This is a genomic window from Vibrio sp. SCP2 (assembly GCF_059295395.1).
In genome coordinates this window covers 1-115,343 of record NZ_JCAFVV010000009.1, presented here as the reverse complement: position 1 = coordinate 115,343, position 115,343 = coordinate 1, and the positions used below count along the sequence as shown (strand labels likewise).

102 protein-coding genes and 2 riboswitches (1 of these 104 running past the window's edge) are annotated in these 115,343 nt (G+C 45.5%); of the genes, 38 read left to right on the top strand and 64 right to left on the bottom strand.

All coding sequences use genetic code 11. The features are described 5' to 3' along the window. Together recA and pncC are read right to left on the bottom strand one after the other, a co-directional pair. Positions 1-743, bottom strand: partial view of a recombinase RecA gene (gene recA / locus AC5O63_RS19185; protein ID WP_004747283.1) — the 5' portion only. It extends 301 nt beyond the left edge of the window; only the first 743 of its 1,044 coding nucleotides appear in the window; its start codon is at positions 741-743; the stop codon falls past the left edge of the window. Between the two features lie 191 nt (positions 744-934). Further along, entirely contained in the window at positions 935-1,429 is a 495-nt protein-coding gene (pncC, locus tag AC5O63_RS19180; protein WP_494505945.1) for a nicotinamide-nucleotide amidase, read from the bottom strand. A gap of 127 nt (positions 1,430-1,556) precedes the next feature. On the opposite strand from pncC, the gene mutS reads away from it, so the two are divergent. After that, positions 1,557-4,094: a DNA mismatch repair protein MutS gene (mutS, locus tag AC5O63_RS19175; protein WP_494505958.1), complete on the top strand. Its 2,538-nt coding sequence runs from the start codon at positions 1,557-1,559 to the stop codon at positions 4,092-4,094. 90 nt (positions 4,095-4,184) lie between these two features. Here the strand turns inward: mutS and lptG are convergent, their stop codons facing one another. Together lptG and lptF are read right to left on the bottom strand one after the other, a co-directional pair. Beyond that, a complete protein-coding gene (lptG, locus tag AC5O63_RS19170; protein WP_171325017.1) occupies positions 4,185-5,255 on the bottom strand; it encodes an LPS export ABC transporter permease LptG in 1,071 nt (356 codons plus the stop codon). Between the two features lie 3 nt (positions 5,256-5,258). After that, the gene (gene lptF / locus AC5O63_RS19165) at positions 5,259-6,362 is read right to left on the bottom strand and encodes an LPS export ABC transporter permease LptF (protein ID WP_004747275.1); all 1,104 of its coding nucleotides are present in this window, start codon (positions 6,360-6,362) and stop codon (positions 5,259-5,261) included. A gap of 190 nt (positions 6,363-6,552) precedes the next feature. On the opposite strand from lptF, the gene pepA reads away from it, so the two are divergent. From pepA to AC5O63_RS19145, 4 genes are all read left to right on the top strand, one after another. Then, entirely contained in the window at positions 6,553-8,061 is a 1,509-nt protein-coding gene (gene pepA, locus AC5O63_RS19160; protein WP_494505944.1) for a leucyl aminopeptidase, read from the top strand. A gap of 61 nt (positions 8,062-8,122) precedes the next feature. Beyond that, a complete protein-coding gene (locus AC5O63_RS19155) occupies positions 8,123-8,572 on the top strand; it encodes a DNA polymerase III subunit chi (RefSeq protein WP_494505943.1) in 450 nt (149 codons plus the stop codon). 115 nt (positions 8,573-8,687) lie between these two features. Beyond that, positions 8,688-11,561 (top strand): valine--tRNA ligase, encoded by a 2,874-nt coding sequence (locus AC5O63_RS19150; RefSeq protein ID WP_494505942.1) that lies wholly within the window; start codon positions 8,688-8,690, stop codon positions 11,559-11,561. A gap of 153 nt (positions 11,562-11,714) precedes the next feature. Then, positions 11,715-12,452 (top strand): substrate-binding periplasmic protein, encoded by a 738-nt coding sequence (locus AC5O63_RS19145; RefSeq protein ID WP_494505941.1) that lies wholly within the window; start codon positions 11,715-11,717, stop codon positions 12,450-12,452. Positions 12,453-12,488: 36 nt separating this feature from the next. Here AC5O63_RS19145 and AC5O63_RS19140 read toward each other — a convergent pair whose 3' ends face one another. From AC5O63_RS19140 to rapA, 3 genes are all read right to left on the bottom strand, one after another. Next, positions 12,489-13,451, bottom strand: coding sequence for a D-2-hydroxyacid dehydrogenase (locus AC5O63_RS19140; protein ID WP_494505940.1), 963 nt, complete (start codon positions 13,449-13,451; stop codon positions 12,489-12,491). 37 nt (positions 13,452-13,488) lie between these two features. After that, positions 13,489-14,226 carry a bifunctional tRNA pseudouridine(32) synthase/23S rRNA pseudouridine(746) synthase RluA gene (gene rluA / locus AC5O63_RS19135; RefSeq protein WP_494505939.1) on the bottom strand — a complete coding sequence of 246 codons (738 nt, stop codon included), beginning with the start codon at positions 14,224-14,226 and terminating at the stop codon, positions 13,489-13,491. Between the two features lie 62 nt (positions 14,227-14,288). Further along, complete coding sequence (gene rapA, locus AC5O63_RS19130) at positions 14,289-17,198, bottom strand: RNA polymerase-associated protein RapA (RefSeq protein ID WP_494505938.1); 2,910 nt, start codon at positions 17,196-17,198, stop codon at positions 14,289-14,291. Between the two features lie 475 nt (positions 17,199-17,673). Here rapA and AC5O63_RS19125 point away from each other — a divergent pair, with 475 nt between their 5' ends. From AC5O63_RS19125 to AC5O63_RS19105, 5 genes are all read left to right on the top strand, one after another. After that, a complete protein-coding gene (locus AC5O63_RS19125; RefSeq protein WP_272785748.1) occupies positions 17,674-19,050 on the top strand; it encodes a PhoH family protein in 1,377 nt (458 codons plus the stop codon). A gap of 119 nt (positions 19,051-19,169) precedes the next feature. Beyond that, positions 19,170-20,174: an ornithine carbamoyltransferase gene (argF, locus tag AC5O63_RS19120; RefSeq protein WP_494505937.1), complete on the top strand. Its 1,005-nt coding sequence runs from the start codon at positions 19,170-19,172 to the stop codon at positions 20,172-20,174. A gap of 251 nt (positions 20,175-20,425) precedes the next feature. Continuing rightward, entirely contained in the window at positions 20,426-21,355 is a 930-nt protein-coding gene (gene pyrB / locus AC5O63_RS19115; protein ID WP_494505936.1) for an aspartate carbamoyltransferase, read from the top strand. A gap of 14 nt (positions 21,356-21,369) precedes the next feature. Then, positions 21,370-21,831 (top strand): aspartate carbamoyltransferase regulatory subunit, encoded by a 462-nt coding sequence (pyrI, locus tag AC5O63_RS19110; protein ID WP_004747251.1) that lies wholly within the window; start codon positions 21,370-21,372, stop codon positions 21,829-21,831. Positions 21,832-21,971: 140 nt separating this feature from the next. Further along, complete coding sequence (locus AC5O63_RS19105; protein ID WP_004747250.1) at positions 21,972-22,361, top strand: RidA family protein; 390 nt, start codon at positions 21,972-21,974, stop codon at positions 22,359-22,361. A 62-nt stretch (positions 22,362-22,423) separates the two neighbouring features. Here AC5O63_RS19105 and AC5O63_RS19100 read toward each other — a convergent pair whose 3' ends face one another. Together AC5O63_RS19100 and mdh are read right to left on the bottom strand one after the other, a co-directional pair. Next, a complete protein-coding gene (locus AC5O63_RS19100) occupies positions 22,424-22,615 on the bottom strand; it encodes a hypothetical protein (protein WP_004747248.1) in 192 nt (63 codons plus the stop codon). A gap of 115 nt (positions 22,616-22,730) precedes the next feature. Then, on the bottom strand, positions 22,731-23,663 hold the full coding sequence (mdh, locus tag AC5O63_RS19095; protein WP_004747247.1) for a malate dehydrogenase: 933 nt from the start codon (positions 23,661-23,663) through the stop codon (positions 22,731-22,733). Positions 23,664-23,996: 333 nt separating this feature from the next. On the opposite strand from mdh, the gene argR reads away from it, so the two are divergent. The 5 genes from argR to AC5O63_RS19070 all read left to right on the top strand — a co-directional run bounded on the left by argR (position 23,997) and on the right by AC5O63_RS19070 (position 29,658). Next, complete coding sequence (argR, locus tag AC5O63_RS19090) at positions 23,997-24,467, top strand: transcriptional regulator ArgR (RefSeq protein ID WP_004747246.1); 471 nt, start codon at positions 23,997-23,999, stop codon at positions 24,465-24,467. Positions 24,468-24,798: 331 nt separating this feature from the next. Then, positions 24,799-25,767 carry a TAXI family TRAP transporter solute-binding subunit gene (locus tag AC5O63_RS19085; RefSeq protein WP_171324963.1) on the top strand — a complete coding sequence of 323 codons (969 nt, stop codon included), beginning with the start codon at positions 24,799-24,801 and terminating at the stop codon, positions 25,765-25,767. Between the two features lie 233 nt (positions 25,768-26,000). Beyond that, on the top strand, positions 26,001-28,580 hold the full coding sequence (locus AC5O63_RS19080) for a TRAP transporter permease (protein WP_272785754.1): 2,580 nt from the start codon (positions 26,001-26,003) through the stop codon (positions 28,578-28,580). A gap of 101 nt (positions 28,581-28,681) precedes the next feature. Continuing rightward, positions 28,682-29,122: a universal stress protein gene (locus AC5O63_RS19075; RefSeq protein ID WP_004747240.1), complete on the top strand. Its 441-nt coding sequence runs from the start codon at positions 28,682-28,684 to the stop codon at positions 29,120-29,122. Positions 29,123-29,265: 143 nt separating this feature from the next. After that, entirely contained in the window at positions 29,266-29,658 is a 393-nt protein-coding gene (locus tag AC5O63_RS19070) for a DUF2061 domain-containing protein (protein ID WP_494505935.1), read from the top strand. Here the strand turns inward: AC5O63_RS19070 and AC5O63_RS19065 are convergent. Further along, entirely contained in the window at positions 29,655-30,458 is an 804-nt protein-coding gene (locus tag AC5O63_RS19065) for a glycosyl hydrolase 2 galactose-binding domain-containing protein (protein WP_494505934.1), read from the bottom strand. The two genes, AC5O63_RS19070 and AC5O63_RS19065, sit on opposite strands and share 4 nt — an antisense overlap. Positions 30,459-30,594: 136 nt before the next feature. After that, positions 30,595-31,005 carry a ribonuclease E inhibitor RraB gene (gene rraB, locus AC5O63_RS19060; protein ID WP_494505933.1) on the bottom strand — a complete coding sequence of 137 codons (411 nt, stop codon included), beginning with the start codon at positions 31,003-31,005 and terminating at the stop codon, positions 30,595-30,597. A 566-nt stretch (positions 31,006-31,571) separates the two neighbouring features. Between rraB and arcA the strand changes: the two genes are divergently transcribed. Continuing rightward, complete coding sequence (gene arcA / locus AC5O63_RS19055) at positions 31,572-32,792, top strand: arginine deiminase (protein ID WP_004747231.1); 1,221 nt, start codon at positions 31,572-31,574, stop codon at positions 32,790-32,792. A gap of 418 nt (positions 32,793-33,210) precedes the next feature. Here the strand turns inward: arcA and tldD are convergent, their stop codons facing one another. The 26 genes from tldD to AC5O63_RS18925 all read right to left on the bottom strand — a co-directional run bounded on the left by tldD (position 33,211) and on the right by AC5O63_RS18925 (position 62,858). Beyond that, entirely contained in the window at positions 33,211-34,656 is a 1,446-nt protein-coding gene (gene tldD / locus AC5O63_RS19050) for a metalloprotease TldD (protein WP_494505932.1), read from the bottom strand. Between the two features lie 9 nt (positions 34,657-34,665). Continuing rightward, the gene (locus AC5O63_RS19045; protein ID WP_494505931.1) at positions 34,666-35,484 is read right to left on the bottom strand and encodes a carbon-nitrogen hydrolase family protein; all 819 of its coding nucleotides are present in this window, start codon (positions 35,482-35,484) and stop codon (positions 34,666-34,668) included. Between the two features lie 12 nt (positions 35,485-35,496). After that, a complete protein-coding gene (locus AC5O63_RS19040; RefSeq protein WP_494505930.1) occupies positions 35,497-39,372 on the bottom strand; it encodes a YhdP family protein in 3,876 nt (1,291 codons plus the stop codon). A 9-nt stretch (positions 39,373-39,381) separates the two neighbouring features. Next, entirely contained in the window at positions 39,382-40,851 is a 1,470-nt protein-coding gene (rng, locus tag AC5O63_RS19035; RefSeq protein WP_494505929.1) for a ribonuclease G, read from the bottom strand. Positions 40,852-40,871: 20 nt separating this feature from the next. Beyond that, entirely contained in the window at positions 40,872-41,432 is a 561-nt protein-coding gene (locus tag AC5O63_RS19030) for a Maf family protein (RefSeq protein WP_171324939.1), read from the bottom strand. A 2-nt stretch (positions 41,433-41,434) separates the two neighbouring features. Beyond that, complete coding sequence (gene mreD / locus AC5O63_RS19025) at positions 41,435-41,923, bottom strand: rod shape-determining protein MreD (RefSeq protein ID WP_486787251.1); 489 nt, start codon at positions 41,921-41,923, stop codon at positions 41,435-41,437. Between the two features lie 2 nt (positions 41,924-41,925). Continuing rightward, positions 41,926-42,798 carry a rod shape-determining protein MreC gene (gene mreC / locus AC5O63_RS19020; RefSeq protein WP_494505928.1) on the bottom strand — a complete coding sequence of 291 codons (873 nt, stop codon included), beginning with the start codon at positions 42,796-42,798 and terminating at the stop codon, positions 41,926-41,928. Between the two features lie 54 nt (positions 42,799-42,852). Then, on the bottom strand, positions 42,853-43,896 hold the full coding sequence (locus AC5O63_RS19015) for a rod shape-determining protein (protein WP_004747218.1): 1,044 nt from the start codon (positions 43,894-43,896) through the stop codon (positions 42,853-42,855). A gap of 152 nt (positions 43,897-44,048) precedes the next feature. After that, positions 44,049-47,285, bottom strand: a complete 3,237-nt coding sequence (locus AC5O63_RS19010; protein WP_494505927.1) for a DUF6701 domain-containing protein — start codon at positions 47,283-47,285, stop codon at positions 44,049-44,051. Between the two features lie 2 nt (positions 47,286-47,287). After that, a complete protein-coding gene (locus tag AC5O63_RS19005) occupies positions 47,288-47,707 on the bottom strand; it encodes an MSHA biogenesis protein MshP (protein ID WP_494505926.1) in 420 nt (139 codons plus the stop codon). Further along, entirely contained in the window at positions 47,697-48,422 is a 726-nt protein-coding gene (locus AC5O63_RS19000) for a PilW family protein (protein ID WP_494505925.1), read from the bottom strand. Before AC5O63_RS19000 ends, AC5O63_RS19005 begins: the two co-directional genes overlap by 11 nt. Then, entirely contained in the window at positions 48,422-48,967 is a 546-nt protein-coding gene (locus AC5O63_RS18995) for a type IV pilus modification PilV family protein (protein ID WP_494505924.1), read from the bottom strand. Before AC5O63_RS18995 ends, AC5O63_RS19000 begins: the two co-directional genes overlap by 1 nt. Next, entirely contained in the window at positions 48,967-49,443 is a 477-nt protein-coding gene (locus tag AC5O63_RS18990; protein ID WP_494505923.1) for a type II secretion system protein, read from the bottom strand. The genes AC5O63_RS18995 and AC5O63_RS18990 overlap by 1 nt, the downstream gene beginning before the upstream one ends. Before the next feature lie 148 nt (positions 49,444-49,591). Then, positions 49,592-50,059 carry a prepilin-type N-terminal cleavage/methylation domain-containing protein gene (locus tag AC5O63_RS18985; protein ID WP_494505922.1) on the bottom strand — a complete coding sequence of 156 codons (468 nt, stop codon included), beginning with the start codon at positions 50,057-50,059 and terminating at the stop codon, positions 49,592-49,594. 33 nt (positions 50,060-50,092) lie between these two features. Beyond that, positions 50,093-50,659, bottom strand: coding sequence for a prepilin-type N-terminal cleavage/methylation domain-containing protein (locus AC5O63_RS18980; RefSeq protein ID WP_069667435.1), 567 nt, complete (start codon positions 50,657-50,659; stop codon positions 50,093-50,095). Between the two features lie 78 nt (positions 50,660-50,737). Beyond that, the gene (locus tag AC5O63_RS18975; protein WP_494505921.1) at positions 50,738-51,217 is read right to left on the bottom strand and encodes an MSHA biogenesis protein MshF; all 480 of its coding nucleotides are present in this window, start codon (positions 51,215-51,217) and stop codon (positions 50,738-50,740) included. Then, the gene (locus tag AC5O63_RS18970; RefSeq protein ID WP_239827069.1) at positions 51,201-52,421 is read right to left on the bottom strand and encodes a type II secretion system F family protein; all 1,221 of its coding nucleotides are present in this window, start codon (positions 52,419-52,421) and stop codon (positions 51,201-51,203) included. Before AC5O63_RS18970 ends, AC5O63_RS18975 begins: the two co-directional genes overlap by 17 nt. A gap of 8 nt (positions 52,422-52,429) precedes the next feature. Next, positions 52,430-54,154 (bottom strand): MSHA fimbrial ATPase MshE, encoded by a 1,725-nt coding sequence (gene mshE, locus AC5O63_RS18965; RefSeq protein WP_494505920.1) that lies wholly within the window; start codon positions 54,152-54,154, stop codon positions 52,430-52,432. Next, positions 54,144-55,193 (bottom strand): tetratricopeptide repeat protein, encoded by a 1,050-nt coding sequence (locus AC5O63_RS18960; RefSeq protein WP_494505919.1) that lies wholly within the window; start codon positions 55,191-55,193, stop codon positions 54,144-54,146. The genes mshE and AC5O63_RS18960 overlap by 11 nt, the downstream gene beginning before the upstream one ends. Positions 55,194-55,196: 3 nt before the next feature. Next, positions 55,197-56,036: an ExeA family protein gene (locus tag AC5O63_RS18955; protein WP_494505918.1), complete on the bottom strand. Its 840-nt coding sequence runs from the start codon at positions 56,034-56,036 to the stop codon at positions 55,197-55,199. 5 nt (positions 56,037-56,041) lie between these two features. Further along, on the bottom strand, positions 56,042-57,706 hold the full coding sequence (mshL, locus tag AC5O63_RS18950; RefSeq protein ID WP_171324902.1) for a pilus (MSHA type) biogenesis protein MshL: 1,665 nt from the start codon (positions 57,704-57,706) through the stop codon (positions 56,042-56,044). A 15-nt stretch (positions 57,707-57,721) separates the two neighbouring features. Then, positions 57,722-58,027, bottom strand: coding sequence for an MSHA biogenesis protein MshK (locus AC5O63_RS18945; protein ID WP_494505957.1), 306 nt, complete (start codon positions 58,025-58,027; stop codon positions 57,722-57,724). Between the two features lie 10 nt (positions 58,028-58,037). Further along, entirely contained in the window at positions 58,038-58,688 is a 651-nt protein-coding gene (locus AC5O63_RS18940) for an MSHA biogenesis protein MshJ (protein ID WP_494505917.1), read from the bottom strand. Continuing rightward, a complete protein-coding gene (locus AC5O63_RS18935; protein ID WP_494505916.1) occupies positions 58,688-60,130 on the bottom strand; it encodes an MSHA biogenesis protein MshI in 1,443 nt (480 codons plus the stop codon). Before AC5O63_RS18935 ends, AC5O63_RS18940 begins: the two co-directional genes overlap by 1 nt. An 8-nt stretch (positions 60,131-60,138) precedes the next feature. Beyond that, positions 60,139-62,157 carry an RNase E specificity factor CsrD gene (csrD, locus tag AC5O63_RS18930; RefSeq protein WP_494505915.1) on the bottom strand — a complete coding sequence of 673 codons (2,019 nt, stop codon included), beginning with the start codon at positions 62,155-62,157 and terminating at the stop codon, positions 60,139-60,141. A gap of 164 nt (positions 62,158-62,321) precedes the next feature. Next, positions 62,322-62,858: a single-stranded DNA-binding protein gene (locus AC5O63_RS18925; RefSeq protein WP_069667424.1), complete on the bottom strand. Its 537-nt coding sequence runs from the start codon at positions 62,856-62,858 to the stop codon at positions 62,322-62,324. A 283-nt stretch (positions 62,859-63,141) separates the two neighbouring features. Here AC5O63_RS18925 and AC5O63_RS18920 point away from each other — a divergent pair, with 283 nt between their 5' ends. From AC5O63_RS18920 to AC5O63_RS18905, 4 genes are all read left to right on the top strand, one after another. Further along, positions 63,142-63,792, top strand: coding sequence for a LuxR C-terminal-related transcriptional regulator (locus tag AC5O63_RS18920; RefSeq protein WP_272785778.1), 651 nt, complete (start codon positions 63,142-63,144; stop codon positions 63,790-63,792). 118 nt (positions 63,793-63,910) lie between these two features. Next, the gene (gene galU / locus AC5O63_RS18915; protein WP_171324884.1) at positions 63,911-64,786 is read left to right on the top strand and encodes a UTP--glucose-1-phosphate uridylyltransferase GalU; all 876 of its coding nucleotides are present in this window, start codon (positions 63,911-63,913) and stop codon (positions 64,784-64,786) included. 140 nt (positions 64,787-64,926) lie between these two features. Beyond that, complete coding sequence (gene uvrA, locus AC5O63_RS18910) at positions 64,927-67,749, top strand: excinuclease ABC subunit UvrA (protein WP_494505914.1); 2,823 nt, start codon at positions 64,927-64,929, stop codon at positions 67,747-67,749. A gap of 116 nt (positions 67,750-67,865) precedes the next feature. Beyond that, positions 67,866-69,641, top strand: coding sequence for a PglL family O-oligosaccharyltransferase (locus AC5O63_RS18905; RefSeq protein WP_494505913.1), 1,776 nt, complete (start codon positions 67,866-67,868; stop codon positions 69,639-69,641). 64 nt (positions 69,642-69,705) lie between these two features. On the opposite strand, the gene AC5O63_RS18900 is transcribed toward AC5O63_RS18905, so the two are convergent. Next, positions 69,706-70,827: a pyridoxal-phosphate-dependent aminotransferase family protein gene (locus AC5O63_RS18900; RefSeq protein ID WP_494505912.1), complete on the bottom strand. Its 1,122-nt coding sequence runs from the start codon at positions 70,825-70,827 to the stop codon at positions 69,706-69,708. A gap of 233 nt (positions 70,828-71,060) precedes the next feature. Further along, positions 71,061-71,238, top strand: a riboswitch (Lysine riboswitch). Positions 71,239-71,355: 117 nt separating this feature from the next. Between AC5O63_RS18900 and lysC the strand changes: the two genes are divergently transcribed. Beyond that, the gene (lysC, locus tag AC5O63_RS18895) at positions 71,356-72,708 is read left to right on the top strand and encodes a lysine-sensitive aspartokinase 3 (protein ID WP_494505911.1); all 1,353 of its coding nucleotides are present in this window, start codon (positions 71,356-71,358) and stop codon (positions 72,706-72,708) included. Between the two features lie 170 nt (positions 72,709-72,878). On the opposite strand, the gene pmbA is transcribed toward lysC, so the two are convergent. Next, positions 72,879-74,222, bottom strand: coding sequence for a metalloprotease PmbA (gene pmbA / locus AC5O63_RS18890; protein ID WP_494505910.1), 1,344 nt, complete (start codon positions 74,220-74,222; stop codon positions 72,879-72,881). 109 nt (positions 74,223-74,331) lie between these two features. On the opposite strand from pmbA, the gene yjgA reads away from it, so the two are divergent. After that, entirely contained in the window at positions 74,332-74,859 is a 528-nt protein-coding gene (gene yjgA / locus AC5O63_RS18885; RefSeq protein ID WP_272785785.1) for a ribosome biogenesis factor YjgA, read from the top strand. 266 nt (positions 74,860-75,125) lie between these two features. Here the strand turns inward: yjgA and thiQ are convergent, their stop codons facing one another. From thiQ to mpl, 5 genes are all read right to left on the bottom strand, one after another. Beyond that, positions 75,126-75,830, bottom strand: coding sequence for a thiamine ABC transporter ATP-binding protein (thiQ, locus tag AC5O63_RS18880; protein ID WP_494505909.1), 705 nt, complete (start codon positions 75,828-75,830; stop codon positions 75,126-75,128). After that, positions 75,814-77,418: a thiamine/thiamine pyrophosphate ABC transporter permease ThiP gene (thiP, locus tag AC5O63_RS18875; protein ID WP_494505908.1), complete on the bottom strand. Its 1,605-nt coding sequence runs from the start codon at positions 77,416-77,418 to the stop codon at positions 75,814-75,816. The genes thiQ and thiP overlap by 17 nt, the downstream gene beginning before the upstream one ends. A 9-nt stretch (positions 77,419-77,427) precedes the next feature. Then, the gene (thiB, locus tag AC5O63_RS18870) at positions 77,428-78,414 is read right to left on the bottom strand and encodes a thiamine ABC transporter substrate binding subunit (RefSeq protein WP_494505956.1); all 987 of its coding nucleotides are present in this window, start codon (positions 78,412-78,414) and stop codon (positions 77,428-77,430) included. 67 nt (positions 78,415-78,481) lie between these two features. Further along, positions 78,482-78,603: riboswitch (TPP riboswitch) on the bottom strand. A 142-nt stretch (positions 78,604-78,745) separates the two neighbouring features. Further along, complete coding sequence (locus tag AC5O63_RS18865; protein WP_494505907.1) at positions 78,746-79,372, bottom strand: flavin prenyltransferase UbiX; 627 nt, start codon at positions 79,370-79,372, stop codon at positions 78,746-78,748. Positions 79,373-79,386: 14 nt separating this feature from the next. Then, positions 79,387-80,739: a UDP-N-acetylmuramate:L-alanyl-gamma-D-glutamyl-meso-diaminopimelate ligase gene (mpl, locus tag AC5O63_RS18860; RefSeq protein WP_494505906.1), complete on the bottom strand. Its 1,353-nt coding sequence runs from the start codon at positions 80,737-80,739 to the stop codon at positions 79,387-79,389. A 295-nt stretch (positions 80,740-81,034) separates the two neighbouring features. On the opposite strand from mpl, the gene fbp reads away from it, so the two are divergent. Next, positions 81,035-82,051, top strand: coding sequence for a class 1 fructose-bisphosphatase (fbp, locus tag AC5O63_RS18855; protein WP_038197930.1), 1,017 nt, complete (start codon positions 81,035-81,037; stop codon positions 82,049-82,051). Positions 82,052-82,101: 50 nt separating this feature from the next. Here the strand turns inward: fbp and AC5O63_RS18850 are convergent, their stop codons facing one another. The 4 genes from AC5O63_RS18850 to tamA are packed head-to-tail and all read right to left on the bottom strand — an operon-like array spanning position 82,102 to position 88,360. Next, the gene (locus AC5O63_RS18850; RefSeq protein ID WP_486787224.1) at positions 82,102-82,461 is read right to left on the bottom strand and encodes a DUF2799 domain-containing protein; all 360 of its coding nucleotides are present in this window, start codon (positions 82,459-82,461) and stop codon (positions 82,102-82,104) included. A gap of 43 nt (positions 82,462-82,504) precedes the next feature. After that, positions 82,505-82,852 (bottom strand): gamma-glutamylcyclotransferase family protein, encoded by a 348-nt coding sequence (locus AC5O63_RS18845; protein WP_494505905.1) that lies wholly within the window; start codon positions 82,850-82,852, stop codon positions 82,505-82,507. Positions 82,853-82,880: 28 nt separating this feature from the next. Next, entirely contained in the window at positions 82,881-86,648 is a 3,768-nt protein-coding gene (gene tamB, locus AC5O63_RS18840) for an autotransporter assembly complex protein TamB (RefSeq protein ID WP_494505904.1), read from the bottom strand. Further along, positions 86,645-88,360 (bottom strand): autotransporter assembly complex protein TamA, encoded by a 1,716-nt coding sequence (gene tamA / locus AC5O63_RS18835; RefSeq protein WP_494505903.1) that lies wholly within the window; start codon positions 88,358-88,360, stop codon positions 86,645-86,647. The genes tamB and tamA overlap by 4 nt, the downstream gene beginning before the upstream one ends. A 117-nt stretch (positions 88,361-88,477) precedes the next feature. Here tamA and msrA point away from each other — a divergent pair, with 117 nt between their 5' ends. Beyond that, positions 88,478-89,104: a peptide-methionine (S)-S-oxide reductase MsrA gene (msrA, locus tag AC5O63_RS18830; RefSeq protein ID WP_494505902.1), complete on the top strand. Its 627-nt coding sequence runs from the start codon at positions 88,478-88,480 to the stop codon at positions 89,102-89,104. 24 nt (positions 89,105-89,128) lie between these two features. On the opposite strand, the gene AC5O63_RS18825 is transcribed toward msrA, so the two are convergent. The 3 genes from AC5O63_RS18825 to AC5O63_RS18815 all read right to left on the bottom strand — a co-directional run bounded on the left by AC5O63_RS18825 (position 89,129) and on the right by AC5O63_RS18815 (position 93,035). Further along, positions 89,129-90,409 carry an HD domain-containing phosphohydrolase gene (locus tag AC5O63_RS18825; protein WP_494505901.1) on the bottom strand — a complete coding sequence of 427 codons (1,281 nt, stop codon included), beginning with the start codon at positions 90,407-90,409 and terminating at the stop codon, positions 89,129-89,131. A gap of 15 nt (positions 90,410-90,424) precedes the next feature. Continuing rightward, on the bottom strand, positions 90,425-92,614 hold the full coding sequence (gene amt / locus AC5O63_RS18820; RefSeq protein ID WP_494505900.1) for an ammonium transporter: 2,190 nt from the start codon (positions 92,612-92,614) through the stop codon (positions 90,425-90,427). A gap of 220 nt (positions 92,615-92,834) precedes the next feature. Next, complete coding sequence (locus AC5O63_RS18815) at positions 92,835-93,035, bottom strand: DUF1107 family protein (RefSeq protein ID WP_004747146.1); 201 nt, start codon at positions 93,033-93,035, stop codon at positions 92,835-92,837. 207 nt (positions 93,036-93,242) lie between these two features. On the opposite strand from AC5O63_RS18815, the gene AC5O63_RS18810 reads away from it, so the two are divergent. From AC5O63_RS18810 to AC5O63_RS18780, 7 genes are all read left to right on the top strand, one after another. Beyond that, positions 93,243-93,794, top strand: coding sequence for a YtfJ family protein (locus AC5O63_RS18810; protein WP_494505899.1), 552 nt, complete (start codon positions 93,243-93,245; stop codon positions 93,792-93,794). A gap of 77 nt (positions 93,795-93,871) precedes the next feature. Then, the gene (locus AC5O63_RS18805) at positions 93,872-94,162 is read left to right on the top strand and encodes a DUF2607 family protein (protein ID WP_494505898.1); all 291 of its coding nucleotides are present in this window, start codon (positions 93,872-93,874) and stop codon (positions 94,160-94,162) included. Between the two features lie 82 nt (positions 94,163-94,244). After that, positions 94,245-94,955 carry a zinc uptake protein ZrgA gene (zrgA, locus tag AC5O63_RS18800; RefSeq protein WP_494505897.1) on the top strand — a complete coding sequence of 237 codons (711 nt, stop codon included), beginning with the start codon at positions 94,245-94,247 and terminating at the stop codon, positions 94,953-94,955. Between the two features lie 56 nt (positions 94,956-95,011). Next, complete coding sequence (locus AC5O63_RS18795) at positions 95,012-95,719, top strand: ABC transporter ATP-binding protein (protein ID WP_004747138.1); 708 nt, start codon at positions 95,012-95,014, stop codon at positions 95,717-95,719. Then, a complete protein-coding gene (locus tag AC5O63_RS18790; RefSeq protein ID WP_494505896.1) occupies positions 95,716-96,975 on the top strand; it encodes an ABC transporter permease in 1,260 nt (419 codons plus the stop codon). The genes AC5O63_RS18795 and AC5O63_RS18790 overlap by 4 nt, the downstream gene beginning before the upstream one ends. Before the next feature lie 27 nt (positions 96,976-97,002). Further along, entirely contained in the window at positions 97,003-97,476 is a 474-nt protein-coding gene (locus AC5O63_RS18785) for a DUF3299 domain-containing protein (RefSeq protein WP_415668821.1), read from the top strand. A 300-nt stretch (positions 97,477-97,776) separates the two neighbouring features. Then, a complete protein-coding gene (locus AC5O63_RS18780) occupies positions 97,777-98,673 on the top strand; it encodes a TIGR03899 family protein (protein ID WP_494505895.1) in 897 nt (298 codons plus the stop codon). A 294-nt stretch (positions 98,674-98,967) separates the two neighbouring features. Here AC5O63_RS18780 and pgi read toward each other — a convergent pair whose 3' ends face one another. Further along, positions 98,968-100,620: a glucose-6-phosphate isomerase gene (gene pgi / locus AC5O63_RS18775; protein WP_494505894.1), complete on the bottom strand. Its 1,653-nt coding sequence runs from the start codon at positions 100,618-100,620 to the stop codon at positions 98,968-98,970. Between the two features lie 297 nt (positions 100,621-100,917). Here pgi and AC5O63_RS18770 point away from each other — a divergent pair, with 297 nt between their 5' ends. After that, positions 100,918-101,343, top strand: coding sequence for a secondary thiamine-phosphate synthase enzyme YjbQ (locus AC5O63_RS18770; RefSeq protein WP_494505893.1), 426 nt, complete (start codon positions 100,918-100,920; stop codon positions 101,341-101,343). A 58-nt stretch (positions 101,344-101,401) separates the two neighbouring features. On the opposite strand, the gene AC5O63_RS18765 is transcribed toward AC5O63_RS18770, so the two are convergent. Both AC5O63_RS18765 and AC5O63_RS18760 read right to left on the bottom strand, forming a co-directional pair. After that, positions 101,402-101,722 carry an AzlD domain-containing protein gene (locus AC5O63_RS18765; RefSeq protein ID WP_272785804.1) on the bottom strand — a complete coding sequence of 107 codons (321 nt, stop codon included), beginning with the start codon at positions 101,720-101,722 and terminating at the stop codon, positions 101,402-101,404. Between the two features lies 1 nt (position 101,723). Then, a complete protein-coding gene (locus AC5O63_RS18760) occupies positions 101,724-102,455 on the bottom strand; it encodes an AzlC family ABC transporter permease (RefSeq protein ID WP_494505892.1) in 732 nt (243 codons plus the stop codon). A gap of 250 nt (positions 102,456-102,705) precedes the next feature. Here AC5O63_RS18760 and AC5O63_RS18755 point away from each other — a divergent pair, with 250 nt between their 5' ends. From AC5O63_RS18755 to AC5O63_RS18745, 3 genes are all read left to right on the top strand, one after another. Continuing rightward, complete coding sequence (locus AC5O63_RS18755; protein WP_004747122.1) at positions 102,706-103,086, top strand: Rid family detoxifying hydrolase; 381 nt, start codon at positions 102,706-102,708, stop codon at positions 103,084-103,086. Positions 103,087-103,097: 11 nt separating this feature from the next. Next, entirely contained in the window at positions 103,098-104,378 is a 1,281-nt protein-coding gene (locus AC5O63_RS18750; protein WP_494505891.1) for an L-cysteine desulfidase family protein, read from the top strand. A gap of 64 nt (positions 104,379-104,442) precedes the next feature. Then, positions 104,443-105,093 (top strand): helix-turn-helix transcriptional regulator, encoded by a 651-nt coding sequence (locus tag AC5O63_RS18745; RefSeq protein WP_494505890.1) that lies wholly within the window; start codon positions 104,443-104,445, stop codon positions 105,091-105,093. 70 nt (positions 105,094-105,163) lie between these two features. Here AC5O63_RS18745 and AC5O63_RS18740 read toward each other — a convergent pair whose 3' ends face one another. From AC5O63_RS18740 to AC5O63_RS18730, 3 genes are read right to left on the bottom strand one after another with little or no spacing between them, the layout of a single operon-like run. Further along, positions 105,164-106,339, bottom strand: coding sequence for a BamA/TamA family outer membrane protein (locus tag AC5O63_RS18740; RefSeq protein WP_494505889.1), 1,176 nt, complete (start codon positions 106,337-106,339; stop codon positions 105,164-105,166). 2 nt (positions 106,340-106,341) lie between these two features. Beyond that, positions 106,342-107,427 (bottom strand): alanine racemase, encoded by a 1,086-nt coding sequence (gene alr, locus AC5O63_RS18735; RefSeq protein WP_494505888.1) that lies wholly within the window; start codon positions 107,425-107,427, stop codon positions 106,342-106,344. Between the two features lie 3 nt (positions 107,428-107,430). Continuing rightward, on the bottom strand, positions 107,431-108,843 hold the full coding sequence (locus AC5O63_RS18730; protein ID WP_004747112.1) for a replicative DNA helicase: 1,413 nt from the start codon (positions 108,841-108,843) through the stop codon (positions 107,431-107,433). Positions 108,844-109,058: 215 nt separating this feature from the next. On the opposite strand from AC5O63_RS18730, the gene AC5O63_RS18725 reads away from it, so the two are divergent. Beyond that, complete coding sequence (locus tag AC5O63_RS18725; protein ID WP_050809771.1) at positions 109,059-109,781, top strand: DUF481 domain-containing protein; 723 nt, start codon at positions 109,059-109,061, stop codon at positions 109,779-109,781. Positions 109,782-109,865: 84 nt separating this feature from the next. Here the strand turns inward: AC5O63_RS18725 and rplI are convergent, their stop codons facing one another. The 4 genes from rplI to rpsF are packed head-to-tail and all read right to left on the bottom strand — an operon-like array spanning position 109,866 to position 111,284. After that, positions 109,866-110,318 carry a 50S ribosomal protein L9 gene (gene rplI / locus AC5O63_RS18720; protein WP_004747108.1) on the bottom strand — a complete coding sequence of 151 codons (453 nt, stop codon included), beginning with the start codon at positions 110,316-110,318 and terminating at the stop codon, positions 109,866-109,868. A gap of 30 nt (positions 110,319-110,348) precedes the next feature. After that, positions 110,349-110,576 (bottom strand): 30S ribosomal protein S18, encoded by a 228-nt coding sequence (gene rpsR / locus AC5O63_RS18715; protein WP_000090472.1) that lies wholly within the window; start codon positions 110,574-110,576, stop codon positions 110,349-110,351. A gap of 16 nt (positions 110,577-110,592) precedes the next feature. Beyond that, entirely contained in the window at positions 110,593-110,895 is a 303-nt protein-coding gene (priB, locus tag AC5O63_RS18710; protein WP_171324820.1) for a primosomal replication protein N, read from the bottom strand. Between the two features lie 8 nt (positions 110,896-110,903). Further along, positions 110,904-111,284: a 30S ribosomal protein S6 gene (gene rpsF / locus AC5O63_RS18705; RefSeq protein WP_005451516.1), complete on the bottom strand. Its 381-nt coding sequence runs from the start codon at positions 111,282-111,284 to the stop codon at positions 110,904-110,906. Positions 111,285-111,689: 405 nt separating this feature from the next. Here rpsF and AC5O63_RS18700 point away from each other — a divergent pair, with 405 nt between their 5' ends. Together AC5O63_RS18700 and AC5O63_RS18695 are read left to right on the top strand one after the other, a co-directional pair. Then, on the top strand, positions 111,690-113,309 hold the full coding sequence (locus AC5O63_RS18700) for a phosphoethanolamine transferase (protein WP_494505887.1): 1,620 nt from the start codon (positions 111,690-111,692) through the stop codon (positions 113,307-113,309). Beyond that, on the top strand, positions 113,306-113,665 hold the full coding sequence (locus AC5O63_RS18695; protein ID WP_004747100.1) for a diacylglycerol kinase: 360 nt from the start codon (positions 113,306-113,308) through the stop codon (positions 113,663-113,665). The genes AC5O63_RS18700 and AC5O63_RS18695 overlap by 4 nt, the downstream gene beginning before the upstream one ends. An 89-nt stretch (positions 113,666-113,754) precedes the next feature. Here the strand turns inward: AC5O63_RS18695 and bfr are convergent, their stop codons facing one another. The 3 genes from bfr to AC5O63_RS18680 form a co-directional block, all read right to left on the bottom strand. Then, complete coding sequence (gene bfr, locus AC5O63_RS18690; protein ID WP_171324812.1) at positions 113,755-114,237, bottom strand: bacterioferritin; 483 nt, start codon at positions 114,235-114,237, stop codon at positions 113,755-113,757. Positions 114,238-114,311: 74 nt separating this feature from the next. After that, the gene (locus AC5O63_RS18685) at positions 114,312-114,500 is read right to left on the bottom strand and encodes a (2Fe-2S)-binding protein (protein ID WP_004747097.1); all 189 of its coding nucleotides are present in this window, start codon (positions 114,498-114,500) and stop codon (positions 114,312-114,314) included. 308 nt (positions 114,501-114,808) lie between these two features. Further along, positions 114,809-115,343 (bottom strand): EF-Tu C-terminal domain-related protein (locus AC5O63_RS18680; protein WP_494505886.1); only part of this gene is annotated, 535 nt, incomplete at its 5' end.

The following is a 115,343-nucleotide window of genomic DNA, read 5'->3' as shown; positions in this document are numbered from 1 at the left end:
TTCTTAACAACCTTGATGCGAGTCTCGTTACCAACCACTTCGTCACCTTCTTTAATAGAACCAGTACGACGAATATCAAGGCGAACAGATGCGTAGAACTTAAGCGCGTTACCACCTGTGGTAGTTTCTGGGTTACCAAACATGACACCAATCTTCATACGAATCTGGTTAATGAAGATACACATACAGTTAGACTGCTTCAGGTTACCCGTTAGCTTACGCATTGCTTGAGAAAGCATACGCGCTTGAAGACCCATGTGGCTGTCGCCCATTTCGCCTTCGATTTCAGCTTTAGGAGTTAATGCTGCAACTGAGTCGACGACCATTACGTCGATAGCGCCTGAACGTGCTAACGCATCACAAATTTCTAGAGCTTGTTCACCCGTATCTGGCTGAGAAACCAATAGCGCATCAATATCAACACCTAGCTTCTTAGCATAAACAGGATCAAGAGCGTGCTCTGCATCGATAAAGGCACAAGTTTTACCTTGCTTTTGCGCTGCGGCAATACACTCAAGTGTTAGCGTCGTTTTACCTGAAGACTCTGGACCGTAGATTTCTACGATACGACCCATAGGTAGGCCACCAGCACCCAAAGCGATATCCAAAGAAAGTGAACCTGTAGAGATAGTTTCTACATCCATTGCGCGGTTGTCACCAAGGCGCATGATTGAACCTTTACCGAATTGCTTTTCAATCTGACCTAGCGCAGCGGCGAGCGCTTTCTGTTTGTTCTCGTCCATCACTTTCTCCAAATGATTCATCTATTTCGTGCTGATGATTATCAATCTAATTCTTCCGTTCAGCTCAGTGACTGAACAATCAATGCAAGTCATTATACTGTTGATTCATACAGTGTCTATACCTGTATGGTTTTTTTTTAGCTTTTGGTGATATCCACCTAATTTTAAAAGCATTTAAATTACAGGGCAGCTCATTTATTTCTTGCCGATAGTTCCACGTACAGTACTTTTAACGCGTGTTCGACTGCCTGTAGGCGAACTTGCGCACGGTCGCCTGAAAAGCACACTGTCTCTACTTTTTTCCAATCGCTAGAGTCAGCCCAAGCAAAACAAACGGTTCCTACCGGTTTCAGCTCAGTGCCACCTCCTGGGCCCGCGATACCGCTGATTGAAACGCCAATATTGGCATTTGAGTTCTGTATCGCCCCCTCAACCATCTCAACTACAGTTTGTTCACTCACCGCGCCAAACTGTTCGAGTGTTGCCACTGACACCCCGAGCATCTCCATCTTGGCTTCATTGCTATAGGTGATAAACGCACGATCAAACCAAGCTGAGCTGCCGGCAATATCAGTAATTGCCGCAGAAACACCGCCACCAGTACAAGATTCAGCAGTGGTCATGACTAATTTATGATGATTTAGCAACTCACCTAACTGTTGAGAGAGATTTTGCTGTGATTCCATATCTAAAACCCTTTATTACACCTTTTCGCTCTTAGGCTATTCACGTATCCTAAGCCGCAATAGGAATAAACAAAAGATCTATACCGTGAAAGCGTTACCTGAAAAAGAAAAGCAAAAACACACGCCTATGATGCAGCAATATCTCAAACTCAAAGCTGAGAACCCAGATATCTTGCTGTTTTATCGTATGGGAGATTTCTATGAGCTTTTCTACGATGATGCGAAGCGAGCATCTCAATTGCTCGATATTTCTCTGACTAAGAGAGGCGCTTCTGCTGGCGAGCCTATCCCAATGGCCGGTGTCCCATTTCATGCCGTGGAAGGTTATTTGGCGAAACTGGTTCAACTTGGTGAATCTGTCGCGATTTGTGAACAGATTGGCGACCCTGCAACAAGTAAGGGGCCAGTTGAGCGCGCTGTTGTTCGCATTGTTACACCGGGTACCGTCACCGACGAGGCACTGCTCTCTGAAAGGCTAGATAACCTGATTGCTGCCATCTATTACCACGACGGCAAATTTGGTTATGCGACTTTGGATGTCACGTCAGGTCGGTTCCAATTAATGGAACCTGAAACCGAAGAAGCGATGGCGGCAGAGTTGCAACGCACTTCGCCACGTGAACTGCTTTTCCCGGAAGATTTTGAACCTGTTCAGCTGATGTCTTCGCGTAACGGTAATCGTCGTCGCCCTGTTTGGGAGTTTGAACTTGATACCGCTAAGCAGCAATTAAACCAGCAATTTGGCACGCGTGATCTTGTGGGTTTCGGGGTTGAACACGCGAAGCTCGGACTCTGCGCGGCAGGTTGTTTGATTCAATATGTCAAAGATACTCAACGCACAGCACTTCCACACATTCGCTCGTTGACCTTTGATAGACAAGATCACTCCGTTATTTTGGATGCCGCGACACGACGTAACTTAGAAATTACTCACAATCTGGCTGGCGGCACGGACAACACCTTAGCAGAGGTGCTAGATCATACTGCGACAGCCATGGGTAGCCGTATGCTCAAACGTTGGTTGCATCAGCCGATGCGCGACATCGACACGCTGAATCATCGTTTAGATGCCATTTCTGAATTAAAAGAAGTGTCACTGTTTGCTGATCTTCACCCTGTGTTAAAGCAGATCGGTGATATCGAACGTATTCTTGCTCGCTTAGCTCTGCGCAGTGCAAGACCTCGTGATATGGCTCGCCTTCGTTTTGCCATGCAGCAACTGCCTGAGCTCGCGGAATCGATGAATTCGTTGGCTCATCCATACTTATCCAAACTGGCTCAATACGCTGCGCCAATGGACGAGGTATGTGAGCTACTTGAGCGCGCAATCAAAGATAACCCACCAGTCGTGATTCGTGATGGTGGTGTGATTGCTGAAGGCTATAACGCGGAACTCGACGAATGGCGTAAGCTAGCGGATGGGGCAACCGAATACCTTGAGCAAATGGAGCAGGATGAACGCGAACGTCACGGTATCGATAGCCTAAAAGTGGGCTACAACAACGTGCATGGTTTCTTTATCCAAGTCAGCCGTGGTCAAAGCCATTTAGTTCCTCCTCATTATGTCCGTCGTCAGACATTAAAAAATGCTGAGCGTTACATTATCCCAGAGCTCAAAGAGCATGAAGATAAAGTGCTTAACTCTAAATCTAAAGCACTCGCTCTGGAGAAGCAGCTTTGGGAAGAGCTGTTTGATCTTTTATTACCACATCTGGAACAAATGCAAAACGTTGCTTCAGCGGTATCGCAAATCGATGTACTGCAAAACTTGGCAGAGCGTGCGGACAGCCTAGATTACTGTCGTCCTACTTTAACTAAAGAGGTGGGTATTCACATTCAAGCAGGCCGTCACCCAGTGGTTGAGCAAGTAATGGATGATCCGTTTATTGCTAACCCGATTGAGCTAAACCCACAACGCAAGATGTTGATTATTACTGGTCCGAATATGGGTGGTAAATCAACTTACATGCGCCAAACCGCATTGATTGCGCTGATGGCTCATATTGGTTCTTATGTGCCTGCTGAGTCAGCTCAGATTGGTTCTATTGATCGCATATTTACCCGTATTGGTGCTTCTGACGATCTCGCCTCTGGTCGCTCGACTTTTATGGTTGAGATGACGGAGACAGCAAACATCCTCCACAACGCCACAGCCAATAGTTTAGTTTTGATGGATGAAATCGGTCGCGGTACCAGCACCTATGACGGGCTTTCTCTTGCGTGGGCTAGTGCCGAATGGCTAGCCAAAGAGCTAGGCTCAATGACCCTGTTTGCGACTCACTATTTTGAACTAACAGAGCTGCCAAATCAGATACCACACTTAGCTAATGTCCACCTAGATGCAGTGGAACATGGCGACAGTATTGCCTTTATGCACGCTGTCCAAGAAGGAGCTGCAAGTAAATCTTATGGTCTAGCGGTAGCGGGCTTGGCTGGCGTACCTAAGAGTGTGATTAAAAACGCGCGCGCTAAGCTGACACAGCTAGAACAGTTAGGCCAAGAAGGGGAAGGTGTACCTCGTTCAAGTGCTGTAGACATCGCCAACCAACTTAGTCTGATTCCAGAGCCAAGTGAGGTTGAAGAAGCACTATCTGCGATTGACCCTGATGACCTAACACCAAGGCAAGCATTAGAAGAGCTTTATCGACTGAAAAAGTTGATGTGACAACTAAGGTCTGTTGACTTAATGCCATAGAAAACAAAAACGGCAGCCAATTGGATTGGCTGCCGTTTCTTTATTGCGAAAACATTTAGCTTAGAGCTTCCTACGCAGTAGCAACAAGGCTACCGTTAAGAACACAATACTAGGCATCACTGCGCCAAACACTGGCGGGATGTTGTAAACCAAACTGAGTGGGCCAAAGAATTCACTCGATATATAGAAAGTAAATCCAGCAATCACACCCGATAGAATACGCGCACCCATAGTTACACTGCGCAGTGGACCAAAGATAAATGACAGTGCCATCAACATCATCACCGCAATGGAGAATGGTTGTGTCACCTTACGCCAGAAGGCCAATTCATAACGCGATGGATCTTGCTCAGACGCTTTTAAGTAAGTGACATAATCATACAGCCCACCTAGAGATAACTCTTCTGGTTTGACCGTTACTACTGCTAGCTTATCGGGTGCTAGAGAAGTCGTCCAACTATACTCAGCGAGACTCTGCTTGGAGATTTCTACCTCGTCCACCATTTCAGTTAGCTGAACGTCTTTCATCATCCAAGTATTGTCTGACACATACTCGACTTCCGCAGCATAAACAACGCTTTCCAAGCGCTTGTCATCATCGTAGCGCCACATGTTCATGCCATAAATTTTGCTGTCCTCAACCTTACCAATAAAGATAAAGTCATTGGCGTCACGTGCCCAAACTCCAGTCCGTACTGACATAATCGCACCGCCCGAAGTGGCAAAAGCACGCAAATCACGCGCCGCTTTTTGCGCTTGAGGCGCACCCCATTGACCAAGCAAAGTGACCATAATCATCAAGGGCACAGCAGTTTTCAGTACCGATAGTCCAATATCGAGTTTCGAAAAACCTGCTGCCTGCATAACCACTAGCTCAGAACTTGAGGCCAACATACCAAGACCAATCAGAGCACCAAGCAATGCCGCCATTGGAAAGAACATTTCAATATCACGTGGAATACTGAGCAAAACGTACAGTAAGGCTTGCAAAAGGTCGTATGTCCCCTCACCTACTTTACGCAATTGCTCAACGTATTTGATGATCGCAGAAAGACCGACAAAGGTTGCCAATACCAAAGATGAGGTGGCAATAATGGTTCTACCTATGTAGAGATCGAGAATCTTAAACACGACTTACGCTGCCTTTTTTCTTTGTCTTAGTTTGTCTTTGAAGCGGCGAACAGGAATGCTGTCCATCGAGTTAATACCAATCGCGGTCAAGAGTAGCGCAGCATTTATTGGCCACATACCAACGAAAGTAGGAATAGAACCATCTTCAATCGCTGACTTCGTGGCACTTATTGCCAAGAAATAAGCCAGATAGATTAAAATAGCCGGACCCATTTTGGCAAAGCGCCCCTGACGTGGGTTAACCGCAGAAAGAGGCACAACCAACATTGTCAGCAGTGGAATACAAACAACCAGTGAGATACGCCATTGAACTTCTGCTTGTGCGCGAGGGTCTGGGTTCTTCATCAGTTCAAGAGTAGGAATCGCTTCCCAGTCACGACCTTGAGGCTTAACGTCACGCTGACCAATCAAACCTTCGTACTGATCAAAATCCGTCACCATGTAATCAACGCGAGTCGGAACACCTTCGTAACGAACACCATCGTACATACGAATCACTTGTCGTCCGTCACTGAGTTCTTTCACTTCTCCTGATTGAGAAAAAGAGACGCTCGGAAGAATGGAGTCACGCGGACGCATCTGGGCAACAAATACGTGCTTGAGTTTCTTGCCATCAATATCGTCAATGAAAACCACTGAAGAACCATCTGGCGTGCCTTGGAAGTGGCCTTTCTTCAGCAAATCGACACTGTTCTCTGCCGCTGTTTCTTCTTGCAGCTTAACCAGTTGGTCTTGGCTATAAGGAGCAAAAACGAAAGAGTTAAAACCCGCAATCGCACCGGTAATAACGGCTAGGTATAAAGCTGCTCGGATCAAGAACTTATTACCAATCCCCGTCGCATTCATCACGGTAATTTCACTTTCTGCGTATAAACGGCCAAAAGTGAGCAAGATCCCCAAGAAAAGACTCAACGGCAACATCAAAAGTCCCATTGAAGGCATGCTTAAAGCAACATAGTGCATGACCAAGCTGGCGGGAATATCACCATCCGACGCATCAGCCAAAACTTTGATCAATTTTTGGCTAAGGAACACTAAAAACAGGATAAAAAATATCGCTAATTGGCTTTTGAGTGTCTCGCGGATCAAATATCTAACAATAATCACGCTGAAATTACCTATACAAAACTTGTTTTTTTAATTGAATCACTATAATTTCCCGTTGAACCTTTTATTTTTAAATTTTTGGCTAACTGTTAATGCGCTTATTTAAGAATAGTTCCGAGTAAGGAATCAACAAGTAAGACGGCATTATCTAACATTTAGTTCTATTTGTCTTCAGGATGTAGGAGTACGCATGGAGTTCAGTGTAAAAAGTGGCAGTCCAGAGAAACAGCGCAGCGCATGTATCGTTGTGGGCGTGTTCGAGCCACGTCGCCTTTCTCCAGTTGCCGAGCAGCTAGATAAAATCAGCGATGGCTATATTAGTTCACTACTTCGCCGTGGTGACCTAGAAGGAAAACCGGGGCAGATGCTACTGCTTCATCAAGTACCAGGTGTACTGTCTGAGCGCGTTTTACTGGTTGGTTGTGGTAAAGAGCGTGAACTGGGTGAGCGTCAATACAAAGAGATCATCCAAAAGACTATCAACACTCTTAACGAAACTGGTTCAATGGAAGCGGTATGTTTCCTAACCGAACTTCACGTTAAAGGCCGTGATACTTACTGGAAAGTTCGCCAAGCGGTTGAAGCAACAAAAGATGGTCTATACACCTTCGATCAGTTCAAGAGCCAAAAGCCAGAAACTCGCCGACCACTACGTAAACTGGTATTTAACGTACCAACACGTCGTGAGCTAAACCTAGGTGAGAAAGCGATCGCACACGGTCTTGCTATCTCTTCTGGTGTTAAAGCATCAAAAGATCTTGGCAACATGCCACCAAACATCGCTAACCCTGCTTACCTTGCTTCTCAAGCGCGTCGCCTAGCTGACGACTATGAGACAGTGACAACCAAGATCATTGGTGAGCAAGAGATGGAAAAACTGGGCATGACTTCATACCTAGCGGTAGGTCGTGGCTCTAAGAACGAATCTATGATGTCTATCATGGAATACAAGGGCAACCCAGATCCAGAAGTGAAACCAATTGTCCTTGTTGGTAAAGGTCTTACTTTCGATTCAGGCGGTATCTCACTGAAACCTGGCGAAGGTATGGATGAGATGAAGTACGACATGTGTGGTGCGGCATCTGTATTCGGTACAATGAAAGCACTGGCAAAACTAAACCTACCAATCAATGTGGTTGCTGTTCTTGCTGGTTGTGAAAACATGCCGGGTAGCAACGCTTACCGTCCAGGTGACATTCTAACTACGATGTCAGGCCAAACCGTTGAAGTACTCAACACAGATGCAGAAGGCCGCTTGGTTCTTTGTGACGCTCTAACTTACGTAGAACGCTACGAGCCAGAGTGTGTTGTAGACGTTGCTACACTAACGGGTGCTTGTGTTATCGCACTAGGTCACCATATCAGTGGTGTTATCTCTAACCACAACCCACTGTCTCACGAGCTAGTGAATGCTTCTGAGCAAGCAAGTGACCGTGCATGGCGTCTACCTATGGCAGACGAGTACCACGAGCAACTTAAGAGCCCATTTGCTGATATGGCAAACATTGGTGGTCGCCCTGGTGGTACTATCACTGCGGGTTGCTTCCTATCTAAGTTCGCCAAGAAATACCACTGGGCGCACGTTGATATCGCAGGTACTGCGTGGAAATCAGGTGCTGCGAAAGGCTCAACTGGCCGTCCAGTCTCAATGCTTGTCCAATTCCTGCTTAATCGCAGTGGCCAAGAGACAGAGGAATAATCCTCACAATCTTAAAAAGGGCCGCAAGGCCCTTTTTTGTATCTACTAACAGCGAGCAGTTATGGCGAATGCAACCTTTTACATTATCAATCCAGACTCTCCACAGGCTGAAGCTCAGGGGTTTGGTTTATATGTATTGTTTCTTGCACATCATTTCGCCAAGCAAGGTGCTAAGGTTTATCTCAATTGCAACGATAAATCTCACGCTGAACAAATCGCTGAATTTTTCTGGCAAGTCGATGCCAAACAATTTGTTGCCCATAATCTAGTGGGTGAAGGGCCAAGATACGGCACCAACATCGAGATTGGCTACCAAGGGGTTAAACCTTCTTGGAACCGACAACTGGTAATAAATTTGGCGGAAAATGAGACAACCTTTGCGAACAAGTTTGCTGAGGTGGTAGACTTCGTCCCTTGCGAAGAAAAAGCCAAGCAACTGGCGCGAGAAAGATATAAAATCTACCGCCAAGCGGGCTTTCAGCTACAAACGATTGAAATCGAACACAGCTAGCAGCAACAAACACAACCGGTCAATCCTTATAGCTAAGGCGATCTTGTTAGAGATCCCTCACTTATAAAGATTGACTTAGAATTAAACCAGACCTATCAGCAGAATATCTATAGCTATGGAAAAGACATATAACCCAACTTCAATTGAACAAGCTTTATACCAAGCTTGGGAAGAGAAAGGCTACTTTAAGCCACACGGTGACACGACGAAAGAATCATACAGCATCATGATCCCACCACCGAACGTCACTGGTAGCCTACATATGGGCCACGCGTTCCAAGACACCATCATGGATACTCTGATCCGTGCTGAACGTATGAAGGGCAAAAACACCCTTTGGCAAGTAGGTACTGACCACGCTGGTATCGCAACTCAGATGGTTGTTGAGCGTAAGATTGCGGCTGAAGAAGGCAAAACTAAACACGATTACGGTCGTGATGCTTTCATCGACAAAATCTGGGAATGGAAAAACGAATCTGGCGGTACTATCACTAAGCAGCTTCGTCGCCTTGGTGCATCTGTAGACTGGGACCGTGAGCGTTTCACGATGGATGATGGTCTTTCTAATGCTGTTCAAGAAGTATTCGTTCGCCTATACGAAGAAGACCTAATCTACCGTGGTAAGCGTCTAGTAAACTGGGATCCTAAACTGCACACTGCAATTTCTGATCTTGAAGTTGAAAACAAAGACAAAAAAGGTCACATGTGGCACTTCCGCTACCCACTAGCAAATGGCGTTAAGACAGCTGAAGGTAAAGACTACATTGTTGTTGCAACAACACGTCCTGAAACCATGCTTGGTGATACTGGTGTCGCTGTTAACCCAGAAGACCCACGTTACAAAGATCTTATCGGTAAAGAGATCCTACTTCCTGTCGTTAACCGTCTGATCCCTATCGTAGGCGATGAGCATGCAGATATGGAAAAAGGCACAGGTTGTGTGAAGATCACGCCTGCGCACGACTTCAATGACTACGAAGTTGGTAAGCGCCACCAGCTACCAATGATCAACATCCTAACTTTCAACGGAGACATCCGTGATGCGGCCGAAGTCTTCACTACTAATGGTGAAGCTAGCGATGTTTACTCAACTGAGCTACCTGCTAAATACCACGGTATGGAGCGTTTTGCTGCACGTAAAGCGATTGTTGCGGAATTTGAAGAGCTTGGTCTACTAGACGAAATTAAAGATCACGACCTAACGGTTCCTTACGGCGACCGTGGTGGCGTGGTTATCGAGCCAATGCTAACTGACCAGTGGTACGTACGTGCTGCACCTCTTGCTGAGCCTGCAGTTAAAGCAGTTGAAGATGGTGAAATCCAATTCGTTCCTAAGCAGTACGAAAACATGTACTTCTCTTGGATGCGTGACATTCAAGATTGGTGTATTTCTCGTCAGCTTTGGTGGGGTCACCGTATCCCTGCTTGGTACGACAACGATGGCAATGTATACGTTGGCCGTACTGAAGAAGAAGTACGTGCAAACAACAACCTTGCACCGGTTGTAGTTCTACGCCAAGACGACGACGTACTCGATACATGGTTCTCTTCTGCTCTTTGGACTTTCGGTACTCAAGGCTGGCCTGAGCAAACTGAAGACCTGAAGACATTCCACCCTTCAGACGTTCTAGTAACGGGCTTCGACATCATCTTCTTCTGGGTTGCACGTATGATCATGATGACCATGCACTTCAACAAAGATGAAAACGGTAAGTCTCAAGTACCATTTAAGACTGTTTACGTAACGGGCCTAATCCGTGACGAAAACGGCGACAAGATGTCTAAGTCTAAAGGTAACGTTCTTGATCCGATCGACATGATCGATGGTATCGACCTTGAGTCTCTGGTAGAGAAGCGTTGTGGCAACATGATGCAGCCTCAGCTAGCGAAGAAGATCGAGAAGAACACTCGTAAGACTTTCGAGAACGGTATCGAACCATATGGTACTGACGCACTGCGTTTCACTCTTGCTGCTATGGCTTCAACTGGCCGTGACATCAACTGGGACATGAAGCGTCTTGAAGGTTACCGTAACTTCTGTAACAAGCTATGGAATGCAAGCCGTTACGTACTAATGAATACAGAAGAGCACGATTGTGGAATGTCACTATCAGTAGAAGAACGTGCAAACATGGAATTCTCTCTAGCAGACAAATGGATTGAATCTCAGTTTGAACTAGCAGCGAAAGAGTTTAATGCTCACCTAGACAACTACCGTCTAGACATGGCAGCAAATACTCTTTACGAATTCATCTGGAACCAATTCTGTGACTGGTACCTAGAGCTAACTAAGCCAGTTCTTTGGAAAGGTACTGAAGCTCAGCAACAAGCGACTCGCTACATGCTGATCACTGTGTTAGAGAAGACACTACGTCTTGCTCACCCAGTGCTACCTTACATCACCGAATCTATCTGGCAGAGTGTTAAGCCGCTAGTAGACGGTGTTGAAGGCGACACTATCATGACTCAAGCGCTTCCTCAGTTTAACGAAGAGAACTTCAACGCTGAGATCGTAGAAGATATCGAGTGGGTTAAGACTTTCATCACAGCTATCCGTAACCTACGTGCAGAGTACGACATTGCACCTAGCAAAGGTCTAGAAGTAATGATCAAGGTTGCTAACGAGAAAGACGCTGCACGTATCGAAGCAAACAAGGTTGTTCTCAACTCTCTTGCTAAGCTAGATAGCCTAACAGTGCTGGCTCAAGATGCTGAGACTCCTGCATGTGCGACTAAGCTAGTGGGTCAATCTGAACTGATGATCCCTATGGCAGGTCTTATTGACAAAGATGCAGAACTTGCTCGTCTTGATAAAGAAGTGCAAAAAACGCACGGCGAAATCAAGCGTATCGAAGGTAAACTAGGTAACGAAGGTTTCGTGGCTAAAGCACCTGAAGCGGTTATCGCGAAAGAGCGTGAAAAACTAGTGGGTTACCAAGAAACACTAGCCAAGCTTGAAGAGCAGAAAGCGACAATTGCTGCGCTTTAAGATAAGCAAATAAACGCTTAAAAGATACAAAGGCCAGTCATCATGACTGGCCTTTTTTGTTTCCTTAAGAGTCAGGATGTTTTTGAACCTTGGCTTGGTCACTGGTAAATTATCTTCTAACTTTAATAGAGGACGAATGAAGCAGGAGCCTATATGCCGTACTACTTGCTATTATCAAGCGCTCTGCTTCTGCTGCTCTCTCCCTTTTCGTTTGCAAATGAACCTCCTAAAGTCATCAAAATTGCAGCTGGTAACTGGGCTCCCTTTATCGGCGAGAAGCTTGAAAACTACGGTTATGTTGGTCAAACCATCCAGCAAGTTTTTGCCAATAAGGGCTACCAGGTTGAGTTCCACTTTTACCCTTGGAAAAGAGCTTACAAAAAGGCGAGCGAAGGTGAGTACGTCGCGACTGCAGTTTGGATGTATGCCGAAGAGCGTACCGAATTTTTCATGTACAGCGATCCTGTAGCCCAAGAGCAGTTTGTCTTTTTTCATCTGCGCGAAAAGCCTTTCGATTGGCAAACTTTGGCTGACTTAGAAGGAAAGCTGCTTGGAGGCGGGCTGGGCTACAGTTATGGCGCTGAGCTCGATCAGTTGCTAGAGAGCCAATCCATCAAAATGAATCGAGTTGAAAGCCCAACCAAGGCCTTTCAACTACTTAAATATCGTCGAGTTGAACTTGTCCCTGAAGAGAAACATATTGGCATGTTCTCACTAAGTAAACTGCCGATAGAAACACAGCAGTTGATCACCTATAACCCAAAACCTTTCCTGACCAATGACAGCTATTTAATGTTTTCCAAAGCTCACCCTGAAGCGATGGCATTAATGGAGATATTTAATCAGGGCTTAGCAGAGTTAAAAGCTGCTAAGGGAGAACTAGAGAACTAGAGAACTAGAGAACTAGAGAACTAGAGAACTAGAGAACTAGACTACGCGGTTTTGCTCTCTGCCCTCAGTAAAGGCAACAATGTTATCGATCAGAATATCGGCAAGCTTTTGAATCGAAGAGTCACTGCCCCATGCTACATGCGGGGTAAGAAGTAAGTTCGGTAGGTGCATATTCGCAATCAAAGAGTTGGACTCATCCGCGGGCTCATCGGTAAACACGTCAAACCCAGCGCCTCTTATCACGCCATGCTTAAGTGCATCAATTAGTGCTTCTTCATCGACTAAGCCGCCACGTCCGGTATTGATAACAATACTTGAAGGTTTCATTGATGCTAGTTCTTGGCGACCAATAAGGTGTTTTGTCTGCTCGTTCAGTGGGCAATGTAAAGTCAGGACATCAGACACAGCTAGAACCTGCTCGAAAGGCAAATAGCCCTCACGACACTCTTTCGCTCCTTTGTGCTCTGCAAACAAGACGTGCATGCCCAATGCCTTAGCTAAGGCTGCTGTTGCTTGGCCTAGCGCACCGCCGCCAATCACACCCATTGTCGAGCCCGCCGTATCACTGATTGGGTGAGTAAAAAAGCAAAACTGTTTATTGCGCTGCCACTCTCCGGCAGCGATATCGTTGTGATAGCCTTTTAAGTTGCGCTTTAATGCGAACATCATTGCGATGACATGCTCTGGAACGGATTGTGTCGCATAACCTTGAACATTAGTCACCGCGATGCCGCGCTCTTTACAGCAATGCGTATCAACATTGTTGAAACCTGTAGCCGAGACAGCGACAAGCTTAAGGTTAGGTAACTGAGCTAAAACATCTCTATCCAAGACGACTTTATTAGTAATGACGATTTGGGCATCTTTGGCCCTCTCGATAACTAATTCTGGTGCGGTGAAGTCATACTCGATCCACTGATGATCGAAAGGTAGATGAGGCAATTCAATTTGAGTTGGGATCGTAGCACGATCCAGAAAAACAACGGTTGGCAGCGACATAAGATCTCCTTGCGCTGCCGAAACTATCCTTGAATTATTATGGGCGTGGCAGCAATTTGTAGTCTGGTAATTCTCGCACAAGTGAAAAATAGTTAAAGATCATCGCTTCTGCTTCAAGATAGAAATCACACGGTACAAAGCGAGTTTGCAATAACTCAGTTTCAGGATGATAAAAACTAAGTTCAGCGGCATGAAGTTCTAAGCGTGAAGAAAACTCAAAAGCCTCTCCTTGTGAGTAAAACTCATCACCGACGATCGGGTAGCCCAATGCCTGCATATGTACCCGAAGTTGATGGGAGCGACCTGTAATCGGTAGCAGCCTAACAATCGTGGTTTTCTCTTCGTGTTTGACCACCTGATACAAAGTTTTTGATGGTTTGCCGTGTTCAAAGCAAACTTTCTGCCTTGGGCGGTTTTCCCAGTCGCAGATCAAAGGCAGGTCAACCTCTCCCTCAGGCTGATCAACATGCCCCCAGACACGCGCGTAGTACACTTTATGCGTCAATCGATATTGAAACTGCTTCTTAAGCGAGCGTTCCGCTTGTTTATGTTTAGCCAACAGCATCAAGCCCGATGTATCCATATCAAGACGATGTACCACTTGGATCTCAGGGTAAAGTTCAACTAAACGCGACCACAAACTATCGTAATGTTCTGCTAAGCGACCCGGCACAGACAACAGCCCCGATGGTTTATTAGCCACCAAGATATGCTCATCTTCAAACACCACATCAACCCAAGGCTCTTGAGGTGGGTTGTATTCAGTCATTGCCATAATAACTATCCAATAAAAACCCAGCAGAATGCTGGGTTTAATACATACTTACTGTCTAATCACTAATTGTGACTGACAACTATCATACGTAACGAATCCAACTGATACTGAGCTTGGCCGATGTAGCCCGTAAGCTCTTTGATTTGCCCATCAATCGCTTCAATCTCTTCGTCACGAATGTTTGGGTTAACCGCTTTCAAAGCCTGTAGACGCTCTAGTTCACTGTTCAAGCTTGCTTGCATCTCTTGCTGAGCCTGATTACGTATCGCATCAACTTTTTCAACAATCAGCTTTTCGCCAGCTTCAACCAATTGGTGGACTTGCGCCTGAACCGAAGCGACTAGCTTAGTTGCAATATGACGACCCACTGGGCTTAGCTGACGGTTGAAGCTCTCGAACTCAACCTGTGAGGATAAGTCGTTACCTTTACCATCAAGCATAATGCGGATAGGTGTAGTCGGTAAGAAACGGCTAATACCACTGCGCTTAGGTGCCTGAGCATCAACTTTGTAGACAAGTTCTAATAGCATGGTACCAACAGGCAATGCTTTGTTCTTAAGTAGAGAAACTGCCGTTGTGCCCACACCTTCACTCATCAATAAGTCGATGCCACCCTGAATCATCGGGTGCTCCCAGCTGATAAAGTTCATATCTTCACGCGATAGGGCTGTTTCGCGGTCAAAGGTAATGGTGGCGCCTTCGTACGGTAAGCCAGGATAACTTGGCACTAGCATATGCTCAGATGGCGTCACAACGAGCGCGTTCTCACCTTTATCATCTTGGTCTAAACCAATCGTATCAAACAGGCTTAAAGCAAAAGTAACTAGGTTAGTATCACCATCGGTCGCTGCAATCTTATCGACAATCGCTTGTGCTTTTTCGCCACCATTTGAGTGCATCTCAAGCAGACGGTCACGACCTTGCTCAAGTTGCGCTTTAAGCTCTTTGTTCAGCGCTGAAGATTCTGCAATAACGTCATTAAGATCACTGGTATCACCGGATGCCAGCATCTCAATTAAACGCTCAGAGTACTTGTCGTAAACGGTACGTCCTGTTGGACACGTTTCCGCAAACGCATTGAGCCCCTCTTCGAACCAACGCGCCAAAATAGCCTGCGACGTCCCTTCTAAGTAAGGCACATGGATATCAATATCGCGGTTCTGACCAATACGGTCTAAGCGGCCAATACGTTGCTCAAGCAAGTCAGGATTAAAGGGCAAATCGAACATCACCAGTTGGTTAGCAAACTGGAAGTTACGACCTTCTGAACCGATTTCACTACAGATAAGAACCTGTGCGCCACCTTCTTCTTGTGCGAAGTAAGCCGCAGCTTTATCACGCTCAAGAATCGACATCCCTTCGTGGAAAACTGTTGCTCGAATGCCTTCACGTTCACGTAACGCTTGTTCAAGTTGCAATGCGGTACTTGCGCGAGAAGCGATCACCAAGATTTTCTCGCTGCGCTTCTCTTTAATCTTCTCTAGCAGCCAGTTCACACGACTATCAAACTGCCACCAGCTTGCATCATCGCCTTCGAACTCTTGGAAAATCTCCTCTGGGTAGAGATTCTTCAAAGCGCGAGCTTCAGGGCTAATCTTGCCACCAATCATGCCAGATACACGCATAGAGGTGGTGTACTGCTGCGGGATTGGCATTGGTAGTAGATGAACGTTACGCTGCGGAAAGCCTTTGATTGCCGCACGTGTGTTCCTAAACAGTACGCGACCTGTGCCGTGACGATCCATCAGATTGTCGATCAATTCCTGACGCGCGGCCGCTTTGGCTTCTTCATCTGAGTCGCTTTCGATGATACGGAACAGTGGCTCGACGTCCTGCTCTGAAAGCAATTCTGTAATTTGGTTCTTTGCTTCATTCTCTAGTGATTGGCCTGAGAACAAGGCACTCACGGAATCGGCAACTGGTGCGTATTGCTCTTCTTCTTTAACAAACTCTTGATAATCAAAGAAACGGTCTGAGTCTAATAGACGTAGACGGGCAAAGTGACTTTCACGACCTAGCTGCTCTGGTGTCGCAGTGAGCAGTAAAACACCTGGAGTACGCTCAGCTAATCCTTCGACCACTTGGTATTCACGACTAGGCTGTTCTGGGCTCCATTCAAGGTGGTGTGCTTCATCAACGACAAGGAGATCCCATTCACCTTCTAAAGCTTGCTCGAAACGCTTACGACTCTTACGTAAGAAATCAAGGGAACACAGCACATATTGCTGAGTATCAAAAGGGTTGTCAGAGTCGGCAAATGCTTCGATACAGCGTTCTTCATCAAAGATAGAGAAATGCAGATTAAAACGACGCATCATCTCAACCAACCATTGGTGCTGTAGTGTTTCTGGTACCACGATTAGGATACGCTCGGCACGACCTGCTAGCACTTGCTGGTGAATGATCATCCCCGCTTCAATAGTTTTACCTAGACCCACTTCGTCGGCTAATAGAACGCGAGGTGCATGGCGGCGACCGACCTCATGAGCAATATAAAGCTGATGAGGAATTAAGCCTGCACGCATACCACACAAGCCGCGCATTGGGCTTCTGTGCTGTTCATATTGGTTCATCAATGCACGATAACGAAGCACAAAGTTATCCATGCGGTCGATCTGACCGGCATACAGCTTATCTTGTGGCTTGTTAAAACGAATCTGGTTACTCAGCATAATTTCACGCAGAATGACACCTTCTTCACCGCTGTCTTCGCGTACACCAACATAGCTAAATAGCCCTTGGTCTTCGACCACTTGCTCAACTTTAAGAGACCATCCTTCTTGGCTATCAATTACATCGCCAACATTAAAGGTTACTCTGGTTACGGGCGCCTCATTTCGAGCGTAAACTCGGTTCTCTTCAGAAGCTGCAAACATTAGTGTCACAGTACGAGCATCCAATGCTACAACGGTTCCTAAACCTAGGTCGCTTTCCGTATCGCTGATCCAGCGCTGGCCCAAAGCAAATGTCATGAATCGACTACCTCATCTATTAATTCAAAAATGGGTCTATTTATTTTAGTAACTCTTACGCAACTTGAAAGGCAACTGACGAGGAAATAAAGGTGTCAGCCGTTGCGCAGAAAAAGGTCGCTAATCTTACTCGAAGCTGTGACATTGGTCACGTACAAAGGCCTCAAAAACCAACAATTTTTTGTCCAACATGAGGATGACATCAAAGTGTAAGAAATCAGTGGCACTTCTAAACAAGAGTGTTGAAAAACGTGCTTATACTTATTGATGAAAGTGCATCATTTAGCGTCAAGTTTCTCGCTGGCACGAGAGATGCATTTGATAGGATGACGATCAACACGGGTTTGCAGTTTTTGTAGTCAAACCATCAGCGTACTCTGATTGCCAGGCTACATTACTGCAAGCAACCGCAGGTAGACCACTTCATGCAAAAGTATGAGGGGTAAGCAAGCCGCAGCGCGGCAAGGAGACGCTTATGGGTGACACAGACCGGAAGCTTTTTGTCCTAGACACCAATATTCTGCTACACGAACCACTAGCCATCTACTCATTTCAAGAACACGATGTAGTCATCCCGATGACTGTCCTCGAAGAGCTCGACAGGATTAAAGACAGTAAACGCGACGTTGCTCGTGATGCCCGTGTGGCAATACGTGCACTCGAAGCCATGTTTAAAGACGCCACGCCAGACGAAATTTCGGAAGGCATTCCTATCAACAAAGACAAAGAAGCCACAGGTCATATCGCGATTCTGGCTGACTTTGAACTGCAAGAAACCGTTAAAGCCTTTGCCGATAAAGCCGGTGACAATCGCATTCTTAACGGAGTGCTATACCTACAAAATAAACGCGCTCCTCGTGAAGTCATTTTGGTCACCAAAGACATCAATATGCGCCTGCGCGCCAAAGGTGCAGGGGTTCGTTTTGTCGAAGATTATCGTACCGACCAACTGATTGATGATGTTCAGTATCTCACCAAGGGCTTTCAACAGATCGAAGGTGAGTTCTGGAGCAACATTGACAATGTAGAGAGCAAGAATCTCGCAGGCCGAACCTATCACACCTTAGATAGAGAGCCGTTCGAGCCCACTTATATCAATCAATATGTCATTGATGAAGAGAGTGATTTTGCCGGACGAGTTGAAGAGATCGAAGCGGATAAAATCACTATCAAGGATCTTAGCCGTGAACGTATGATGCATCGCCGAGCTTGGGATATCACACCGAAAAATATCTACCAAGGCATGGCTCTGGATGCTCTGCTCGATCCCGATATCGACTTAGTGATCTTAACTGGTGCCGCTGGTAGTGGTAAGACCCTACTCGCTATGGCCTCTGCCCTAGAGCAAACCATAGAGAAAGGTATTTTTGATAAGATCATTGTTACCCGCAACACACCTGATATTGGTGAAGCGATAGGTTTCTTACCCGGCAGTGAAGAGGAAAAAATGATGCCGTGGCTAGCGGCGGTGACCGATACCTTGGAGGCACTACATAAGAATGATCATTGTACTGAAGGCTCGCTTAAATACATCTGCGATAAAGCCAATATTCAGTTTAAGTCGATCAACTTTATGCGCGGACGCTCGATCCAAAATGCCTTTGTTCTGCTCGATGAATGTCAAAACCTGACTGCATCACAGATCAAAACCATCATCACTCGCTGTGGTGAAGGTACCAAGATCGTCTGTTCAGGTAACTTGGCTCAGATAGATTCACATTACCTAACCCCTGTAACATCGGGGCTGACTTACATGGTCGAACGCTTCAAAAACTTTGAAGGCAGTGCCAATATTCACCTTAACGGTGTGGTTCGCAGTCGCTTAGCAGAGTTTGCCGAAGAGAATTTATAATCACATTTGCCGAGATATAATTCATATCTCGGCACTTTATTAAAATAATTATTCACAAACAGTGGTTAAATATGATTAACTAAGGCCTTAGAAATGAATGAACATTCAAGGACTGGAGCATGGCTTTTAATCTACGTAACCGAAACTTTCTTAAGCTACTCGATTTCTCCCCTAAAGAGATCCAGTTTTTACTCGATCTATCGGCTGACTTAAAAAAGGCCAAATACGCTGGGACTGAGCAAAAAAAACTGGTCGGCAAAAATATCGCTTTGATCTTCGAGAAAGCCTCTACGCGTACACGCTGTGCTTTTGAAGTTGCGGCATTTGATCAAGGAGCACAGGTCTCTTATATCGGCCCATCGGGTTCGCAAATCGGACATAAAGAGTCAATGAAAGACACTGCGCGTGTTTTAGGTCGTATGTACGATGGAATAGAGTATCGCGGCTTCGGTCAGCCTATCGTTGAAGAACTTGGCGCTCATGCTGGCGTGCCCGTATGGAATGGCCTCACCGATGAATTCCACCCAACCCAGATCCTAGCCGATTTCCTCACTATGCTTGAACACGGTCGTGGCAAGCAACTGCATGAGATTAAATTCGCCTACTTAGGTGATGCGCGCAATAACATGGGCAACTCATTGTTAGTCGGTGCCGCTAAAATGGGAATGGACATTCGCCTCGTCGCACCGAAAGATTTTTGGCCAGAGCAAGAGCTAGTTTCAGAATGCCAAACAATTGCTGAACATACTGGAGCAAAAATCACCCTTACTGAAAATGTAGAAGAAGGCGTCAAAGGTTGTGATTACCTCTATACCGATGTTTGGGTCTCAATGGGCGAAGCGCCGGAAGCTTGGGATGAGCGTGTCGCCAAAATGACCCCTTATCAAGTCAACATGGATGTGATTGCAAAGACAGGTAACCCGCAAGTGAAATTCATGCACTGCTTACCTGCCTTCCACAATGACGAGACCGTCATAGGTAAACAGGTCGCGGATAAATACGGCATGAATGGCCTAGAAGTCACAGAAGAGGTGTTTGAGTCAGAGCACTCTATTGTTTTCGACGAGGCAGAGAATCGCATGCATACGATTAAAGCTGTGATGGTTGCCACACTTGGTGCTTAAGAGGCCGAGCTAAACGACACTAAAACCCTCGATGTAATCGCTTGCGTTAACAAATCTTCAGCGTATAATGCTCGGCAATTTGTCTGGAGGTAGTAAAAACAATGCCACGTAATTCGTGCTCTACAAAGCGTCTTACACTGGGTAAGCCAACGTGCTTATCTGGGCTGTTTTTTTCTATTTCCACCGATTTCTAAAGCCTCCCGTAATGGGGGGCTTTTTTGTGCCTAAAATTCATGACTGGGAAGATGATTATGACAAACACGCTTTATAACAAGCATATTATCTCAATTCCTGAGCTTTCTCGTGAAGAGCTGGAATTGATTGTCAAAACGGCGGGAGAATTAAAAGCAAATCCGCAGCCAGAGCTGATTAAAAACAAGGTCGTTGCAAGCTGCTTCTTTGAGCCATCTACCCGTACCCGTTTATCTTTCGAAACTGCGATTCAACGCATCGGTGGTGATGTGATTGGCTTCGATAACGGCGGCAACACTTCTCTGGCGAAAAAAGGGGAAACGCTCGCAGACTCAGTACAAGTTATCTCATCTTATGTTGATGCATTTGTAATGCGCCACCCTCAAGAAGGTGCTGCGCGACTGGCATCTGAGTTCTCTAATGGTGTGCCAGTAATCAACGGTGGCGACGGCGCTAACCAGCACCCAACCCAAACGCTACTCGACTTATTCTCTATCGCAGAAACGCAAGGTCGTCTTGATAACCTCAATGTTGCTTTCGTTGGTGACCTGAAATATGGCCGCACCGTTCACTCTCTGACTCAGGCGTTGGCGAAATTTAATAATGTTCGCTTCTTCTTTATCGCGCCAGAAGCACTCGCAATGCCAGATTACATTTGTGAAGAGCTAGATGAGTCTGGTATCGAATACAGCCTACACACGGATATGGAGAGTGTGATTCCACAACTAGACGTACTGTATATGACTCGCGTCCAAAAAGAGCGCTTCGACGAATCTGAATATGCGCATATTAAGTCTGCGTACATCCTAAATGCAGCTCTACTAAAAAATGCGCGTGAGAACTTGAAAGTCCTTCACCCGCTGCCACGTGTTGACGAAATTACGGTTGATGTCGATAAAACACCACACGCTTACTACTTTGAACAAGCCGAAAATGGCGTTTACGCACGTCAAGCTCTACTCGCCCTTGTCCTAAACGAAACACTGTAATCGAGGTAATCACCATGACTAAAGAAACTCAATTGCAGGTTGAAGCAATTAAAAACGGCACTGTTATCGACCACATCCCGGCACAGATTGGTATCAAGGTGCTTAAGCTGTTTTCAATGCATAAGTCGCAGCAGCGTGTCACTGTTGGCTTGAACTTGCCTTCATCAGCACTGGGGCACAAAGATCTACTTAAGATTGAAAACGTGTTTATTAGCGAAGAGCAAGCAAGCAAACTAGCCTTGTATGCCCCGCATGCAACGGTCAATCAGATCGAAGACTACCAAGTGGTAAAGAAACTGCCTCTTGAGTTACCAGAGCAAGTTAACAACGTGTTTGAATGCCCAAACACTAACTGTATTACTCATGGTGAGCCGGTAGAAAGCAGCTTTAAGGTGTTTGAGAAGAAAGAAGATATTCGTTTGAAATGTAAATACTGCGAGAAAGTCTTCTCACGTGAAATCGTCACTGAGCGTTAAACCTACTCGAGTTACTCAATAAGCATAAATTAACTCTCCTCGCTCGATTTGGGCGAGGATTTTTACTTTACCCAACCGCTATTTCGCGGCACACTGAATCCCCTAAATTCTGTTCACCCCTTAATAGATGGAACATAATAATGACTAAAGTACTTCACACAGAATCAGCTCCAGCAGCAATCGGCCCATACGTACAAGGTGTTGACCTAGGCAACATGGTACTGACTTCTGGCCAAATCCCAGTAAACCCAGCTACTGGTGAAGTATCTGCAGATATCGCAGAGCAAGCACGTCAATCTCTAGACAACGTGAAAGCAGTCGTAGAAGCGTCTGGCCTGTCTGTTACAGATATCGTAAAAATGACGGTTTTCGTTAAAGACCTAAACGACTTCGGTACTGTAAACGAAGTTTACGGCAAGTTCTTTGATGAGCACAATGTGGCAAACTACCCAGCACGTTCATGTGTTGAAGTCGCTCGTCTACCTAAAGATGTGGGTATCGAAATCGAAGCGATTGCAGTACGCAAATAAGCTTTCGCTATAGATTGAAAAAGCGAGCTGATTAGCTCGCTTTTTTGATAGTGCTTTCAGCGCTAGTAGTACTTGTCGCACCCCTGATGAAGTTGAGGGTCTTCCATCAAATCCTTGATATCTACCTCGAATTTTTGGTGAGAATTCCGCTCTTCAATCACCACGGCTCCATGTTCCTGATCGACTTCAAGAACAGTTCCGATCCCTTGCTGACACTCAACCAGCATGCCTTTCTCGATTTGACTGATCTCCATTGCGCACTCCTTGGATAGAGTCTATTGCCTCTCATTAAGTGTACATCTCGATGGGCAAAAAGGATCAAAAAAGCCGACTTAGAAAAGTCGGCTCTCAAATTAAGCTTGGTTTTGATTACTTAACGAAATCAACACCTGTTTGGATATCGCCGTTTAGTGTTTCTAGCATGCCATCTAGTGCAGACTTTTCAAAGTCACTTAGCTCACCGTAGCTTAGTACTTCTTCAACACCTTCTTTACCTAGCTTCACTGGCTGAGCGAAGAATGGTGCGTGCTCACCGTCACCTTCAACGTAAGCGTACTCAATCACGTCTTCACCTTGAAGTGCTTTAACAAGAGCAAGACCGAAACGACAAGCCGCTTGGCCCATAGATAGTGTTGCACTACCACCGCCAGCTTTCGCTTCAACAACTTCAGTGCCCGCGTTTTGAATGCGCTTAGTCAGTGCTGCAACTTCTTCATCAGTAAACTCAACACCTTCAACTTGTGAAAGTAGAGGCAGGATAGTTACACCTGAGTGGCCACCGATAACAGGAACGCGAACGTCACCTGGATCTTTGTCTTTTAGGTCAGCAACGAAAGTTTCAGAACGAATAACGTCTAGAGTAGTTACACCGAATAGACGACGCTTGTCATAAACACCCGCTTGCTTAAGAACTTCAGCAGCAATTGGCACAGTCGTGTTTACAGGGTTAGTGATGATTCCTACTAACGCTTTAGGACATACATCGGCAATTCTTTGCGCAAGAGATTTAACGATACCCGCATTCACATTGAACAGATCAGCGCGATCCATACCTGGTTTACGAGCAACACCCGCAGAGATAAGTACAACGTCAGCACCTTCTAGTGCTGGTGTTGGATCTTCACCTGCGTAACCTTTGATTGATACTGGCGTTGGGATGTGGCTTAGATCAGCAGCAACACCTGGAGTCACAGGTGCGATGTCATACAGTGCTAGATCTGAACCAGCTGGAAGACGGTTTTTTAGTAAAAGGGCTAGGGCTTGACCGATGCCACCAGCGGCACCAATAACGGCTACTTTCATCGTAGTTCTCCTTGAGACGATTCTCTTATATATGTTTTGTAGAGCGATTTGTAATCAACTAGGTCAAACTATAGTAATCACAACCTGATTACAATCAATTAACGTCAGCTTTGCGACCTTGCGCAATCCGACAAAAACGTGCCACACACAAGGGCGCCATTATGATCTCCTTCGCCAGTAATGACAAAGGTTTAAGCAAGATTTCTGTCAATAATTTCTGCCAGATTTACAGTGATATGCTAGACAGAAATCAGGCTTCACATTGGCACTATTTGCATAGCTATGCGAGAATATTCACTTGCTTTTTATAAAAACCAACATAGAAAGAGAACCATGCGCCATTCTGAAAAACAAGATAACCTCGTTCGCGCTTTCAAAGCCCTGCTAAAAGAAGAACGTTTTGGCTCCCAAGGCGATATTGTGGAAGCTCTTAAAAACGAAGGGTTTGAGAACATCAACCAATCGAAAGTATCACGCATGCTGACCAAGTTCGGTGCGGTACGTACTCGCAACGCAAAAATGGAGATGGTTTACTGTCTTCCTGCTGAGTTGGGCGTGCCAACTGTTTCGAGCTCACTTCGTGAACTTGTATTAGACATCGACCACAACAACGCGTTAGTCGTGATTCATACCGGCCCGGGTGCTGCGCAGCTAATCGCACGTCTGCTCGACTCACTGGGTAAGGCGGAAGGCATTTTAGGTGTGGTTGCCGGTGACGATACCATCTTCATCACCCCGACTCTGTCGATCACCACAGAGCAGCTATTTGCTTCGGTTTGTGACCTATTTGAGTACACAGGTTAGTTTCATATAAAACGGCAGAATACAAATCACGCCGCCAAATTCGCGGCGTGATTGAGATCACATCTTAAAAAAATCATACCTTAGTCAAACCATCATTATAACTCAATGATTTTAAAGAACTTTAACCTCGAAACATTCCAACCATATTAGGTTAATAATCAGGTTTATTGTCTATATTCTTTAACATCCGTGTAATTATTTGCCAATTTTTTGCTATTATTCAGCCACTTTTTCAACATACGGATTGAAAAAGATGCCGTTTCCAGTAATAGGAAACGCCCAAAGCAACTACACTTGCTAGGGGTTAATAATGAATAAGGAAGGGAAATTCATGGCATTGAACAAACTTATTAAAGTTGGTGCGATTGCAGCTGCTGTAATGGGCGCTGGCGCAGTTAACGCTCAAGAGTTCATCACTATTGGTACTGGTTCTGTAACTGGTGTTTACTACCCAACTGGTGGTGCAATTTGTAAGCTAGTTAACAAAGGCCGTAAAGAACACAATATTCGTTGTTCTGTAGAGTCGACTGGTGGTTCGATCTACAACGTGAACACTATCCGTGCAGGTGAACTAGACTTCGGTATCGTTCAGTCTGACTGGCAGTACCACGGTTACAACGGTACAAGTAAGTTTGCTGAGCAAGGCCCGTACAAAGAGCTACGTGCAATGTTCTCTCTACACACAGAACCGTTCAACATCATCGCGCGCAGCGACGCTGGTATTGAAAACGTTTCTGACCTAAAAGGTAAACGTGTAAACATCGGTAACCCAGGTTCTGGTGACCGCGCAACAATGGGCGTTGTGATGGAAGCTATGGGTTGGACGAACGACGACTTCAAACTGGCTTCTGAGCTGAAAGGTTCTGAGCGTTCACAAGCACTTTGTGATAACAAGATTGATGCGTTTGTTTACGTAGTTGGCCATCCGAATGGATCTATCAAAGAAGCAACAACTTCATGTGATGCGAAACTAGTTTCTGCAACTGGTGCGAAGATCGATGAAATCGTTGCAAACAACCCTTACTACGCATACAGCACAGTACCTGCGGGAATGTACCGTGGTACAGACAAAGACGTAAACAGCTTTGGTGTTGCTGCAACTATGGTAACAACAACAGACGTTTCTGACGAAGTTGCTTACAACGTTGCTAAATCTGTATTTGAAAACTTCGATACGTTCAAGCGCCTACACCCAGCGTTTGCAAACTTGAAGAAAGAAGACATGGTGAAAGCTGGTCTTTCTATCCCTCTACACCCAGGTGCAGAGAAGTACTACAAAGAGATCGGCCTACTTAAGTAAGTTAAGTAAGTGCTCTTTACCAAGGAGGCTGATGCCTCCTTGGTTCGTAGTCGCAGCGACTAAACCGCTGCATTCTAATTTTGAGTTTCACACTCTTGAAACTCACCCTCGTTTTATACCTAAGAAAACCACACAACTGAGCAATATTTCATCTTTTCGCTACACTAAAAGATGCTAAATAAAGGTTCTCATAATCATAAATATACGGACCATTTATAATAAGGATTAAGTACATGTCGAAGACAACAGCTCCGTCTCAAGATGTGCAAGAAATGGTAGCTCAATCCGATACAGGTGCACGTGCCCCGCTAGGGCTTTCTGGTCGCATCTTATGGTTTGTGCCGCTATGTTGGTCACTGTTCCAACTTTGGTACGCATCCCCTCTGCCGTTCATTTTTAATTTTGGCGTACTCAACGATACTGAAGCGCGTTCAATTCACCTGATGTTTGCGGTGTTCCTTGCGTTTACAGCGTACCCTGCGATGAAAACCTCTCCTAGAGATCGCATTCCAGCGATAGATTGGTTGCTTGCTTTGGCAGGTAGTTTTTCTGCTGCTTATATCTACATTTTCTATACCGAGCTTGCGGGTCGTTCAGGCGCGCCAACAACGCTCGATATTGTTGTTGCCGTAATAGGCATGGTATTACTCCTTGAGGCGACTCGTCGTGCTCTTGGGCCACCGTTAATGGTTGTTGCTGCAGTCTTCTTGCTGTACACCTTTGGCGGTCCATACATGCCAGACGTGATTGCTCACAAAGGTGCTAGCCTTAACAAGGCGATGTCTCACCTGTGGCTAACTACCGAAGGTGTCTTCGGTGTTGCACTAGGCGTATCAACCTCATTTGTTTTCTTGTTTGTACTCTTTGGTGCCATGCTAGAGCGCGCGGGTGCGGGCGCTTACTTTATTAAAGTGGCGTTCTCGCTACTTGGACATATGAAAGGCGGCCCTGCGAAAGCTGCCGTTGTCGCATCTGGTCTATCAGGGCTCGTATCAGGTTCTTCAATCGCTAACGTTGTAACGACGGGTACTTTCACTATTCCCCTAATGAAACGCGTTGGTTTCCCAGGAACGAAAGCAGGCGCAGTAGAAGTTGCCGCTTCAACCAACGGTCAGCTAACCCCACCTATCATGGGCGCAGCCGCTTTCCTTATGGTGGAATATGTCGGTATCTCGTATGTCGAGGTCATTAAGGCTGCGATTCTTCCAGCTCTAATCTCGTACATCGCTCTGATCTACATTGTCCACTTGGAAGCGTGTAAAGCGGGTATGACTGGTCTTCCTCGTCGTCATAACCCAACCCTGCTTGCTAGCTTACTTTCATTTACCGGCACTATTCTTGGCTTGTGCGTGATCAGTGCCGTGGTTTACTACGGTGTCGGCTGGACTAAAGACGTATTCGGTGACGCAGCTACTCCAATTGTGACTGTCGCCTTGCTGTTAGCTTATGTTGGCCTAGTCAATATCTCTGCTAGGTACGCCAAAGAGGGCGCAATTGAAATTGATGCAGAATTGACTGAAGTGCCAGATCCAGGTCCAACGATTAAGTCGGGCTTACACTACCTACTGCCAATTGTGGTTCTCGTTTGGTGTTTGACGGTAGAGCGTTTCTCTCCTGGCCTATCTGCTTTCTGGGCAACAGTATTCATGATCTTTATCTTGATCACTCAACGCCCTCTAATGGCAGTAATGTCAAAGCAAGGCTCTATTGCCGAGCAAACCAAAGAAGGCTTTGTTGACCTGCTAGAAAGCCTTGTCTCAGGCGCACGCAACATGATCGGTATCGGTGTCGCGACAGCGGCTGCAGGTACGGTTGTGGGTGTCGTGACGCTAACGGGTATCGGCTTGGTGATGACGGACTTCGTCGAGTTTATCTCTGGCGGTAACATCATTCTAATGCTTCTGTTCACAGCCGTGATCAGTCTTATCTTGGGTATGGGCCTACCTACAACAGCAAACTATATTGTTGTATCGACTCTGATGGCTCCAGTTATCGTTACCCTAGGTGCACAAAGTGGTTTGATCATCCCGCTCATTGCCGTCCACCTATTCGTGTTCTACTTCGGTATCCTAGCTGATGACACGCCGCCGGTAGGTCTTGCTGCCTTTGCCGCTGCAGCTATTGCTAAGTCAGATCCGATCAGAACTGGTATTCAAGGTTTCACCTACGATATTCGAACCGCGATCTTGCCATTCATGTTCATCTTCAATACTCAGCTATTGTTGATGGGTATCGATTCATGGTGGCATTTGTTGCTCACGATCATATCTTCCGTGATTGCAATGCTGATATTCTCTGCTGCAACGCAAGGTTGGTGGTTTACCAAGAACAAATGGTGGGAAACAGTTCTACTGCTTGCGTTGACCTTTACCTTCTTCCGTCCAGGGTTCTGGTGGGATCAAATCTACCCTGCCAAAGTACTTTACCCGGGTACAGAGATCGCACAGATCACTGAAGGACTCAAAGTTGGTGAAGAGATTGAGCTGCTAGTTGCCGGTGAAAACCTAGAAGGTGATTACATTTCTAAAACGGTTCGTCTGCCGTTTGAAGATAAAGCGACAACAGCCGAAGATCGTATTGCTTCGATGGGCCTAATGCTCAACAATTCCAATGGCCGTATGTTGGTCGACATGGTTGAATTTGGTAGCCCTGCAGAGTCAGCCGGTGTTGATTTTGACTGGGAGATTCGTTCAGTCGTTGTTGAAGCGGATCGACCAATGAAAGAGTGGGTGTTTGTCCCAGCTCTACTCATCTTAATTGGCCTTGGTCTCAACCAGAAACGACGAGCTCGAAAGGAACAGATGAGCGCGTAACTTAGTCAGCCCTGCATTGTATGTGGGGCTACACTTAAACTAAGGATGCATTAACATCGCCTGTTGTCAGTAGCAACAGGTGACGAAAAAGAGAGATAACAATGTATAAGCAAATTCTTGTTCCAGTCGATCTCAATGACAAAGGTTTCTCAGATAAAGCAGTCGAGCTAGCCGTTTGGCATGCTAAGCACTCCAATGCTGAAGTACACTTACTTAATGTGCTGCCTGGCATTCATATGTCGATGGTCGCAACCTACTTCCCAAAAGACGCTGCGCTAAAAATGAAAGCCGATGTCGAAAGTCAGTTGAAAGACTTTGCGGTTAAGCATATCGATGAAGATGTGGTGTACAAAGTTCATGTTGCGGAAGGTAAACCTTACTCGACCATTTTAGACTTCGCCGAAAAACTAGGCGCGGATCTAATTGTGATGCCAAGCCATAAGCGCTCTAAGATTGATAAAGTCGTACTTGGTTCGGTTGCCAGTAAAGTGGTACAGAATTCACCGATTAATGTCTTGGTCGTCAAGCCACAAGGCTCATAAAATAGTAAACTTAACAAAAAGGCGCTCGATGAGCGCCTTTTTAATAGGTATTAACTATTAATTGTATTGAAACAAGCCATTTCACTTAGTGCGAATAATTCTCAATAATAACCCTATCGCAAGACATTACACGGGTTATCAAGATGAAGAAAACAATCACATTCGCAACCATTCACTTTACGATTGCATTTACAGTCGCCTACTTACTGACTGGTGATATTCTGATTGGTAGCCTTATCGCTATGATTGAACCGTCAGTCAACACAGTCGCTTTCTACATCCATGAGCGCGTGTGGTCACAGAGTAAGTTACTGTCCAATTTATCTCGCTCGGCAAAAATCAAAACCACTAGCTTTGCCATTGTTCACTTTAGTGTCGCGTTTGGTGTGGTTTATCTGATGACTGGCGATGCGTTTGTCGGCGGCATCATGGCAGCCATCGAGCCTTCAATTAATACTGTTGCCTACTATTTTCACGAAAAGGTTTGGCTACGCAAGCAGCAGAATACTCACCACTGGGGCTGTGCTCACGCTTAAAGCGGATAGTGAGAGACACACATATCTTTACTTAGCCCAATGTGAAAACGTTGGGTTTGACCATCGAGAGTCACCTCAAGCAAGTACAAGTCTTCGATCTTGGGGTTTTCGTTATCGGCATAGATAGGCGCTTCAATCTGAAACAGTGCACTCGCATGAGTGTCTCGCACATCAATAGGTAGGTGGTAAGTCATACCATTAAACTTGACCGATGCGGAAACCAAGCCGGGAGAGTAAGTCTTGTAGTGCAGATCGACCAAAAACTCACAGCCACCACCATGGTGCCAAATTTGCTCAGTGGTCACGTGCTCTAGGCGGACATTGCGAATGAACTGAAGTCGTGGGACATGCCAGATGCCTAGGCGTTCATCATGCTTGTGATATTCAGGCGCGCCAAGTTGGCAAAGTTCTTGGCCCTCTTCTTCACCGAGTAGCCAATCCTCATCTTCTTGTAGAAAGAGAACTTCAAAACGATTTCGCCCCATCTGCAGATATGGGCGGATATCTTTCTTGTATTCTGCTTGAGTCTGATCGCAATCGAAGACCGCAACACCGTTAATACGAACTTCAGCGTGATAATCGACACCAGACATGATCAGATCAACGGATGGAAAAGCCAGCATGGCTTCATCGACCTCAATGTCATGCATGAGGTGCCATTCTTGTGCAACAATGTCAGATTCAGATAAGGAATCAGGTAGTACCTGGCTTAGCGGTGCAGGAAAAGTAATATCATCCTGAGGGATAGATAAATCGGTCAAAGGTGACAGTTGCCAAAGGCCTGCAAGGGAGAGTTCCATATATCTAAATCTTGTCCTAGATCAAAGTTGCCTGATTATAATGGCAACTCGACAAGAAAAGATATAAGTGGTTTAAGACAAAATAAAAATACCAGCCGATTGGCTGGTATTTAAAAAAACGGATGAAAAGACGAAATTACTCTTCGTCATCTTCTTCTGGGTAAAGGGCATCTTCACCTTCATAGTAGGTACCCCAACCGTCATAAATAATGTCGAACTTTTCAGCAAGGTGGACAAGCTTTTCAACTTGAGCGTCAATTGCTTCAGGGTTTAGAGCAGATTCCATAGTTGCATCACAGCAAAGTAGCTTATTGCCGTCTTCATCTTCTGTCTCTTCTGCTTCAAGTACTTCGAAACCCATCTTGAAGGCTTCAACAACGGCTTTCTCTAGCGTGTTAAAATCTTCAGCGAACAGATGGTGCTCAATTTCGTACAGCGCATCTGGATCACTGCCGTCTTCTAATAAGGCTTGGATGATTTCGCGAGTCTCTTCCTTTTGAATCTCAATTAATTCTTCAACAGATAGATATTCATCTTCGTGAGACATATGTTGTGCTCCAGATAGTGACAAAGTTGATCATAATTTACCGCGACGAAATATCGCATGGATCCAAGCAAATTACTACCCAGAATGTAGTTCGATCCTGATCTTTCTTTTGCACTTCAACTTAGATCAAGTCAGATCCGCTGCTCAAGTAGAGAAATTAACAATTTTTTATCATGGGAGCGATTCAGCATTTTCTCTCAATTGATACATCTTCTCTTTAATCAAAGTAAGTGCGTTTTTATCTTAAGGCTGTGCATAGAGCCCTAAAGAGGGTAATTGCATAAAACCCATACTAATCTCAACCAAAGCACTAAAATTCTGCATAGCTATGCTCTCGATGACCAAAAATGGGCAAATGAGCAGCAAAAACTGACCGCATAGCGACGCAACTTAGTCAGCAATCAACGATAAATACAAAATATTAAAATCATTCATAAACGACACCAAACACAGAGCTTTAAACTAATTTACTTACAGTTATTAGACAACTCATCCAATTAATCGACTTGCATCTTTATAACAAACTTGTCATAAATACGCTCTGGAACTAATTGTAAGGATACAAAATGAGTAAGTTGTACGTAGGCTCAGAAGTTGGTCAACTCAGACGAGTACTATTAAATCGTCCAGAGCGCGCACTCACACACTTAACCCCATCGAACTGTCATGAACTCTTATTTGACGACGTGTTAGCGGTTGAAGCCGCGGGTGAAGAGCACGACAAGTTTGCCGAAACCTTACGTAGCCAAGACGTTGAAGTTTTACTGCTTCACGACCTACTTGTGGAAACTCTTGCTGTTGATGAGGCGAAAACTTGGCTCCTCAACACCCAGATTTCAGATTTCCGTTACGGTCCTACCTTTGCTAAAGACTTACGTCATTACCTGTCTGAAATGGACAACGAGCACCTAGCAACCGTATTGCTTGGCGGTTTGGCATATTCAGAGCTACCGATTCAATCATCTTCAATGCTGCCGCGTATGCATCGCCCATTGGATTTCGTGATTGAACCTCTTCCTAACCATCTGTTTACCCGTGATACATCTTGTTGGGTCTATGGTGGTGTGTCACTTAACCCAATGATGAAACCTGCTCGTCAGCGTGAAACTAACCACTTACGCGCCATCTATCGTTGGCATCCAGTATTTGCAGGCCAAGATTTCATTAAGTACTTCGGTGATGAAGACCTGCACTACGACAACGCTAATATTGAGGGCGGTGACGTACTCGTTATTGGTAAAGGCGCTGTTCTAGTCGGTATGTCGGAACGTACCACTGCGCAAGGTGTTGAGAACCTAGCCGCTAGCCTGTTTAAACATGGTCAAGCTAAGCAAGTTATCGCTATCGAATTGCCTAAGCACCGTTCATGCATGCACTTAGACACCGTAATGACTCATATGGATATTGATACTTTCTCGGTTTATCCAGAGATCATGCGTAAAGACCTCAACACTTGGCGTCTGACTCCGAAAGATGACGGCGATATGAAAGTTGAGAAAGTACCAAGCTTTATCCATGCGATTGAAGAAGCACTGGGCTTGGATTACCTTAAGATCATTACCACAGGCGGCGACAGCTACGAAGCTGAGCGTGAGCAATGGAATGATGCCAACAACGTATTAACCGTGAAACCAGGCGTTGTCATTGGTTATGAACGTAACGTCTACACCAACGAAAAGTATGATAAAGCGGGTATCAAGGTACTTACCATTCCAGGCAATGAACTAGGCCGCGGCCGTGGTGGCGCTCGTTGTATGAGCTGTCCGATTGAAAGGGATGGCATCTAGGGAAACTGGATGCGGGAACGGGCTTCGCCCTACGGAGAGCTGGAGAGCTGGAGAGCTGGAGAGCTGGAGAGCTGGAGAGCTGGAGAGCTGGAGAGCTGGAGAGCTGGAGAAACTTTAAAGGGTTGGCACTGTGTGCCAACCCTTTTATTTTCAATTAATTAAAGTGTCATCCCCGAGAGTGAGGGACGAGCGAGTTGGGGATCTCTTGCAGTGAGTCGAGAAGCTGTTGAGATTCCCTACTCACTCCTTCGTCGTTCTATGGAATGACGGATAGCTAGATAACTAGCATTTACTAACTGCGCTAAAAATCAACGCTAGCTTTGTCAAAGGGAATCACTTACGCGCTTTCGAGAAGCGAAGCGCTCCATAGGGCGTAGCCCGTTCCCGTTTTCCATAGCAAAGCGTTCCCTTCCTTCCCCTACTCCGTACCACCGACGGTGATAGAATCTAGCTTGAGCGTTGGCTGACCAACACCGACAGGGACACTCTGGCCTGCTTTACCACATACACCGACGCCGCGATCGATGCTGAGGTCATTACCGACCATAGAGACTTGCTGCATGGCTTCAATGCCAGAGCCAATCAATGTTGCGCCTTTGACTGGACGAGTAATTTTGCCGTCTTCAATCAAGTAAGCTTCAGAAGCTGAGAACACAAACTTACCTGAAGTAATGTCAACCTGACCACCGCCGAAATTTGGCGCATACAAGCCTTTCTTAACCGTTGAGATGATCTCTTCTGGCGTGTGCTGACCTGGCAACATGTAGGTGTTAGTCATACGCGGCATAGGTAAATGCGCATAAGACTCGCGGCGACCATTACCGGTTGGGTTCACGCTCATCAAACGAGCATTGAGCTTGTCCTGCATGTACCCTTTGAGTACACCATTTTCAATTAAGGTGTTGTATTGACCATTGACGCCTTCATCATCAACATTTAACGAACCACGCAGATCTTTCAATGTACCGTCATCAACAATAGTACAAAGCTCAGAGGTCACTTTCTCACCGACTTTACCACTAAATACCGAAGACTCTTTACGGTTAAAGTCACCTTCAAGTCCGTGGCCGACGGCCTCATGCAGTAATACTCCCGGCCAACCAGAGCCGAGAACCACAGGCATCATGCCAGCAGGAGCGGCATCCGCTTCCAGATTAACTAACGCCATGCGGATCGCTTCGTCTGCGTAGTGATAAGCGACTTTAGCGCCCTCTTCTTCAGTGAGGAAGAAGTCGTAACCAAATCGACCACCGCCACCAGAACTACCACGTTCACGACGGTCACCTTTTTGAGCCAGCACGCTGATTGACAAGCGCACAAGTGGGCGCACATCGCCAGCATAAGTGCCATCAGTTGCTGCAACGAGCATTTGCTCATGCACACCGCTTAAACTAATGGAGACTTCTTTAATCAATGGCTCTTTGGTACGAATATACGCATCAAGTTCTTTAAGCAATTGAGTCTTCTGCTCTTTCTCCCAGCTCTCTAGTGGGTTAGCAGCCGCATAGTAACTTTGATTATCGCTACGCTTAAACGCCTGTACTTGACCATTCTGACCTTGTTGGGCAATACCGCGAGCAGCAATGGCGCTTTGGGTCAAACCTTCAAGTTGGATTTGGTCTGAATAGGCAAAGCCGGTTTTCTCGCCAGTGACAGCACGAACACCGACACCACGATCAATGTTGAAAGAGCCATCTTTAATAATGCTGTCTTCTAGCACTAGAGATTCATGCCAGCTCGACTGAAAGTAGATATCTGCATAATCAATTTGGCGAGTCGCAATACTCGCTAGCGTATCAGCAATATCTTGTTCACTAAGTCCGGCTGGCTTTAGCAACGCATCTTCTACATGATTTATTGTCATACTTTGCTCTTAATTTTGTAACTGGTTGCTGAATCGAGCATGCTGACCCACTGGCATCGCAGCTCTTAATTCTTGTACTTGGCTTAAGTCGATATCGACCAATAAATTGCTTGTTTGATCGGCAAGAGTCGCGATCACTTCTCCCCATGGAGAGATAACCATAGAGTGTCCCCACGTTTCTCTTCCGCAAGGATGAGTCCCGACTTGGTTGACGGCAATCAACCAAGATTGAGTTTCAATCGCACGGGCACGAAGTAAGGTTTCCCAGTGCGCTTTACCGGTCACCGCAGTGAAAGCGGCGGGTACTAGCATCACGTTAGCACCTAAGCGAGCTAGCTCACTATACAAACTCGGAAAACGTACATCATAACAGATACTCAAACCAATATGGGCGAATGGAGTAGGATAAGAAACGACGTCAGAGCCAGGCGTAAAGGTTTCTGACTCTCGATAGCGTTTGTGACCGTCAGCTACATCGACATCAAACATATGCAGTTTGTCATATTCAGCTACTAACTTACCTTCGGGAGAATAGAGTAAGCTGGTTGTCGTAACGCCTTTCTCTCGTTGAATAGGCATACTGCCAATGACCAACCAAACCGCATGCTCTCGCGCAACTTCAGAGAGTGCAGTTTGCAATTCTCCACCTTCAATCGGCTCTGCTGATTGGTGATAATCTTTACGACTGCCAAACACTAATGCGTTTTCAGGTGTCACGATAAACTTCGCACCCTGTTCGGCTAAGGTCGTCACTTGTTGACGGATATAGGCCAAATTCTCACTTGGATTTGGCCCTGAGGTCATTTGAATTAACCCTACTCGTTCCATGAGTTCTATTCCTTACTTAGTCGATTCGCGTAGAGATCCCGGTAGTTTAAACTCCCCTTTACTACGTGAGAGTTCTTTAACCACTGGTGAATCAAGCGGTCCTTTTACTTCGTAGTTAACCTGAGTAAAGACTTCAACGACAGGCGAAATAACCGTAGTAATTGCCAACACATACAGCGCGGTTTGAGGAGTCACCGCAAAGGCGGTTAATACCGGAATACCAGAGGTAATATCTGGCGTAAACTTAACTTCTGCATCAACAGTACGAGAGTTAAGGTTAGCTAGCCCTTTGATATTCATTTCACCGGCAACCGCATCCATCTTGATATCGTTAGTTAAGAAAATACCATTACGGATTGAGCCACTACCTGTAATTGAATTAAACGCCATCCCTTTATCAAATACATCACTGAAATCGAGCTGCATCTTACGGATAATCGAATCTAGGCTAAAGATCCCAAGCAAGCGCGCTGCTCCGCTGACATCAGAAATCATCCCCTTACCTAGCTTAGTCGACACTTCACCATTGAGCGTATCTACCTTGCCAGACCATGGAGATCCATCCCATTCCAGCTGAGTACTGATTTCAAACGGCGCACGCTGAATACCTGATGTAATACCGAAACGCTCCATTACATCACTGTTATTTTCACCGGACATTTCAACATCGAATTTGGTGTGGCTTTCGGTTTCACTCATCCGCCACCAGCCTTTCATATCGACTTTGTTTGCACCGCTCTCAAAGGTCAGCTTCTTCCATTCCAACTTCTCGCCCTGACGTTGTAAATCAAGGTGAGTTTTGCCTACTTTGTATCCTTGTAACCAAAAGTCATTGATCGCTAAAGTGATATTTGGAATCTGCTCATGGAAAGTCCGTTCAAAATGACTGATAAGAGGCGCGTCGTTGTTTTCCGGCTCAAACATGCCCTTGTCTTTGTATTCTTTATCTAGCGCGGGAATGTAGACGTGTAAACGCTCTAAAGAGACCGAGAGATCATACGGCTCAATATAGCTGGCTTCACCTTTTGCTTCTTGACTATCTAAGTTCATGTACCAGCCAAGCCCCTTCCGCTTGGCACTAAAATCGACATCGTTCCAGTCAATTGTACCTAGAGTGAGCTCTTTAGCATCAAGGTCAACTCGAGTTGGCAATGGAATCTGTGGCGTGTTCATCTGCGCAACAAGGGCTTCAGAAGGCCCTTCTTCAACGGCGAAACGCTCGAGCCACTTATCCAAATCGAGCTCATCAACCACCACTTTTGCTTGATGACCGGCAACTGGGCTTATCTTAAAGCTACCTTTACCTAATAATAAATAAGTATCAGTTAAGACAGGGACATCAGGTCGAATATCTATTTCGGTTTGATATTTAAAATTCGGCAACTGGACTCGGGCAGTAATGCTCTCTTGATTACCGGATGCTTCAAGCCGAGCCCTACCAGAGACGCCAGCCGATTTACTTAGCGGTGCAGGGAAGTCACTCGCCAAATACTTGAGGTCCGCTTCAGTATTGATTTGATAGGTGAATCCAACATCGTTGAGCTGAATGTCCACATCCATACTCCACGGAGCGTGACCATTCAGTGGCTCAAGCCATTGCTTACCTAGATAAGGAACCAGAGGCTCAACTTCCCAGTCACCAACAACATCAATCGCAACACCATAGCCTTGGTCGATATTTTCACCTTGGAAATCGATCGACACGGGTTGGTTAAGTAGCCCAGCAGACAAGCCAGCAGCACTGACAACATCATTATCAAATTCCACTCGACCCGAGACTTTCTCTAGTGTCATTGGCGGAGCATCAATAGTGACATGGTTGTCTTTCAGATCCGCGTATCCCCAAGCTCTTGCTTCCTGATCTTCGCTAAATGGAATGTTAAGCTGGAAGCTAGACTCCACTCGTCCGTCGACTTGCACCGCCGTTAGAGCAGCACCAACAGAATCAACCAAAGGAGAAGCCGTCATGTAGTCACGCACTGCATTGCCTTGAGCAACAGCCTGCGCTTCTATTTCAATGTGCCCACCTTCTGCTAATTCTGGAATACGACCAGTAATACGTTTAGCTTTCACATCCATCAGGGTTGCGCTGCGCGAATCAAGATGCATGGCGTCATTCTGGAACAGCAGATCCAGTCGCAGGTCTGTGATCGGCGGCCAAGCGGTATCAAAGCTAAACTTGGCTTGCTTTAAGCCTACCCATGCTTGGAACATTCCGTCATTATTGTGATAAGGAAAATCACCTAACTCGCCGTACCAAAGCAATTTGGCCGTATTAACTTTACCGCCTTGAATCGCAGTGCTTAGATAGTCAGTAAGATCACGACCAAGTGCCAGAGTCGGCAGATAGCGCCAAGTTTCAGCGGCATTATATAAGTCAGCTTCTGCGTAAAAAGATAAGAACGGGCTTTTGTCTGTAGGGAAATCTAACTTAAAGGCACCCAAAACCTGCAAATCTGGAGTCGCTGCGGTGACTTTATCTGCCCACAAGCTCCAACCTGATTCACTATTTTGCCAAACAATATCCACTTGCCCTTGCTTGATATTGAGCGGGGCTTGGAAGACATCGCCATAAGGAAGCACATCGTCAATTAAGGTCACTTTGGCTTTGGCTTGTTGCAGGTCGCCAGACACGGAAGCCGATAAATGATTAAGACCAGGTAGAAGCTCCCATTGCGTCATCGAGGCATTGGAAAGCTGTGCCGAGTATTTAAGGCTTTCTAGACCATCCCCCATCGATACTCTGACATCTTCAATCGAACCACCAATAGCGAGCGATTTAAGGAAATCCGTCGTGGGTTTGGAGTTTGGCGCTAACTTAACTAAAGGCGTAATCGCTGCAATGTCGAGTTGCGAAACATTTAAACGCCACTCATCGGGCTGCCAGTCAAAGGCGATATCAAGGTCAGGCCATTTAGTCTCATCAGTGGTAAAGCTTAGTGAGTGAGCATTGACTTGCCAGCCATTTTTATAAGGCTCTAACTCAACAACACCTGAATCTAACCATAGCTCGTGCTGCCGCCCTTCCTGCCAACTGAGCTCAGATGAATCGAACTCCAAGTAGGCACTGGTAGGTTGGCTATGCTTTAAGGTAAGCCAGCTACTGAAGCTAATTTGCCCCTTATCTATGCCAGATTCACTTTTAATAAACTTAGTTAACCAAGGCGTGATCAGCACATTTTGCACTGAGAGATAAAATTCACCACTGACTTCTTTTAGCGAGCCGTGGTCAATGAAGTTCGCTTTGACTTCTGCTGAATTCAAATTGCTATGGGCAAGACTGACTTCACCATCTGCAAGGTGATGGCGGCCATTGTTTTGCCAACGTAACCTTTTAATATCGAGTTCGCGGTCAGAGCCATCAATACCTAAGAAATGTATCTTGGATTCAGTTAAAGAAAAGTCATCAAGTTGACGTAGCAATAACTGATCAAGCTGTTGCATGACACCCTTCTGCTCGCCTTGAGGCTGCAGTTGAGGCGTTTCATCACTGTCGGTGTTTATCCACTCAACCGATGTGATATCTAGATTGAGTTGGTAAATATTAAGATCCGCAACGACGGGCTGTTGTTGAAGCAAAGATTGAATAAGGTCGAGTTCAACTTCAACTTTATCGGCTGAAAAATGAATACCACTGCTTGCGGGCGTCTTAGCTTTTACCTGTTGCAGTGAAAGGGATGGGTGCGTATTGCGCCAAAAGCCTTTAATTTCAGCAACCTCAAATTCAAGCCCTGTTCCTTGGTTAATCCAACTTTGAATTTGGGGCTGAAAATGGTTGAGTTGAGGTAGCGCGATACGCATCGCCGTTACTGCTATAGCCAAAATGACCAAAGCAGTAACGGTAAGCCAAAGTAGTAATCGAATAAGCCGAGTCGCTGTTGAAATCACAAACAACCTTTACATCATCACAACATCAAATTGCTCTTGAATATAGAGTGGCTCAGCTTGGATTTTGACCTGCTTGCCAATAAACACTTCAAGTTCAGCCAGGGCATGAGATTCATCACCTTGTAGCGTGTCAGCGACTGCAGGAGATGCATAGACGACAAACTTGTCAGCGTCATAGGCGCGATTAACACGCGTAATCTCACGCAAGATTTCGTAACAGACTGATTCCACCGTTTTGACACTACCTCGCCCTTCACATGTTGGACAAGTCGAACAAAGAATATGTTCAATGCTTTCACGGGTGCGCTTACGTGTCATCTCGACTAAACCAAGCTGAGTAAAGCCATTGATATTGGTTTTAACTCTGTCTTTATCCAGTGCGGTCGCTAATGAAGTAAGTACACGCTCACGGTGCTCATCAGAAGCCATATCGATAAAGTCGATGATGATGATTCCGCCAAGATTACGTAGCCTTAGTTGGCGAGCAATCGCTTGAGTCGCTTCAATATTGGTGTTGAAAATGGTCTCTTCTAGGTTACGACGACCAACAAACGCTCCGGTGTTAATATCGACCGTCGTCATCGCTTCAGTTTGGTCGATAATCAAATACCCACCAGACTTAAGCTCTACTTTACGCTCAAGAGAACGTTGGATTTCGTTCTCGGTGTCGTACATATCGAAGATAGGTTTATCACCTTCATAAAGCTCAAGTTTTTCTGTCAGCTCAGGAACATATTCCGAAGTGAACTCTTTGAGGTTTTCAAATTCGAGGCGTGAGTCAACAAGGATCTTATTGAGCTCGGTGCCGACAAAGTCACGTAAGATACGCTGTGACAGGCCTAGCTCACCATACAAAGTCGCGCGGGTTTTATACTTACTGCGGCGTTCAATCACCTTTGACCACAAGCGTTTCAAGAAAGCGGCATCTTGTGACAATTCTTTCTCGTCAGCACCTTCAGCGGCAGTACGAATAATAAAGCCACCATTTTCGTCACAATACTCACCTACCACCTTTTTAAGACGGTTGCGCTCTTGCTCACTTTCAATTCGTTGTGATACGCCGACATGGCTCGCGCCAGGCATAAACACCAGGTAACGAGAAGGTAGAGTAATATCGGTTGTCAGGCGTGCGCCCTTTGTGCCAAGTGGATCTTTAACCACCTGAACAACAATATCTTGTCCCTGACGAACGAGCTCAGAGATATCACGCACCTGAAACTGCTGTTTTTCATTTTCAGCCACACACTCAGTATGAGGAACGATATCTGACGCGTGAAGAAACGCAGCTTTTTCTAGCCCAATATCGACAAAAGCAGCCTGCATACCCGGTAAGACTCGACTGACCTTACCTTTATAAATATTCCCAACAATTCCGCGTTTTGCTTCACGTTCAACATGGATCTCTTGTAGGGTTCCCCCTTCAATCATGGCCACGCGAGTTTCACTCGGGGTCACGTTGATAATCAACTCTGCACTCATAAGAGTACCTCAAATTTTAATTATAAGAATTTGTGCAAGAGCTGGTCAGTTTCATACAGAGGCAAGCCAACGACTGCGTAGTAACTGCCTTCAATGCGAGTTACAAATCGTCCGCCCAATCCTTGAATTCCATAACTACCAGCCTTATCGCAAGGTTCGCCCGTGTGCCAGTATTGTTCTATTTCTTGCTCTGACAGGGTCTTGAACCATACGTCTGTAGATACCACTACAGTTTCTTGAATTTCTTTGGTGGCGACAGTCACAGCTGTCATCACTTGATGCGCTCTGCCCGAGAGCGCCATTAGCATTTGTTTAGCATGCGCTAAATCATCTGGCTTTTCCAATACCTGTTGATCGCAAACCACAATCGTATCAGATCCGATAACCACTGAATTTGGCTCAAGCTCTACTGCTGCCATCGCTTTGTCTTTAGCTAGGCGAGAAACATAGTCAAATGCGCTCTCGCCCGATTGGCGACACTCTTCAACGTCGGTTTTCACCACCGAAAAGGTATAGCCAAGTTGAGAAAGCAGCTCTTTACGTCTTGGCGAGCCTGAAGCCAAAATCAATGGTTTAGTCATTTTTATCGTATATGCCAGTGACGTCTTACACGACGCATTAATAGGAACATCCAAGGCCATAGAATGCAGTTAATCAAACCACTCCACAGCGAGACCGGATTAAAGGTCACATCTTGGATTAGATACTCACCACAGAAGATCAGCACATCGAGCAACATCGACATTGCACCAATCAAAATGGCTTGCTGCCACAACGCCATGTTGCGGATCACGAGGAAGTTGAGCGCAACAAGGTAAATCACAATCGACATCATCATGCCGCGGATTCCCAGTGTCGAGCCAAGCAGCAGATCCCATAGCAAGCCCAAGATCAATGCAGAACCAACATTCACTCGGTGTGGCAGTGCAAGCACCCAGTAGCAGGTCACTAACAGCAACCATGACGGGCGGAGCAGATCAAGCATTCCCGGCCAAGGTATTGTTTGTAGTGTCAAAGCGATTAAGAACGAACAAGCAATGACAAACTTTCCTTTAAGTACGCTATTTGCCATTTCTATTGTTCCTCTAGATTCTCTGGTATCACTTGCTGGATTTTCTCCTGACGGGAATCATTCGGCCAGATAAGTAGTAGATAACGTAAGCGTTCAAAGTCGACTACAGGTTCTGCCTCAATAACGGCAAATTCTCGTGCGGTATCACGCTCTACTTCTGAAACGTGTGCAACTGGGAAACCTTCAGGATAGATACCACCGAGACCAGATGTCACCAGTAGGTCACCTTCCTCGATATCTAAGCTGATCGGGATATGATCTAGGTTAATACGATCTGATTTACCTGTACCGGAAGCGATGATTCGAATATCGTTGCGGATCACTTGTACCGGGATAGCACTTAAGCTGTCGGTAAGCAGCAACACTCGACTATTGTGCGCCGAAACAAAGGTCACTTGTCCAACAATGCCCTTCTCGTTTGCAACAGGTTGACCGACATAAACGCCATCAATCTGACCTTTATCGATCACCACTTGATGACGATAAGGTGACGTATCTACCGCCATCACTTCGGTTACGACTTTGCGCTCATCGCGAATAAATGAAGAGCCGAGTAGTTTACGCAATCTTTGGTTTTCTTCGCGATATTGATCAAGCAGTAGCAGGTCGTTTTTAAGACGCAGCACTTCACGTTTCAGTTTGCGCGTGCTTTCCATATAGTCTTGACGAATATTGAAACGCTCGTAAGCGCCATCAAACATCACCCGAGGAACATCCGCCAAGTACTGAATAGGTGCAACCATGCTGTTAAGCAGATAACGAACTTGAGCAAATGTGCCTAAACGACTATCAGCCAGCATAAGGCTGGCTGATAGAATAACGGCAAAAAACAGGCGTAACTGTAATGAAGGTCCCCGGCCAAAAATAGGCTTCATGGAATATGAGATCCTTATCTTGCCAATCTTGGCACTAGGCCAAGATCATTCAAATTACTCTTCGCTAAACAGATCGCCGCCATGCATGTCGATCATCTCAAGCGCCTTACCACCACCACGAGCAACACACGTCAGTGGATCTTCAGCGATAACAACAGGAATGCCTGTTTCTTCTGTTAGCAGACGATCAAGATCTTTAAGCAGTGCACCACCACCAGTCAGTACCATACCGTTTTCTGAAATATCAGATGCTAGCTCTGGTGGACATTGCTCTAATGCAACCATTACCGCAGACACAATACCTGTTAGTGGCTCTTGCAACGCTTCTAGGATTTCGTTTGAGTTTAGGCTAAAGCTACGTGGCACACCTTCAGCTAGGTTACGACCACGTACTTCAATCTCTTCAACTTCATCACCTGGATAAGCAGAACCAATCTCGTGTTTGATCTTTTCAGCTGTTGCTTCACCAATCAAGCTGCCGTAGTTACGACGAACATAGTTGATGATCGCTTCATCGAAGCGGTCACCGCCAATACGAACTGAAGAGGAGTAAACCACGCCGTTTAGTGAGATAACCGCAACTTCAGTCGTACCACCACCGATATCGACCACCATAGAACCTGTCGGCTCTGACACGCGTAAGCCTGCACCAATAGCTGCCGCCATAGGCTCATCAATTAGGTAAACTTCACGCGCGCCTGCACCCAGTGCAGATTCACGAATTGCGCGGCGCTCTACTTGAGTAGAACCACAAGGAACACAAACCAGTACGCGAGGGCTTGGTTTTAGTACGCTGTTATCGTGTACTTGCTTAATGAAATGCTGCAGCATTTTTTCAGTCACGTAGAAGTCAGCAATAACGCCATCTTTCATTGGACGGATAGCAGAGATGTTCCCCGGAGTACGACCCAACATTTGTTTAGCAGCATGACCAACAGCGGCTACGCTTTTACCTGCGCGGTTACGGTCTTGGCGGATGGCTACTACTGAAGGCTCGTCAAGAACGATACCCTGTCCTTTAACGTAGATAAGTGTGTTGGCAGTACCTAAATCGATTGATAGGTCATTAGAAAATATGCCACGAAGTTTTTTGAACATATTCTTCGCTCGTCCTGAAAGAATTAGAAGATAGAAAATTGCACTAAATGTACCAATGCCTTGCCGTCACAGCAAGGCATTGAAGTGTAAACATGGGCTGAAACACGCAATTTCTAACAGATTCCTAACGATAGGCAAAAAAATGACAAAAATTACTGGCCGGTTAATCCAGATTCACCACGGAAAATCACTCGATCATTACCACGGAAAATACCAAAGGTAACAACGGTAGAAGGATCTTCCTCCCCATTGACTTCAGTTCGATTAGAATCTTGCCAACGGTATCGTAGCCAAGGGGCAATGTTTAATCCTCTGTGCAAATCTAACCACACTTGTGTTTGTTGTCTCACAGCGGCAGACTGTGAAACCGTAATGGAATTGGATGCACCATCAGTAACCACACCACCAGCCGCTAAGTTAACATTCACCGCTGTAGCTCCGTTATCGACCCAGATAGTACGGTTATCACTAACCACATTGACGCCCGCTATGTTAGCCGTATCATCACCAGTATGGGTAACAAAGCCTGAACCATTCCAGAACTCAATTCTAAGTGGAATGTTCATAGTACTGCTTGTCACTCCGCCGATACTATCAAGCACAGTGCGACCAAAATAAATAATAGGTTGGCTTGTCAGCAATCTTGGCTGCCCGCTTGATTGATAATCAATAGGGTCGGCGTTAACATTGCCACTCACGGCATCAATAGAAATAGTTGAAGCAGTACCGCCAGATGTATTGAATGGTCCATCTTCATAGCCATCAGCAGGCGTCGCTTTGGCCCAGCACAACTCATTAGCGCAAGTAGTAGAAGGCGAGTTTTCTTCTAGTTTAAAGGTACCAATACTCTTGCTCGAACTCACCGCCCAAGCCTTACTAGGCGTCCCTGAATGAAAACGACTTGTGTAGGTAGGGTTAGCTTCATACAAGGCAAATCCTGCGGTATTACTAGGAATAAAATTACCGTAGTTTTGTACCGAGTTACCTTGTAGATTCAGGGCTTCTACATAAAATTCAACTCCATTCAATGGCTGATTCATATAAGCAAAGTTTTGCTCACTCGCTCCAACCCCAGGGTAATTCCAGATTGGCGTATTAATTACTTGGAAATACTTCGGATAGAAACGCCCAACGTTCTGCGTATCAGGATCAACACTCATTGTTAAGTACGAGGCGCTAGATTGAAGACTCAATGTCCCAACCTCGGTCCATGAATGGTTGATCGTCTGGGTCGTACTACCGCTATTAAAGTTAGGGATCACACTTGGCGTGACAGTTCCTATTTGCGGGTTAGTCGTTGGATAACTAACGCTGTAAGCTAAGTTGAGAGGACCATTATCAAGACTATAATTGCCAGTTAGCGAGTAGTTACACTCATCACTCAATCCTACATTGGAATCACCATGTGTGATGGGTTTGTAAGTCGCAGAGAATCCCGTTCCTCCTGGCACAAAGCCCGGTGAACCCGTGGTCGTTGCTGGGTTAGCTTTATTGCTACCCCCTGTTTCCTTTACATCGCAAATGGCGATTTTCCAAGGCCGAGAGTAAACGTCAAACTGGCCTTTCAATGCGCCGCCTTCACTGGGGCAAAGAGGTTCGTTACAGTCAAAGTTATTATCTGTAATGGTGACACGTATCTGACCAGACTCTTTAAAAGTAATATCAGCTTGTCGATTTGAATCACTCAGGTTAGCAGTAAAGCTCAAGTCACCAGAGACTACCGCAGCAGAAGTGGGTCTTTGATAGTTAAATGTCGCGGTTGGGCTCCCTGTATAACCCAGTGTAATAAGCTGCCCACTGTTGCTACACGCTTTCACATTGACCGTAACCTTTTCATTTTCGCCAGCAACTAGGTATTTATCGGCCACCTCAAATTTATACGGCACATACTTAATTTGGTCGGTATCAGTAAAGGTTTGCCCGCCTGTAGTTAAACTTGCTTTTAGGTCATAGTTACCAACAGTTGAAGTGGGGCTGGTCGTAACTCTAAACTTAGCCACACCATTTGCTTCAGAGAGATAGGTGATGTTTAAATTCGAGCCATTTTCTTGTATTAATGTCGGCGTCAACCCTGCAACTGGAGCTCCATTGCTATCGAGCATATGAACTTCAACAATATTACTTGGCGATGTTTCACAGGTCAGGTGATAGTTAAATGGCTTAATAACGATTGAAGACACTTCTGGCGTCGGTTGCGGATTACAACTTAGAGGGTGGATTTGGTTTTTACTACCGCTTATGGCAATACTGTGGGCAGTTATGCCGCCGTGAATCTGGTTATTGCTACCATTGATGATAAATCCATTTGAATCGTCGTCTGATTCATGATCAACATAGAAAAATGCTTTAATGATGAAATTACTGTCCCCATCAGAGTCATCATCACTAAAATCTGGAATTTTGACTTGCGAACTTTCCCCATGACCAATAAACAACAAATCATGGCTATTACCTGACTGATTGATTCTTACATTTGGCCCTTCAAATTCCATTTCTTTGTAGTGAATTATACTCGGAGCCAATACTTCTATTTGTGCGTTCTGCCCATCAAATTCAAGCTCATCAATCCAGTAATGTCCTCCAAGCAGTTGTAACTTAGCATTCTGCTCAATTTTAACTTCGTCATAGTAACCGCTGGGGATTGGACATGCTTTGCCATCTTTACATTCAAAATCGTCATCGCCTGCGTCGAAATCTGGGGTTGGCATAGGCAGAGATCTGTGGACTTTATTATTGTCATAGCTACATAAACCGATAGAGTCATTAGGGTATTTACATAAATCATTCCCTTGAATTATCGCGGAGAATGAGTATTTTGGGTCATTGCTAGAAGGAAAGATTCTATTATTTGAGTTCGTAGTTACTTGCATGGCACCAAAAGGACTTGGGCCATATGAATATTTATTAGTCTGCAGTCCATTAGGAACGTAATCACAAATATTCACTTCAAATGGAGGAGGATTGACTGATTCCTCACATTGAATATTACTTATTCCATCAGACGGCGTTGGCTTATGCTCACCATTTTTTAGAGACTGAGTCTTTTCTTCAATCAATGTCCACCCGTTGCCTGAATCACGATAGTAAGCCAGCTCACTAGAACGTAGAAAACGGTTATACTCACTCACAATACGAATCTTGTAAGTTTCTCCAGCGACTAACGTCTGGTCATTGAAGACAAATTTAGATGAAGACTGCTCCGATTGCGTATACCACAGCGTATGTCCATGGCTACCTTGCTTCAAATAAAAATACTGATAGTCATCTGAAGCGACAACCGTGAAAGAGACAGTGAAGCTCTTATTCCCTTTATATTTACACTCAGCAAATACTACAGATGAAAGCAACAAACTGATTGTAGCAATCAACAATAATCGCAATACCTTCATAGTCATTCCCTGATCCAAACTTCTTGGTTACGCTGCATTTGGTTAATACCGGTGCCACATATCGCGGTTGAACTGACCACGTACATTTGCGTTCCGTCCGCCAATTGCCCTCCACGCGCCTGACAACTCACCTGTACATCTTGGCAGTTAACCGTGGTATCAAACGCATTTACACTTACCCCATTAATAGCGGCACATTCCGTGCTGACTGGGTTGGTACTTGTAATTCCATAGATACGTTCTAGCGCCCACTCATTCCCCGAGTGTGCTAACAGCGCAGCCTGAGTACCGACAACATCTTTGGCATGACTGTCACTGTTCGACCAACTAATCTGGCTCAATGTGGTGGCAAGAAAACCCATCACTACCAATACAAAGATAATGACTATGTATAAACTACCCTGCTGTTTATTACGGGACATTTAACACCTGTATCTCTTGTATAAAGTTAGTTGATTCATCACCAGCTGCATTGCTAAAGGTCATATTTACCTGGACGATACCATTGTTCTGCACGGTTGCTGGCGTATAAGTCAGCGCTCCTGTTATACCAGAATCCGATAGTGGTAAGGCGCTAGCCCCACTCACACTACGGCGTAGCTGTCCCGCAACCAAACAATAGTTGACCCTTCCATTAGGGTTATAGATGTAATGGCGATTGGATATTGAGCCACCAGCGATTGAAGCTGCCGCATCTGGCAAGATAAAAGTGTTACTCGCACTACTGACATTGGTTAACGCAAACACATTAGTAGTAGGGTTCGCCTGAGTTGGGTTAATCACCATGTTGAGTGTATTTATGTTAGCGACAGTCACACCGTTACGCCCAACGACAAAGTTAATATCCGCCCCTGAGACCGCGTAAAAACCAGACTCGACAATAGGAAAGAAGGATATACAGCTAGTTGCTTGAGGAATCGCTAAGTCACTGTTGAGCATATTAGGCACTGCATGGCGCACTTCACGAGACATTTTTTCAAGAATAAATTTGGCTTGAGTCTGTAGCCGCTGTCTATCAACCGTATCACTATAACCGCGAGCACCGAGTTCAACAAAACCGGCGATACCGAGCACTAAGATCGCGCCAACAATCAAGGTCACGACCATTTCGATTAAAGTAAAGCCTTTCACTTTCATCAGTAGTTCCCTCGGTAAGCATTAAGCACAATGGGTGTTTGATTAGAGGCACTCACAGTGAGACGGACTCGTTTAAGTCGGTTTGTTACTGCGTATGTGACATCAACATCGACTCGAAAGTTAAGGTAACCATTCCCACCTACAAGTAAGTTCAGGTCACGACAGCCATTGGTAGCTAAAGGCTGCCAGCAACCATGAAAATCATCGACATCATTGTAAGTATCAGGGTTAGTGTTTGTTTCACCTTTATCTGTGTCTATACCAAAGGCTCTTGCGGCTCCAGGCCCAGAACAAACCTCAGCGCCAGTGTCACTTGATGAACAGCGTGGTATACCACCTTGATCGCCACTATTTTCATCAAACTTGCGCGCCAATATCTGTGTCATTACGCTTTGCCCCATAGCAGCGGCTCGCGTTTGGTAATGAGGATCTGCACTGCGTGATACTTGGGGGACCAAAAAGCTAGTAATGGTCAGCATGGCAATACCCATCACAACAATGACAACAATGCTTTCGATTAGTGTAAACCCGCGCACTTTAGTCATTAGCAGCTCCCCGCAGGTGAAACGTAACCTACTGCATTGATTTGTACAGCGACACAAGTCCCGTCAGTCGACGTCATCTGTATATTAATTGGAGTTGCGACGCCATCAGGGTTGCCTAGCAAATCAAAATTAACCAGTGCGCCAACATTGGAAGTGAAAGAAACATCATTGAGAGACACCCAATCACTACGCCCATCGTCACGCGTAGCACAAGCTGCTTGGGAGCCAATACAGTTACCTAGCAGGCTAAGGGTAAAATTGGTATTACCGCTAATTGCATCCATATCAACATTCGACTGCATGCGATTCACTTGAACTTGGCGGATAACCGAAATCACTCGCTCTTGCGCAGCAAAAGGAGAGAAACCAGAACGCCCAGAATAACGGCTAGCAGCATAAACCGATACTATCGACACTAATAATATAACGACGATCAGTTCAATCAATGTAAAACCAAAAACTCTTGGCCTAGCCATAACCAGTTACCGTGGGACGTATACTTAAAGTCAGTATATAACAGATAAGGTTAGAGCTGTTGTTTTTTAAGGTTTTTTGAGAAGGGCTTAGAGGTGTATTTTAGATAAGAAAAAGGCCAACATTTGCCGGCCTAAAAAACACGTAAAATTAACATCCAGTATTTAGGATCGTAATTGTTGGTGCACTTGCAGAAGCATTAGTTTGGTAACTCACGTAACAAGTAGTATTACTTTGGCTTCCTGCAAAACTGTAGTAAACCGTATTCTGAGCAGCTGCACCAGAAACTGCTACCCAGTCGCTATTGTTACCCGATAGCCCTTCTACTGCATTTCCAATACCATCTGTAGCCGCTGCTGGATAACCAAAAGTTAAAGCTACATTATCCGCGCTTGAAGCTGCGGTCACTGATGGCGTCGTCTCTAATCCGTTAATTGCAGAACGACCGTATACAATACCAGCTGCACCTGCCATTGCACCACGCAGACCTTGTAAAGAAGCCTCGCGCGCATCACCTTGCAGGTTTAAAAATCTCGGTGCTGCAGTCACTGCAAGAATACCTAGAATAACAATTACCACCACTAGTTCAATTAGGGTGAAACCGCCTTGTCTTTTCATAGTAAAAATCTCTCTATGTTGTGGGCTGCAGAACTACTGCAAAGTTACGGTCACACGACCAGTTTCAATTTCATAAACAAACTGATGTTCACTGTTACCTTCTCGCTGAATATAAGTGCAAGTAGATTGAGCGTTATCAGCTTGTGCTGAATACTTAATATTAGAATCCGCTTGAGCCTGAGTTACCGTGCCCACTTTAGGTGGGTTTTGCAGTAAGTTCTCCATCAGCTCAACACAAATTGTGTCAGTTAAAGCGGTAGGGAAATTCGTATCATTGGTGTTAATTGCAAATGGGTAGCCATCTCTAAAGTTACCGCCAGATTGACTGGTACTGGTCAGCCAAAACTTAACACCATCATAATTTACCGTATTTCGTACAACAGAATCAATGGTCACAGAAGGTCTTGCTTCCGCTTCCCACTGTGCTCGTGCAGAAAGTACCCCTGTCGCATAGCCACCTGCGACGCCTTCAACACTGGCTTTTTTCGCTTCATCCGTCACATCTAAGAAGCGCGGCAAGGCAGCAACAGCGAGTAGGCCAACCACCACGATAACCACAACGAGCTCAACTAGTGAGAAACCAGACTGTTTGTTTGACATATATTTATCACCTACCGTTATGTACAGTGCATTATACGGAAATTGTACTAATTCGCTATATTGAGAGTGTCAATAACTCTACTGAGCTAAGAAACCCGTCTTAGCTATAAACCTATTATCCATCAAAGTGATAGAAATCAATCTGTCGTTGCTATACAGATAATCACAGTGATAATTGTTCGCTATCGTTTTGTTTTCAATCGCTACGGGCTGATTACCTAAAACTTCATGTTGCGGGTATAAGGTGTCAAGCCACACTAAGCAATCTACTTGCTGCATTTCACCCAAAGGTTTAATCCACCCCATACTAGTATAGTTCAACGTACGACCTTCAATGGTTATCTCATTTTGTTGACCAGATAACAACCACTGCTGTTTATAGTAGCTTGCTCGCTCAACAATTCTTTGACTCGCGAGCAAAAAAGCCGATTGATTGGCCTCTTTCACTACGTTCTGCCATACCAACATAAAGCTCATGATCAAGCAGACAAGAACCAGTAACCAAATCGCTAGCCGTGATCGCTCTATATAACTGATCACATTAGCCTTTAATGGCATCTAACATTCCCCACATTGGTAGGAAGATACCTAGAGCCAGAATCAAAACCATACCCGCCACAATCACAAGCAAAATAGGTTCGATTCGTGCGGTTAACGTTTTCAAATCATAATCGACTTCACGATCGTAAAAGTCTGCCACTTCTAACAGCAGCTCATCAATACGGCCCGTTTCTTCACCGACACTGATCATCTGAATAACTAGCGGGGTAAATACACCACTGTTAATTGCAGTTGAAGAGATTGTTCCGCCCGCTTCAATCGAGGATTTCATCTCTATAAGCCTGTTCTCTAGAAATTTATTGCCGAGAGCTTCCGCTGAGAGCGCCAAAGATTGGTTTAGTGGAACCCCCGCCTTAAGCATCAGGGCAAAGGTACGTGAAAAGCGTGACAACTGAGCGCGATTTATCAGCTCACCCACTACAGGCATTCGCAAGCGAAACTTATCCCACTTTTCTCTTCCATTTGCGGTGCTTAGCCAAGCTCTAAATCCAAACAGAGCCGCCACAATTCCTGCCACCATCATCACCCAGTAATTAACAAAAAACTCTGACGTCGTGATCAATATGCGAGTTGGCAAAGGAAGATCGACCCCAAAACGAGAGAACATACTGGAAAACTGCGGAATCACTTTGACGTTAAGAATAAACAGTGCAATGACAATAAAGCAGATAACAAATGTCGGATAACGCATTGCAGTTTTGATTCGTTTACGCGTCTCTACTTCCTGCTCATAGTAATTCGCTAACTGCAATAGCGCTTGATCCAATCGACCAGTATTTTCACCAACGTGGATCATAGAAACAAACAGCGGGCTAAACACCTTAGGGAATAGCTGCATTGAGGCAGATAAGCTGCGACCATTAGTGAGTTCTTGAGTCACATCTTCGAGCGCAGCTTGCAGTTGTTTATTGGCGCTATTTTGGCTCAAGCCTTTCATAGAACGCAGCAGAGGAACACCTGCTTTGGTCAAGCTATAAAGCTGACGACAGAAAATCACCAACACCTCTAAAGGAATCGCTGGGGTGAATAGCGTCTTAAGGTCAAGATTCAAAGGGCTTTTGCCACTATGAGCCGAGATATTAATCGGAATAATACCTTTGCCCATAAGCTGCTCTGCTGCTGCTTCTTGAGTTGGCGCTTCTACCAGCCCTGAAACTGCACTGCCATCAAGATTTCGTCCTTGGTATCGAAAGCTCTTCATCGCTTACCTTAGATATAAATCGCTTGTATGTGACCAGATGAATCGCCTTCACCCAGACTCATCACTTCACTTAAACTCACTGTCCCCTGCAAAGCTAACTCCATCGCTGATGCCAGCAGAGGTTTATAGTTTGGTGACTGTCGCGCTACTTTAGAAAAACCAACCGCATCATTGGCTCGCAGCATGTCCATCATCTCTTGTTCAAGCTCAAGCATCTCAAACACACCGATTCGACCTCGGTATCCAGTAAGATTACAGTTCTGACAACCGCGCCCTTTAACAAAGCTCGCCCCGACTTGATTTGGGAAACGTTGGGCAAGCCACTGCACTCTTGCATCGTCAAGCTGCTCTTCAGTTTTACAATCAGGACAAACTTTACGTACCAATCGCTGCGCAACCACTGCTCGTACCGCACTCGCCACCAGATAGCCCGGAGCCCCCATATCCATCATGCGCAGCGCGCTATCTATCGCGTCATTGGTATGCAAAGTACTTAATACTAAGTGACCAGTAAGTGCCGCTCGCAAACCAATTTCGACCGTCTCTTGGTCACGCATCTCACCAACAAGAATGATATCCGGGTCTTGGCGGAGGAAGGTTCTCAGTACCGTCGAGAAATCAAGATCGATCTTGGGATTTACTTGTACTTGGTTAACACGTGGCAATCGATATTCGACCGGATCTTCTGCGGTAATAATCTTTTTGCCTGGCTCATTAAGCTCACTCAAGGCGCCATAGAGTGTGGTGGTTTTACCTGAGCCCGTTGGCCCAGTCACCAAAATCATACCGTGCGGACGGCGTAGCTGACGTCTTAATTTATCAAGTAGGTGAGGCGGAATCCCTGACTCTTCTAGCTTACGTACGCCTGAAGATTGGTTAAGCAGACGCATGACTACCGATTCGCCATACTGAACCGGCATAGTCGACATACGAATATCAACCGACTGACCTTTTGAGCGAATATTGAAGCGTCCATCTTGCGGCAAGCGCTTTTCTGAAATATCCAGATTGGCCATCAACTTCAAGCGCAATACCAACGCAGAGGCAATATTAACCTCGTTAAGCAGTGTCTCGTGTAAAACACCATCTATACGCTGACGTAAGCGCAATACATTCGAATCGGGTTCAATATGAATATCTGATGCTCCAACTTGAATCGCATCCTCAAACAAAGAGTTAATCAGCTTAACAACCGTCACTTCTTCGCTATCGTCACCTTCGATGCTGAAATCAAAAGCTTCGGTGACTTGGTGCTCAGCCTGCAACTGCTCAGCAAAAGAGGCAATTTCCTTGGTACGGCGATAATAGCGATCGAACCCTTCCACTAATTGGTTTTCAGGTGCGATCACAAATTCAATACCATATTGAGCAAGCTGACCTAACAAAGCTTCTTGCGCAAATAGATCAGCCGGATCACTCATCGCAACGCGTAAAGTATCCATATGGCGGCCAATCACTAATGCTCTCAGCCGTCTAGCGTGTACTTCAGGAAGAAGCTGCACAGCCTCGACATCAACATCAGCGCGACTGAGATCAATCAATGGGATATCAAGCTGCTGAGACAAAAATGACAACATCTGATGCTCTGTCAAAGCTCCGAGCTCTATCAGTGTTGCCCCTAGTTTTCTGCCTGTAGATTTTTGCGCGCTAAGTGCCTGTTCTACTTGCTGCTCGGTAATAATACCTTCTTCAACCAGTAAGTCGCCGAGACGTTTTCTTAGTTTAATTTTCACTCGGCTGCTCCTCTAAGCTCTCAATCAAAGAAATTCGGTCACGTATAAACTGTTGCGATTGGTTAGATAGACCCAGCTTCGTTAAGGCTTGTGAATAAGATGATTTGGCATCCGCTAACTGGAATGCACGCTCTTGTTGAATGCCTAACCCCATCCACCAGCGACCACTTTCCGGCTCTCGTTGAACAAGCTGTTGGTAGCTTTGCAAGGCCAATTGATCTTGTTTCTCTTTTTGCGCCAGTGCCGCGCGAAGAGAGAGATACTCAACGGAAACTGAATTTGGGAGTGTGCTTAATACCGTTAGCGCTACCGCGTTTTGTTGCTCTTTCATTAGCATTTTTGCCAGAGAAAGGCGCAGAGTAGAGTCATCGCTGTCTAATGCAATCCCCTTTTGCAGAAGATCTGCGGCCTTGCGTACTTCGCCCTTTCCATAGTAAAGGGCGGCGAGGCGTTTTCTTACCTGTTTATTCGCTGGCGTATAACGCAGTGACTCGGCGTAGTGATTAAGCGCATCGGTGAGGTTATTGCTATCGAGCGCCTTTTTCGCCCGCTCTTGGGCTTTGGCTGACAGCTGCTCTGGTGTCAGCTCAACTTGCTCTATCACCACTTCACCTTGAGTGGGAGCAGGATTTGAAGCCGAAACCGGCGTACTTGTGACCGCTTTAGCAATCACAACAGGTTTGGTTTGTTGCTTAGCTTCAGGTTGAACCGATGAAGCGGTTTTCGAGCGAGGGGAAACATCCTCTTCTACTAATGTTTGATAAACAGGTTGGTCGACAACAGCAACCTTTGTCGTAGGGGATACCACAGCTTGTTTCAGGCTGTCAGTAGGAGTGATAGAGCTAACAACCACCTCTGATGGCGCTTGTTGCGAGAGTGCCCAGCCACCAACCGCCAAGCTGAGCGTGAAGCTTCCTACCACCCATGGCAATACGGCTCTTTGCTTTACTGGCTGCACATTCGCTTTGCAAATACCCTTGTTGGCTAAGTTGGACTTGTCATCGGCTAGTTGTGACAGCGCACTATTAATCGCACTCATGCTTTAACTCCACCCCCATAACAACGGGCTCTTAAATTTTGGTTTACTACTGTCGTAAGTGTCATGAATCGCATCGAACAAATGACCATTCGCTACCTGTTCTTGTTTGTCGCTGCTCGCCAGTAGCAACGCTTTATGGCAAATCTGGTTAATCAGACGTGGATAACCCTTACTTGCCCGCCAGATTGCCTTTTTGTGCGAGAGCAAAAAAAGATTCTCGCTGCCACCGGCTTTTTTCAAGCGACTCTCGATATAAGCGACACACTCATCTAAAGTTAGCCCACGCAATTTGGCACTGAAGGTAATTCGCTGACGAAACTGCCTTAGGTGATGACTGGCTAAACGCTCATCTAATTCAGGCTGACCAAGCAAAATTATCTGCAATAGCTTTTCTTGTTCTGTTTCTAAATTACCAAACAATCTGAGCACTTCTAACGCATCATCACTCAACGCCTGCGCTTCATCGACTAAAACCACCACCTGTTTTTGCTCTCTTTTGAGTTCAATCAGGCGCTTTTGAATTTCATCAACAATCGTCGCTTCATTGTCAGTGTTAAGACCCAGTTCACTTGCCACAGCTAAGCGCAACTGGCTACCATTCAAAGCAGGATTCGGCACAAAAACCAGTTGTACGCTCGGTTTAAAGTACTTAACCAGTACGCGGCAAATCATGGTTTTGCCTGTGCCCACCTCCCCAGTCACTTTGATCACACCTTCGCCCATTTCTAGCGCTGAGTTGACCATTTGAATCGCCTCATAATGTGGCGCCAACCCCAAAAACATCTCCGTATCTGGGGTGAGATGAAAAGGTAAACTTTCAAGGCCAAAGTGCTCAAGGTACATAGTGACTACTGCTCGTCAGGGAACCACTCTTGTAATAGATCTCGCGAGCGCTCAAGCTCTTTCTGCCATGTGTTAACGCCGACCACTGAAGGCTTAAGCAAAATAACCAGTTCTGTTTTTTGAGTTAACTTAGTCGTGTTACGGAATAAATGCCCCAGTGCTGGTACATCACCTAAAAATGGCACTTTCGATACTTGATCAAAGGTGTTGGATTTCATCAAGCCACCAATCACAACCACATCGCCATCTTGAGCGCGAATCACTGAGTCCGACTCACGGATCGAGCTAGTTGCTAGTGGTAGCGTTAGGTTGGTATTGCCATAGCTGATCTCTTTACGCTCTTCATTTACATCAATTACTGCAGGGTGAACATGCAGTAAGACATTGCCTTGATCATCAATTTGCGGCGTAACGTCTAGCGAGATGCCGGAAAAGAAAGGAGTCAGTTCAACATCTGTCGAGGTATTGGTCGACGAAGTACTGGTATCGGTATTGGATGAAAAATCAGTCACAAAGTAGCTGTCTGTACCTACCTTTATGACCGCTTTTTGGTTGTTTGAAGCCGTCACACGAGGGCTTGAAAGTACATTCAAATCACCTTGCGTTGCCATAAAGCTCAGTACCGCTTCGAAGCTACCACTAGAAATAACCAAGTTCGACTGACCGCCTAAAAGAGTGCCAATTGAGTCTAGCCCTGGAAGCGTAGCAGGCACAATCGCACCAGCGGCATTCTTAACAATCGAGCCCTGACCAAGTGAGTAGTTGGTGCCGTTAGAAGAGAATGCTTTTGACCAGTTGATCCCTTGCTGATAGCCGTCACTTAACGTCACTTCTAATATTTTCGCTTCCAAAATCACTTGGCGATGCATACGTTGCTGAGAGACACCTAAGAAGTTACGTACTTCTCGAATTTCATCGGGGAAAGCTCGCACTGTAATTACACTGGCTTGCGGAGTGACAACCACGCTTTGACCGTCACCTGAGCCAATCAGCTGCGCGACCGCTGTTTCTAGCTGAGGCCAAAAATCACTTTCACTGGTTGTTTCAATCTCAGTGCCACCCTTGACGTTGTTGCTACTGCGATTATTCGAGTTAGAGTTCGACGATGATGTGGTACTTGACGAGCTTGAGCTCGACGAATTGTTATCCGTGTTAGTGATTGTCCCTGTCGAGATAGAAGTGAGGGAGCGACCCGCGCGTTTAAACTGTAGATAGTCGACTGGAATGGTCACCGTTCTAAGACCCGCAGGATAAATCTGAATGACATTGCCTACTTTGTCGATGTCATAGCCATACATATCTTGTACGACCGATAACACTTCATCTAAAGAGACGTCATTTAGATTGACGGTAATATTACCACTAACATTAGGGTGGATAGCCGCGCTGTACTGAGTGCCTTTGACTAAGCTGGCGAAAAAGGCTTTAGCATCAACACCGTTGGCTTTAATCCTAAAACGCTTAATGGTCTTAGACACCGCTGTCTCATCACCGCTAAGTTCAGGCATAAGATCAGCTTCAACCGAAGGTGGCAGCGTCTCTAGAGTACGGCTATTGTTTTCGTTAATCGCTTGATTAATTGCACCTTTCGCCTCGACAGGATCTCGATGTCCCATCGCACAACCGGCTAATAAGCTTGTAATCGTAATTGCTATCGCGAGTTTACGCATACGTTTCCACTGACCTTACTGTTTCACTTCCAGAGAGAAGAGATTTAATTTCCACTGCTTGCCACCTCTAACTAAGGTCACAACTTCTGGTTTTATTTGACTCACTTTGTAGCCGTTCACTTGCTCTCCAGCAAGTACAACCTGACCATTGATAATGGCGCTACACCCCGCAGCTTCCTCGCAGACGATACTTTGTAGCTTAGGCACTGGCTTACGCTTTACTATTGTTGCCTTGCTCTGCTGAGGACTCTGCCAGCCCAGGGGGGCGGTTGGGTCTTGCGATGCCATGACATTTAGAGAGAGCCCAACGGTAAGTAACATAACGATTGTTCTAACCACCAATAAACTCCTGCCTTGTTCCTAAGGTATACACCTCAAGCACTAAACGCGCTGTTGGGTACTCTTCTACTGAGTAATGAAAGCTGCGCCAATAATATTTTACTGGTAACGCTTCCAGCGCCTCTAAATAGTCAACAATGGCAAAATACTTACCCGTCAGCTCTAATCTGACAGGGTGTACGTAGTAACTGGCCAAATTTGAATTGCTTTCATTGCTGACGATAGGCTCTGCCGTTTGAGACTCTAAAGAGACTAAGTGCAAACCTTTAGAGTCTGCCAATACTTGTTCCAATAGCTGAGCCATTTGACTCGGCGCAATCAGGTTTTCGACAATCGCAGCCAATTGAGTTGACAGTTCTTGGCTCTCTACCATCAGCTGTTTGTACTCTTGATTAAGCTCTTGGTCTGGATCTTTTTGCAACTTTGCGGTCATCAGCAAGATATCTGCTTCTAAGCGCTGCACATTAAGCTTAGTCGAGGTAATGCGCTGTGAGGTTGCTCGATTTTGCTCAAAAGCAGGTTCAATCAGCAATGTCAGCAACCCAAGGATAATAATCACAAAACCACACACTGTGATTAAGCCCTTTTCTCTCGCGCTTAGTTGGACAAATCGATCACACCACTGCTGCCAGTACTGCTGCATTATTTACTCTCCTGCTCAGTAGTCTTAAGCTCAAAGGTAATGATGTTCTGCTCATTGCGGCCAATTTTTAGCTTTTCAAACGTTCGCCCAACAAGGTTCAACTCGGTTTTGAACTGATTGACCCAGTTTGGTATGGCTTTCGCTTCACGCGCTAAGCCATGCAAGTCCAACTGAGTGGCATTAATGGTGATGGAGTTTAATGAAATATCATTACGACCAAGTTGAGCTAACGAGCGCATCACCCCTGAGTAACCCAATTGTTGTGAGTCATCGAACTCGCCAACCGCTTGCAATGAATTACGCTTAGCCTCTATCTCTAGCTTAAGTCTAGCGACTGCGGCAACTTTTTCGGGTGTCGGTTTATGCTGAGCGACACGTTGGGTTAAGCTCTCAGCCTGCTGCTTAAATTCAGCTTCTTGCGACAAATAGGCTTTAAGCTCAGAGTCCATTTGACTGTGCTGATATTTTAGTCCGGCATAACCTAGCCCTAACATTAGCGCCGTGACAAGCCAACCCAGCGCTACGTTTTGCAAAGTGAAATACTCTTTGCTCGGTTTTAAGTCATCAGGAAATAAGTTAATTTCCGCTTGCTCTAGCTTATTAGCACTTTCCGCTAACACTGCACCAGATTCTTGTTCCACATCGACAAGCGCGGCGACTTTTACACTTAGGCTATCGCCCAAGTTCTGTATTAGTTGTTGCTGCTCTTCCTCATCACAACATACTTGTAACTGATGCAGTGAAGCCCCACGCATCTGGGAGGAGAGATAATCAATGGAACGCTGAAGCTCTAGCGCAAGACTATCAAGCTGTAGCGCACTAGCTGCCATACCCGTTAAGGGAGCTACAACACCACGAATCGTCCTTTGAAAAGCACATTGAGAGTCAACAAACGCGCTAATACGAAATGACCCTTGCTTGCTTCTTTGCAGTAGCAAGAAGGTCGTCATATCCCCTGCGGAGTGTCCCCAAACTTCGTCTTCAACTAATACTTCTGATAACTCTATTTTGAGTGCTTGCAAAGACTCATAAAGCCCAACAACCAGTGCGCGTTGCAAAACGTAAACCTGAAGCTTGTTGTTGACAGTGGTAGGGGCAGAATCGGCAACGATCTCTGTGACCTTTTCACTGATCAGATCTTTAACCAAGAACGGCAGTGCACTTTTCAGTTCTTCAGCGGGAATGTTGGGCTTATCAAGTTGGAAGGTTTGATAAATATTGGCGTGCAAAACCACTTTTAACGAGATGTTGGCAATACTCGCGTCACGTAAGGTTTTAAGTAGCGCCTCTTGCCATGATATGCCTTCGATTGCCACTTGGGTCGGTAAGGAGAAGTCTGCTGAAGCAGAGAAAAAAAGCGCACTAGGTTGCACCACGACACAAACACCTGCCGTAGCCTGATTGCTGCTTTTAAACTTTCCTATCAAAGATTGAATCTTCATCTTTATATCTACGCTTTGCGCCAACGGTTGCGGCGTCCAATTTGTACTTTGTTCTGCTTAACCTGCATAGGTTCTTTGCGCTCAGTCACTTTTGGCTTAGGCAACATCTGCTGCTCTGCCGCCAAAAATCGCCCTTGAATGCCGTGAACACCAAGCTCAAGCATGGTTCTGTGCTCTTGCTTATTATCGACACCTACGGCAATAACCTGAGTTTCTAGTCCCGCACATGCCCCGAGTAAACTGCGCACGAACAACTGGTTTTCATGACGTTGGTCGATTTTCTTAATTAAACTTCGGTGTAACTTCAGATAGCTAACTGGGAACTCTTTTAGGTAGTGAGTACTAACTATAGAACGCCCAGCTTGACCAACAACAACGCTACTGCCTAAGCCTGTAATCATTTTTGCCACCGGGCGAATATAATCTAAATGTTTAACCAAACGAGCTTCAGCAAATTCAAAAGATAGCCTAGCTCTTTGCTCGCTAGTCAGTTGCAGCAACTCATCACGAAACCATTTAAAGAAACTCCGTTCGGCAAAAGGTATCACATGCAGGTTAATAGAGTAACTGTTTGAATCATTTGAATGTCTTATATGGCGAATTATTGTTTTCACCACAGCTTTATCTAGTGTTGCTTCATAGCCGATAGACTCAACCGCCGAGTTAAAACGAGAGGCCTTTATAACCCCTTTTTCGGGATCATTAATACGCGCAAACAGTTCAAAATGTTCGACGGAGGGCTCATTGCGTTTATCTAATAAATAGCAGGGCTGGGAAAAGATATAGAGTTGATCAGGTTGTAGCGCGACATCCAATAGCGTGCGCCAACGAACACTACCACGCTCTTCATCCTGGTTAACGTGTTTTTGAAAACGGCTCCAAGTATTGATTCGTTGCAACTGGGCACTTTTCAATGCAGTTTCAGCTTCATCAAGAACCCGACCTTGGCTTTCGCCTTCGCGGTACATACTGACACCAATATGCACCCAATTGTCATTTTCTAATGGCGAAGGTGGTGCTAGCTTAGCAAGTTGCTTGAGACATTGGGCAGCCACATTGGACACTTCTTTACTCGAAAGGTTTGGCGCAAAGATTGCGAAATCAGAGCTGTAATAGCGCGACAAGATCACGTCTGGGTAACGCTGTATCACATTACTCAGCCCTTCACCGACACTGATGAGAAAATCATTCGCTACCTGTTTATCGTGGTCTTCTTCAATTTGCTCCCAATCATCCACTCGTAGGATCAGTATCCCGCCATGAGAACCGTGTTCAGATAGCGCCGCTTCTAACTTGCTATCAAATAACACTCGGTTCGCCGCCCCGGTTAGCTGATCAAGAAACGTCTGGCTACGAATAAAGGTATCGAAACGGCTACGCTCCTGGCGAGCATCTTGCAACTCTTCAATAAGTCGGTCTAGTGCCTGACTTGCGGTAAACGGCCACTCTTTTTCATCGCCAACCGAATGATCTTCTACTCTTCCAGCGAGAATCATCCTACCGCGCTCTTCAAGTAGCTCGGAGCCATGTAACTGCTCTTTCAGCCATTTAAGCCCCCTCACCAAGCAAAATACGATAAAGGCAACTGCTAGAGTGATAGACCACAAAGCTTGGATTGAATAGCCATAACCGATATAAGGCGGTACCGCTTTGAAATGTATCCGATAACCTTGATTGCGCTCCAACGTATACTCAGCTTCGTAGAGTAATGCGGCGTCAACTTTTGACGACGTATCTTTAAAACGGTAAATCACACCAAACTCAGACAGCAGCTCCATCTCAACAATGTTGGACGCTTGAAGCATTTTAGGCATCCATCTTTGCAGCGAGTAGGCGGCATCAGGATCTTCCATCTCTTTATCCAGCACTTCCACAATGCCTTTAAGAGATTGATCGAGATATTCTTGACCAAGACGTTTAAACGATAAGGTGCCACCTAAGAAAAGGATAAACATTGCACTAATAACGATCATGGTTACAAAAGCAACCAGTCGAGTACTGAGCTTTAAGGTAGGGGTATACCTCATGAATCGAGAATTCCTTTTCTAAACAGACAATCGGTTTATTTATATTGAAGAGGCTAACAATCAACTTGGTAACAAATAGAAGCTGATGACAACAATAGCCTTAGCTCTCTATTTACTATATAAAAAAGCCGCGACTTGCGCGGCTTTTTTTCAATAACAGACACTTAGAATGGGATGTCGTCATCAAAATCCATTGGCGGCTCATTGTACTGAGGCTGAGCTTGTTGTGGTTGTGACTGCGGCTGTTGAGCAGGTTGATGCTGCATTGCAGGCTGCTGAGGTTGTCCCCATCCTCCTTGTTGAGGTTGCTGCTGTTGGCCCATGCCTTGACCTGGAGCACCGCCTTGAGCACGGCCACCAAGCATTTGCATTACGCCGTTAAAGCCTTGAACTACAACTTCTGTTGTGTAGCGATCTTGACCACTTTGATCTTGCCACTTACGAGTTTGAAGTTGGCCTTCAACGTAAACTTGAGAGCCCTTACGTAGATATTCACCAGCAACTTCAGCTAACTTGCCGAATAGTGCAACACGGTGCCATTCCGTTTTTTCACGCTGTTCGCCAGTGGCTTTATCACGCCACGATTCAGACGTTGCGATAGTAATATTGGCTACAGCACCGCCACTTGGCATGTAACGTACTTCTGGGTCAGAACCCAGATTACCGACTAAAATAACTTTGTTAACTCCACGGCTAGCCATGTTTCGCTCCGTCTAACTTTGGTATTGATTAAGAAATAGCGCAATAGGATAACACGCTTTGCGCTCGGTACAAATCTCTGTCGCTACAATGTCTAGAATCGGGATCTTGCTATATCCTGCGCGGTATAATTTTAGAGAAAACTCAAAACTTATCGAGATTGAGAAATCAGTTAATTACCGAATCACATGAAATAAAACGCAAAGCCTGCACCTCAGCTCGCACATAGTTCCCCTTTAAGTCACTCTAAATAAAAACATAATCAATGTCAGTAACGAGGGACTTATGGCTAAAAACATCTATGCGCGAACTATTTACTTTCTCACAGAAAACAAGTCTGTAAATCCAATCATTGAACGCTTAGAGAGACGAATGGAGATCGCCATTCCGACAATGGCACCCAACGATTTGTTACTCGCCCTACAGCAGTATAAACACCGCATCTTAATCATTGATTACCAAGAATACACCCAACTGAAAAACGTAATTAGTGAACTCCCTTTGGCAGACAAGTCATTTGAAACCATCATTTTTAATGTCTCTCATCGCTTGACCACAGACGAACTATTGGCATTTGGTCATTTGAAAGCTGTCTTCTACCAAGATATAGACATAGAGCAGCTCGTCAAAGGGTATGAAGGGGTTATCAATGGTGAAACCTGGTTGCCAAGAAAAGTCACGGCACAGTTACTGTTCCACTATCGTAATGTTGTTGACACCCATACCACGCCCGCAACCGTCGACTTAACCACTAGAGAGATGCAAATCTTGCGTTGTTTAATGTCTGGGGCTTCCAATACCCAAATTGCAGACGATATGTTTATCAGTGAGTTCACCGTTAAATCTCATTTGCAGAAGGTTTTTAAGAAACTAAGCGTCAAAAATCGAGTCCAGGCAGCCGCTTGGGCCAAACAACATATGCGGCCAATGTCTTAATTCTAAAACCAAGTTATATTTGGTTGTTTTTCTAGATACTCGTTCATCAACAATTCACCTACCTTGTGGTATTGTTGCGCCAATTAAAGAATAAGTATCTATAGCAAAGGGTTGAATCATGATTAAAAAATGCCTGTTTCCGGCAGCGGGTTACGGTACGCGTTTCCTACCAGCCACCAAATCAATGCCAAAAGAGATGATGCCGGTAGTCAACAAACCGCTTATTGAATATGGTGTTGAGGAAGCAATCCAAGCAGGCATGAATGGGATGTGTATTGTGACCGGCCGTGGCAAGCACTCAATCATGGATCACTTCGACAAGAACTATGAGCTTGAGCACCAGATCAGTGGCACCAACAAAGAAGAACTGCTGGTCGATATTCGCGATATTATCGAAAGTGCAAACTTCACCTACATTCGTCAGCGCGAGATGAAAGGCTTGGGCCATGCAATTTTGACCGGCAAAGAGCTAGTCGGCGATGAGCCTTTTGCTGTCGTACTTGCAGACGACTTGTGTGTCAACGAACAAGAAGGTGTTTTGGCGCAAATGGTGGCACTGTTCAAGCAGTTCCGTTGTTCCATTGTCGCAGTGCAAGAAGTACCGGAAAATGAGACCCATAAATACGGCGTCATCTCAGGCGAAATGATCAAAGACGACATCTTCCGCGTCGATGACATGGTTGAAAAACCTGAGCCTGGCACAGCACCAAGCAACTTAGCCATTATTGGCCGCTATATCCTGACTCCAGATATTTTTGAACTGATTGAAAACACCGAGCCGGGTAAAGGTGGTGAGATTCAAATTACTGATGCGTTGCTTAAACAAGCGAAAGCAGGCTGCGTTTTGGCATACAAATTCAAAGGTAAACGCTTTGACTGCGGTAGCGTCGAAGGTTATATCGAAGCGACGAACTACTGCTTTGAAAATCTGTACTTAAAAGATGCGCATAAATCTGAGTTAGGTAAACAAAAGACAACTAAAGAAAACGCTTAGTTCACTCAATTTTAAACATCACTGCGCAAGGCAGCCTAATCGCTGCCTTTTCTTTTACTGTTTTTTTATCCAGTATTTCTTTGCACAATTCTCACACTATGTAATACTTAGCCAACTTGTTGTTACCCAGAGTGTTGAGAATGGATCAGATAGAAGTCCGCGGTGCCCGCACCCATAACCTGAAAAATATTAACGTAACCATACCTCGTGATAAGTTGATCGTGATTACAGGTCTATCTGGTTCAGGTAAGTCATCACTCGCTTTTGATACCTTGTATGCTGAAGGACAACGTCGCTACGTCGAATCGTTATCCGCTTACGCTCGCCAGTTCCTCTCTTTAATGGAAAAACCTGATGTTGACCATATCGAAGGCCTGTCTCCAGCGATCTCAATAGAGCAAAAATCAACCTCGCATAACCCACGTTCAACCGTCGGTACCATTACTGAAGTCTACGACTATCTTAGACTACTCTATGCTCGTGTTGGTGAGCCACGCTGTCCTGACCACAAAGTTCCACTCGCTGCCCAAACCGTTTCTCAGATGGTGGATAAAGTACTTGAGCTGCCAGAAGGTGCCAAGATGATGCTACTGGCTCCCATCGTTAAGGAGCGTAAAGGTGAGCACGTCAAAACCCTAGAAAATCTTGCAGCTCAAGGTTTCATTCGTGCGCGAATTGACGGTGAAACTTGTGATCTTTCCGATCCCCCAACGCTAGAACTGCATAAAAAGCACACCATTGAAGTGGTTGTCGACCGCTTTAAGGTACGTGGTGATCTTCAACAACGTCTTGCTGAATCGTTTGAGACCGCACTGGAGCTTTCTGGCGGTATTGCTGTTGTTGCTGCTATGGACGGTGACGGAGAAGAGATTGTCTTCTCTGCAAACTTCGCTTGCCCACACTGTGGCTATAGCATGCAAGAGCTAGAACCTAGGCTATTTTCCTTCAACAACCCTGCAGGTGCTTGTCACACTTGTGATGGACTTGGTGTACAGCAGTATTTTGATCCTGCGCGAGTGATCGTCGACGATTCATTGAGCCTAGCAGAAGGAGCAATCCGAGGCTGGGATCAGAAAAACTATTACTACTTCCAGATGCTCTCTTCTCTGGCAGAGCACTACGATTTTGACCTTAAGGCGCCATTTAACTCACTGCCAAAGAAAATTCGTGATGTCATTCTAACTGGCTCTGGACGTACTGAAGTTGAGTTTAAATACATCAATGACCGTGGTGATATTCGGGTTAAACATCACCCATTTGAAGGGATATTAAATACCCTCGAACGCCGCTATCGTGATACTGAATCCAATGCTGTGCGTGAAGATTTGGCCAAATATATCTCAACCAAAACCTGTTCTAGCTGTGATGGTAGTCGCCTGCGTCTAGAAGCGCGTAATGTGTTTATTGGTGATACAACCCTGCCTGAAATTGTTGAGTTCAGTATTGCCGATGCATTAGGTTTCTTTGCTTCTTTACATCTTGAAGGACAACGCGCGCAGATCGCCGAAAAAGTAATGAAGGAGATCAATGATCGCCTGCAGTTTCTAGTTAACGTCGGCTTGAACTACCTTAATCTCTCTCGTAGTGCAGAGACCTTGTCCGGTGGTGAAGCTCAACGCATTCGTCTTGCGAGCCAAATTGGTGCTGGCCTAGTTGGTGTGATGTACGTTCTCGATGAACCTTCTATCGGCCTACATCAACGTGATAACGAACGCCTACTTAAGACTCTGACCCACCTACGTGACCTAGGCAATACTGTCTTAGTGGTTGAGCATGATGAAGATGCCATTCGCATCGCTGATCACGTGATTGATATTGGCCCAGGCGCTGGTGTCCACGGTGGTAACGTGGTTGCAGAAGGGACAATGGATGAAATTATTGCCAACCCGAATTCAGTAACCGGCCAGTACCTCAGCGGCAAAAAAGAAATCTCTGTGCCAAGCAATCGCACGCCTAAAGATAGCAAGAAGGTTGTCGAGCTGATTGGTGCTTCTGGCAACAACTTAAAAGATGTCACCTTAGAGATTCCTGTCGGTCTATTTAGCTGTATAACCGGTGTATCTGGCTCAGGAAAATCAACTCTTATCAACGATACTTTCTTTAAGATTGCCCATACTCAGCTAAATGGCGCAACGACAGCTATGCCTGCGCCATATAAAAAGATTAAAGGGCTAGAGCATTTTGATAAAGTGATCGATATTGACCAGAGCCCGATCGGTCGTACACCTCGCTCAAACCCAGCTACCTACACAGGTATTTTTACCCCAATTCGAGAATTATTTGCTGGAACTCAAGAGTCTCGTTCTCGTGGCTATAAGCCGGGTCGCTTTAGTTTCAACGTACGCGGTGGTCGTTGTGAAGCTTGCCAAGGCGATGGTGTGATTAAAGTCGAAATGCACTTCCTGCCAGATGTTTATGTGCCATGTGATGTGTGTAAGGGCAAGCGTTACAATCGCGAAACCCTAGAAGTACGCTACAAAGGCAAGACAATCGATGAAGTACTGGAAATGACAGTTGAAGATGCACGCGAGTTCTTTGACCCAGTACCCGTGATTGCTCGCAAGTTACAAACCTTGATGGATGTGGGCTTATCCTACATTCGCTTAGGCCAAGCTGCGACGACCCTATCCGGTGGCGAAGCGCAACGCGTCAAACTGGCCCGTGAGCTGTCTAAGCGAGATACCGGCAAAACCCTATACATTTTGGATGAGCCAACTACCGGCTTACACTTCCACGATATTCAGCAATTACTCACGGTACTGCATCGTCTACGTGACCATGGCAACACCGTAGTCGTGATTGAACACAACCTTGATGTGATCAAAACCGCAGACTGGATTGTGGATTTAGGACCAGAAGGCGGCCAAGGAGGCGGTGAAATTATCGCACAAGGCACGCCAGAAGATGTGTCACTCATCGAAGGCTCTCATACTGCCCGATTCCTCAAGCCTATGTTAAAATAGCAATTAATAGTAAAATTTACAGACCAGTGTAATACCAATCGGGATAAGTAGATGTCCAGATAACTATTCTGATTGGTATCCGATCGCCGGTCTGTTTGTTTGAGGTATCAAGATTTATGGCGACCACACATGTAGCAGGGACAGAGCTTGAATTAAAGGCGCCAAAGATCCCTTTAACCAGACCTTTCTTAGTCACTATCGGGATACTCTTCCTGTTAGCGATGCACTTTTTTATGCCCAATCCGGGTGGCGCTGGTCTTGCTTTAGCCTTTAACCCCACAACTTGGCTTGTGGTGAGTTTCTCTATTGCGATCGGTTTATATCAGCTCGGTAGCTACGGCAGCTTAAGATACAACAAGCTCACAATAGGTTTATTTGTGTGCTGCATTATGCTCACCCTACCCGTGATCTATTCAGGTTCGAATCTTGAGTTATCATTAGGAAAACTCACTGGTCTTTGGGCAGGTTATATTCTGTTTGTTGTCTTGCAGCAATTTCGCTTCAGCAACAAGCAAAAACAGCGGCTACTCTGGTTTATCACCATTGCGGTCTTTATCGAAGCTATTTTCGGCTGGGTACAGTATTTGGCCCTAGAGCCGGGCAACTTCTTTGGCTACAACACCGAATCAAACCGCCCTTACGGCATCTTTCAGCAACCCAATGTGATGGCGAGTTTTCTCGCAACCGGATTAGCGCTATCTGGCTATTTGCTCACTCGTCATCCGACCAAGTACCAACGTAAAGTCAGTGAAGTCGCCTTACTGTATTTAATGCCTGTTGCAACTGTCCCATTACTGGTTGTATTGGCTTCACGCACTGGTTGGTTAGCTGCAATTCTTTCTATTGCCCTCTTGATTCCGTACGTATTTAGATTTGCAACCAAAAAACGCTTTGTCGGTTGGATAGTGGCCATAATTGTGGGAACTGGGCTAGGCTTTTCAACCCCATTAATGACTGGGCAAGAAGACTCTTTAGTGGAACAGAAGAGCAATCTAGAAAGCCCGAGAAGGTATACCTTTCCTCAAGCACTCGACATGCTGATCGAAAAGCCGTTTACAGGCTATGGATATGGTCGATTTGAGCCAGAGTACATGGTGTACACAGCGAGACAACACCAGTTAAATCAGAGTTATAAACCTGGTTTAGCGGCAATGGACCATCCACATAACGAATTGCTCTACTGGGGAGTTGAAGGTGGCTTACTGCCCCTACTCGCGATCATACTCGCTGCGCTGTTTGTTCTTGCTCGACTCTATCAGGCCAAGAAAGGTACACGCTTGGCAATGTTTGCCCTGTTTGTACCCATCGTTCTGCATAGTCAGCTTGAGTATCCGTTTTATCATTCAGCGATTCACTGGATAACCTTTGTCATTCTGCTCTACTGGGTAGATCAAAGGGCGAGCAGTTATCGCCAAGCACCATTTAGTATTATCTCCAAAACGGCACTACGGGTGCTCAGCTTAGTCATACCAATAGTGACAAGCTTCTATATGCTGACCACTTTGCATACCAATTATGTGCTTACCCAGTTTGAACGCTCACAACCTAAAGATCCTGACATACTTAACCAAGTCACTAACCCTGTAGTTTGGAAAGACAGATACGATTGGGATATCTATAGTACTTATCTCAATATTGGCTTATACAAGCAAGATCCTCAGTTTATCCAGCCATACATAGATTGGTCACTGAAGATTATTAAAGATAAACCTCGTCCTGCTTTCTATAACAATTTGATCTTGGCCTATCAAGGGCTGGGAGACAGTGTTAAAGCGGAGCAAATTCGCAGCGAAGCGCAGTTCCTATTCCCTGAGCGCGATTTCTCTGAGGTGCAGTACATCCCACCGAATATCGATGCCTTAAAGGCGGACAGTGAAAAAGAGACTAACTAGAGTCTGTTGATATAAATAAGGCGACCATCTGGTCGCCTTATTAATTGATATGTCCTTGAGACTGCTATTGCGTTAATGCCTCTTCGAGCGCTCTTAGACATAAAGCAACGTTCTCAGCACGAGCGCCGTAACCCATCAAGCCAATACGCCACGCTTTACCTGCTAACGCGCCTAAACCAGCACCAATTTCTAGATTGTAAGTCTCTAGCAGGTGAGTTCTCACTTTAGCCTCATCAATGCCTTGCGGAACATAAATGGCGTTGAGCTGAGGTAAACGAGAGTCCTGCTCGACAACGAACTCAAAGCCTAGCTTCGCTAAGCCTTGTTTCAGTTTTTCATGCATGTCGCGATGTCGCTGCCATGCGTTTTCGAGCCCTTCATTTTTTAGAATCAACAGAGACTCATGCAGAGCATATAAGCTGTTAACAGGCGCAGTATGGTGATAACTACGCTTTCCTTCACCGCTCCAATAGCCAAGCACTAAACTCTGATCTAGGAACCAACTTTGCACTGGTGTGGTACGTGCTTGAATTTTCTCAATCGCAGCAGGAGAAAAGGTCACCGGAGAAAGACCCGGAACACAAGAAAGACACTTCTGACTGCCTGAATAAACCGCATCTAGTTGCCATTCATCGACCTTAAGTGGGACACCACCAAGTGAAGTCACCGCATCTACAATGGATAGTAGGCCATATTGCTTCGCCAACTTACCCAGAGCCTCTGCATCACTGCACGCACCCGTCGACGTTTCAGCGTGAACAAAAGCTAGGATTTTCGCATCAGGATTGTCTTTTAATGCTTGCTCGACTTTATCGACAGAGACTGGCGCGCCCCACTCATCATCGACAACTTCGGCAATACCACCCGCACGTACAACATTTTCACGCATACGCTCGCCAAACACGCCATTGCGACAAACGATCACCTTTTCACCCGGTTCAATAAGGTTAACGAAACAAGTTTCCATTCCTGCACTCCCTGGCGCAGAAACGGCAATCGTAAACTCATTGTCAGTTTGGAAAGCGTACTTGAGCAGCGATTTAAGCTCATCCATCATGCCAACAAATAACGGATCTAAGTGACCAACCGTTGGGCGACTCAAAGCTTGTAACACTTGAGGAGATATATCTGAAGGCCCAGGCCCCATAAGAATACGGTGAGGGGGAATAAAACTTTGAATCGTCATTGGCAGCTCCTTTTTAAATATCACTATAATTTTTGTTCTATCTTTTACTTCCTTAAACCCACCTTAATTCAATTCTTTGTTGGCAGCAATTAGCCCAAAGTATTGAGGTCAAACCAGTGTCACAAGTTTGTTAATTATAAAAAGGCATAAAGTTACAAATTCTCATTGACATAGTTCACAGAAAAACGTTCAATGCGGATATGTGGCGAATATTTATGCCACATAGCAAATTATTTTGCAGAAGAGGAGCACTGCCCAGGTAGACGTGTTGTGGAGCCACAAATCCGATACAGCACATTGAGGGGGAGTAGTGCCGAGGTAGATCCGAAGTGTCGGTTTGGATCTGTCGGTTGCTAGGGTTGAATCCCTACAACTGTCATCAGCCCAGTCTGATGATGAGCTTCTGAGGAAAGTCATACATATAAAAGACCCCCTCTCTTTCGCTCAACTCTCTTCATCAAAGCAAAACACTGGATGTTGGTATAGCTACCAAAAGTTTTTATTTTAGGAAGTCGTGGGAGAAATGCTGTGAGCAGTTTTAATGTAGCTAAATTTGGTGGAACAAGCGTTGCTAACTTTGAGGCAATGAGCCGTTGTGCTGCAATTATTGAAGGTAATCCAAATACAAAACTCGTCGTGAGTAGCGCTTGCTCAGGTGTCACTAATCTTCTAGTCGAGCTCGCGAATGGCGTACAAGACCAAGTTCGTCGTAGTGAGATTCTGACTAAACTGGCGCAAATTCATGATGCAGTACTCGAACAGCTTGAAGACGGAACCCAAGCAGCAAGCGATGTTTACGAGATTCTCGACACAGTGACTAGCCTTGCGGAAGCGGCATCGATCCAAGCAAGCCACAAACTGACAGACCACTTAGTCGCGTGTGGTGAGTTGATGTCGACCCACCTACTTACCCAACTGATGAAAGAGCGCGGTATCAGCGCAGTACGTTTTGATATTCGTGACATTCTACGCACCGACAGCAATTTCGGTAAAGCAGAGCCACAACTAGACCAGATCAGCGAGCTTGCTCAGCAATCACTGGTGCCACTGTGCCAAGATGCAGTAGTGATTACTCAAGGCTTTATCGGTTCTGACGCCGAAGGCAACACCACTACTTTAGGTCGTGGTGGTAGTGATTACAGTGCAGCCCTAATCGCCGAAGCCGTTGAAGCTTCTGGACTTGAGATTTGGACAGACGTTCCTGGTATTTACACCACTGATCCACGCATTGCCCCTAAAGCTTCTCCAATTCCTGAAATTAGTTTTAGTGAAGCGTCAGAAATGGCGAACTTTGGCGCTAAGATTCTCCATCCATCGACGCTTCTTCCTGCACTACGCCATGATATTCCTGTATTTGTCGGGTCATCGAAAGAGCCACAGAAGGGCGGTACTTGGATTCGCCATCAGGTAGAAAGCTCACCGCTATTCCGTGCCCTAGCTCTGCGTTGTAACCAAACCATGGTAACACTGCGCAGCGCTAACATGTTCCATGCCTACGGCTTCCTCGCCAAAGTGTTTGAGATTCTTGCTAAGCATAAAATCTCTGTAGACTTAATTACCACTTCAGAGATCAGTGTGTCGCTCACTCTAGACCAAACAGACACTTCTGGTGGAGCACCGCAACTTCCAGAAGCTGCACGCGTTGAGCTCGAAGAGTTATGTACGGTCGAGGTAGAACACAACCTATGCTTGGTTGCTCTGATTGGTAACAATATGAGTGAGAGTAAAGGCTATGCTAAGCAAGTCTTCAGCACTTTGGAAGATTTCAACCTACGTATGATCTGCTACGGCGCGAGCCCGCACAACCTGTGTTTCTTAGTTGATGAGTCAGTCTCAAAACAAGCAATTCAGAAACTGCATACAGAGTTATTTGAGGAATAAAAGGGATTCGGGATTCGACGGATATTTTAAAGGGTTGGCATTTTTGCCAACCCTTTCGTTTTGGAGAGCTAGAGAGCTGGAGAGCTAAAGCTTCAAGACATCGACAGTCAAGTCTAGTTCTCCAGTAGCGAAGCGGTCTAGCTATCCTTAGGACATAGTCCGCTCCTTGTCTACTCCCCCGCAACCTTCATGGATTCAAGCAGGATTGAGCCTGTTTGGATCTGCGAGCGAGTCTCTACATCGTTGCCTACTGCAACAATCTGATTAAACATATCTTTGAGGTTACTTGCGATGGTAATTTCAGACACTGGGAACTGAATTTCACCATTCTCTACCCAAAAACCAGCTGCGCCACGAGAGTAATCGCCAGTCACGACATTAACGCCTTGGCCCATCACTTCTGTCACAAGCAAGCCAGTACCTAGTTCTTTCAGCATCTGCTCAAAGTTCTGACCTGTCGATTTTACAAACCAGTTCTGGATACCACCAGCGTGACCTGTAGGCGTCATATCCATTTTACGCGCCGCGTAGCTAGTAAGCAGGTAAGTAGCAAGAACACCATCGGTAATGATCTCGCGGTCTTGGGTAAAGACCCCTTCACTATCAAATGGGCTTGAAGCAAGACCACGCAACACATGCGGGCGCTCAGAGACATTAAACCACTCAGGCAGTACTTGCTTACCTAAGTGATCAAGCAAGAAAGAAGATTTACGGTAAAGGTTACCACCACTAATAGCCATCACTAAGTGACCAAGTAGGCCAGTTGCTACATCAGCCGCAAACATCACTGGATATTGACCTGTTTTTAGCTTTTGCGCATCAAGACGGCTAACGGTCTTCTCCGCAGCTTTCTGACCGACAGTTTCAGGTGTCCAAAGCTCATCTTTATGGCGCGCCACTGTGTAGCTGTAATCACGCTCCATTTCACCGTTATTGCCCTGACCAATCACACAGCAGCTCGTGCTATGGCGGCTAGAAGCATAGCTAGCGAGCAGTCCATGGCTATTACCATAGACCTTCAAACCATAGTGGCTATCGTAGCTCGCGCCATCACTTTGTTTGATCTTATCGCTGTAAGACAGTGCCTGTTGCTCGGCTGCAATCGCTACTTTCGCGGCATAATCTGGATCTGGCGTATCAGGATGGAATAGATCAAGATCAGGCACCTCTTGCACCATTAGCTCTTTGGGAGCTGGACCAGCATAAGGATCTTCAGAGGTGTATTGCGCAATATCGAGTGCCGCAAGAACAGTTTGTTGGATCGCTTTGTCACTCAGATCAGAGGTGGATGCACTGCCTTTGCGCTGATTACGGTAAACGGTAATCCCAAGCGCACCATCACTGTTGAATTCAACGTTCTCCACTTCGCACATACGAGTCGAAACACTCAGGCCCGTGGTCTTGCTGATCGCGACTTCGGCGGCATCTGACTTCTCTGCTGCCATCTCTAGAGCTTTAGCTACTGCCGCTTCTAACTCAACTCGCTGTTGAGCAACTTGCTGTCTTACGTCCATATTTTCTTTATTTCTTAAGATCAATTGCCTTTAGAATAACAAGAATTTCGCTTTCTCCCCACGATTCTTGTTAAAATAGAGAAATAGATGTTCAAATTAAGGCAGAAAAATGGCACGTAAGAATCAAAAAGCGCCATGGGAAGAGGAAGAAGAGATCATTTGGGTCAGTAAGACCGAATTGAAACGCGACATGGAAGAGCTACAAAAGCTGGGTGAAGAACTCGCGAGCTTGAAGCCGTCCGTGCTAGAAAAATTTCCCTTAAGCGAAGACCTTGCAGAGGCAATTAAAGACGCGCAACGTTTCAAGAACGAAGCTCGTCGCCGTCAACTTCAGTACATCGGCAAGCTGATGCGTTTTGAAGATCCTGAGCCACTACAAGCGGCACTGGATAAAGTGCGTAACAAACACTCACAAGCTACTGCGGCACTGCATAAGCTTGAGCAGCTTCGTGACCGCGTGGTAGAAGAAGGCGATAGCGCAATCGGTGATGTTATGGAGCTTTACCCAGCAGCCGATCGTCAACGCTTACGCCAACTCGCACGTCAGGCAGCAAAAGAGAAAAAAGCAGGTAAGCCTGCAAAAGCCTTCCGCGAAATCTTCCAAGTGCTCAAAGAGCTAAACGAAGAAGAGATTTAAGCGAGAAAAATTAAAGGGTTGGCACAATGTGTTAACCCTTTTTTTTGATAGGTTCTCCACGTCATCCCCGAGAGTGAGGTACGAACGAGTTGGGGATCTCTTCAAGCGAGCCGAATGCTTTCTGAGATTCCCTACTCTCTCCTTCGTCGCTCTATGGAATGACGATTTGTTTCTCGAAGGGCGAAGCCCGATCTCGACTCTCTAGCGCAGCGTTCCCGAGGGCGAAGCCCGTTCTCATTTCCCGAGGACGAAGTCCGTTCCTCCCCTCACTCCCCCGCGCGAACAAAGTCACTTAGCGCTTGATTGGTATGAGTCGATGACAGCTGCTCGATGTTATCTGCGACTTCTACTCGGCCATTGGCGACAAAGATAAAATCAGAGGCAATAGCCTTAGCATCACTGATATGGTGCGTCACCATAACCACTGTAATGTTTCTCTCTTTGGCTAACTTACGTACCAAGTTAAGCATCTCTTCACGTAGAATAGGATCAAGGGCAGAGAAAGGCTCATCGAGCAGCCATATCTTGTGCGGTTGGACAAAACAGCGTGCTAACGCAACACGTTGACGTTGACCACCGGAAAGTTGTTCTGGTAATCGGTCGAGATAAGCTTCAACCCCAACTTGCTGCGCAGCTTGCTCAACTAGCGCTTGCTGCTCGGAAGTAAGCTTTAAGCCAGGATGCAATCCAAGTCCTATATTCTGACGCACGGTTAAATGAGCAAATAAGTTATGCTCTTGAAACAGCATAGCGAATGGGCGTTGATGTGGCTCTTTACCAACAATATTGCTGCCTTCAACCTCAATAGTTCCCTTAGTCGGCTCAATAAAACCCGCCACCAAAGCCAATAGGGTCGATTTACCTGCGCCGCTTGGCCCCATCAAGGCAACGATCGACTGCGGTGAAATCGAAGTATCAAAGTGAAACAGTTCATTGTGATAGTAGTAATCGACGTTACTTAAGGTCAGCATGATTCACCTTCGAGTTGGCTTTTAACAAGGTTTCAATGAGCGTGAAGCAGCCTACGCTCAAGAGTAATAGAGTTACAGAGACGACTGCGGCAGATTCCATTTGGTAACTACCAAGCAGTTGGAATAGGTAAAGTGGCAAGGTGCGAAACTCTTGGCTACCAAACAATGCAATCGCGCTTAAATCACCAATCGCAAACATAAAGCTAATCGCAAAGGCATGAGCCATCGGTTTTTTTAGCGCTTTCCACTCAACCACTTTAAAACGATTCCAACCTTTCATTCCTAAACTGGCACAAACATATTGATATTGCTGCTCGACATGCAGCATAGGCTGAGAGAGCGTTTTAATCACATATGGCAGACCCATTAACGCATTCACGGCTACAACAACCACTAGCGCTAAGCTAAATACATCCGCAAATGAACGTAGCAATAGAAACAGTCCAGTGGAAATCACAAGACCGGGTGTGACAAGAATAATGGTACCAATCAACTCAATATGATCCGCACTCTTTTCACGATAGTTAAGGCGCAATCTCCGGCTGGTTAACAAGATGGCAATGCCAGCAATCACCGCTATCACACTTGCCATGGTCGCCACTTTCACGGACGCCCATAGCGCCTGCCAAAAGCGTTCATCGGTGAAAACATCAACCGCGTGACTGTTAAGGCCACTGAGCAGCACCATCAGTAGCGGAGGTAGCACCAACAACATAGAAAAAGCTATCCACCCCCAATCCCAACACTTAGAAACAAACGAGTCTTTAGACAAGTAAATAATCTGAGTATGCGAGCCAGAGGTGACAGAAATCGGTTTCGCTAAACGTTGAATAGTCAACGCCATCACACCACACAGCATCATTTGCCAAATAGCCAATAGCGCGCCTGCTTGAAGATCAAAATCAAACTTAATGGCTTGATAGATTGCTAGCTCAATCGTAGTTGATTTAGGCCCGCCACCCAGTGCCATTACAGTAGCAAAACTGGTAAAGCAGAGCATAAACACCAAGCCACTGACATGAGGTAATTGCTGTCGTAGACGCGGCCACTCAATCCAGCGAAATTTATCCCAGTGTCCCATGCCAAGATGGGCGCACAGTTTATGCTGCTCTTGTGGAATAGAGTCTAATGCTTGCAGAAGCAATCGGGTCGCATAAGGAAGATTAAAAAACACATGCGCCAACAAAATCCCATTGAGCCCATATATTGAGAACGGCAACTTGCTGTCTAGGCTTTTGAACAAATCAGCAATCAAACCACTATTGCCATAAATGGCAAGAAGGCCAAACACCCCGACTAAGACAGGCAACACCAGTGTTGTAGCAAACAGTTTGAGTAACAAGGATTTCCCCCTAAATCGACGGCGAGACAACGCATGCGCGACTGGGATGGCAAGGCCAACACTGAGCAAAGTAGAAAGAAAAGACTGATAGAAACTGAATTTGGTGACATGTCGATAGTATGGATCACTCCACACCTGACGGATATCTAGCGATGGCGCGTTAACCAGTAAAGCACCGAGAGCAGAAACGACAAAGGTCGCGATGATTATCGCGACCCATAAGCCAATTTTGGGGGTATTACGCAAAAGAGCCTCTTAGAATGTCAGCGCACTTTGCCATTCGCGAATCCAAGATTTACGATTTTCGGCCACTTCGTCGGCGCTAAAGGTCAGAGCCTTGCTTGGCAGAGTTAGGGTTTCAAAACCTTCAGGCAGTGCAACGTCTGTGACTGGGTACATCCAGTTACCTGTTGGCATTGCTGATTGGAACTCATCACTAAGAATAAAGTTCATAAACTCATCGGCTAGCTTTTGATTTTTAGACGCTTTCACTTTAGCAGCAACTTCGACTTGCGTGTAATGACCTTCAGCAAAATCAGCGGCGGCATACTTGTTGTCACTTTCAGCAATCAAATGATAAGCAGGAGAGGTCGTGTAAGAGAGTACCAGATCAGACTCACCTTCGAGGAACATTGAGTACGCTTCAGACCAACCTTTAGTCACAGTTACGGTTTTCTTAGCTAGATTTTGCCAAGCCTGAGTCACGTCATCTCCGTAAACAGACTTCATCCACAACATCAGACCTTGCCCTGGTGTTGAAGTACGTGGGTCTTGATAGATCACTTTCAGATCATCGCGAGATTCCACCAACTCTTTCAAGCTTTTTGGTGGGTTAGCTAGCTTCTCTTTGTTGTAAACAAACGCGAAGTAGCCGAAATCATAAGGGACGAACGTTTTGTCTGCCCACCCATTTGGCAATGCAACCTTGCTAGTGTCTACGCTATGTTCAGCCAACAAACCTGTCTTTTTCGCTTCCGCCATTAGGTTGTTGTCTAAGCCTAAAATGATATCCGCTTTGCTGTTATCGCCTTCTAATCGCAGACGGTTAAGGATAGAGACACCATCGTCTAGCGCGACGAAATTAACATCACAACCACAATGCGCTTCAAACGCTTTTTCTACAACAGGACCTGGGCCCCAATCGGCGGCAAAAGAGTCGTAGGTATAAACGGTTAAACTGTTTTCTGCGGCTGTCGCTGAGAATATCGCCAGCGTTGCTAACGCTAGGGTACTAATTGAAATGGTGCTTAGAGTGTTTTTCACTGCTCGCTCTCTCCTTGTCTGAGCGGCACAGGCTTGAGAAGCGGAGTTCAAATCCAAACTCAATTCCTACGCCAGCATTATCTGGTTCAGGTACACGGGTCCCAAGCGATAGCTCGATCTCAGCTGACGCTAACATAAGTTAGGTCAATAGCTCCCCGATGAGTAACGGTCGAATTGTAATATTAATAAACTGCAATATCTATCCCCTAAATAGTTGGAGTTGCAGCTAGGCGACAAGCAAATTCATCCCAATGAACATAGGTGTTCTATTTGATTTGGGTGAATTTGAGCAGTCAACAACGCTGCGGCTTCAAATAGGACGGGGATCGTAGCCCCAGCGAGGAACCAATCCTTGCTCTATTCCTAAATGGTCAAGAATACGCGCGACCATAAAATCAACCAGATCCTCTATCGATTTAGGTTGATGATAAAAACCTGGCGCAGCAGGCATGATGGTTACTCCCATTTGTGACAACTTGTGCATATTCTCTAGATGCAGAGTAGAAAATGGGGTTTCACGAACCACCAACAGTAGCTGACCACGCTCTTTCATCACCACGTCTGCAGCACGTTCAATCAGGTTATCCGACATACCGTGGGCAATCGCCGCAACACTGCCTGCAGAGCATGGACAGACGACCATTTGTTTCGGCGCTGCAGAGCCAGACGCCACAGGAGAGAACCAATCGTCTTTACCGCATACAACCAGCTTGTCTGGGTCACAATTAAGGTGCTCGACCAAAGTTTGCTTAGCCGAATCAGGATTGGCAGGCAGTTTAAGGTCATGTTCAGTTGCTAGCACCACTCTCGCCGCAGACGAAATAAGCAGATAAACTTGATAATCAGCAGCCAGAAGGCACTCTAATAGGCGTAAACCATAAGGAGCGCCAGAGGCACCAGTAAAGGCTAAGGTGATGGCTTTTTGTTGCTTAGTCATATTTAAAAACTACACTATTGAGCTAGCTTTGCCAGAAGCTTGTTATGAATACCTTCGAACCCGCCATTGCTCATCACCAAAATCTGATCACCTGAGCTAGCACTAGCAACAATTTGCTCCACAAGTTCATCGACATTATTGGAGGTTTGCGCAGGTTGGGCACATTGAGCGGCGATCTCTTCCACCGACCAATCAATCGAATCGGGTTGATATAAGAACACTTGATCGGCTTTTTGTAACGACGCGGCCAACGTATCCTTGTGCACACCTCGCTTCATCGTAGCGCTGCGTGGTTCGAGTACCGCGATAATTTTGCTATCGCCGACCTTGTTACGTAATCCACCGAGCGTCAGTTCAATCGCGGTCGGATGATGGGCAAAGTCGTCGTAAACCGTGATGCCATTGACCTCACCTTTGAGCTCCAAGCGGCGTTTGGTATTGATAAATTTGGCTAAAGATTCACAGGCTAAGTCTGGGGTGACGCCAACATGGCGCGCTGCAGCTATCGCCATCAAAGCGTTATCTACATTGTGATCACCAACTAGATTCCAACTTACAATACCCACTTGCTCGCCTTGGAACAGTACTTTGAACTGCGAGCCATCAATGTTTATTTTCTCCGCCTGCCAGTCACCTTGCTCACCACTAAACTCGGATTCGCTCCAACAGCCGCGCTCAAGTACATCATGTAGTGCGCTATCTTGTTTCGGTGCAAAAATGCGCCCATTACCCGGAACTGTGCGAACAAGATGATGGAACTGACGTTTTATCGCTTCAAGATCGTCAAAGATGTCAGCATGATCGAACTCCAGGTTGTTCATGACCAAGGTGCGAGGGTGGTAGTGGACAAACTTAGAACGCTTATCGAAAAAAGCACTGTCATATTCGTCAGCTTCAACGACAAAGAACATGCTTTCACCAAGACGGGCTGAGATACCGAAGTTACCTAATACACCACCGACTAAGAAGCCCGGCTTGTAGCCACAGTCTTCTAAGATCCACGCCAACATACTGGAAGTGGTGGTTTTTCCATGAGTACCAGACACCGCTAATACCCAACGGTCATGAAGTAAGAACTCTTGTAACCACTGCGGGCCAGAGGTGTAACGCAGGTTATTATTCAGTACATATTCGACACATGGATTGCCACGGCTCATCGCATTACCAATCACCACTAAGTCTGGCGCAGGGTCGAGTTGCGACGGGTCAAAGCCTTCTATAATTTCAATACCTTGAGATTCGAGTAGAGTACTCATGGGCGGATAGACATTGGCATCACATCCCGTGACTTTATGCCCCAACTGACGTGCTAATACAGCTGCACCACCCATAAAAGTGCCACAGATCCCCAGTATATGAATATGCATAGAAAAGCCTTGTTCTAAGCGGAAAATATTGCCCTCATTATGGCGACAATACGGCAAAAAGCGAACTACTTTAGACAGAGAATTGACTCACTGATTACGCTTTGTTCACTCTCTGATCTCTCATCGCTGTGAAAACTGTTGAAAGTTTACTAAAAAATTTGAGATCTAAGACAGTTAGTTCATTACCAATAAAAAGATCTAACTTTTACACTTATCTCGGGTAGTCATAAAAGCTCCGTTAGAGAACGAGACATCCCCCCCCCCCTATCTATGAGCGACTTTTAAAGGAAAAACCATGTCTGGAATGCGCACCCTTGGCGAGTTCATTGTTGAAAAGCAAGCGGACTTCCCCCACGCTAGCGGTGATCTATCATCCCTACTCTCTTCAATTCGCCTTGCTGCAAAAATTGTTAACCGCGAAATTAACGCGGCCGGTCTAGGTGATATTACTGGTGCCGTTGGTACTGCAAACGTTCAAGGTGAAGATCAGCAAAAGCTCGATGTCTACGCGAACGACAAGTTTAAGGCCGCTCTTGAAGCCCGAGATCAAGTATGTGGTGTTGCCAGTGAAGAAGAAGACGAGGCGGTAGCGTTTAATAAAGAACTCAACAAAAACGCAAAATACGTAGTGTTAATGGATCCATTGGATGGTTCTTCTAACATCGACGTTAACGTTTCTGTGGGTACTATTTTCTCCATCTATCGCCGTGTATCACCAATCGGTACGCCGCCAACAGAAGAAGATTTTCTTCAGCCTGGTCACAAGCAAGTTGCCGCTGGTTATGTCATTTACGGCTCTTCAACCATGCTGGTATACACAACAGGTAATGGTGTTAACGGCTTCACTTACGATCCTTCATTAGGCACCTTCTGTCTATCACATGAAAATATGATGATTCCAGAAGATGGTAGTATCTACTCGATCAACGAAGGTAACTACATTCGCTTCCCTATGGGTGTGAAGAAGTACATTAAGTACTGTCAGGAAAGTGCACCAAGCGATAACCGTCCATACACTTCGCGTTACATTGGTTCTTTGGTAGCTGATTTTCACCGCAACCTGTTGAAAGGTGGTATCTACCTCTACCCAAGCACAGAAAGCCATCCAAACGGTAAGCTGCGTCTGCTATACGAATGTAACCCTATGGCTTACATCATCGAACAAGCAGGTGGTGTCGCATCTGATGGTGTTCAGCGTATTATGGATATCAAACCAACAGAACTGCACCAACGTGTGCCATTCTTTGTTGGTTCGAAAAACATGGTTAAGCAAGTCGAAGAGTTTTTAGAGCTGAATCGCGAAGAAAACTAATCTTCAAACGCTGAAAACAAAAGAGTCGCTTAATCGCGACTCTTTTACGTTTAAAAGGCTGAACCTGCGGTTGAATGGCGCCCTGACATATAATCTTGCTGGAAGAAAGGATCGATGCGTTGGCAGATTCCTAAGTAAGGCTTACCTTTAACACCTAGCATATAAGCACTTTGGTTGCAGTACTCAACTCTGCCTTGCTCATAGCCATTAGAGTATGCGAGATACAGTTCTTGGCTAAAAACGCCACCTTGATCTAGCTCTGCGAGTTTCGCTTCTGACTGTTTTAAAAAGCCTTGCTCGGCACGTTGTTTACCATAATCTGACCAGTCACCTTCGATATTGCTTAATGGAGGTGGTTGCGTGGCACATCCGGCTAACATTAATGCCACTAGAACAAATTGTAATTTCATCGCTCTCTCCTTAATCAAGTCACCCATTCGCTATCGGTAAGTATTACACCTTTTGGCACCAATCACCGGAGGAAATTAACGTCTCTAGTTGGTGAGCTTGCTGATAAATGTACATCCAAGCTAAGCCAAAAGGCGTGTCGATTTGCTCACGACGATAGGTTATTGGCACATCTTCCAGTAAATCTAACTGGCGCAAAGTCTGGTCATCGACCCGATAGACTTCACCATAAATCACGCTATGCCCATCTACTACGGCTGGATAAGCGCCAAGATCATAAAGGCTGTAAATGGGTGGCGTCGCATATTTCCCTAGCCATTCTGAATGCGCCAACAAATGATGATTACTTTGCCCCTGACGCAATGTGCCATAAGCAAATACTAGCTGTTGCATGACATCGACTCCTTTCGATGTTTACCGACTAATTGAACTCAAATTGATACAGAAGATCGACCGCGTTGGTCGCGCCAGATAGTGCCTCGACATAGAGGTCTTGCATCAAGCGATAGCGCACGGTGAACTCACCCACCGACTTAAATATGCCAACACCATATTGCACCTTGAGGCCAGGTAGAATGTATCCACCTACCGTCACCTGAGACTCTTGGCCAGACCCTGCGGTATCAACCTGAAGATCTTGTACCCCAAAGGCTTCACCAATTTCACCGACTACACGACCACTTTTCGCTATACTTAGGCCAATTAGCGCTGTTGCCATGGCGTTGCCTCCCGTTTCACCATCAATATCTTGACCGCGCAACAGATAGGAAAGAGCGTTAGCTTGCGCCATCGCTGGGTCAGAAAAAATGGTCACGGTAGGCTCACTGACTGGGCCTGTCACTTTGACACCTGCGGTCACATCGTCTTTGGTGTTATCTGGGTTGCGAATAGCGGTAATTTGCAGATATGGCAGATCCACCGGACCATTCATTAGCACCTTACCTTCTTTGATCAACAAGTCTTGGCCAAACGAACGGTATGAACCATCAACGATATTGACCTCTCCAGTAACAAAAGGCCCCTTGTCTCTCTGGGCTACATTGAGATTACCAACTAACTCGCCCTCTAGACCAAACGCTGAGAGCTTAAAATCATCGCCAATCTTAATATTGATATTGGATTGCACTGCAAAAGGCACTGTACTCTTATCGTCAACAGGTTGGAGCTTGTCGTTAAGGATTACCTGATCTTTCGAAACACCTATCGCACTTGGTGGCAACTCTTCAACCACAACTCGCCCCCATGGCAGAGCAATTGTGCCATCAATTCGAGCTGATTTTGGTGCAACAGCGATAGTCATATCAGGTTGAACTTTGATTTTCACCATAGGCGGCACGTTGACTAGCAGTTCCTCGGCAAAAACGCGTACATTGGTACTCCAATCATTCAAGTTCTGCCAATCGGCGTCGCCCGCAAGTTCTAGTTTTCCATCTGGAGTATGAATAGCGGCAGCTAGCGTCGCATCATAGCCAGTGAAGTTGATGGTTAAACGCCCTGAGTTTACCTCTACCGGAGAGATATCCCCTTTGAGCAAGATATCATCGACAACAAACTGACCATTTACTTTAGGCTGCATTGCCGGGCCAGTGATTGCGAGATCGGTGGTGATGTTCGATTTCAGCTTACTGAACTCCCCGACTAGTGGGGCTAAGAAGTCTAGGTTGAATGTGGTGAGCTTCAAACGACCATCGATTTGCTTGTCGTCTCTGAGCACATCGGGAATAGTAGCATTACCAGAAACATCACCATTATCGGTGACATCTAGCAGCCATTCTGCGCTCAGCTTATTGTCTGCAAGTTGCACCGTCAGTGCCGCGCTCTCCCAGCCTAGTTCTAGAGGTTGTTCAAGCTTTTGAACCACTTCACCTTTGGCTAATTCAATCTTAGCCTTTACTTGTGGTGGCTGGTTATCACCCCACTTGGCCCATACATTAGCGTCCGCTTGCCCTTGGAGGTGCGTTGACTGAGGAATAAAGGTTTTGATCTGCTCAAAATCAAACTGACTTAAGGCGATCGCTGCTTCACCGCTTTGTCCAACCTTAATATCTTGCTCTAAGCACAGTGAGGAGTCTGCTTGCAGCCAACAGTGAGCAGCAACAGAAACCTGCTCAGTTGCCACTTCAAAACCTAATGCGGTTGGCTGATTCAGTCGCCAATCACCTTGCTGCGAAGAGAGTCTCATCCGCTCAAGCTTACCTTGCCAAACGAGTTCAGGCTTATCGGTCAGTGAGCCTGTTAGAGCCAAACTCGTCGACACAACATTCGAATTCACATCGAGGTTAAGCTGGTGCTTTTGCTGAGAGCCAGTAAAGTTCAAACTCACGTCATCGATCACTGTGTTTTGATACTTGGCCTGATTGACCTTAAGCGCTAATTGACCACTTGGCGTTGGCAGTGGTGTGATATTTCCTTTCACACTGAGCTTGCTAATCTGAGCCTGCTGCTGCCAATTAATCCCTTTAGCGACAAGGTTTAGACCCACATCCGGCGCTTTCAAATCTCCGCGCAGTGCCACGTCACCTACAACACGTCCTTTTAAGTCAGGGATCGATTTGATTAAGTCAGGCAAATTAAGCTCAAGATCCATCCGCCACTGTTTATCTAGCTCCCCGCTGGCTTTAATACTGTTCGGGCCATGAGAGAGCACTAGCTGCGGCGTTTGAACACTGAGCTCATTGTTGCCAGTCACATCAGCGGCGCTGACACTACCGGCAACATTCAGAGGGTATTCACGCAGTACACCATCAATATCAAGTTTCGGAACTTCGACTTGCCATCCACCTTGCTCTGTCAGACTTCCGGTTGTTGACACTGCCCCACTGATATCGCCTTCAGCTTCAGGCCACTGTAAACCGGGCTGAATGTGAGCCAGTGTCAAGTTTGCTGCCCAGTTAATCGGCGCTTGCCAATCAGCCATCACATCACCAGAGATCGTTCCTCCTAGTGTGGCAATGTCCACTTGACTCAATTTGATATGGGAGAGATCACCTTTGCCTTGTATCGAGAGAGACACATCGGGAAGTTGTGCACCTTTAAGGTCGGTATCTAGATTGAGGCTATAGCCATTCAGAGAGCCGTGAGCTTGAAGTTTATCTATCGAGGCAAAGTAATCCCCTTTTCCTTTCAATGGCCACTGGAGGTCACCTTGAACTAGGCTCAAGTCAAAAGGCAATTCAGGTTTGAGTGGTTGCAGTTCGCCAGCAAGGAAAGCTTTGGCTAACCCTGATAATTGAGCCGAGAGCTGTAACTTGGCCACACTGCCACCCGCTTTGAGGGAGAGCATTTGTCCTGCCGCCATCTCTTCTTTGATTGTCGCATCTAGCTGCAAGTCGAGTGGATAATCACCTTGCAGATCAATGTCTGTTTGTAGCTGAGCAGTTACCTGCGGCATATCTAGTTCAAGCGTTTTGACCACCACTCTAGAATCTTTAGCGTTGGCCGCTAAGCCTAAATGATTGACGATAACAGGCGTTGCTTGCTCTAGCTTAAAGTCGTGAACATCAAGGCGTACAAGATCAATTTGCAGCGGCAAAACGATATTGGGGAGAACAATTTCTGTTGGCGTTGACGCTTGATTCACTGGAGCGTCGGCTTGCTCATTTTCAGCCGGGCTTGCCGCTAACTTAACCACAGGAGTTTTAAGTTCGGTGGTATTGAGACGCAGACGATTACCTTGAAATGACGCTCCTGAGGTCAACGAGTCCCACGTAATCTGATTACCTAAAACATCCAGCTTAATATCACTTAGCGCCAATCGACTTAACTTGATCGGAATTGGAGAGGTAACTTTAGCTGACGATGACGCCTCGGCTGGCTCTTGAGTTGGCGACGAACTTGGCGGTAACTCTGGCATAGCGAATGACAAACCATCAATCGCAAGTTCATCAATACAAACACCCGGCTCGGTAAAGCATGTCGCATTGACGGCAAGCGTTAGTGACCTTGCCTGAGTATCGACGTGCAAGTTGTCACCTTTAAAAACAACATTGCTAAGGGTGAATCGAGGAAAAATCGCGCCTTGACTCGATCCAACTTTAAGCTGAGGAACAAACTTCTCAGCCCCCCACAAAACAAGGTTCAAACCAGGATTAGTAAACAATAAGCCGCCCAGAGCAACCAACACGCTGAGGAGTAAAATGAGTAAAGTGAGTGAAAGCCATTTTGACCACTTAATCACAACACTGGTCATAGCTCAGGTCCTAAAGTAAAGTGGATTTTAAATTCGTCGCCTTTATTTGCATCAAGCCCCCAAGCAAAATCAAGACGAATAGGACCGACAGGGGAAGCCCAGCGTACACCGACACCCGTACCACGTTTAATCTCTGGCTTATCATTAAACGCATCGCCGACATCATAAAAAGCCGCGCCCCACCAATCACCATATACGCGATATTGATACTCGATTGAACTCGTCAGCATATATTTGGCACCGGTTAATTTATCGTCAGAGTCCTTGGGAGAGATAGACTCATAGCCATAACCACGGAGATTATTATCACCACCAGCGAAGAAACGTAACGATGGCGAGAGCTTATTAAACTCTTCAGAAAAGTTGGCGCCACCATTAAGTTTGAATATACCGCGATGGTTTTGACCAGCACTACGGATCCAAGTTGTCGCACCAATCAAACGAGTGACTCTAGTCTCTGAGAGTGCATTAGGATCGCCATACTCTAACGTAAAGCTTTGTCGATCGCCCCAAGTAGGCATCGCGCCACCACGAACTCGACTACGAGAAAAGGTTATACCTGGCAGCATAAACTGAGCGTTATCTTCTTGCTTACCTTGGGTATAGTTCTCTAACAAGTAACGAACATACAAAGTGCGGTGCCAACCGTTATTAAGTACCCAGTGCCTTTCTAGCGCTAAGTTGGATTCCAAACTTTCTGTATCACGCTGATTGACGTTCTTCATCCCGTATTGGATGCGATAGTACTCATTGAGTGCGTCTTCGAGTGGAATTCGGTAACCGGCAGTGATGGTTTGTTCAGGCTTTGAAATAGACAAGCTACTATCAAAGCTATGTCCGCGGCTATTCACCCAAGGTTTCTTCCACTTGAGTGATCCTCGGACCCTAACATCCGTTGCGTAACCAATACCTGTTTCGATTTTGTTTCTTGCTTGTGGCGCAAGCGATACTTTCATTGGCAACTCACGCCCTTCACCTATTTTACTCAGGTCAGGCTCAACGAATACTGATGAAAACCAATCTGTATTGGATAGGTTCTGGTTGTACTCACCAACTTTAGAAGCCTGATAAGGATCATTGGCCTGATAAGGTGACAAAGACTCTACCCTATCTTGATCAATTTGGCTGCCGGTTATGGTATTAGCGCCAAAGTGATAGCGCATCCCACTGTCATAATGAAGGTGGATAAAGGCTTGATTGAGGTCGGGCGCAACTTCCAATCGACTCGCGGTAAAGTCCCCTTCAAAGTAGCCTTTTTGCAAAGCGAGATTGCGAATCGAAGATTTCAAAGTGTCATACAAACTATGATTAAGCCGCTCTCCTTGCTTCAAGCCACTATTCGCTATTAGCGCTGTAAACTGAGGATCACTTTTCGCTTCGCCTTCGATTTTAATATCGACCTGCTGCAAAATAACCGCAGGTCCAGGATTCACATTGACGATCAACTCTGATTCATCTTGCGCGACTGTAAACTCTATCTCAGGGTGGTAGTAACCTAAGGCATTAAGTGCTTCGGTGATATTTTTCTCTAAACGCGCTTGGAAACGTAAACTGGTTTTATACTCAGTTTCAGGAATAGATGATAAGTAAGCTTCAACATTATCATTCAGCTCACCCTCTAGACCTTCTATCGAGAGGTCGACACTTTGTGCCCATACCGAAGGGGCAAAGGAAACAAGTGCGATTAGAACTGGTAAAGGTTTGCTGATCATGCTTAATTATCTGTCTACATCAAGTAAGGGAATAATACCGCCACTAAAATAATAAGTCTGTACGAAAACAGTGAATTAGGCGGTCTATATAAAAAATACTCCAACAAGGAAATCACGATGCTCGACAAACAAACCATGATTACCGCCCAACAAGCTCTTCCAGGACGAGAGACGCCACTTGCATTCGATGACATTCATTTCGTCAATCAAACCAGTTTGACTGCAGAACCCGCAGAAGGTTGCGAGAAAATTCTCCTCGGAATGGGCTGCTTTTGGGGAGCCGAGCGCCTGTTCTGGCAACTTGATGGTGTGGTAAGCACCTCTGTTGGCTACGCAGGAGGTTATACGCCTAACCCAACCTACGAAGAGGTATGCAGCGGACAGACTGGTCACACAGAGATTGTACGAGTCGTTTTCGATCCAAGTATCATTAGCCTAAAGCAACTCTTGCAGGCATTTTGGGAAAAGCACGATCCGACTCAGGGTATGAGACAAGGCAATGATCGCGGAACTCAATACCGCTCGGCTATCTATGTATACAGCGACGAACAGTACCAAGCAGCGCTAGCATCTAAGCAGGCCTATCAAGCGCTACTCGGTGACGGTAATGGCGCCATCACCACAGAGATATTACCCGCAGGTAAATACTACTACGCCGAGAACTACCACCAGCAATATCTCGCTAAAAACCCTAACGGCTACTGTGGTTTGGGGGGAACTGGAGTGTGTTTTCCACCTAGTTGATCATGCCAAGAATAATTCTCTTAGCTAAACAACATAGGCAAAACAATGTTGATTTTGCTTCTCTAATCCAATCAAGCGCTGCAGCATCTCATCATTGAGCATGCTGCCCCGTTTAATCAACACCTGACCATTGGTCAAGCGTACATCTCGTTTAAGTTCGTCCCCGACTTTCAGTTCGCGCAGCGGAACAGAGTACTCCATGCTGTTGTCGTCATTTTGCAGCTTTGAGGAAACCATTTTTAAGTAGGCTTTCACAATTACACCGTCATAGTGAACATCGGCTAATTCTTGCAGTTTAAGAGCTGCTTGGGCTGGGGAGCAGCGATCTTTAGGCTTATTATGAGTCACAGTTAGAAAATCATAATCCTTCACTACGCGAACAATTTTGGCAATCAGAGGAATATCAGCGAGCGTCAGGTGCTGTGGGTAACCCGTGCCGTTGACGTTCTCATCTTGATGCCGAATTCCCATAACCACCTCTTTTAAGTGCGGGCTTTCACTTAACACTTCATAAGCAATTGAACCAAAACAACATGGTGCTACATGATGATTAGCGAAATTGGCAGGTGCCTCATTCAAAGATGAGAACAATAAGCCAACCGGATGTAGTTGAGCACAACGATATACTAAATTAACGACCTTAGGCGGCAAGCTCATTGAGAGTGCTAATTGCTTGGCATGTAAAGCGACGCGTTGTAAGTCACACTCCTCATACCAAGAGTGAGCCACAGCTCCCGCCATAAGTACTCTCAAAGAGTCTTGGCTAAAACTCTGGTAACGCGACAGAAGTTGGTCATATTGCTGTTTGAGCTCAACAAGCTGCATCTGAGTTTCGGTAGATGAGGCCAACAACTGGCTATTTTCTTCGCTAAAAGTACGATTCTCCCGCTCTAGCTTATGAGCATGTTGTTTTAAACCGATATTCATCTGATGCTGAGTGGTCATCTGACCGAGTAAACTTTTGAGCTCTTCTGTATCCCAAGGTTTAGCAATAACGTGATGAATTTTGCCCTCATTAATTGCACTAACTAAGGTTCGGTAATCAACCCCTCCCGAAAAAGCAATCCTCATTGCGTGAGGTTGAATCAACACAGATTCACTTAAAAAACGGGCGCCCCCCATACCGGGCATACGCATGTCAGACATAATAATTGCGACTTCGTTTTCACCGAGATAAACCAAAGCTTCGAGAGGATTGTTAAAGGCAATAACTTGATACTCTTTTCTCAGCAAGCGGCTAAGAGATTTGGTAATCTGAACTTCATCATCAACAACCAACAGCTTCGTCAGTCCCGTATCAGCCATACACCTTCTCCCTTATCACTCATCAAGTGGCATTGGCAGGCGCAAAGTCACTTTGGTTCCTTTTGCCTGTTTACTCAATAAGCTTAACGCCCCCCCATGATTAGTGGCGATTCCGTAACAAATCGATAAACCTAACCCGGCATGACCTTGGCTACCAAACGTTGTAAAAAATGGCTCAAACACCTTAGCTTGATACTCTTCTTTGATGCCCACGCCACTGTCGATAATCGCCACGACCACATGATTACCTTCGTTACTAGTGGTGACTTTTATTGCACCACGATCTTCACCTATAGCTTGCACTGAATTGGAAAGGACATTAATGCATAACTGTTCTATTTGGTGAGGACTACAAGAGACCATAGGCAATTTTGCCTCGTAAGATTCGAGCAATTTACAGCTCAATGGCAGAGTGGCAGCCACCTTTTCTACCGCTGCAGAAACTAGGACATTAATGTCTTTAAGCTCAAACTTTTCGTCTCCAAACTCAGAAAACGTGCGAACATTTGACAAGATCTTCTCTATTTTACATGCCCCTTCTGATGTGGCATTGATCAGATCTTCACTGTCTTCAAGAACAAATTCTAAATCTTCCTCTTCACATATTTTATCAATGCGTTGCAGCACTTCGTTAGCAACCACTGGGTGTTGAGAGACGGTGGCAGCGAATGCTTTATATTCAGTAACCAACAACTTAAAAAATTTATTGTAGTCTTTAAGTGTTTTGATATTACTCAGCACATAACCAATCGGTTCGTTTATCTCACGCACCAAGCCAGAACTTATCTGACCGAGGCTTGAAAGCTTTTCACTTTTTTGTACGCGTGACTCCATCGATTTCAGTCTTTGGTTAGTTTGCAATAATGCACTGTGTTTTTGGGTTGCTTTGACTAAAGCCGTTTCGAACCGAGAAAGGACTCGATTGTATTGACGTGCAATCATGCCTATCTCTGACGTTGGGTCATAATCGACACGTTGGCTGAAATCACCACTCTCTTCCTGATTTTGCATCACAGTGACCAGGTCATAGAGATCGCTGCTTGCTTGGTGAGACGAAATATTCAACCCGACGATCTCCTCTTCTTGTCCAACACGAAGAGGAAGTACTTTGTTTATCAGAGAGAAAACAAGGTAACAGAGAGGAAACACAAAAGCGGCGACGACACTGACACCAAAGACCTGGCTCCATAGCAACTCCATTCTATCGCTCATCAGTAAGGTATCTGTAATCACCGATTGAGGAACAAACAGCGCTAAGGCAATAGTGCCCCAGATGCCACTCGCCAAGTGAACAGGTACAGCATCAACCACATCATCAATCTTCTTCATCACTAACAGTCGACCAACCGACAGTGAAATCAAAGCGCCGAGTGAGCCAATGAGCACCGATGAGAGGCCATCTACAAAATTACAGCTTGCGGTAATGGAGACTAACCCTGATAGGATGCCGTTGTAGAAGTTAGGAATGTGTACTCTATTGGTTTTATGTAAAGAGTACATTGCTGACGTAAGGCCACCAGCCGCGCCCGCTAGAATGGTATTGAGGACAATATTAAACACGTTACTGTCAAAATGCAGCGAGCTACCCGCATTAAAGCCAAGCCAACCTATCCATAGAAAAACCACTCCTGCGACACTTTGTACTAGGCTGCTGTGGTTGAAATTATGTCCTTCGACAAACCGATTCAATCTAGGCCCAATGATCATGATCGCCGCTAACGCCGCCCAACCACCGACAGAATGAACCACTGTCGAACCAGCAAAATCAATGAAGCCTCGTTGTGCAAGCCATCCATTGTCGCTCCATACCCAATGACCAATAACAGGATAAATAACAGCAGCTACGAAAACAGATAAGGCAATGTAGCCCTTTAAACTGCCTCTTTCGGCAATTGCCCCTGAAATGATCGTCACCGAAGTCGCACAGAACACCATTTGAAAGACAAAGAATGCTCCATCATCTAAACCTTCAAAATGACCAAGTAAAAAATGGCTAGTCCCTAGATAGCCATCCATGGACTCACCAAACATGACACCATAGCCAACAAGCCAGTAAAGGATCAGGACCACCGCTAAATCGATGAGGTTTTTGGCTGCCACATTGGCAGTGTTTTTTTTACGTACCGTCCCCGCCTCAAGAAACAGAAAACCAACCTGCATCAAGAGTACAAGTAGCGTACATAACAGAATAAAAAGAGGATCCATAGCCACCAGTCACATTTTGTTGTCGAACATTGCTAATAAGCACAATGTTGCTTATTAACAATATAGTCGTAAATTCAAACTGTTGGCGTGTAAATTTTACTTAGTGAAAGTAAGCAGTGATAAGTGAGTGGAGGAAAACTCAGTGATATAGTGACTATAAACGACAAAAGCCGCCAACTAGGCGACTTTCTATAATTCATGGCTTGGAAAGAACCAAGATTTAGACTGGCAACAAAGCAATCGCCTGATTGATCTCTTTATAGGTGGTTAACTTTTGTGGATCTTTCACATCCGGCAGTAACACTTTTCCATTATCGAAAGTAAACTTGCCAACCCCTGAGATAACAAACTGTCCTTTAAACAAAGTTTTAACAAAACGTGCAACTTGACGAGGACGATAAATAGTAAATTCACGCAGCATAACGACTCCAATATCCTTTTGTGATGCAATTCGAACTGATTGCTTGGTTCTATTCCTTAGAACTCGTAGGTATTATACCGGATGCGTATTTAATGTATAGCATTTTGTTAACAATGTGACATCAGACCAGTGTTATCTGAGAGAGTTTTCTCCGCACCTTAAATTTGGGTATATACTTTTTGCGCACATTCAAAAGGAAATAACATAATGAAAAATAAAACCCTTCATACTCTAGCAATCGCGTGCTCTCCGGCTTTCGCTTTTGCTCACAACATCACTGTCGGGCAAGCCGTGCCTGAAGTGGCGGTAGCAAACCACGGTGAAATTGTTCTGCAAGGAGATAAAACCGCTTTCCAAGCTTGGGCAACCACCGATATGCAAGGTAAAGTTCGCGTCATTCAAGCCATTGCGGGACGCAGCAGCTCAAAAGAACTCAATGCTCCGTTAATGTCAGCCATCACCGAAGCAAAATTCCCAGAACAAAGTTACCAAACGACATCGATCATCAACCAAGATGATGCTATTTGGGGAACGGGATCATTTGTAAAATCTTCTGCGGAAGACAGCAAGAAAGAGTTCCCTTGGTCTTCAATGGTGCTAGATGAAGACGGAACGGTAGCTAGCGCTTGGCAACTGGCTGAAGAGTCATCAGCGATCATAGTGCAAGATAAACAAGGTAAAGTACTGTTTGTAAAAGAAGGTGCACTCAATGAAAGCGAGATTCAACAAGTACTTACGCTAGTCAAAGAAAACCTTTAAACAGAGGTTGGTTTACTTCCCCCTGAAGAGGAGTTGTTATAGTATAACAACTCCTCTTTCGGTATTGTGCTTTCATCGTGCTTCAAAATCGCTTTCTTCTCCAACGCACTTCAGCGCTTGCATTTTTAGCAATCGCCCTTGTGCTATGGCTAAACTTTGCGTTTATTGATCACCAGTACGATCTTTCTTCAGCACATCACAAAGAGCATCACTGCCAACTGTTTGCCAGTGGATTACATGGTGCAGCCCCTGCATCCCTTGTTATCACTCCTCCAGCTGTCAGTGAATATTTTGCTCCACTAGCGACCTATCACTACACCGAGGCATTGAGCTTTGCTTACCTGCCGCGTTCACCGCCACTGTCCTGATATTGATTCATCATTTGCAATAAATCGTATTCACATTAGGTGGATAGCACAGCATTACTCAAATTTAAAATCAGGACTTACAATGAAAAATATTACTCCTATCGCCCTTGGAATTACTCTAGCAGTCAGCGGCCTGGCTCAGGCATGTGAAGGCGGCTTTCGCCAACATGGTGCTCATGTGCATGGTGAAGTAGAACTTAACATCGCTCAAGATGGCAAAGAGCTGCTGATCGAAATCACTGCTCCAGGTGCTGATGTGGTTGGTTTTGAACATGCGCCAAAAACGGATGAGCAGAAACACCAATTAGAAGATGCTATCGCCAAGCTAAATAATGCTTCAAGTGTATTTACTCTTGCATCTTCGGCAGGTTGTAAAGTGGTGCATCAATCGGTGAGCCACACGCTAGGAGCGGATAACCACGACCACGACCACGACCACGACCACGACCACGACCACGACCACGACCACGACCACGACCACGACCACGACCATCATGATGAACATGCTCACGACAAACACAAGCATGAAGATGGTCATAATCACGATAATCATGAAGGTCACGATCATGACCACGATGATCATAAAGGTCACGACCACCAAGAGCATGGTGGCCATGGTGAGTTCACTGTTGAATACCATTACGCATGTGATGACATCAGCACATTAAGCAACATTGATACTCAATGGTTCACACAATTCCCAAACACTGAGAAACTGAAAGTCAACGTACTCACTGAGACTAAGCAAGCGTCACTAGAGCTTGGTAAAGGTGACAGCAAGATTTCACTGTAATTCATAAAGTGGCTTAGCAATGGCTAAGCCACCTTTCTCATGATTGGAAACATACAATGAACAATTCCCCTTCTTGTTCTGTCGTTGAGCTTGAGCAAGTCTCCTTTACTTGGCCTGGTAACGAACATCCCACATTGGACATCCCTTCTCTCACGATTAAGCGTGGTGAACACCTATTTATAAAAGGACCAAGCGGATGTGGTAAATCAACACTGCTTGGCTTACTCACAGGGATAAACACGGCAACTTCCGGACAAGTGGCTGTACTAGGCGAAAACCTGACGCAAATGTCAGGTAGCCGACGAGACAAATTTCGCGCCAACCATATCGGTTATATCTTTCAGCAGTTTAACTTACTGCCTTATTTAAGCGTGATTGAAAACGTCACCTTACCTTGTCAGTTTTCTACCTTACGCCGTCAGCAAGTGGACGGAGATTTACTCTCTAATGCTAAGCAATTGCTCGAAAAACTGCGCTTACCCTCTGAACTGCTCGATAAACCTGTCGTTGAACTCAGTATTGGACAACAACAAAGAGTCGCCGCAGCACGAGCCTTAATTGGTAAACCCAAAGTCATCATCGCGGACGAGCCAACCTCTTCACTCGATTACGACAACCGTACCGCCTTTATCGAGCTATTACTTGACCAAGTGAACCAAGCGGACTCAACGCTACTATTTGTCAGTCATGACCCGACATTAGAACCGTTATTTGATCGCACCATCAATCTTCAACAGTTAAACCAAGCAGGAGGTCACCAATGACACCGACACTTACCCTAGCTTGGAAAAGTGTGCGCAACCGTAAAGTCACCGCCATTCTCACTATTCTAACGGTGGCGATTTCAGTCATTTTATTACTAGGGGTCGAACGTATTCGCACACAAGCAAAAGACAGTTTTGCCAATACGATTTCTGGTACTGATTTGATTGTCGGTGGGCGCTCTGGCCAAGTGAATCTGTTGCTTTATTCGGTATTTAGAATCGGTAACGCGACCAACAACATCGACTGGAAGAGTTACCAAGAATTTAGCCAACATCGCGCCGTAAAGTGGGCCATTCCAATTTCACTGGGCGACTCCCATAAAGGCTTTCGAGTCATGGGAACCAACCATAGCTACTTTGAGCATTACCGCTATGGCCAGAAGCAAAACCTAGCTTTTAGTCAAGGTAAAGAGTTTGATGGCTTGTTCGATGCTGTGATCGGTTCAGACGTTGCTCGCACACTGAATTACCAATTGGGAAGTGAAATGATCATTGCTCATGGCATCAGTGATGTCGGTTTCAGCCGCCATGAAAACGCTCCGTTTAGAGTAGTTGGAATCCTAGCGCCTACAGGTACCCCTGTAGACAAGACAGTTCACGTTTCATTAGAAGCGATTGAAGCGATTCATGTGGGCTGGGAGTCAGGTGCAAACCTAGGCAATAACCCGACGGCTGAACAGCTCGAGTCTATGAACTTCAAACCGCAACAGATTACAGCGGTGTTACTCGGTCTTAATTCAAAAATCCAAACCTTTGCTCTGCAGAGACAAATAAACAACTACTTAAAAGAACCGCTCAGCGCTATTCTTCCAGGTGTTGCTCTACATGAACTGTGGGGCATGATGTCGGTTGCGGAACAAGCGTTAATGGCAGTATCGATTTTTGTCGTTGTCGCGGGTTTACTCGGTATGTTGTCGAGCCTGCTCACCAGTCTGCAAGAGCGCCGTCGAGAAATGGCCATTCTTCGTGCGATGGGCGCAAGGCCAAGGCATGTATTTAGCTTGTTAATTTTGGAAGCGAGTGTGCTGACTTTTATAGGCTTACTAGTGGGGATTATCGGTCTATACACCATGCTCTCTATAGCAGGTCCACTAATCCAGCAGAATTATGGAATCAATGTCCAGATGAGCGCTTTATCCCACTATGAGTGGATGCTGTTGGCGGCAGTACAACTGGCAGGTACTATTATCGGCTTTATCCCCGCATTTAGAGCATATCGCCAATCGCTCAGCGACGGTATGACAATAAGAGTTTAGATTATGAAAAGACTACTCATGATACTGATGACTGTGATGACCTTAGGTCTAGCAAGCGTCAGTAGTCACGCAGAAGATACACTTACTTTGGAGTGGATTGATCTCATCCCAGAAAGTGAGCGCAATCAGTTTGATTCTTATGGTATGCCCGCTATCGATCACTCTGGCGGCAGCATGGAACAATCCATGGTCGGCAGTGTAAGACAAGAGCTTAACGGCAGTAAGGTGAAGATCCCGGGCTTTGTTATTCCTCTTGAAGGGGATGCAAATATGGTGACGGAATTTCTACTCGTGCCATATTTTGGAGCTTGTATCCACGTGCCACCGCCACCACCAAACCAAATTATTTATGTTAACTTCCCTAAAGGCGCACCAGTGCAGCAGCTTTGGGATGTGGTCTACGTGATAGGGACGTTAAAAACAGAAACGGTTAGCCATGAATTGGCACAAACAGGATACGTCATACAAGGCACAGAGATCGCCGAGTACGATGACTACTAATTGTTAATAAAAATAAGCAGCCTGTTAATTGCCAATATTAGGACAAATAGCTAGAGAGATAGCTCAGTACACCTAGGTAAACTAGTAACAGTAGGGCAATTGACAGGTGCTTTTTCAGTTTATTCTCATTGAAATACTTCATAAGCCCCTCAAAATTAACGATAACAATTTTAACAACTTGTTATCATTTATGGTAGCGATATTTTTATAAACTGGCTCACAGTCTTTTTCTGGCAGGCTTACGCGTTCCGAGGTACAGTTAATACTTAACGTTAAGCATCTGATGGCTAAGGAAATAGCATGTCTGAGACGAGCAAGCCGGTGATCATTGAGCACCAATCGGAACAAACTAACCGACACGAAAAAAAGTCGAGTTACATCAAAGACAGCGCCAGTCGTGTGCTTAACATTGCTCAAACCTATGGCTTAGATGCACTACTACAGAGTGAAAAGCCTGAGAAAAGTATGCTTGAGCGGGCTTTGGTTCGTGAGCGTAAGCGTAAAGAGCTAAGGCAGAAAAATCTCGAACAAATTCTTAAGCTTGCTCATATCTCTTGTAAAGATGAGACCGCAGGTGATCCTGACCAAGACTGGCTTTATCGTTTTTTCGATATGGCGCAAGAAGTCCACAATCACTCAATGCAACGCCTATGGGCTCAGGTGTTAAAACGCGAAGTAACCAACCCCGGCTCAACGTCAATGAAAGCGTTGAAAGTCCTGCAAGACATGACGCCAAAAGAAGCACAAATCCTCCAACGCGCCGCTGCACTTGCGTGTAGTTTTGGCGGTGATAACAGCCGCAAGTTATTGGTCGGTTATCGCGCCCAAGGCGGCATCTTCAGTTTTGGTAAGCGCAACATCACCGGCAATATCAACGTTGGTAACTTCCAACTGCCCTACTCTAGTCTGCTTGTGTTATTTGAACTCGGTTTAATGCATGGAACGGAATTAGAATCGGGCGAAATCGAACTCGACTCTCCACTCCCCCTAACTTATCAAGGCAAAAAGCTATCACTTCAAGCCCACAGCAAAGGTGTACGCTTGCTTTACTATCGTTTCAGCCCAACTGGTAATGAGCTATGTAAATTGCTTGGCAATAAACCCAACATGCAATATTACGACCAAATGGTTGCCCTACTGAGCCAGAAGTTTACCGCCAGTACAGATGCACAGCCGAGTGTGAATACGACGGTTTAGGGGAAACGGGAAACGGGAAACGGGAAACGGGAAACGGGAAACGGGAAACGGGAAACGGGAAACGGGTTGATTATCTCTGCCTAGGAACGTTTTCTGTCAACATTCCATACACCAAAACCTACTCTCGTTACTACTAGAGCACACCTCTCGAAGGGCGAAGCCCGTTCTAGATTCTCGCGGGCGCAGCCCGATCTCGTAGCAAAGCGCTCCCGAGGACGCAGTCCGTTCCCGCTTTCCAAAACAAAAACGCCAACCCTAAGGTTGGCGTTTTACATCTAACAAGCGCGAATACTATTAGGCTTTGAACGCTTTAAATGCGTTGATCAGACCATTAGTCGAGCTATCGTGCGAGCTGATTGCCGACTCATCAGCAAGCTCAGGTAGGATTTGGTTAGCTAGCTGTTTACCTAGCTCAACACCCCACTGATCGAAACTGAAGATATTCCAGATAACGCCTTGAGCAAAGATCTTGTGCTCGTACATCGCAATCAAGTTACCTAGCGTACGCGGAGTAATTTGCTTCACTAGGATTGAGTTAGTTGGGCGGTTACCTTCAAATACTTTGAATGGTGCTAGCGTCGCCGCTTCTTCTTCACTCTTACCTGCTTTGGCAAATTCCGCTTTTACTGTCGCTTCATCTTTACCAAATGCTAGTGCTTCTGTTTGGGCAAAGAAGTTAGACATTAGCTTCTGGTGGTGATCGCCTGCAGGGTTGTGGCTGATTGCTGGTGCAATGAAGTCACATGGGATCAGCTTAGTGCCTTGGTGAATTAGCTGGTAGAACGCGTGCTGACCGTTAGTACCTGGCTCACCCCAAATGATTGGGCCAGTTTGGTAAGTCACTGCGTTACCGTCACGGTCTACATACTTACCGTTAGACTCCATGTTGCCTTGTTGGAAGTAAGCAGCAAAACGGTGCATGTACTGATCGTATGGCAAGATTGCTTCAGACTCAGCGCCGTGGAAGTTGTTGTACCATAGACCAACAAGAGCAAGGATAACTGGAATGTTACTTTCTAGTTCAGTCGACGCAAAGTGGTTATCCATCTCATGAGCGCCATCAAGTAGCTCAATGAAGTTGTCGTAACCAACCGCTAGTGCAATTGACAGACCGATCGCTGACCATAATGAGTAACGACCACCAACCCAGTCCCAGAACTCAAACATGTTGTCTGTATCGATACCAAATTCAGATACCGCTGACGCATTCGTTGATAGTGCAGCGAAGTGCTTAGCAACGTGCGCTTCATCGCCTGCCGACTCAAGGAACCAGTCACGAGCACTGTGCGCGTTGGTCATGGTTTCTTGCGTAGTAAACGTCTTAGATGCAACCAAGAATAGCGTCGTTTCTGGGTTTACTTTCTTCAGTGTCTCAACGATGTGAGTACCATCAACGTTAGAAACGAAGTGTAGGTTTAGGTGGTTTGTGTATGGTGCAAGCGCTTCCGTCACCATGTAAGGACCAAGGTCAGAGCCACCGATACCGATGTTCACTACGTCAGTAATCGCTTTACCTGTGTAGCCTTTCCACTCACCGCCGATAACACGTTCAGTGAATGATTTCATTTTTTCTAGCACTGCATTGACCGCCGGCATCACATCTTCGCCACCAACCATTACAGGCTTGTTGCTACGGTTACGTAGTGCAGTATGAAGCACTGCGCGCCCTTCTGTTTGGTTGATCGCTTCACCACTGAACATCGCTTCGATTGCAGCTTTAAGCTCAGTCTCGTTTGCTAACGCGAACAGGTGTTTCATGGTCTCTTCATTGATTAGATTTTTAGAGTAATCAACTAGAATGTCATTACCGAAACGCGTAGAGAATTTATCAAAACGTGCTGCATCTTGTGCAAACAGATCTTTTAGATCCATATCTTGTGCAGATTCGAAGTGCGCCGTTAGCGCGTTCCAAGCTTGTGTTTGCGTTGGATTGATATTTTTCAACATGGTTACTATCCCGATGTTACAGTAGGTTTTATTCCATACAGCCTAGCGAAAACTGGTGGAATCCCCGATTAAGCAAAATAATAATATTAGGTATGTTAGGGCAAAATGCCACAAAACAAGACTTTGTAATTTTTTTTCAAGCGCACATTATGACGTAGGCGACTCTCACTCACATTGAGTTAGGTCACGTTCCCTGCTTCAAAACTAAACAAACGTCATATGAGCGCTTAGGATTGTATCACTAACCTAGAGCAAGCTTAACGAGAGCTCAAGTTCAAATTGTAAGCAGACATCCATATGTGGACTCAAAAAATCATTCAAATCCCAGCTAAGCAGCGCGGTTTTCATCTCATTACCGATGAAATTGAACAACAATTACCTCAGATTTCTGATTATTCTGTCGGTTTATTACAGTTATTTATTCAGCATACCTCGGCAAGCTTAACCATCAATGAAAACGCTGATCCAACCGTGAGACACGATATGGAAAAGCATTTCAATCACTCAGTTCCAGAGCGTGCCCCCTATTACAAGCACACCTATGAAGGGGATGACGATATGCCCGCTCATATTAAAGCCTCGACATTAGGTTGCAGTGTGATGATTCCAATTAGTCAGGGCAGACTGGCACTCGGGACATGGCAGGGAATCTATTTAGGAGAGCATCGAGATTACGGCGGTAGCCGGACAATTATTGCGACCTTACAAGGCGAGTTGTACTAACAAGAAAAACGGAGCCATTGGCTCCGTTTTCAGTGTAGGGTTAATAATTAGAAGTAAGTTATAGAATCGCTTGGAAGAAAAGTAGTGAGGCGACGCCACTTACCACGACCCAAACAAGGTCGAATCTTAGGCTAACTAGAGTACATACTATGGCAGCCAACACTTTAGGGTTTTCCAAGTTAAAGGCAATTTCTGATCCTGTACCCAGAATCTCTAGCGCAATAATGGCAGGTAACACGGTGACAGGAACAAAACGCAGCGTTTTCTTTAAACGTGGAGACATTTCAAATGACCCCGCAAAAGCAATCACACTAAAACGAATCGCGACAGTCACAATCGCCATAGACACAGTCAGTAGAATGAAGGTTGATGTTTCCATGTTATGCGCCCTCAGTTTGTGCTTTCAATGTAGTTTCAGATTCAAGTTGCTGCTTCTCAGTAGATAAGTCCATTTGATAGCCAGCGAATACACCTAAAGCGGCAGCGATAACAAGACCTAATGAGTGAGGCAAACCAGAAAGCAAGATGCCTGCAAACGTCGCAACAAGCGCAGCGACAATACACTCGCGGCTTTTCACTTGTGGAATAACAATCGCAATAAAGGCTGCAACCATCGCAAACTCTAATCCGTAATTGGCAATATCAGGGAAAGAGGCACCAATGAGTGCACCTGCACAGTTCGCTAGCACCCAGTTAGCCCAAAAACCTCCCATTACCGCTAAGTAAAACCAATGTCGGCCTTCGTTCTCTTTTTTCATTTCGGTGATGCTTGAAGCATACACTTCATCCGTTAAGCCATAAGACATTAAGAAGCGAATATGCAGTGGGTACTGTTTGACATGCTCAGACAGAGAAGCGCTATAGAGCACATGGCGTAAGTTGATAATAAAAGTGGTTAAAGCAATAACGGCAATGCTTGCGCCATTTTGCAGTAGCCCTAACGCCACCATTTGGGCAGAACCGGCAAATACAGTGAAGGACCATAGAGTACTTTGTACAACATCCATCCCAGACTGAATGCTCAGTGCGCCAACGATAAATGAAAATGGGAATGCTCCTAAGCAAAGTGGAGCAATCGCGGTCAAACCCGCTTTGATTAGTTTACCTTTCATAACAGTGTCTCTGAGTAAGTTTTGAGCAAATATATTCCACATCAAACAATCTTTCAATATCAAATATGCAAAATTATTTGAAAGGATAATCAAGATCAAAAAATACAACCAACCCTTTCAATAAAAGGCATTTACGGAAACAATATTGACTTAAATCAATTTACAAGACTTGTTAAATGCAACTAAATTTGCAATATTACTTGCACAAACAAGGCAAAGGTATTGTGTAATACCTAAATTAGGAACAAGTATGAAATCATTAGTAACCGCACCAAGTGCACCTGAAGCCATCGGCCCTTACTCACACGGTACGACATTTGAAAACCTCATTTTCACCTCTGGTCAATTACCAGTATGCAAAGCGCTTGGTGGTGTAGTTGAAGGCGGTATTACTGAACAATCGAAAAAGTCTCTTGAAAACTTAGTGGCTGTTCTAGAAGCAGCAGGTGGTAGTGCTGAAACAGTACTGAAAACCACTTGCTACCTAGCAAATATTGAAGACTTCGCTGCATTCAATGCAGTCTACGCCGAGGTATTCAAAACCGATTGCCCAGCACGCAGCTGCTTCGCGGTCAAAGATCTACCTATGGGCGTCTTAGTCGAAGTTGAAGCAATCGCTCATAAAAAATAAGGGTTAAAACTATGTCAGAGCAATGGAACAAATACATCGAGATAATCAAGTCTGTAGTAAAGCCAGCTCTTGGCTGTACTGAACCAATTTCAGCCGCCTATGCTGCTGCAGTTGCAAGTGCTCGACTTGATAATCAACCACTTGAATCTCTTGAAATCAGTGTTTCCGACAACCTATACAAAAACTCGATGGGTGTGTTCGTCCCACGTACGGGCAAAATAGGCCTACACATTGCTGCGGCCTGTGGCTATGTTGCAGGTGATGCAAACGCAGACTTGCAAGTGTTAGCCAATATCACTCCAAAAGATGTCGATAAAGCTCAGCATCTTATTGATCAAGAGTTGATTACGGTTAATCGTGTTGAAGCCGATGACTTTATTTTCTGCCGTGCGGTTGCTACTGCCGCTGGGAACACGTCAGAAATTATTATCAGTGGTGGTCACACGCGTATTGTCGAAGAGCGTATGAATGGTGAAGTCACTTTTGCGATGCAAGTTGATAGCGAAGCTAGCTGCGCTGGAACTGCTTCTATCTGTGAAGGTGTCGATATCTCAATGAAGCAGATTTATGATTTCGCAGTCAATGTTCCATTCTCTGACATTAGCTTTATGCTTGAGGCGAAAAACCTCAATATGGCGTTATCCCAAGAAGGCATGGTCAACCAATATGGCCTTCAAGTTGGTCGCTCAATGGATAGCGACGAGTTAATGTGCGGTACATCGCTAACAGAAAACATCGTCAAATATACTTCAGCAGCGAGTGACGCTCGTATGGGAGGCGCATCACTGCCAGCGATGAGTAACTATGGCTCAGGCAACCAAGGTATTGCTGCGACCGTACCTGTTGTTTTTATGGCTGAGCATAAAAACGCAGATGACGAAAAAACCTGTCGCGCTTTGGTGATGAGCCATTTAGGTGCCATCTACATGAAATCGTTTTATCCACCGCTGTCAGCATTTTGTGGTAACACAGTGACCAGTTCTGCAACAGCAATGGCAATGGTTTATCTCGCTGGTGGCACTTACGAACAATGCTGCTACGCGATTCAGAACGTCCTTAGTGATACCTCAGGTATGGTTTGTGACGGGGCAAAAGCAACCTGTGCAATGAAAGTTGGAAGCTCCACAACCGCCGCGGTGAAATCTGTGATGATGGCAATGCGTAATCACGCAGCTGCTAACCAAGGTGTTATTTCCGACAATATTGAAACCACGATTCGAAATGTAGGTCGAATGATTAGCCTCGGAATGAACATTACCGACAACCAGATCATTGAAATTATGTCAGCATAATACGATGATAAACCATCACTAAGTTAAGCCATCACTTTTTGTGATGGCTTTTTTCGAGGACATAATGTTAGTTAATCTTACCGATTCAGATAAGGCTATCATCCGCTCTACCTACAACATTGTTGATGGCATTGCAGCAATGTATGGGGAGCACACTGAAGTGGCACTGCATTCACTAGATATCGACAATCCATCGATAGTCAAAATAGCCAATGGCCATGTAACAGGGCGTTCCGTTGGTGCCCCAATCACTAACCTTGCAATAGAAAAACTGAAAGATGGCAACCAAGTCACAGAGCCTTACTTTACTCGCTCAATTTGCGGAAAAATGATTCGTTCAGTCACCACCATTATTTCTAACGACAGCAGCACCCCTATCGCCATGCTGTGTATCAACACAAACATGGATGCGCCAATGCATTCAGTGATTAGCTCTATGCTGCCTGCTGGGGTTTCTTTTGACGCCATTACGGAGTCGCCGGAAGTCTTTTCGCCAAGTGCCAACGATATGTTGACCACATCGATTTCTAAGTTTAAATCACATGCCGATAGCATGGGACTAACCAAAGCGAAACGCACCAAAGAAATCGTACGTAAAATGTTTAATGAAGGGTTGTTTAACGTTAAAGATGCCGTCTCAATAGCAGCACAAGAGATTGAAATCTCCCCTGATACTGTTTATCGCTACCTACGACAGTTTAAGAAAGAAGCGTAACTAAGCGAAGAAAATAGAAAGGGGCATTCAGTTGACCGCCCCTTGCCTAAAAAGGTGATGAATGAGTCAGCTAGAAAGGCTGATTGATCATCACTCTGAAAGTACCTTCATCAGCACCTTGTGCGTACTCTGCCCGCACAACGATCCCTTCTACTTGGAAACGAACCGCTCCACCTAGATTCCATTTCATATCTTTATGCAGTGTCTTAAGATCATATTGATCGGCCACTCGACCTGCTTCGGCAAAAAACACCCATTGCCACCACGGTAAGTCATAGTAATTGAGCAGTGGGATCTCATCGAGAGGTTGCCATTCAGGGATCACCCGATACTCAGCGGAATAATGCACCGCACTTCGTCCGTGAAATCTCCCACTGGTGTAACCGCGTAATCGATATAATCCACCTAAACTGACCTGTTCCTGCTCTGGTGGCCTTTCGTTGTTCCAGTTGGGGGTATCCGCGGTGTAAAAATCAAACGCTAGAACTTGTTGATCAAACAACTCACCAAGCGGGCCCAGCGCAAAGTATTGGCTGTTTTGAAACTCAACCTTAGTCCAACGATCTTCGCTTTGCCAACTATGAGCACCCACTGTTGTCGTCAGCGCTGTGTGTGAGCCTTTGGTTGGGTTGCGCACGCTGTCGCGGTTATCCCAATCTAGGATCAGTTCAAATCCAGTCGATTTTTCAGTGGTGTTATTGATGTCTAGACGGCGGGAGGAATAGAAAGGCGTCAAGCTAATGGAGCTCACACCAGACTCAAGTGGTGAGGCAAAGCTGACATCTCGAATAGGTTGAAAGACGCCAAGCAGACCATTTTGTGCAACATTACCCCATGGCAATAGATACTTAAACTCTACCTCGTAGTTCTGCTCTAAGCCATTAGTAACCGTCTTATCACTCGCGACTGAATCGTTGTTGCCTTGATCACCGATGTAGTAAGGGTTTTGATTAAATTGCGCTTTATACAGCTGGGAGCTAACTAGTAGCTGCTCAGTCAGTGCGTAGTTAAAAGCCGAAAGATACGTTAAATAGCTTTTTTTGTCTGTGTACAAGGCCGCACCAAACAAGGCAGCTTGTGGTTGCCCTACCCCTTTTGCTACCCCTGCTATACCAACGGTGTTACCTAAGGTTTCGGTGCTAAAGTAAAACGGTAAAAACGCCGAATCTTTCTCTTCACTTAACGCAGAGCTTGAAACAAAAAGGCTGGCACTTAAGGCCAGCACTGTCGTAATTTTTTGGTACATAGTCAGTTGGAATATTCCATATCAACACGTGACGTTAGCTTAGTCACCAGTTCGTAGGCAATGGTACCTATGTGGCAAGCCACCTCTTCTGCGGGGAGATCTTTGCCCCATAGAATGGCTTCATCGCCTACTTTATCTTGTGCATAAGCCCCCAAATCAACGGTGAGCATGTCCATTGAAACTCGACCTGCAATCGGCACTTTACGTCCATTGACCAGTACTGGTGTGCCATTTGGCGCCGTTCTTGGGTAACCATCACCGTAGCCAATCGCAATCACACCAACTTTAGTATCGCGTTCACTAGTCCAAATTCCGCCATAACCGACGCTTTCACCCGCTTTAACATCACGTACTGCTATAAGATGCGACTTGAGTGTCATTACAGGTTGATAGCCCATCTGCTCAGCGGTTTTGTCATTAAACGGCGAAACACCATACATGATGATCCCAGGGCGAACCCAATCCAACTGGCTATCAGGCCAAGCAAGCAGTCCAGCCGATGCGGCTAATGAACGCTCGCCTTCACACCCTTCGGTCAAAGTTAGGAACAGTTCGGTTTGCTCATTGGTGGTCGCTTTATCTAACTCATCAGCACAACCAAAATGGCTCATGTAACGTAGCGGCTTAGCGACATTGCGACACGCTTTTAAGCGAGTGACAAACTCTGTGTACTGCTCTGGTCTGACGCCCAGACGATGCATTCCGCTGTCAATCTTGAGCCAAACAACCACTGGCGTCTCAAGCTCAGCTTGTTCAAGCGCTTGTAACTGCTCTTCGCAGTGAACCACGGTTTGAATATTGTTGGTAACCAGAACAGGCAGGTCGCCTTGAGAGTAAAAACCCTCAAGCAATAAAATGGGCTTAACCACTCCGCACGCTCTTAGCTGAAGTGCTTCTTCAATACGAGCAACACCAAAAGCATCCGCACCTTTGGCATTCTTAGCAATGTGGCGCAGGCCATGACCATAGCTATTGGCCTTTACAACCGCCATCACTTTGCTGTTTGGAGCTTGCTGTTTAATCTGTTTTAGGTTGTGCTCTAACGCTTCGAGATTAATAAACGCTGTCGCTGCTTTCATGTAGCTCATGCGTTATTCGTCATCCATATCAAACGCAGGACCTGCGTAGTTATCAAAGCGTGACCATTGACCTTGGAAGGTTAAGCGAACCGAGCCGATAGGACCATTACGTTGCTTACCAAGAATGATTTCTGCCGTGCCTTTCATTGAACTGTCAGGGTTATATACTTCGTCACGATAGATAAACATGATCAAGTCGGCATCCTGCTCGATAGAGCCTGATTCACGAAGGTCCGAGTTGACCGGGCGTTTATCAGCACGTTGCTCTAGGGAACGGTTCAACTGCGAAAGTGCCACTACAGGGACATTCAATTCTTTTGCTAGCGCTTTAAGTGAGCGAGAAATTTCGGCGATTTCCAAGGTACGGTTATCGGACAGCGCAGGTACACGCATTAACTGAAGGTAGTCGACCATGATCATCGATAAGCCGCCGTGATCACGTGCGATACGGCGAGCACGAGAGCGAACTTCCGTCGGAGTTAGACCTGAACTGTCATCGATGTACATGTTCTTCTTCTCCATCAGGATCCCCATGGTAGAAGAGATACGCGCCCAATCCTCGTCATCAAGTTGACCGGTACGAATCTTGGTTTGATCGACACGAGAAAGCGACGCTAGCATACGCATCATGATCTGTTCCGCAGGCATCTCTAGCGAGAAAATCAGCACCGGTTTTTCTTGCACCATGGCTGCGTTTTCACACAAGTTCATTGCAAAAGTGGTTTTACCCATAGATGGACGCGCGGCAACTATCACTAAGTCAGAGCCTTGTAGACCGGCGGTCTTTTTATTGAGGTCAGTAAAGCCGGTATCAACACCTGTTACACCATCTTGCGGCGTTTTATATAGTAGTTCGATACGTTCGAGGGTTTTCTCTAGGATATTATCGACGTTTTGCGGGCCTTCGTTCTCGTTAGTTCGAGATTCGGCAATGGCAAAAACTTTACTTTCAGCAAGATCGAGTAAGTCTTCAGAGCCACGTCCTTGAGGGTCATAACCGGCATCCGCAATTTCGTTGGCCACACCAATCAGGTCGCGAACCAATGCACGCTCGGCAACAATCTCAGCATAAGCATTGATATTGGCCGCACTTGGTGTGTTTTTAACTAAGTCAGCAAGGTAAGCAAAACCACCCACATCTTCAAGCTGCTCACGCAGTTCGAGAAACTCTGACAGGGTAATCAGGTCGAGCGGTTTATTGTCTTCAAGAATCGCTTTCACGCCCTCAAAGATTAAGCGATGCGGACGACTATAGAAATCTTTAGCAACGACACGTTCTGCTACAGTATCCCAGCGCTCATTGTCGAGAAGAAGGCCGCCAATGACAGACTGCTCTGCTTCTAACGAATGGGGAGGAACTTTTATCGCATCAACTTGTGCATCGTTAAACTTTTTGTTTCGATTATCTACTTTCGCTTCGGCCATGGGTTTGCTCAACAACTTGCTATAGATCGCTAATTATAACGAGAATGCAGCGCTTGTCTTTACTAATGCGTTACTTTGTAGAGTTCTAATGTAGAATTAACCTATTGCTGACGGTATTCAGTCAATTTAAATCTACTATTGCGCCATTCGTTTCATCAATATAGAGGTAGTGAGTGTCTAAATTTTGGCTAATGAGTGCAGGTCTTATGAGCTCGATGCTCGCCCATGCCGATGATGAAGGACATAGCAAAACGGATATTGAACTTCCTTCCCCTTGGAGCTCAGAAGTTGAGTTTGGCTACCAGTCACACAGCGGAAACTCAGACTCCCGTTCACTAAACTCTCGACTCAGTGCTGAGTATGTCAAAGGCCGCCACCGTACTAACGGTGAGTGGAAGTACTATCTTTTGTACAAAGATGGTGAAGAAGATAAGCGTCAATCAAGCTACAGCGCCCAGAGCGACTATAAGTTAGGCCCAAAATCCTATCTCTATGGCAGTTTCAATGGTGTTGACTCACGTTACAGCGCTTACTTTAAAGATTACACCTTGTCAGGCGGTCTGGGTTATCAATTTGCCAACACAGAGACCTTCTTACTGGAGTTCGAGTTTGGCCCCGGTTTTCGCTATCAGGAGCCCAATAAAGATGAAATCGATGATGACGACATCATCTTTCCTGATACGGTTCAAGAAGGGATATTTCGTGGCAATCTCAACACAAAATGGCAAGCGCTAGAAAATCTTTCAGTGACAGCCTCCGTGACTGTCGTCTCGGGGCGAAGTAACACCCGAACAGATACCGACTTAAGCGTATCCAATAATATTACAGAAACGATTGCACTGAAGCTGGCCTACTCGCGCCAATACCACGATAAAGTACCAGAAGGACTGTTTAAAGCAGACAGCATGTTTTCGGTCAATTTACTGTTTGCCTTCTAGTCTCAAAGACCCTAATTTTCCTATCCTACAGATATAAAAAAAGCACCTCTAAGAGGTGCTTTTAAGATACGTCTTGATACTGAATTATTCAGCAGCAACAACTTGTAGGTTAACTGACGCGAAAACTTCAGAGTGAAGTTGAACGCTGATCTCGAACTCACCGATGTTACGTAGTGCGCCTTCTGGAAGACGAACTTCGCTCTTAACCACTTCAACGCCAGCTGCAGTGATTGCATCAGCGATGTCGCGAGTACCGATAGAACCGAATAGTTTACCTTCGTCACCAGCTTTAGACGCTAGAACAACAGCTTCAAGAGCGTTGATCTTTTCAGCGCGTGCTTCTGCAGCAGCTAGTTGCTCAGCAGCTTTAGCTTCTAGTTCAGCACGACGTGCTTCGAACATTTCAACGTTAGCTTTAGTAGCCATAACTGCTTTACCTTGAGGGATAAGGAAATTACGAGCGTAGCCAGATTTAACGTTTACAGTTTCGCCTAGAGCACCTAGTTTACCGATTTTATCAAGTAGAATAACTTGCATTGTTTAATTCCTCTTTATAAAACGAACCGATTACTGATGCTTGTCAGTGTACGGAAGTAGAGCTAGGTAGCGTGAACGCTTGATAGCGCGAGCTAGTTGACGTTGGTACTTAGCGCTTGTACCAGTGATACGGCTAGGTACGATTTTACCAGCTTCAGTGATGTAGTTTTTAAGAGTTGCTACGTCTTTGTAATCAATCTCTTGTACGCCTTCTGCAGTGAAACGGCAGAATTTACGACGACGGAAGAAACGAGCCATGGGCTATCTCCTGATCTTAAATTTGAGTAATGTTGTCAGCATGAAGCACTAATTTACCAACGCCATTTCGGCCGGTTTGATAAGTGACAAAGCCACCTACCTTAATGCTACTGCCTTGTACTAAATTCTGAGTTAATGCTTGTGACCTTTGCCCGCTAACAACTACCGGCATACGACAATAAACTTGTCTCGGTAAGTCAGCTTCGATAACAGTAGAGCGATGCTCTAACCAAAATCGACAGTGTTCTATGCCACCTGGGCTTTTACTACGAATGGGCGGTTTGGCAATGGTGCCAGAGAGCTCCATTCGATTGGTCATAAGATTGATTACTCAGCAGCTGCTTCTGGCTTAGCTTCAGCACGCTCTTCGCGACGAGGAGCACGCTCTTCTTTCTGCTTAAGCATGATAGATTGCTCAGTGATAGCCGCTTTAGTACGCATGATCATGTTACGTAGAACTGCATCGTTGAAACGGAAAGCAGTTTCTAGCTCATCGATTACAGCTTGGTCAGCTTCAACGTTCATTAGAACGTAGTGAGCTTTGTGAAGCTTGTTGATTGGGTAAGCCAGTTGACGACGGCCCCAGTCTTCTAGACGGTGGATTTTACCGCCAGCTTCAGTGATTGAACCAGTGTAACGCTCGATCATGCCAGCAACTTGCTCGCTTTGATCTGGGTGCACCATGAATACGATTTCGTAATGACGCATTGGTTGCTCCTTACGGATTATTCAGCTTCCACAAATGGCTCGGTCGTCCAGAGGAAGCAAGGAACTAAAGATAATTGACCGAGTTTTAAGGAGCACGAATAGTACAGAAAGAAAGCAGTTTAAGCAAGAGAAAAAGAAGGCCTCAAGTTTAACTCGCCAAACTCAACAGTTTAGCCTTACAACCTAATGTCAAATCAACGCTTCAAGAACCGAGATGACTCAATCTGACAACTATTAAGATAAAGTACCTATCTAGAAAAAGCATCATTGGTTCTTTTATCTACTAAATAATTGGCAAAAATTTGACTTCGAACCATCTTCACTTTTCATCACTTATATGGATAATGGCGGCAAATTTCATTTGGTATGACACCTTACCTACTGGTGATAATAATGAAGATACGCATGAACAGTGTTACCTACACTCTAGTAATCGCCCTATTTTTTACTCTGTTTCAAAACATAGCACTTTGGGAACGAGTCAATTCAATCTTTGCCACTATGCCCGAGGCCTCATGGGGGCTAAAGCTCACACTGCCCATTGTTGTCTTGGCGATCATGAATGTCCTCTTTACTCTCCTAACTTGGCCTTTGATCCATCGCCTTATCGTTAACTTGATTATACTTATCTCCGCCGCTGCCACTTACGCGATGCACCAGTACGGAATCGTACTCAGCTATGGGATGATTGTCAGTGTTATAGAAACAGACACTCATGAAGCAACCAGCTACCTTTCTATGTCAGCCTTCATTTGGTACTTCGCTCTCGCGATCTTACCGCTACTGCTGCTTAGCCGAGTTAAGGTTGAATTCCGCCACCTAGGAAAAGAGCTACTGCTAAAATTCGCTAGCTTAATGGTATCTGTCTTAGTTGTTGCTTGTATTGCTTCGGTCTACTTTAAAGACTACGCATCACTGCTACGCAACAACAGCGAGCTTGGATCGGCTTTAAACCCAACCAACTATATAACGGCCACAGCGCGTGTTGTAAATAAGCGCTGGTACGAAGCCAATCTACCTTATGTTCAAATAGGCACTGACGCTGTAAACCGTAACCAAGATAATCCACGCAAAAATCTAGTTGTGTTGGTGATCGGGGAGACCGCCCGTGCAGAAAACTCCTCTTTTAATGGCTACGAAAAACAAACCAATGCGTTCTTAGCTAAGCAAGAAGGTGTGATCAATTACCCTAACGTCACCTCTTGCGGTACCTGCACTGCGGTATCTGTGCCATGCATGTTCTCGAACATGACCAAATACTCTTACAACGCTTCTAAAGCACGCCGACAAGATAGTGTCGTTGATATCCTCGATCATGCGGGTGTCGATGTGTTATGGAAGAACAACAATAGTGGTTGTAAAGGTGCGTGCGACCGTATTACCTATATTGATGGCCACGAACAAGTAAAAGTACAAGAGAAGTATTGCCAGTGGGGAACTTGCTTTGACGGGATTCTGCTTGAAGGGTTAGATGAGCACATTAACTCACTGGATACCGACGGAGTTATTGTCCTGCACCTACTTGGAAGTCACGGCCCTACCTACTATAAACGCTACCCTGAAGAATTTAAGAAGTTTACTCCAACCTGTGATACGGCGGACATCCAAAATTGCAGTCGAGAAGAGTTGATGAACACTTATGACAACTCTTTGCTTTACACCGATTATCTACTAAGCCAGCTAATCGACAAGCTAAAATCACATGAAGACAAGTTCAACACTGCGATGCTGTACGTCTCTGACCACGGTGAGTCTTTAGGTGAGAATGGTGTCTACCTCCATGGTATGCCAGCATCTATTGCACCCAAACATCAGACTCATGTACCTATGATTACCTGGATGTCAGACAAATTTGTCACTAAACACCAGCTTGATGAACAATGTATGCAGAAAGTATCGAATGAAAAGCTATCTCATGATAACTTCTTCCACTCTGTGTTGGGCTTGATGGACATTACGACCAGCGAGTACAACGCAGAGCTTGATATATTTGCCACTTGTTTAACCCAAGGAGAAAACCAATGAAGCCAGGTGCAACCGGTATCAAACGAATTATTGACGCTACTGGTTACTCAATAAAAGGGTTAACGGCAGCGTGGCGTTACGAAGCTGCATTTCGCCAAGAGGTGATATTGCTGATCATCATGGCTACAGCGACCTTTTTCCTACCTGTGACAAAACTTGAGCAAGTGGTCATGATAGCAACGCTGTTCATTGTGGTTTTGGTTGAACTGCTTAATTCAGCGATAGAGGCGGTTGTCGACCGCGTGGGCTCCGAGTATCACGAGCTCAGCGGACGTGCGAAGGATATCGGCTCTGCTGCTGTCTTTGTTGCCCTCTCTTTGGTGGTAGTCACTTGGGGTCTAATCTTATTTGGCTAACCAAAGTACAAAATCCCTGACTAAATGAAGTGACCCCCAATAAATGCACAGCAATTATTGGGGGTCTTTTTATCTCTGCAAAAATGCAATCAATCTTCATCCTCATCAACATATTGCGCTTGTAGGTAGTTCTGAATACCTGTCATATCAATCAAGCCGAGTTGTGTCTCAAGCCAATCAACATGCTCTTCTTCGTCTTCTAGGATATCTTGGAACAGATCGCGAGAGACGTAATCGTGAATATCTTCCGCATAAGCAATAGCGTTTTTCAGATCTGGAATTGCTGCCATCTCAAGTTTTAAATCGCACTCAAGCATCTCTTTGGCATCTTCACCGATCATCAGCTTACCGAGATCTTGCATATTCGGTAGCCCTTCAAGGAATAGAATTCGTTCGATCAAATGATCCGCATGTTTCATTTCATCAATTGATTCGTGATATTCCTTGTCAGCTAAATGCTTAAGACCCCAGTCTTTATACATTCGTGCGTGGAGAAAATATTGATTGATAGCGATGAGCTCATTACCGAGCACTTTATTGAGATGTTGGATTATGATTGGATCGCCTTTCATGACATAAGCCCTCCTCTTTGGCTCTTATAAATCTAGTTCCAAATAAGAAGGTGTCAAAAAGGCTCAGCTATAAATTAGCTGGCTTGTTTCACTTGTAAGTACTCTGTTTCGGCTAAAATTTCTTTGGTCATCTTAATGCACTTGCCACATTGGCTACCCAGCGCGGTGCATTTTTTAATTCCCTTAATATCAGTTACGCCTTCATCAATCGCTAACTTCCTAATTTTCTTGTCTGAAATCCCATGACAAAGACATACGAACATAAAAATACTTCCACTTACTACTTGCGAGAATAAATATAAACAAGAATTGTTATCGTTACTAGTTGTGTTGGAGAAATAATAAGAACATTTTGTTATATCGTTCTAGAGTGAGATGACGAGTTTCAAAGGCTTAAACTGTAGAGAAACAAGCGTAGAAAAATGAAGACGTCTTTTCAGTGAGTTAGAGAGGTTAAAGCAAACCAACCCTTATAACCAAAAACGAAAAAGGGAAGCCGAAGCTTCCCTTTCTCTAATGCGCGTTCTTCAAAAAAGAAGAAGTGTGCAAGATTTCAATTAATCCCGAAGAATTAGTCGAAGATCTTAGCAACAACACCAGCACCAACTGTACGGCCACCTTCGCGGATTGCGAAACGTAGACCTTCGTCCATCGCGATTGGAGCGATTAGTTCAACAGTCATCTTGATGTTATCGCCTGGCATTACCATTTCTACGCCTTCTGGTAGCTCGATGTTACCAGTTACGTCAGTTGTACGGAAGTAGAACTGTGGACGGTAGCCTTTGAAGAATGGAGTGTGACGACCACCTTCATCTTTAGACAGTACGTATACTTCTGATTCGAACTTAGTGTGTGGGTTGATTGACTTAGGAGCCGCTAGTACTTGACCACGCTCTACTTCGTCACGCTTAGTACCACGTAGAAGTGCACCAACGTTCTCACCCGCACGACCTTCGTCTAGAAGCTTACGGAACATCTCAACACCAGTACATGTAGTTACTGTTGTCTCTTTGATACCAACGATTTCTACTTCGTCACCTACAGTTAGGATACCGCGCTCGATACGACCAGTTACTACTGTACCACGACCTTGGATAGAGAATACG

Excerpts from the sequence above, each read along its gene's own strand:
- pncC (WP_494505945.1), bottom strand. The coding sequence starts at position 1,429 with ATGGAATCACAGCAAAATCTCTCTCAACAGTTAGGTGAGTTGCTAAAT.
- mutS (WP_494505958.1), top strand. The coding sequence starts at position 1,557 with ATGATGCAGCAATATCTCAAACTCAAAGCTGAGAACCCAGATATCTTG.
- pepA (WP_494505944.1), top strand. The coding sequence starts at position 6,553 with ATGGAGTTCAGTGTAAAAAGTGGCAGTCCAGAGAAACAGCGCAGCGCA.
- AC5O63_RS19155 (WP_494505943.1), top strand. The coding sequence starts at position 8,123 with ATGGCGAATGCAACCTTTTACATTATCAATCCAGACTCTCCACAGGCT.
- AC5O63_RS19150 (WP_494505942.1), top strand. The coding sequence starts at position 8,688 with ATGGAAAAGACATATAACCCAACTTCAATTGAACAAGCTTTATACCAA.
- AC5O63_RS19145 (WP_494505941.1), top strand. The coding sequence starts at position 11,715 with ATGCCGTACTACTTGCTATTATCAAGCGCTCTGCTTCTGCTGCTCTCT.
- AC5O63_RS19140 (WP_494505940.1), bottom strand. The coding sequence starts at position 13,451 with ATGTCGCTGCCAACCGTTGTTTTTCTGGATCGTGCTACGATCCCAACT.
- rluA (WP_494505939.1), bottom strand. The coding sequence starts at position 14,226 with ATGGCAATGACTGAATACAACCCACCTCAAGAGCCTTGGGTTGATGTG.
- rapA (WP_494505938.1), bottom strand. The coding sequence starts at position 17,198 with ATGACATTTGCTTTGGGCCAGCGCTGGATCAGCGATACGGAAAGCGAC.
- AC5O63_RS19125 (WP_272785748.1), top strand. The coding sequence starts at position 17,674 with ATGGGTGACACAGACCGGAAGCTTTTTGTCCTAGACACCAATATTCTG.
- argF (WP_494505937.1), top strand. The coding sequence starts at position 19,170 with ATGGCTTTTAATCTACGTAACCGAAACTTTCTTAAGCTACTCGATTTC.
- pyrB (WP_494505936.1), top strand. The coding sequence starts at position 20,426 with ATGACAAACACGCTTTATAACAAGCATATTATCTCAATTCCTGAGCTT.
- pyrI (WP_004747251.1), top strand. The coding sequence starts at position 21,370 with ATGACTAAAGAAACTCAATTGCAGGTTGAAGCAATTAAAAACGGCACT.
- AC5O63_RS19105 (WP_004747250.1), top strand. The coding sequence starts at position 21,972 with ATGACTAAAGTACTTCACACAGAATCAGCTCCAGCAGCAATCGGCCCA.
- AC5O63_RS19100 (WP_004747248.1), bottom strand. The coding sequence starts at position 22,615 with ATGGAGATCAGTCAAATCGAGAAAGGCATGCTGGTTGAGTGTCAGCAA.
- mdh (WP_004747247.1), bottom strand. The coding sequence starts at position 23,663 with ATGAAAGTAGCCGTTATTGGTGCCGCTGGTGGCATCGGTCAAGCCCTA.
- argR (WP_004747246.1), top strand. The coding sequence starts at position 23,997 with ATGCGCCATTCTGAAAAACAAGATAACCTCGTTCGCGCTTTCAAAGCC.
- AC5O63_RS19085 (WP_171324963.1), top strand. The coding sequence starts at position 24,799 with ATGGCATTGAACAAACTTATTAAAGTTGGTGCGATTGCAGCTGCTGTA.
- AC5O63_RS19080 (WP_272785754.1), top strand. The coding sequence starts at position 26,001 with ATGTCGAAGACAACAGCTCCGTCTCAAGATGTGCAAGAAATGGTAGCT.
- AC5O63_RS19075 (WP_004747240.1), top strand. The coding sequence starts at position 28,682 with ATGTATAAGCAAATTCTTGTTCCAGTCGATCTCAATGACAAAGGTTTC.
- AC5O63_RS19070 (WP_494505935.1), top strand. The coding sequence starts at position 29,266 with ATGAAGAAAACAATCACATTCGCAACCATTCACTTTACGATTGCATTT.
- AC5O63_RS19065 (WP_494505934.1), bottom strand. The coding sequence starts at position 30,458 with ATGGAACTCTCCCTTGCAGGCCTTTGGCAACTGTCACCTTTGACCGAT.
- rraB (WP_494505933.1), bottom strand. The coding sequence starts at position 31,005 with ATGTCTCACGAAGATGAATATCTATCTGTTGAAGAATTAATTGAGATT.
- arcA (WP_004747231.1), top strand. The coding sequence starts at position 31,572 with ATGAGTAAGTTGTACGTAGGCTCAGAAGTTGGTCAACTCAGACGAGTA.
- tldD (WP_494505932.1), bottom strand. The coding sequence starts at position 34,656 with ATGACAATAAATCATGTAGAAGATGCGTTGCTAAAGCCAGCCGGACTT.
- AC5O63_RS19045 (WP_494505931.1), bottom strand. The coding sequence starts at position 35,484 with ATGGAACGAGTAGGGTTAATTCAAATGACCTCAGGGCCAAATCCAAGT.
- rng (WP_494505929.1), bottom strand. The coding sequence starts at position 40,851 with ATGAGTGCAGAGTTGATTATCAACGTGACCCCGAGTGAAACTCGCGTG.
- AC5O63_RS19030 (WP_171324939.1), bottom strand. The coding sequence starts at position 41,432 with ATGACTAAACCATTGATTTTGGCTTCAGGCTCGCCAAGACGTAAAGAG.
- mreD (WP_486787251.1), bottom strand. The coding sequence starts at position 41,923 with ATGGCAAATAGCGTACTTAAAGGAAAGTTTGTCATTGCTTGTTCGTTC.
- mreC (WP_494505928.1), bottom strand. The coding sequence starts at position 42,798 with ATGAAGCCTATTTTTGGCCGGGGACCTTCATTACAGTTACGCCTGTTT.
- AC5O63_RS19015 (WP_004747218.1), bottom strand. The coding sequence starts at position 43,896 with ATGTTCAAAAAACTTCGTGGCATATTTTCTAATGACCTATCAATCGAT.
- AC5O63_RS19010 (WP_494505927.1), bottom strand. The coding sequence starts at position 47,285 with ATGAAGGTATTGCGATTATTGTTGATTGCTACAATCAGTTTGTTGCTT.
- AC5O63_RS19005 (WP_494505926.1), bottom strand. The coding sequence starts at position 47,707 with ATGTCCCGTAATAAACAGCAGGGTAGTTTATACATAGTCATTATCTTT.
- AC5O63_RS19000 (WP_494505925.1), bottom strand. The coding sequence starts at position 48,422 with ATGAAAGTGAAAGGCTTTACTTTAATCGAAATGGTCGTGACCTTGATT.
- AC5O63_RS18995 (WP_494505924.1), bottom strand. The coding sequence starts at position 48,967 with ATGACTAAAGTGCGCGGGTTTACACTAATCGAAAGCATTGTTGTCATT.
- AC5O63_RS18990 (WP_494505923.1), bottom strand. The coding sequence starts at position 49,443 with ATGGCTAGGCCAAGAGTTTTTGGTTTTACATTGATTGAACTGATCGTC.
- AC5O63_RS18985 (WP_494505922.1), bottom strand. The coding sequence starts at position 50,059 with ATGAAAAGACAAGGCGGTTTCACCCTAATTGAACTAGTGGTGGTAATT.
- AC5O63_RS18980 (WP_069667435.1), bottom strand. The coding sequence starts at position 50,659 with ATGTCAAACAAACAGTCTGGTTTCTCACTAGTTGAGCTCGTTGTGGTT.
- AC5O63_RS18975 (WP_494505921.1), bottom strand. The coding sequence starts at position 51,217 with ATGCCATTAAAGGCTAATGTGATCAGTTATATAGAGCGATCACGGCTA.
- AC5O63_RS18970 (WP_239827069.1), bottom strand. The coding sequence starts at position 52,421 with ATGAAGAGCTTTCGATACCAAGGACGAAATCTTGATGGCAGTGCAGTT.
- AC5O63_RS18960 (WP_494505919.1), bottom strand. The coding sequence starts at position 55,193 with ATGAGTGCGATTAATAGTGCGCTGTCACAACTAGCCGATGACAAGTCC.
- AC5O63_RS18955 (WP_494505918.1), bottom strand. The coding sequence starts at position 56,036 with ATGTACCTTGAGCACTTTGGCCTTGAAAGTTTACCTTTTCATCTCACC.
- mshL (WP_171324902.1), bottom strand. The coding sequence starts at position 57,706 with ATGCGTAAACTCGCGATAGCAATTACGATTACAAGCTTATTAGCCGGT.
- AC5O63_RS18945 (WP_494505957.1), bottom strand. The coding sequence starts at position 58,027 with ATGTTACTTACCGTTGGGCTCTCTCTAAATGTCATGGCATCGCAAGAC.
- AC5O63_RS18940 (WP_494505917.1), bottom strand. The coding sequence starts at position 58,688 with ATGCAGCAGTACTGGCAGCAGTGGTGTGATCGATTTGTCCAACTAAGC.
- AC5O63_RS18935 (WP_494505916.1), bottom strand. The coding sequence starts at position 60,130 with ATGAAGATTCAATCTTTGATAGGAAAGTTTAAAAGCAGCAATCAGGCT.
- csrD (WP_494505915.1), bottom strand. The coding sequence starts at position 62,157 with ATGAGGTATACCCCTACCTTAAAGCTCAGTACTCGACTGGTTGCTTTT.
- AC5O63_RS18925 (WP_069667424.1), bottom strand. The coding sequence starts at position 62,858 with ATGGCTAGCCGTGGAGTTAACAAAGTTATTTTAGTCGGTAATCTGGGT.
- AC5O63_RS18920 (WP_272785778.1), top strand. The coding sequence starts at position 63,142 with ATGGCTAAAAACATCTATGCGCGAACTATTTACTTTCTCACAGAAAAC.
- galU (WP_171324884.1), top strand. The coding sequence starts at position 63,911 with ATGATTAAAAAATGCCTGTTTCCGGCAGCGGGTTACGGTACGCGTTTC.
- uvrA (WP_494505914.1), top strand. The coding sequence starts at position 64,927 with ATGGATCAGATAGAAGTCCGCGGTGCCCGCACCCATAACCTGAAAAAT.
- AC5O63_RS18905 (WP_494505913.1), top strand. The coding sequence starts at position 67,866 with ATGGCGACCACACATGTAGCAGGGACAGAGCTTGAATTAAAGGCGCCA.
- AC5O63_RS18900 (WP_494505912.1), bottom strand. The coding sequence starts at position 70,827 with ATGACGATTCAAAGTTTTATTCCCCCTCACCGTATTCTTATGGGGCCT.
- pmbA (WP_494505910.1), bottom strand. The coding sequence starts at position 74,222 with ATGGACGTAAGACAGCAAGTTGCTCAACAGCGAGTTGAGTTAGAAGCG.
- yjgA (WP_272785785.1), top strand. The coding sequence starts at position 74,332 with ATGGCACGTAAGAATCAAAAAGCGCCATGGGAAGAGGAAGAAGAGATC.
- thiQ (WP_494505909.1), bottom strand. The coding sequence starts at position 75,830 with ATGCTGACCTTAAGTAACGTCGATTACTACTATCACAATGAACTGTTT.
- AC5O63_RS18865 (WP_494505907.1), bottom strand. The coding sequence starts at position 79,372 with ATGACTAAGCAACAAAAAGCCATCACCTTAGCCTTTACTGGTGCCTCT.
- mpl (WP_494505906.1), bottom strand. The coding sequence starts at position 80,739 with ATGCATATTCATATACTGGGGATCTGTGGCACTTTTATGGGTGGTGCA.
- fbp (WP_038197930.1), top strand. The coding sequence starts at position 81,035 with ATGTCTGGAATGCGCACCCTTGGCGAGTTCATTGTTGAAAAGCAAGCG.
- AC5O63_RS18850 (WP_486787224.1), bottom strand. The coding sequence starts at position 82,461 with ATGAAATTACAATTTGTTCTAGTGGCATTAATGTTAGCCGGATGTGCC.
- AC5O63_RS18845 (WP_494505905.1), bottom strand. The coding sequence starts at position 82,852 with ATGCAACAGCTAGTATTTGCTTATGGCACATTGCGTCAGGGGCAAAGT.
- tamB (WP_494505904.1), bottom strand. The coding sequence starts at position 86,648 with ATGACCAGTGTTGTGATTAAGTGGTCAAAATGGCTTTCACTCACTTTA.
- tamA (WP_494505903.1), bottom strand. The coding sequence starts at position 88,360 with ATGATCAGCAAACCTTTACCAGTTCTAATCGCACTTGTTTCCTTTGCC.
- msrA (WP_494505902.1), top strand. The coding sequence starts at position 88,478 with ATGCTCGACAAACAAACCATGATTACCGCCCAACAAGCTCTTCCAGGA.
- AC5O63_RS18825 (WP_494505901.1), bottom strand. The coding sequence starts at position 90,409 with ATGGCTGATACGGGACTGACGAAGCTGTTGGTTGTTGATGATGAAGTT.
- amt (WP_494505900.1), bottom strand. The coding sequence starts at position 92,614 with ATGGATCCTCTTTTTATTCTGTTATGTACGCTACTTGTACTCTTGATG.
- AC5O63_RS18815 (WP_004747146.1), bottom strand. The coding sequence starts at position 93,035 with ATGCTGCGTGAATTTACTATTTATCGTCCTCGTCAAGTTGCACGTTTT.
- AC5O63_RS18810 (WP_494505899.1), top strand. The coding sequence starts at position 93,243 with ATGAAAAATAAAACCCTTCATACTCTAGCAATCGCGTGCTCTCCGGCT.
- zrgA (WP_494505897.1), top strand. The coding sequence starts at position 94,245 with ATGAAAAATATTACTCCTATCGCCCTTGGAATTACTCTAGCAGTCAGC.
- AC5O63_RS18795 (WP_004747138.1), top strand. The coding sequence starts at position 95,012 with ATGAACAATTCCCCTTCTTGTTCTGTCGTTGAGCTTGAGCAAGTCTCC.
- AC5O63_RS18790 (WP_494505896.1), top strand. The coding sequence starts at position 95,716 with ATGACACCGACACTTACCCTAGCTTGGAAAAGTGTGCGCAACCGTAAA.
- AC5O63_RS18785 (WP_415668821.1), top strand. The coding sequence starts at position 97,003 with ATGACTGTGATGACCTTAGGTCTAGCAAGCGTCAGTAGTCACGCAGAA.
- AC5O63_RS18780 (WP_494505895.1), top strand. The coding sequence starts at position 97,777 with ATGTCTGAGACGAGCAAGCCGGTGATCATTGAGCACCAATCGGAACAA.
- pgi (WP_494505894.1), bottom strand. The coding sequence starts at position 100,620 with ATGTTGAAAAATATCAATCCAACGCAAACACAAGCTTGGAACGCGCTA.
- AC5O63_RS18770 (WP_494505893.1), top strand. The coding sequence starts at position 100,918 with ATGTGGACTCAAAAAATCATTCAAATCCCAGCTAAGCAGCGCGGTTTT.
- AC5O63_RS18765 (WP_272785804.1), bottom strand. The coding sequence starts at position 101,722 with ATGGAAACATCAACCTTCATTCTACTGACTGTGTCTATGGCGATTGTG.
- AC5O63_RS18760 (WP_494505892.1), bottom strand. The coding sequence starts at position 102,455 with ATGAAAGGTAAACTAATCAAAGCGGGTTTGACCGCGATTGCTCCACTT.
- AC5O63_RS18755 (WP_004747122.1), top strand. The coding sequence starts at position 102,706 with ATGAAATCATTAGTAACCGCACCAAGTGCACCTGAAGCCATCGGCCCT.
- AC5O63_RS18750 (WP_494505891.1), top strand. The coding sequence starts at position 103,098 with ATGTCAGAGCAATGGAACAAATACATCGAGATAATCAAGTCTGTAGTA.
- AC5O63_RS18745 (WP_494505890.1), top strand. The coding sequence starts at position 104,443 with ATGTTAGTTAATCTTACCGATTCAGATAAGGCTATCATCCGCTCTACC.
- AC5O63_RS18740 (WP_494505889.1), bottom strand. The coding sequence starts at position 106,339 with ATGTACCAAAAAATTACGACAGTGCTGGCCTTAAGTGCCAGCCTTTTT.
- alr (WP_494505888.1), bottom strand. The coding sequence starts at position 107,427 with ATGAGCTACATGAAAGCAGCGACAGCGTTTATTAATCTCGAAGCGTTA.
- AC5O63_RS18730 (WP_004747112.1), bottom strand. The coding sequence starts at position 108,843 with ATGGCCGAAGCGAAAGTAGATAATCGAAACAAAAAGTTTAACGATGCA.
- AC5O63_RS18725 (WP_050809771.1), top strand. The coding sequence starts at position 109,059 with ATGCTCGCCCATGCCGATGATGAAGGACATAGCAAAACGGATATTGAA.
- rplI (WP_004747108.1), bottom strand. The coding sequence starts at position 110,318 with ATGCAAGTTATTCTACTTGATAAAATCGGTAAACTAGGTGCTCTAGGC.
- rpsR (WP_000090472.1), bottom strand. The coding sequence starts at position 110,576 with ATGGCTCGTTTCTTCCGTCGTCGTAAATTCTGCCGTTTCACTGCAGAA.
- priB (WP_171324820.1), bottom strand. The coding sequence starts at position 110,895 with ATGACCAATCGAATGGAGCTCTCTGGCACCATTGCCAAACCGCCCATT.
- rpsF (WP_005451516.1), bottom strand. The coding sequence starts at position 111,284 with ATGCGTCATTACGAAATCGTATTCATGGTGCACCCAGATCAAAGCGAG.
- AC5O63_RS18700 (WP_494505887.1), top strand. The coding sequence starts at position 111,690 with ATGAACAGTGTTACCTACACTCTAGTAATCGCCCTATTTTTTACTCTG.
- AC5O63_RS18695 (WP_004747100.1), top strand. The coding sequence starts at position 113,306 with ATGAAGCCAGGTGCAACCGGTATCAAACGAATTATTGACGCTACTGGT.
- bfr (WP_171324812.1), bottom strand. The coding sequence starts at position 114,237 with ATGAAAGGCGATCCAATCATAATCCAACATCTCAATAAAGTGCTCGGT.
- AC5O63_RS18685 (WP_004747097.1), bottom strand. The coding sequence starts at position 114,500 with ATGTTCGTATGTCTTTGTCATGGGATTTCAGACAAGAAAATTAGGAAG.